This window comes from Candidatus Pelagibacter sp. IMCC9063 (assembly GCF_000195085.1).
GTDB lineage: Bacteria > Pseudomonadota > Alphaproteobacteria > Pelagibacterales > Pelagibacteraceae > IMCC9063.
Window position 1 is genome coordinate 964,033 of record NC_015380.1, and the last position, 113,290, is coordinate 1,077,322.

Annotated in this window: 130 protein-coding genes, 5 tRNA genes and 2 pseudogenes (2 of these 137 running past the window's edge); 60 read left to right on the plus strand and 77 right to left on the minus strand. The window is 31.3% G+C overall.

Annotation, left to right across the window (positions count from 1 at the left end; all coding sequences use genetic code 11):
• The 3 genes in view from SAR11G3_RS05085 to SAR11G3_RS05095 are tightly spaced (at most 2 nt apart) and all read left to right on the plus strand, a layout consistent with a single transcriptional unit that may run on beyond the window.
• Positions 1–137: the final stretch of a valine--tRNA ligase gene (locus SAR11G3_RS05085; protein ID WP_013695729.1), read on the plus strand. Its footprint begins 2,518 nt before the window's first position; only the last 137 of its 2,655 coding nucleotides appear in the window; the start codon falls outside the window, past its left edge; it ends in the stop codon at positions 135–137.
• 2 nt (positions 138–139) lie between these two features.
• Positions 140–1,861 (plus strand): dihydroxy-acid dehydratase, encoded by a 1,722-nt coding sequence (gene ilvD / locus SAR11G3_RS05090; protein ID WP_013695730.1) that lies wholly within the window; start codon positions 140–142, stop codon positions 1,859–1,861.
• Between the two features lie 2 nt (positions 1,862–1,863).
• Complete coding sequence (locus tag SAR11G3_RS05095; protein WP_013695731.1) at positions 1,864–3,060, plus strand: sugar phosphate nucleotidyltransferase; 1,197 nt, start codon at positions 1,864–1,866, stop codon at positions 3,058–3,060.
• Here SAR11G3_RS05095 and xth read toward each other — a convergent pair.
• Both xth and SAR11G3_RS05105 read right to left on the minus strand, forming a co-directional pair.
• Positions 3,053–3,826 carry an exodeoxyribonuclease III gene (gene xth, locus SAR11G3_RS05100; RefSeq protein WP_041862382.1) on the minus strand — a complete coding sequence of 258 codons (774 nt, stop codon included), beginning with the start codon at positions 3,824–3,826 and terminating at the stop codon, positions 3,053–3,055. The genes SAR11G3_RS05095 and xth overlap by 8 nt on opposite strands.
• The gene (locus SAR11G3_RS05105; RefSeq protein ID WP_013695733.1) at positions 3,826–4,143 is read right to left on the minus strand and encodes a HesB/IscA family protein; all 318 of its coding nucleotides are present in this window, start codon (positions 4,141–4,143) and stop codon (positions 3,826–3,828) included. The genes xth and SAR11G3_RS05105 overlap by 1 nt, the downstream gene beginning before the upstream one ends.
• 38 nt (positions 4,144–4,181) lie before the next feature.
• On the opposite strand from SAR11G3_RS05105, the gene SAR11G3_RS05110 reads away from it, so the two are divergent.
• The 14 genes from SAR11G3_RS05110 to SAR11G3_RS05185 all read left to right on the plus strand — a co-directional run bounded on the left by SAR11G3_RS05110 (position 4,182) and on the right by SAR11G3_RS05185 (position 17,641).
• Positions 4,182–5,315, plus strand: a complete 1,134-nt coding sequence (locus tag SAR11G3_RS05110) for a deoxyguanosinetriphosphate triphosphohydrolase (RefSeq protein ID WP_013695734.1) — start codon at positions 4,182–4,184, stop codon at positions 5,313–5,315.
• Entirely contained in the window at positions 5,312–7,012 is a 1,701-nt protein-coding gene (gene argS, locus SAR11G3_RS05115) for an arginine--tRNA ligase (RefSeq protein ID WP_013695735.1), read from the plus strand. Before SAR11G3_RS05110 ends, argS begins: the two co-directional genes overlap by 4 nt.
• 257 nt (positions 7,013–7,269) lie before the next feature.
• Positions 7,270–8,223, plus strand: coding sequence for a glycoside hydrolase family 3 N-terminal domain-containing protein (locus SAR11G3_RS05125; RefSeq protein ID WP_013695737.1), 954 nt, complete (start codon positions 7,270–7,272; stop codon positions 8,221–8,223).
• A 17-nt stretch (positions 8,224–8,240) separates the two neighbouring features.
• Positions 8,241–8,990: a segregation and condensation protein A gene (locus SAR11G3_RS05130; protein ID WP_013695738.1), complete on the plus strand. Its 750-nt coding sequence runs from the start codon at positions 8,241–8,243 to the stop codon at positions 8,988–8,990.
• A gap of 4 nt (positions 8,991–8,994) precedes the next feature.
• Complete coding sequence (gene scpB / locus SAR11G3_RS05135; protein WP_013695739.1) at positions 8,995–9,714, plus strand: SMC-Scp complex subunit ScpB; 720 nt, start codon at positions 8,995–8,997, stop codon at positions 9,712–9,714.
• Between the two features lie 38 nt (positions 9,715–9,752).
• Positions 9,753–9,941: a twin-arginine translocase TatA/TatE family subunit gene (gene tatA, locus SAR11G3_RS05140; RefSeq protein WP_013695740.1), complete on the plus strand. Its 189-nt coding sequence runs from the start codon at positions 9,753–9,755 to the stop codon at positions 9,939–9,941.
• A gap of 5 nt (positions 9,942–9,946) precedes the next feature.
• Positions 9,947–10,186, plus strand: coding sequence for a Sec-independent protein translocase protein TatB (tatB, locus tag SAR11G3_RS05145; protein WP_013695741.1), 240 nt, complete (start codon positions 9,947–9,949; stop codon positions 10,184–10,186).
• 10 nt (positions 10,187–10,196) lie between these two features.
• A complete protein-coding gene (gene tatC, locus SAR11G3_RS05150) occupies positions 10,197–10,940 on the plus strand; it encodes a twin-arginine translocase subunit TatC (protein ID WP_013695742.1) in 744 nt (247 codons plus the stop codon).
• 94 nt (positions 10,941–11,034) lie between these two features.
• Positions 11,035–12,213 carry a serine--tRNA ligase gene (serS, locus tag SAR11G3_RS05155; protein WP_013695743.1) on the plus strand — a complete coding sequence of 393 codons (1,179 nt, stop codon included), beginning with the start codon at positions 11,035–11,037 and terminating at the stop codon, positions 12,211–12,213.
• 26 nt (positions 12,214–12,239) lie between these two features.
• Entirely contained in the window at positions 12,240–14,186 is a 1,947-nt protein-coding gene (locus SAR11G3_RS05160; RefSeq protein WP_013695744.1) for an acetoacetate--CoA ligase, read from the plus strand.
• 127 nt (positions 14,187–14,313) lie between these two features.
• The gene (locus SAR11G3_RS05165; RefSeq protein ID WP_013695745.1) at positions 14,314–15,252 is read left to right on the plus strand and encodes an inverse autotransporter beta domain-containing protein; all 939 of its coding nucleotides are present in this window, start codon (positions 14,314–14,316) and stop codon (positions 15,250–15,252) included.
• Between the two features lie 2 nt (positions 15,253–15,254).
• Entirely contained in the window at positions 15,255–16,397 is a 1,143-nt protein-coding gene (locus SAR11G3_RS05170) for a hypothetical protein (RefSeq protein WP_013695746.1), read from the plus strand.
• Positions 16,398–16,806: 409 nt separating this feature from the next.
• Positions 16,807–16,898, plus strand: a tRNA-Ser gene (locus SAR11G3_RS05175).
• A gap of 197 nt (positions 16,899–17,095) precedes the next feature.
• Entirely contained in the window at positions 17,096–17,641 is a 546-nt protein-coding gene (locus tag SAR11G3_RS05185) for a hypothetical protein (RefSeq protein ID WP_013695748.1), read from the plus strand.
• Positions 17,642–17,692: 51 nt separating this feature from the next.
• On the opposite strand, the gene SAR11G3_RS05190 is transcribed toward SAR11G3_RS05185, so the two are convergent.
• Positions 17,693–17,780: transfer RNA gene (locus SAR11G3_RS05190), tRNA-Ser, on the minus strand.
• Between the two features lie 226 nt (positions 17,781–18,006).
• Here SAR11G3_RS05190 and SAR11G3_RS05195 point away from each other — a divergent pair.
• From SAR11G3_RS05195 to rpmG, 7 genes are read left to right on the plus strand one after another with little or no spacing between them, the layout of a single operon-like run.
• Positions 18,007–18,987: a lytic murein transglycosylase gene (locus SAR11G3_RS05195; RefSeq protein WP_013695749.1), complete on the plus strand. Its 981-nt coding sequence runs from the start codon at positions 18,007–18,009 to the stop codon at positions 18,985–18,987.
• Positions 18,980–19,672, plus strand: coding sequence for a hypothetical protein (locus tag SAR11G3_RS05200; protein ID WP_013695750.1), 693 nt, complete (start codon positions 18,980–18,982; stop codon positions 19,670–19,672). The genes SAR11G3_RS05195 and SAR11G3_RS05200 overlap by 8 nt, the downstream gene beginning before the upstream one ends.
• Positions 19,669–20,808, plus strand: coding sequence for a D-alanyl-D-alanine carboxypeptidase family protein (locus SAR11G3_RS05205; protein WP_013695751.1), 1,140 nt, complete (start codon positions 19,669–19,671; stop codon positions 20,806–20,808). Before SAR11G3_RS05200 ends, SAR11G3_RS05205 begins: the two co-directional genes overlap by 4 nt.
• The gene (gene tmk, locus SAR11G3_RS05210; RefSeq protein WP_013695752.1) at positions 20,799–21,434 is read left to right on the plus strand and encodes a dTMP kinase; all 636 of its coding nucleotides are present in this window, start codon (positions 20,799–20,801) and stop codon (positions 21,432–21,434) included. The genes SAR11G3_RS05205 and tmk overlap by 10 nt, the downstream gene beginning before the upstream one ends.
• Positions 21,431–21,733 carry an integration host factor subunit alpha gene (locus SAR11G3_RS05215; RefSeq protein ID WP_013695753.1) on the plus strand — a complete coding sequence of 101 codons (303 nt, stop codon included), beginning with the start codon at positions 21,431–21,433 and terminating at the stop codon, positions 21,731–21,733. Before tmk ends, SAR11G3_RS05215 begins: the two co-directional genes overlap by 4 nt.
• Positions 21,726–22,085, plus strand: a complete 360-nt coding sequence (locus SAR11G3_RS05220) for a MerR family transcriptional regulator (RefSeq protein ID WP_013695754.1) — start codon at positions 21,726–21,728, stop codon at positions 22,083–22,085. Before SAR11G3_RS05215 ends, SAR11G3_RS05220 begins: the two co-directional genes overlap by 8 nt.
• Positions 22,086–22,277: a 50S ribosomal protein L33 gene (gene rpmG / locus SAR11G3_RS05225; RefSeq protein ID WP_013695755.1), complete on the plus strand. Its 192-nt coding sequence runs from the start codon at positions 22,086–22,088 to the stop codon at positions 22,275–22,277.
• On the opposite strand, the gene SAR11G3_RS05230 is transcribed toward rpmG, so the two are convergent.
• Entirely contained in the window at positions 22,278–22,577 is a 300-nt protein-coding gene (locus SAR11G3_RS05230) for a chorismate mutase (protein ID WP_013695756.1), read from the minus strand.
• 24 nt (positions 22,578–22,601) lie between these two features.
• Here SAR11G3_RS05230 and SAR11G3_RS05235 point away from each other — a divergent pair, with 24 nt between their 5' ends.
• From SAR11G3_RS05235 to SAR11G3_RS05270, 8 genes are all read left to right on the plus strand, one after another.
• The gene (locus SAR11G3_RS05235; RefSeq protein WP_013695757.1) at positions 22,602–23,600 is read left to right on the plus strand and encodes a COX15/CtaA family protein; all 999 of its coding nucleotides are present in this window, start codon (positions 22,602–22,604) and stop codon (positions 23,598–23,600) included.
• A gap of 51 nt (positions 23,601–23,651) precedes the next feature.
• A complete protein-coding gene (gene rplM / locus SAR11G3_RS05240) occupies positions 23,652–24,110 on the plus strand; it encodes a 50S ribosomal protein L13 (RefSeq protein ID WP_013695758.1) in 459 nt (152 codons plus the stop codon).
• A gap of 2 nt (positions 24,111–24,112) precedes the next feature.
• Positions 24,113–24,523, plus strand: a complete 411-nt coding sequence (gene rpsI / locus SAR11G3_RS05245) for a 30S ribosomal protein S9 (RefSeq protein WP_013695759.1) — start codon at positions 24,113–24,115, stop codon at positions 24,521–24,523.
• 66 nt (positions 24,524–24,589) lie between these two features.
• Positions 24,590–25,615 (plus strand): N-acetyl-gamma-glutamyl-phosphate reductase, encoded by a 1,026-nt coding sequence (gene argC, locus SAR11G3_RS05250; RefSeq protein ID WP_013695760.1) that lies wholly within the window; start codon positions 24,590–24,592, stop codon positions 25,613–25,615.
• A gap of 3 nt (positions 25,616–25,618) precedes the next feature.
• Positions 25,619–26,914, plus strand: coding sequence for a homoserine dehydrogenase (locus SAR11G3_RS05255; protein ID WP_013695761.1), 1,296 nt, complete (start codon positions 25,619–25,621; stop codon positions 26,912–26,914).
• The gene (gene glpX / locus SAR11G3_RS05260; RefSeq protein WP_013695762.1) at positions 26,914–27,855 is read left to right on the plus strand and encodes a class II fructose-bisphosphatase; all 942 of its coding nucleotides are present in this window, start codon (positions 26,914–26,916) and stop codon (positions 27,853–27,855) included. The genes SAR11G3_RS05255 and glpX overlap by 1 nt, the downstream gene beginning before the upstream one ends.
• Positions 27,852–29,606 carry a single-stranded-DNA-specific exonuclease RecJ gene (gene recJ, locus SAR11G3_RS05265; RefSeq protein WP_013695763.1) on the plus strand — a complete coding sequence of 585 codons (1,755 nt, stop codon included), beginning with the start codon at positions 27,852–27,854 and terminating at the stop codon, positions 29,604–29,606. Before glpX ends, recJ begins: the two co-directional genes overlap by 4 nt.
• A 55-nt stretch (positions 29,607–29,661) precedes the next feature.
• A tRNA-Glu gene (locus SAR11G3_RS05270) sits at positions 29,662–29,736 on the plus strand.
• A gap of 11 nt (positions 29,737–29,747) precedes the next feature.
• On the opposite strand, the gene SAR11G3_RS05275 is transcribed toward SAR11G3_RS05270, so the two are convergent.
• Both SAR11G3_RS05275 and nhaA read right to left on the minus strand, forming a co-directional pair.
• Positions 29,748–30,302, minus strand: a complete 555-nt coding sequence (locus tag SAR11G3_RS05275; protein WP_013695764.1) for a glutathione peroxidase — start codon at positions 30,300–30,302, stop codon at positions 29,748–29,750.
• Complete coding sequence (nhaA, locus tag SAR11G3_RS05280) at positions 30,289–31,473, minus strand: Na+/H+ antiporter NhaA (RefSeq protein WP_013695765.1); 1,185 nt, start codon at positions 31,471–31,473, stop codon at positions 30,289–30,291. Before nhaA ends, SAR11G3_RS05275 begins: the two co-directional genes overlap by 14 nt.
• 90 nt (positions 31,474–31,563) lie before the next feature.
• On the opposite strand from nhaA, the gene SAR11G3_RS05285 reads away from it, so the two are divergent.
• From SAR11G3_RS05285 to SAR11G3_RS05295, 3 genes are all read left to right on the plus strand, one after another.
• Positions 31,564–31,640: transfer RNA gene (locus SAR11G3_RS05285), tRNA-Pro, on the plus strand.
• 7 nt (positions 31,641–31,647) lie between these two features.
• Positions 31,648–31,929 (plus strand): NADH dehydrogenase ubiquinone Fe-S protein 4, encoded by a 282-nt coding sequence (locus tag SAR11G3_RS07195; protein WP_041862530.1) that lies wholly within the window; start codon positions 31,648–31,650, stop codon positions 31,927–31,929.
• A 5-nt stretch (positions 31,930–31,934) separates the two neighbouring features.
• Complete coding sequence (locus SAR11G3_RS05295) at positions 31,935–32,909, plus strand: putative transporter (protein ID WP_013695766.1); 975 nt, start codon at positions 31,935–31,937, stop codon at positions 32,907–32,909.
• Positions 32,910–32,912: 3 nt separating this feature from the next.
• Here SAR11G3_RS05295 and SAR11G3_RS05300 read toward each other — a convergent pair whose 3' ends face one another.
• Positions 32,913–34,976: an ATP-dependent DNA helicase RecG gene (locus SAR11G3_RS05300; RefSeq protein ID WP_013695767.1), complete on the minus strand. Its 2,064-nt coding sequence runs from the start codon at positions 34,974–34,976 to the stop codon at positions 32,913–32,915.
• A gap of 34 nt (positions 34,977–35,010) precedes the next feature.
• Here SAR11G3_RS05300 and SAR11G3_RS05305 point away from each other — a divergent pair, with 34 nt between their 5' ends.
• The 4 genes from SAR11G3_RS05305 to secF are packed head-to-tail and all read left to right on the plus strand — an operon-like array spanning position 35,011 to position 38,071.
• Entirely contained in the window at positions 35,011–35,286 is a 276-nt protein-coding gene (locus tag SAR11G3_RS05305; RefSeq protein ID WP_237697285.1) for an FAD assembly factor SdhE, read from the plus strand.
• A gap of 37 nt (positions 35,287–35,323) precedes the next feature.
• Positions 35,324–35,605, plus strand: a complete 282-nt coding sequence (gene yajC / locus SAR11G3_RS05310) for a preprotein translocase subunit YajC (protein WP_013695769.1) — start codon at positions 35,324–35,326, stop codon at positions 35,603–35,605.
• Positions 35,606–35,611: 6 nt separating this feature from the next.
• Positions 35,612–37,165, plus strand: a complete 1,554-nt coding sequence (gene secD, locus SAR11G3_RS05315) for a protein translocase subunit SecD (RefSeq protein WP_013695770.1) — start codon at positions 35,612–35,614, stop codon at positions 37,163–37,165.
• Positions 37,166–38,071, plus strand: a complete 906-nt coding sequence (gene secF, locus SAR11G3_RS05320; RefSeq protein WP_013695771.1) for a protein translocase subunit SecF — start codon at positions 37,166–37,168, stop codon at positions 38,069–38,071.
• Positions 38,072–38,084: 13 nt separating this feature from the next.
• Here the strand turns inward: secF and uvrA are convergent, their stop codons facing one another.
• Positions 38,085–40,949: an excinuclease ABC subunit UvrA gene (gene uvrA, locus SAR11G3_RS05325; protein ID WP_013695772.1), complete on the minus strand. Its 2,865-nt coding sequence runs from the start codon at positions 40,947–40,949 to the stop codon at positions 38,085–38,087.
• Positions 40,950–41,041: 92 nt separating this feature from the next.
• On the opposite strand from uvrA, the gene ssb reads away from it, so the two are divergent.
• The 7 genes from ssb to SAR11G3_RS07290 all read left to right on the plus strand — a co-directional run bounded on the left by ssb (position 41,042) and on the right by SAR11G3_RS07290 (position 46,677).
• Positions 41,042–41,497 carry a single-stranded DNA-binding protein gene (gene ssb / locus SAR11G3_RS05330; protein WP_013695773.1) on the plus strand — a complete coding sequence of 152 codons (456 nt, stop codon included), beginning with the start codon at positions 41,042–41,044 and terminating at the stop codon, positions 41,495–41,497.
• Between the two features lie 12 nt (positions 41,498–41,509).
• Positions 41,510–44,143 carry a DNA gyrase subunit A gene (gene gyrA, locus SAR11G3_RS05335; RefSeq protein ID WP_013695774.1) on the plus strand — a complete coding sequence of 878 codons (2,634 nt, stop codon included), beginning with the start codon at positions 41,510–41,512 and terminating at the stop codon, positions 44,141–44,143.
• 4 nt (positions 44,144–44,147) lie between these two features.
• Positions 44,148–44,639, plus strand: a complete 492-nt coding sequence (coaD, locus tag SAR11G3_RS05340) for a pantetheine-phosphate adenylyltransferase (protein WP_013695775.1) — start codon at positions 44,148–44,150, stop codon at positions 44,637–44,639.
• On the plus strand, positions 44,639–45,202 hold the full coding sequence (locus tag SAR11G3_RS05345) for a peptidylprolyl isomerase (RefSeq protein WP_013695776.1): 564 nt from the start codon (positions 44,639–44,641) through the stop codon (positions 45,200–45,202). The genes coaD and SAR11G3_RS05345 overlap by 1 nt, the downstream gene beginning before the upstream one ends.
• Before the next feature lie 8 nt (positions 45,203–45,210).
• On the plus strand, positions 45,211–46,317 hold the full coding sequence (gene tgt / locus SAR11G3_RS05350) for a tRNA guanosine(34) transglycosylase Tgt (protein ID WP_013695777.1): 1,107 nt from the start codon (positions 45,211–45,213) through the stop codon (positions 46,315–46,317).
• A gap of 131 nt (positions 46,318–46,448) precedes the next feature.
• Positions 46,449–46,524 (plus strand) — tRNA-Lys (locus SAR11G3_RS05355).
• 6 nt (positions 46,525–46,530) lie between these two features.
• Positions 46,531–46,677, plus strand: a complete 147-nt coding sequence (locus tag SAR11G3_RS07290; RefSeq protein WP_013695778.1) for a hypothetical protein — start codon at positions 46,531–46,533, stop codon at positions 46,675–46,677.
• On the opposite strand, the gene SAR11G3_RS05360 is transcribed toward SAR11G3_RS07290, so the two are convergent.
• Positions 46,664–47,491: a M48 family metallopeptidase gene (locus SAR11G3_RS05360; protein WP_013695779.1), complete on the minus strand. Its 828-nt coding sequence runs from the start codon at positions 47,489–47,491 to the stop codon at positions 46,664–46,666. The two genes, SAR11G3_RS07290 and SAR11G3_RS05360, sit on opposite strands and share 14 nt — an antisense overlap.
• Before the next feature lie 63 nt (positions 47,492–47,554).
• Between SAR11G3_RS05360 and SAR11G3_RS05365 the strand changes: the two genes are divergently transcribed.
• Together SAR11G3_RS05365 and SAR11G3_RS05370 are read left to right on the plus strand one after the other, a co-directional pair.
• On the plus strand, positions 47,555–48,184 hold the full coding sequence (locus tag SAR11G3_RS05365) for a DUF502 domain-containing protein (protein ID WP_013695780.1): 630 nt from the start codon (positions 47,555–47,557) through the stop codon (positions 48,182–48,184).
• A gap of 14 nt (positions 48,185–48,198) precedes the next feature.
• Entirely contained in the window at positions 48,199–48,897 is a 699-nt protein-coding gene (locus tag SAR11G3_RS05370; RefSeq protein WP_013695781.1) for a substrate-binding domain-containing protein, read from the plus strand.
• 30 nt (positions 48,898–48,927) lie between these two features.
• On the opposite strand, the gene SAR11G3_RS05375 is transcribed toward SAR11G3_RS05370, so the two are convergent.
• The gene (locus SAR11G3_RS05375; protein WP_013695782.1) at positions 48,928–49,230 is read right to left on the minus strand and encodes a methylated-DNA--[protein]-cysteine S-methyltransferase; all 303 of its coding nucleotides are present in this window, start codon (positions 49,228–49,230) and stop codon (positions 48,928–48,930) included.
• 130 nt (positions 49,231–49,360) lie between these two features.
• Here SAR11G3_RS05375 and SAR11G3_RS05380 point away from each other — a divergent pair, with 130 nt between their 5' ends.
• The gene (locus SAR11G3_RS05380) at positions 49,361–50,281 is read left to right on the plus strand and encodes a site-specific integrase (protein ID WP_013695783.1); all 921 of its coding nucleotides are present in this window, start codon (positions 49,361–49,363) and stop codon (positions 50,279–50,281) included.
• Positions 50,282–50,343: 62 nt separating this feature from the next.
• On the opposite strand, the gene SAR11G3_RS05385 is transcribed toward SAR11G3_RS05380, so the two are convergent.
• Genes SAR11G3_RS05385 through rpmF form a run of 6 tightly spaced genes read right to left on the minus strand, consistent with a single transcriptional unit; the run spans position 50,344 to position 56,800 of the window.
• Positions 50,344–52,419, minus strand: coding sequence for a glycosyltransferase family protein (locus SAR11G3_RS05385; RefSeq protein ID WP_013695784.1), 2,076 nt, complete (start codon positions 52,417–52,419; stop codon positions 50,344–50,346).
• A gap of 3 nt (positions 52,420–52,422) precedes the next feature.
• Positions 52,423–53,190, minus strand: a complete 768-nt coding sequence (locus SAR11G3_RS05390) for a TatD family hydrolase (RefSeq protein ID WP_013695785.1) — start codon at positions 53,188–53,190, stop codon at positions 52,423–52,425.
• Positions 53,190–54,692, minus strand: coding sequence for a methionine--tRNA ligase (gene metG / locus SAR11G3_RS05395; RefSeq protein ID WP_041862386.1), 1,503 nt, complete (start codon positions 54,690–54,692; stop codon positions 53,190–53,192). The genes SAR11G3_RS05390 and metG overlap by 1 nt, the downstream gene beginning before the upstream one ends.
• Positions 54,692–55,600, minus strand: coding sequence for a DNA polymerase III subunit delta' (locus tag SAR11G3_RS05400; protein ID WP_013695787.1), 909 nt, complete (start codon positions 55,598–55,600; stop codon positions 54,692–54,694). Before SAR11G3_RS05400 ends, metG begins: the two co-directional genes overlap by 1 nt.
• Positions 55,593–56,609 (minus strand): phosphate acyltransferase PlsX, encoded by a 1,017-nt coding sequence (plsX, locus tag SAR11G3_RS05405; RefSeq protein WP_013695788.1) that lies wholly within the window; start codon positions 56,607–56,609, stop codon positions 55,593–55,595. Before plsX ends, SAR11G3_RS05400 begins: the two co-directional genes overlap by 8 nt.
• Before the next feature lie 11 nt (positions 56,610–56,620).
• Positions 56,621–56,800: a 50S ribosomal protein L32 gene (rpmF, locus tag SAR11G3_RS05410; RefSeq protein ID WP_013695789.1), complete on the minus strand. Its 180-nt coding sequence runs from the start codon at positions 56,798–56,800 to the stop codon at positions 56,621–56,623.
• Positions 56,801–56,914: 114 nt separating this feature from the next.
• On the opposite strand from rpmF, the gene SAR11G3_RS05415 reads away from it, so the two are divergent.
• Positions 56,915–57,385: a hypothetical protein gene (locus SAR11G3_RS05415; protein ID WP_041862388.1), complete on the plus strand. Its 471-nt coding sequence runs from the start codon at positions 56,915–56,917 to the stop codon at positions 57,383–57,385.
• Positions 57,386–57,392: 7 nt separating this feature from the next.
• Here the strand turns inward: SAR11G3_RS05415 and SAR11G3_RS05420 are convergent, their stop codons facing one another.
• The 9 genes from SAR11G3_RS05420 to rpiB all read right to left on the minus strand — a co-directional run bounded on the left by SAR11G3_RS05420 (position 57,393) and on the right by rpiB (position 65,324).
• Positions 57,393–59,495, minus strand: coding sequence for a sodium-translocating pyrophosphatase (locus SAR11G3_RS05420; RefSeq protein WP_013695791.1), 2,103 nt, complete (start codon positions 59,493–59,495; stop codon positions 57,393–57,395).
• A 105-nt stretch (positions 59,496–59,600) separates the two neighbouring features.
• Positions 59,601–59,978, minus strand: a complete 378-nt coding sequence (locus tag SAR11G3_RS05425) for a transcription antitermination protein NusB (protein ID WP_013695792.1) — start codon at positions 59,976–59,978, stop codon at positions 59,601–59,603.
• Complete coding sequence (ribH, locus tag SAR11G3_RS05430; protein WP_013695793.1) at positions 59,979–60,386, minus strand: 6,7-dimethyl-8-ribityllumazine synthase; 408 nt, start codon at positions 60,384–60,386, stop codon at positions 59,979–59,981. It abuts the gene before it with no gap.
• The gene (gene ribB, locus SAR11G3_RS05435; RefSeq protein ID WP_013695794.1) at positions 60,383–61,483 is read right to left on the minus strand and encodes a 3,4-dihydroxy-2-butanone-4-phosphate synthase; all 1,101 of its coding nucleotides are present in this window, start codon (positions 61,481–61,483) and stop codon (positions 60,383–60,385) included. The genes ribH and ribB overlap by 4 nt, the downstream gene beginning before the upstream one ends.
• Complete coding sequence (locus tag SAR11G3_RS05440) at positions 61,480–62,070, minus strand: riboflavin synthase (protein WP_013695795.1); 591 nt, start codon at positions 62,068–62,070, stop codon at positions 61,480–61,482. Before SAR11G3_RS05440 ends, ribB begins: the two co-directional genes overlap by 4 nt.
• Positions 62,071–63,138, minus strand: coding sequence for a bifunctional diaminohydroxyphosphoribosylaminopyrimidine deaminase/5-amino-6-(5-phosphoribosylamino)uracil reductase RibD (gene ribD, locus SAR11G3_RS05445; RefSeq protein WP_013695796.1), 1,068 nt, complete (start codon positions 63,136–63,138; stop codon positions 62,071–62,073). It abuts the gene before it with no gap.
• Positions 63,119–63,580 (minus strand): transcriptional regulator NrdR, encoded by a 462-nt coding sequence (gene nrdR / locus SAR11G3_RS05450; RefSeq protein WP_013695797.1) that lies wholly within the window; start codon positions 63,578–63,580, stop codon positions 63,119–63,121. Before nrdR ends, ribD begins: the two co-directional genes overlap by 20 nt.
• Positions 63,581–63,585: 5 nt before the next feature.
• A complete protein-coding gene (gene glyA / locus SAR11G3_RS05455; RefSeq protein WP_013695798.1) occupies positions 63,586–64,872 on the minus strand; it encodes a serine hydroxymethyltransferase in 1,287 nt (428 codons plus the stop codon).
• Between the two features lie 2 nt (positions 64,873–64,874).
• Positions 64,875–65,324 carry a ribose 5-phosphate isomerase B gene (gene rpiB / locus SAR11G3_RS05460; RefSeq protein ID WP_013695799.1) on the minus strand — a complete coding sequence of 150 codons (450 nt, stop codon included), beginning with the start codon at positions 65,322–65,324 and terminating at the stop codon, positions 64,875–64,877.
• Positions 65,325–65,421: 97 nt separating this feature from the next.
• On the opposite strand from rpiB, the pseudogene hemB reads away from it, so the two are divergent.
• A pseudogene (gene hemB, locus SAR11G3_RS07930) lies at positions 65,422–66,404 on the plus strand (porphobilinogen synthase).
• On the opposite strand, the gene SAR11G3_RS05470 reads toward hemB, so the two are convergent.
• The 13 genes and pseudogenes from SAR11G3_RS05470 to dapA all read right to left on the minus strand — a co-directional run bounded on the left by SAR11G3_RS05470 (position 66,401) and on the right by dapA (position 77,259).
• Complete coding sequence (locus SAR11G3_RS05470) at positions 66,401–66,844, minus strand: flavin reductase family protein (RefSeq protein WP_013695803.1); 444 nt, start codon at positions 66,842–66,844, stop codon at positions 66,401–66,403. The pseudogene hemB and the gene SAR11G3_RS05470 overlap by 4 nt on opposite strands.
• Positions 66,841–69,099 (minus strand): DNA topoisomerase IV subunit A, encoded by a 2,259-nt coding sequence (gene parC / locus SAR11G3_RS05475; RefSeq protein WP_013695804.1) that lies wholly within the window; start codon positions 69,097–69,099, stop codon positions 66,841–66,843. The genes SAR11G3_RS05470 and parC overlap by 4 nt, the downstream gene beginning before the upstream one ends.
• Positions 69,086–69,772, minus strand: a complete 687-nt coding sequence (recO, locus tag SAR11G3_RS05480; protein WP_013695805.1) for a DNA repair protein RecO — start codon at positions 69,770–69,772, stop codon at positions 69,086–69,088. Before recO ends, parC begins: the two co-directional genes overlap by 14 nt.
• Positions 69,772–70,599, minus strand: coding sequence for a GTPase Era (era, locus tag SAR11G3_RS05485; RefSeq protein ID WP_013695806.1), 828 nt, complete (start codon positions 70,597–70,599; stop codon positions 69,772–69,774). Before era ends, recO begins: the two co-directional genes overlap by 1 nt.
• Positions 70,596–71,270 (minus strand): ribonuclease III, encoded by a 675-nt coding sequence (rnc, locus tag SAR11G3_RS05490; RefSeq protein WP_013695807.1) that lies wholly within the window; start codon positions 71,268–71,270, stop codon positions 70,596–70,598. Before rnc ends, era begins: the two co-directional genes overlap by 4 nt.
• Entirely contained in the window at positions 71,270–71,998 is a 729-nt protein-coding gene (gene lepB, locus SAR11G3_RS05495; RefSeq protein ID WP_013695808.1) for a signal peptidase I, read from the minus strand. The genes rnc and lepB overlap by 1 nt, the downstream gene beginning before the upstream one ends.
• Positions 71,995–72,363 (minus strand): holo-ACP synthase, encoded by a 369-nt coding sequence (gene acpS, locus SAR11G3_RS05500; protein WP_013695809.1) that lies wholly within the window; start codon positions 72,361–72,363, stop codon positions 71,995–71,997. Before acpS ends, lepB begins: the two co-directional genes overlap by 4 nt.
• Positions 72,364–73,097 (minus strand): annotated as a pseudogene (locus SAR11G3_RS07935) (pyridoxine 5'-phosphate synthase). It lies immediately after the preceding gene.
• On the minus strand, positions 73,098–73,682 hold the full coding sequence (pyrE, locus tag SAR11G3_RS05510) for an orotate phosphoribosyltransferase (protein WP_013695812.1): 585 nt from the start codon (positions 73,680–73,682) through the stop codon (positions 73,098–73,100).
• Positions 73,672–75,387, minus strand: a complete 1,716-nt coding sequence (locus SAR11G3_RS05515) for a bifunctional (p)ppGpp synthetase/guanosine-3',5'-bis(diphosphate) 3'-pyrophosphohydrolase (RefSeq protein WP_013695813.1) — start codon at positions 75,385–75,387, stop codon at positions 73,672–73,674. The genes pyrE and SAR11G3_RS05515 overlap by 11 nt, the downstream gene beginning before the upstream one ends.
• Positions 75,388–75,409: 22 nt before the next feature.
• The gene (gene folK, locus SAR11G3_RS05520; protein WP_013695814.1) at positions 75,410–75,913 is read right to left on the minus strand and encodes a 2-amino-4-hydroxy-6-hydroxymethyldihydropteridine diphosphokinase; all 504 of its coding nucleotides are present in this window, start codon (positions 75,911–75,913) and stop codon (positions 75,410–75,412) included.
• Entirely contained in the window at positions 75,913–76,386 is a 474-nt protein-coding gene (smpB, locus tag SAR11G3_RS05525) for an SsrA-binding protein SmpB (RefSeq protein ID WP_013695815.1), read from the minus strand. Before smpB ends, folK begins: the two co-directional genes overlap by 1 nt.
• Entirely contained in the window at positions 76,387–77,259 is an 873-nt protein-coding gene (gene dapA / locus SAR11G3_RS05530) for a 4-hydroxy-tetrahydrodipicolinate synthase (RefSeq protein WP_013695816.1), read from the minus strand.
• Positions 77,260–77,321: 62 nt separating this feature from the next.
• Between dapA and SAR11G3_RS05535 the strand changes: the two genes are divergently transcribed.
• Positions 77,322–79,586: a lytic transglycosylase domain-containing protein gene (locus SAR11G3_RS05535; protein WP_013695817.1), complete on the plus strand. Its 2,265-nt coding sequence runs from the start codon at positions 77,322–77,324 to the stop codon at positions 79,584–79,586.
• Positions 79,587–79,590: 4 nt separating this feature from the next.
• Here the strand turns inward: SAR11G3_RS05535 and SAR11G3_RS05540 are convergent, their stop codons facing one another.
• From SAR11G3_RS05540 to gatC, 7 genes are read right to left on the minus strand one after another with little or no spacing between them, the layout of a single operon-like run.
• Positions 79,591–79,890 carry a TIGR03643 family protein gene (locus SAR11G3_RS05540; protein WP_013695818.1) on the minus strand — a complete coding sequence of 100 codons (300 nt, stop codon included), beginning with the start codon at positions 79,888–79,890 and terminating at the stop codon, positions 79,591–79,593.
• A complete protein-coding gene (locus SAR11G3_RS05545; RefSeq protein ID WP_013695819.1) occupies positions 79,883–80,365 on the minus strand; it encodes a peroxiredoxin in 483 nt (160 codons plus the stop codon). The genes SAR11G3_RS05540 and SAR11G3_RS05545 overlap by 8 nt, the downstream gene beginning before the upstream one ends.
• Positions 80,365–81,249, minus strand: a complete 885-nt coding sequence (trhO, locus tag SAR11G3_RS05550; RefSeq protein WP_013695820.1) for an oxygen-dependent tRNA uridine(34) hydroxylase TrhO — start codon at positions 81,247–81,249, stop codon at positions 80,365–80,367. The genes SAR11G3_RS05545 and trhO overlap by 1 nt, the downstream gene beginning before the upstream one ends.
• Entirely contained in the window at positions 81,219–81,890 is a 672-nt protein-coding gene (locus SAR11G3_RS05555) for an O-methyltransferase (protein WP_013695821.1), read from the minus strand. Before SAR11G3_RS05555 ends, trhO begins: the two co-directional genes overlap by 31 nt.
• A 3-nt stretch (positions 81,891–81,893) precedes the next feature.
• Complete coding sequence (gatB, locus tag SAR11G3_RS05560; RefSeq protein WP_013695822.1) at positions 81,894–83,357, minus strand: Asp-tRNA(Asn)/Glu-tRNA(Gln) amidotransferase subunit GatB; 1,464 nt, start codon at positions 83,355–83,357, stop codon at positions 81,894–81,896.
• A 3-nt stretch (positions 83,358–83,360) separates the two neighbouring features.
• On the minus strand, positions 83,361–84,824 hold the full coding sequence (gene gatA, locus SAR11G3_RS05565) for an Asp-tRNA(Asn)/Glu-tRNA(Gln) amidotransferase subunit GatA (RefSeq protein WP_013695823.1): 1,464 nt from the start codon (positions 84,822–84,824) through the stop codon (positions 83,361–83,363).
• Positions 84,825–84,826: 2 nt separating this feature from the next.
• Positions 84,827–85,114 carry an Asp-tRNA(Asn)/Glu-tRNA(Gln) amidotransferase subunit GatC gene (gatC, locus tag SAR11G3_RS05570; protein ID WP_013695824.1) on the minus strand — a complete coding sequence of 96 codons (288 nt, stop codon included), beginning with the start codon at positions 85,112–85,114 and terminating at the stop codon, positions 84,827–84,829.
• Positions 85,115–85,151: 37 nt separating this feature from the next.
• On the opposite strand from gatC, the gene ruvX reads away from it, so the two are divergent.
• From ruvX to SAR11G3_RS05600, 6 genes are all read left to right on the plus strand, one after another.
• On the plus strand, positions 85,152–85,622 hold the full coding sequence (gene ruvX, locus SAR11G3_RS05575; RefSeq protein ID WP_013695825.1) for a Holliday junction resolvase RuvX: 471 nt from the start codon (positions 85,152–85,154) through the stop codon (positions 85,620–85,622).
• A 40-nt stretch (positions 85,623–85,662) separates the two neighbouring features.
• Positions 85,663–86,613, plus strand: coding sequence for an aspartate carbamoyltransferase catalytic subunit (locus SAR11G3_RS05580; protein WP_013695826.1), 951 nt, complete (start codon positions 85,663–85,665; stop codon positions 86,611–86,613).
• A complete protein-coding gene (gene pyrC, locus SAR11G3_RS05585) occupies positions 86,610–87,896 on the plus strand; it encodes a dihydroorotase (protein ID WP_013695827.1) in 1,287 nt (428 codons plus the stop codon). Before SAR11G3_RS05580 ends, pyrC begins: the two co-directional genes overlap by 4 nt.
• Positions 87,896–88,462, plus strand: coding sequence for a glycerol-3-phosphate 1-O-acyltransferase PlsY (gene plsY / locus SAR11G3_RS05590; RefSeq protein WP_013695828.1), 567 nt, complete (start codon positions 87,896–87,898; stop codon positions 88,460–88,462). The genes pyrC and plsY overlap by 1 nt, the downstream gene beginning before the upstream one ends.
• A 126-nt stretch (positions 88,463–88,588) precedes the next feature.
• Positions 88,589–91,180, plus strand: a complete 2,592-nt coding sequence (gene topA / locus SAR11G3_RS05595; protein WP_013695829.1) for a type I DNA topoisomerase — start codon at positions 88,589–88,591, stop codon at positions 91,178–91,180.
• Positions 91,181–91,187: 7 nt separating this feature from the next.
• Positions 91,188–91,652 (plus strand): RidA family protein, encoded by a 465-nt coding sequence (locus SAR11G3_RS05600; RefSeq protein ID WP_013695830.1) that lies wholly within the window; start codon positions 91,188–91,190, stop codon positions 91,650–91,652.
• On the opposite strand, the gene clpA is transcribed toward SAR11G3_RS05600, so the two are convergent.
• From clpA to SAR11G3_RS05620, 4 genes are read right to left on the minus strand one after another with little or no spacing between them, the layout of a single operon-like run.
• Positions 91,649–93,919: an ATP-dependent Clp protease ATP-binding subunit ClpA gene (clpA, locus tag SAR11G3_RS05605; protein ID WP_013695831.1), complete on the minus strand. Its 2,271-nt coding sequence runs from the start codon at positions 93,917–93,919 to the stop codon at positions 91,649–91,651. The genes SAR11G3_RS05600 and clpA overlap by 4 nt on opposite strands.
• A complete protein-coding gene (locus tag SAR11G3_RS05610; RefSeq protein WP_013695832.1) occupies positions 93,920–94,225 on the minus strand; it encodes an ATP-dependent Clp protease adaptor ClpS in 306 nt (101 codons plus the stop codon).
• Positions 94,218–95,528: a UDP-glucose dehydrogenase family protein gene (locus tag SAR11G3_RS05615; protein WP_013695833.1), complete on the minus strand. Its 1,311-nt coding sequence runs from the start codon at positions 95,526–95,528 to the stop codon at positions 94,218–94,220. The genes SAR11G3_RS05610 and SAR11G3_RS05615 overlap by 8 nt, the downstream gene beginning before the upstream one ends.
• A 2-nt stretch (positions 95,529–95,530) precedes the next feature.
• Complete coding sequence (locus SAR11G3_RS05620) at positions 95,531–96,337, minus strand: sugar phosphate nucleotidyltransferase (RefSeq protein ID WP_041862391.1); 807 nt, start codon at positions 96,335–96,337, stop codon at positions 95,531–95,533.
• A 27-nt stretch (positions 96,338–96,364) separates the two neighbouring features.
• On the opposite strand from SAR11G3_RS05620, the gene SAR11G3_RS05625 reads away from it, so the two are divergent.
• Positions 96,365–97,159, plus strand: coding sequence for a 4-phosphopantoate--beta-alanine ligase (locus SAR11G3_RS05625; protein ID WP_013695835.1), 795 nt, complete (start codon positions 96,365–96,367; stop codon positions 97,157–97,159).
• Here the strand turns inward: SAR11G3_RS05625 and mgtE are convergent.
• A complete protein-coding gene (mgtE, locus tag SAR11G3_RS05630) occupies positions 97,156–98,538 on the minus strand; it encodes a magnesium transporter (protein ID WP_013695836.1) in 1,383 nt (460 codons plus the stop codon). The genes SAR11G3_RS05625 and mgtE overlap by 4 nt on opposite strands.
• Positions 98,539–98,562: 24 nt before the next feature.
• On the opposite strand from mgtE, the gene lipB reads away from it, so the two are divergent.
• Positions 98,563–99,186 (plus strand): lipoyl(octanoyl) transferase LipB, encoded by a 624-nt coding sequence (lipB, locus tag SAR11G3_RS05635; protein WP_013695837.1) that lies wholly within the window; start codon positions 98,563–98,565, stop codon positions 99,184–99,186.
• Here the strand turns inward: lipB and SAR11G3_RS05640 are convergent.
• From SAR11G3_RS05640 to rplC, 27 genes are all read right to left on the minus strand, one after another.
• The gene (locus SAR11G3_RS05640; RefSeq protein ID WP_013695838.1) at positions 99,176–100,069 is read right to left on the minus strand and encodes an RluA family pseudouridine synthase; all 894 of its coding nucleotides are present in this window, start codon (positions 100,067–100,069) and stop codon (positions 99,176–99,178) included. The genes lipB and SAR11G3_RS05640 overlap by 11 nt on opposite strands.
• Entirely contained in the window at positions 100,069–100,440 is a 372-nt protein-coding gene (gene crcB / locus SAR11G3_RS05645; protein ID WP_013695839.1) for a fluoride efflux transporter CrcB, read from the minus strand. Before crcB ends, SAR11G3_RS05640 begins: the two co-directional genes overlap by 1 nt.
• Complete coding sequence (gene rplQ / locus SAR11G3_RS05650; RefSeq protein WP_013695840.1) at positions 100,440–100,913, minus strand: 50S ribosomal protein L17; 474 nt, start codon at positions 100,911–100,913, stop codon at positions 100,440–100,442. Before rplQ ends, crcB begins: the two co-directional genes overlap by 1 nt.
• A gap of 3 nt (positions 100,914–100,916) precedes the next feature.
• On the minus strand, positions 100,917–101,933 hold the full coding sequence (locus SAR11G3_RS05655) for a DNA-directed RNA polymerase subunit alpha (protein WP_013695841.1): 1,017 nt from the start codon (positions 101,931–101,933) through the stop codon (positions 100,917–100,919).
• A 25-nt stretch (positions 101,934–101,958) separates the two neighbouring features.
• Positions 101,959–102,429 (minus strand): 30S ribosomal protein S11, encoded by a 471-nt coding sequence (rpsK, locus tag SAR11G3_RS05660; protein ID WP_013695842.1) that lies wholly within the window; start codon positions 102,427–102,429, stop codon positions 101,959–101,961.
• A 3-nt stretch (positions 102,430–102,432) separates the two neighbouring features.
• Positions 102,433–102,816 carry a 30S ribosomal protein S13 gene (gene rpsM / locus SAR11G3_RS05665; protein WP_013695843.1) on the minus strand — a complete coding sequence of 128 codons (384 nt, stop codon included), beginning with the start codon at positions 102,814–102,816 and terminating at the stop codon, positions 102,433–102,435.
• 62 nt (positions 102,817–102,878) lie between these two features.
• A complete protein-coding gene (locus tag SAR11G3_RS05670; RefSeq protein ID WP_013695844.1) occupies positions 102,879–103,532 on the minus strand; it encodes an adenylate kinase in 654 nt (217 codons plus the stop codon).
• Positions 103,532–104,842: a preprotein translocase subunit SecY gene (gene secY / locus SAR11G3_RS05675; protein ID WP_041862392.1), complete on the minus strand. Its 1,311-nt coding sequence runs from the start codon at positions 104,840–104,842 to the stop codon at positions 103,532–103,534. The genes SAR11G3_RS05670 and secY overlap by 1 nt, the downstream gene beginning before the upstream one ends.
• A gap of 3 nt (positions 104,843–104,845) precedes the next feature.
• Positions 104,846–105,307: a 50S ribosomal protein L15 gene (gene rplO, locus SAR11G3_RS05680; protein ID WP_445082403.1), complete on the minus strand. Its 462-nt coding sequence runs from the start codon at positions 105,305–105,307 to the stop codon at positions 104,846–104,848.
• Entirely contained in the window at positions 105,307–105,804 is a 498-nt protein-coding gene (gene rpsE, locus SAR11G3_RS05685) for a 30S ribosomal protein S5 (protein WP_013695847.1), read from the minus strand. The genes rplO and rpsE overlap by 1 nt, the downstream gene beginning before the upstream one ends.
• Positions 105,805–105,806: 2 nt before the next feature.
• A complete protein-coding gene (gene rplR, locus SAR11G3_RS05690) occupies positions 105,807–106,148 on the minus strand; it encodes a 50S ribosomal protein L18 (RefSeq protein ID WP_013695848.1) in 342 nt (113 codons plus the stop codon).
• On the minus strand, positions 106,149–106,685 hold the full coding sequence (gene rplF, locus SAR11G3_RS05695; RefSeq protein WP_013695849.1) for a 50S ribosomal protein L6: 537 nt from the start codon (positions 106,683–106,685) through the stop codon (positions 106,149–106,151). It lies immediately after the preceding gene.
• A gap of 5 nt (positions 106,686–106,690) precedes the next feature.
• Positions 106,691–107,092 carry a 30S ribosomal protein S8 gene (rpsH, locus tag SAR11G3_RS05700; RefSeq protein WP_013695850.1) on the minus strand — a complete coding sequence of 134 codons (402 nt, stop codon included), beginning with the start codon at positions 107,090–107,092 and terminating at the stop codon, positions 106,691–106,693.
• Between the two features lie 23 nt (positions 107,093–107,115).
• Positions 107,116–107,421: a 30S ribosomal protein S14 gene (rpsN, locus tag SAR11G3_RS05705; RefSeq protein ID WP_013695851.1), complete on the minus strand. Its 306-nt coding sequence runs from the start codon at positions 107,419–107,421 to the stop codon at positions 107,116–107,118.
• The gene (gene rplE, locus SAR11G3_RS05710; RefSeq protein ID WP_013695852.1) at positions 107,421–107,975 is read right to left on the minus strand and encodes a 50S ribosomal protein L5; all 555 of its coding nucleotides are present in this window, start codon (positions 107,973–107,975) and stop codon (positions 107,421–107,423) included. Before rplE ends, rpsN begins: the two co-directional genes overlap by 1 nt.
• A gap of 5 nt (positions 107,976–107,980) precedes the next feature.
• A complete protein-coding gene (gene rplX, locus SAR11G3_RS05715) occupies positions 107,981–108,400 on the minus strand; it encodes a 50S ribosomal protein L24 (protein WP_013695853.1) in 420 nt (139 codons plus the stop codon).
• Positions 108,400–108,768 (minus strand): 50S ribosomal protein L14, encoded by a 369-nt coding sequence (gene rplN, locus SAR11G3_RS05720; RefSeq protein WP_013695854.1) that lies wholly within the window; start codon positions 108,766–108,768, stop codon positions 108,400–108,402. Before rplN ends, rplX begins: the two co-directional genes overlap by 1 nt.
• Complete coding sequence (rpsQ, locus tag SAR11G3_RS05725; protein WP_013695855.1) at positions 108,765–109,001, minus strand: 30S ribosomal protein S17; 237 nt, start codon at positions 108,999–109,001, stop codon at positions 108,765–108,767. Before rpsQ ends, rplN begins: the two co-directional genes overlap by 4 nt.
• Positions 109,001–109,192, minus strand: coding sequence for a 50S ribosomal protein L29 (rpmC, locus tag SAR11G3_RS05730; protein WP_013695856.1), 192 nt, complete (start codon positions 109,190–109,192; stop codon positions 109,001–109,003). Before rpmC ends, rpsQ begins: the two co-directional genes overlap by 1 nt.
• A gap of 1 nt (position 109,193) precedes the next feature.
• Entirely contained in the window at positions 109,194–109,610 is a 417-nt protein-coding gene (rplP, locus tag SAR11G3_RS05735) for a 50S ribosomal protein L16 (RefSeq protein ID WP_013695857.1), read from the minus strand.
• Positions 109,610–110,290: a 30S ribosomal protein S3 gene (rpsC, locus tag SAR11G3_RS05740; RefSeq protein ID WP_013695858.1), complete on the minus strand. Its 681-nt coding sequence runs from the start codon at positions 110,288–110,290 to the stop codon at positions 109,610–109,612. Before rpsC ends, rplP begins: the two co-directional genes overlap by 1 nt.
• Before the next feature lie 3 nt (positions 110,291–110,293).
• Positions 110,294–110,680, minus strand: a complete 387-nt coding sequence (gene rplV, locus SAR11G3_RS05745) for a 50S ribosomal protein L22 (RefSeq protein WP_013695859.1) — start codon at positions 110,678–110,680, stop codon at positions 110,294–110,296.
• A 2-nt stretch (positions 110,681–110,682) separates the two neighbouring features.
• Positions 110,683–110,979, minus strand: coding sequence for a 30S ribosomal protein S19 (gene rpsS, locus SAR11G3_RS05750; protein WP_013695860.1), 297 nt, complete (start codon positions 110,977–110,979; stop codon positions 110,683–110,685).
• A 3-nt stretch (positions 110,980–110,982) separates the two neighbouring features.
• Positions 110,983–111,810 (minus strand): 50S ribosomal protein L2, encoded by an 828-nt coding sequence (gene rplB / locus SAR11G3_RS05755; RefSeq protein WP_013695861.1) that lies wholly within the window; start codon positions 111,808–111,810, stop codon positions 110,983–110,985.
• 2 nt (positions 111,811–111,812) lie between these two features.
• The gene (gene rplW / locus SAR11G3_RS05760) at positions 111,813–112,109 is read right to left on the minus strand and encodes a 50S ribosomal protein L23 (protein WP_013695862.1); all 297 of its coding nucleotides are present in this window, start codon (positions 112,107–112,109) and stop codon (positions 111,813–111,815) included.
• Entirely contained in the window at positions 112,106–112,735 is a 630-nt protein-coding gene (rplD, locus tag SAR11G3_RS05765; RefSeq protein ID WP_013695863.1) for a 50S ribosomal protein L4, read from the minus strand. Before rplD ends, rplW begins: the two co-directional genes overlap by 4 nt.
• Before the next feature lie 2 nt (positions 112,736–112,737).
• Positions 112,738–113,290: the 3' portion of a 50S ribosomal protein L3 gene (gene rplC, locus SAR11G3_RS05770; protein ID WP_013695864.1), read on the minus strand. It continues 266 nt past the right edge of the window; the window shows 553 of its 819 coding nt (coding positions 267–819); its start codon lies beyond the right edge, outside the window; its stop codon occupies positions 112,738–112,740.

Sequence of the window (113,290 nt, forward strand, 5' to 3'; positions counted from 1 at the left end):
CTACTGAACAAAAATTAAAAAATAAAGGGTTTGTTGACAACGCACCAAAGAATATTGTTGATAATGAAAGAGAAATGTTATCAAATTACAAAATTGATTTAGAAAAAATTAACAACATCCTAAGGAGCTTTATATAATTATGTCATCATCATTCGACAAATCAAAATTACCTAGTCGCCATACTACTGTTGGACCCGAAAGAGCTCCTCATAGATCTTTTTATTACGCAATGGACTTAACAAGAGAGGATGTTGCCAGACCTTTCGTTGGAGTAGTTTCTACGTGGAATGAAGCGGCACCATGCAACATTTCTTTAATGAGACAAACTCAAAGTGTTAAAAAGGGTGTTTATGATCACATGGGTTTACCAAGAGAATTTTGTACAATTACAGTGACTGACGGTCTAGCAATGGGGCACGAAGGAATGAAATCGTCTTTAATTTCTAGAGAAGTAATTGCAGATTCAACTGAATTGACAGTCCGTGGACATTGTTACGATGCATTAGTAGGTGTTGCTGGTTGTGATAAGTCCCTACCTGGATTGATGATGGCCATGTGTAGACTAAATGTTCCGAGTGTTTTTATTTATGGTGGATCAATTCTCCCAGGAAAATTTAAAGGTAAAGACGTTACAGTTGTTGACGTGTACGAGGCTGTAGGTATGCACGAAAATGGAAAAATGTCAGATGAAGATTTATTAGAACTTGAGTTAGCTGCTTGTCCAAGCGCGGGCGCTTGTGGTGGTCAATTTACAGCTAACACTATGGCTTGCGTATCGGAAGCTATAGGACTTGCATTACCATACTCCTCTGGAACACCTGCACCATACGAAGAAAGAGATAAGTTTGCTTATGAAAGTGGGAAAGTTGTTATGAATCTTTTAAAGAAAAAACTAAGACCAAGAGACATTGTAACTTTAGACTCTTTAAAAAATGCTGCTGTAATTGTTGCTGCTACAGGCGGTTCTACCAATGCTGCGTTGCACTTACCAGCTATAGCCAATGAATGTGGTATCAAATTCGATTTAATGGATGTTGCAGAAATTTTCAAAAAAACACCTTATCTAGCAGATTTAAAACCTGGCGGAAAATATGTTGCTAAAGACATGTTCGAAGCAGGGGGCGTGCCTATGCTTCTCAAAACATTATTGGATGGCGGATTTATCAACGGCAATTGCATGACAGTTACGGGTAAAACTATGGCTGAAAATTTAAAGGATGTTAAGTTTGATAAAAAACAAGATGTAATGAGACCTCATGACAACCCAATTACTCCTACCGGTGGTGTTGTGGGTTTAAAAGGTAATTTGGCACCAGAAGGGGCTATTGTAAAAGTTGCAGGTATGAAGAAATTACGTTTTGAAGGAGTAGCCAAATGTTTTGATAGTGAAGAGGAAGCATTCAAGGCTGTGAAAAGCAAGAATTACAAAGAAGGTGATGTTATCATTATTAGATACGAAGGTCCAAAAGGAGGACCAGGTATGAGAGAGATGCTTTCAACTACTGCTGCTATTTATGGACAGGGAATGGGTGAAAAAGTTGCACTTATTACTGATGGAAGATTTTCTGGAGCTACGAGAGGATTCTGTGTTGGTCATGCAGGACCAGAAGCTTTTGTTGGTGGCCCACTAGCTCTACTAGAAGATGGAGATAAAATAATTATAGATGCTGAAAAAGGAACTATAGACGTTGATTTAGATGACCAAACTTTCAAAACTAGAAAAGGCAAATGGAAGCCTAAAGAATCTAATTTCAACAGCGGAACTCTTTGGAAGTTTAGCCAAACAGTTGGATCTGCCAAGAATGGAGCGGTAACACATCCAGGTGGTTCAAAAGAAAAAAGCTGTTACGCTGACATATAGTTGTGAAAGTTAAACCTATCATTCTATGCGGTGGTGCTGGTACAAGATTATTTCCCAGCTCCTACAAAATTCACCCAAAACAATTTATAGATTTTGGCGGCTGGAATTTATTCCAAAAAACACTAGAGAGAATTAAGAGTCCTATTTACGACCATCCTGTTATTAGCTCCAATGAGAAATATGAAAAAATAATTAAATCATTTTTAAAAAAATATAAGATTAAAAAATATGATTTAGTTTTAGAGCCGTATAAAAAAAATACAGCCCCCGCTGTGCTTTCTTCAGCATTATTGGCTAACATTCCCAACAATCAAGCTTTAATATTTTTACCGGCGGATCAATTAATTGACAACGTTAAGGCATTTAACAAAGCAGTAAAGCAAAACCAAAAAAAACTTGCAGATGACAATATTTGTATTTTTGGAATTAAACCCACCGAACCGTCTTGTCAATTTGGATACTTCTTAATCAATAAACATAATAATATAGTTACTTCTTTTGTGGAGAAGCCAAGTGAAGTAATTGCAAAAAAAATTATTAAAAAAAATGCCTATTGGAATTCTGGTATTTTTTACTTAAGAAAAGATTCTTTAATTTATCATTATAAAAAAAATCAACCTAGTTTATTAAAAAATTGCCTCAGAGCTGTTGAAAAATCTCAATCTAAAAAATCTGTTTACAAACTTCACAAGCCTTCTTATGCAAAGGCTAAGGAAATTTCTTTCGATTATGCTATTTTGGAAAAATCTAAAAAAATATTAGGAGTTGGATTGAGTGTTGTATGGTCTGATTTGGGTAGCTGGAGAGCTATTACACATTTGTTTAAAAGAATAAAAAATAAATACTATAGTAAAAAAAATACTTTTATTAAACCTTGGGGAAAGTATTTTAATCTACATCGTGGAAAGTGTTTTTTAATTAAAGAATTGGTAGTTAATAAGAATTCTTCTATCAGTCTTCAAAAACATAGACATAGAGCCGAACACTGGACAATTACGCAAGGCAAACCAAAAGTCACAATAGATGCCAGAAAGCTTTACCCAAAGACCAATGAGACAGTTTTCATACCCTTGGGCGCTGTTCATCGAGTTGAAAATAAATTTAACCAGCCTGTTAAAATTATAGAGGCTCAGGTTGGTAAAATATTAAAGGAATCAGATATAATTAGATACGTTGATCAGTACAATCGTATCAAGTAAGAACGCATCTAATAGGAACATGATCAGAAGGTCTTTCATTGTCTCTAGTGAATTTATCAATTTCAATAGTTTTCAAATCTTGAATCATTGAGTCAGAAACAAGGTAGTGATCTATTCTTAATCCTTTGTTTCTTTGCCAAGATCCTTGTTGATAGTCCCAAAATGTATATTCCTTGGGTTCTTTATTAAACAATCTAAAACCATCCTTAAAACCGAGATTTAATAATGATCTAAATTTTTTTCTAATTTCCAATTTAAACAAAGCATCGTTTGTCCAATCCTCAGGGTTTCCCACGTCTTCTTCGCTTGGTATGACATTAAAATCACCAGTAATGATAATGTTTTTGTTTTTTTTAAACTTTCCGACTATGTATTTTTCAAAAACATCCATCCATTTTTTTTTATAGTCATATTTTTCGGTATTAATTGGATTTCCATTTGGAAGATAAATAGAGACGAGTAAAAATTTTTTATCATTATGAGAAACTTCAGCAGCTATACATCTAGATTGTCCTAGAGGATCTTTAAATTCGGAAGTTGTTACTTTTAGTTCCTCTTTTGAAATTATGGCAACACCATTGTAAGATTTTTGTCCAAATGAGTATGAGTGATAACCTATTTTTTTAAAGTCTTCATGAGGAAAGTTTTTATCTTCAGTCTTTATCTCTTGAAGAACCAGGACATCTATTTCTTTTTTCTTAAGATAATCTTTTACCTGGTTAACTCTTATTCTCACAGAGTTTATATTCCAACTAGCTATGTTCATTATACAGAAAAAGAAGTACCACAACCACAGGAGCTTTTAGCTTTAGGATTTTTAATCTTAAACGATTTTTCTATAAGAGTGTCATTATACTCAAGTACAGATCCGTTCAAATACTCAAGACTAGTTTTGTCCACTACTAAATTATCTAATCTCAAATCATCTTCAAGAACCTTGGTATCAATAGTAAAATTGTATTTAAAGCCAGAACATCCTCCACCCTCAACGCTTATTCTAAAGAAAGAGCCATCTTTTTCATTCTTTAAAAGATTGCCTATTTCTTGCTTGGCTTTATCGTCGATTTTTATATTAATTTGCATGAGTCTATTAAATATTTATTATATACGACATATCTTTAATGAACAGATCAACAGAAAATTATAATAGCATATTAAAACCATATGCCTCCAATAAGGCTAATTTTTTAGGAAGATTATACCCAGAAACAACTTCAGCATACAGATCTGAATACCAGAGAGATAGAGATAGGGTAATACACTGCTCATCTTTTAGAAGGCTAAAACACAAAACTCAAGTATTTGTCTATCATGAGGGTGACCACTTTAGAACAAGGCTAACACATTCACTGGAGGTTTCTCAAATTTCAAGATCCATAGCAAGATATATGGGACTCAATGAAGACTTGTGTGAAGCATTGAGTTTAGCCCATGATTTAGGACACACACCCTTCGGCCATGCTGGAGAAGATGTTCTTTCCGAATGCATGTCTAGCTACGGTGGATTTGATCATAATATTCAATCCTTAAGAATTCTTTTATTATTAGAAAATATTTATGAAAAATTTCCAGGTTTGAATCTTAGCACAAACACAGTGGATGGTTTACTAAAACACAATGGACCAATTATTGATGAAAACAAGGTGTTATCCTTGCTGCCAGATATTAAAAATTACAAAATAAATTTTCAAACATTTGGTTCCTTAGAAGCGCAAATAAGCTCACTATCTGATGATATCGCTTATAACAATCATGATATAGACGACGGCCTAAGGGCTAATTTTTTTACAATAGACGATCTAAAGGAAATCCCTATTTTAAAAGATATAATTTTAGAAACGTATGATAAAAATTCTACCAAAAATAATTACAAACTCGTTAGAAGATTAATAGATTATATGGTTACAGATTTAATTAATAATTCTATTGAGCAAATTAATTTAAATAATATTTCTTCAATTGAAAAAGTTCACAAGGCCAGCAAGGAAATTATTATTTTTTCTGAAAAAACTAACAATTTAATTAAAAATATTAAATCTTTTTTATTTAACAATATGTATAAACACGCGCATATTCAAAAGTGGTCTGAAGAATCAAAAATAATTCTCAATACAATTTTTATTTATTATATGAAAAATTATAATAAAATTGAAAAAAACTTTAATAATAGCAATTCAAAAGAGAGAAATATTAGCGATTACATTTCTGGAATGACTGATAAATATGCTATTGATTTATATAGCTCAATCAAATGAATATTTTTCAATTCTATAAAGATCAATTTTGTGACCTATTAAAAGACAATAAGTATAGTTGTAACTATGAAAAAATTTCTGTAGAGCCACCGAAACAAACTAGTTTTGGTGATTTGGCTTTTAACGCTCCTCTTATATTGGCTGCTGAATTTAAAAAAAATCCTTTAGAGATTGGCTCTGAAATTGCAGAGCTTATTAAAAAAAAATTTAAAGAATTTGAGAATATAGATGTAGCAAAACCAGGCTTTATTAACCTAAAGCTAAAAAATAACTTTTGGATTAGTTACCTTTCTGATTTCAATACTCACAATAAAAAAATTTCGAGTTCTAAAAAAAAAATAAACATAGAGTATGTCTCAGCCAACCCAACCGGTCCCTTGCACGTTGGCCACTGTAGAGGAGCTGTTTATGGAGATGTCTTAGCAAATCTATTATCTTTTGTGGGAGAGGATGTGACAAAAGAATATTATATCAATGATTATGGAAATCAGATTCATATGTTTTCAAAATCTGTATTTGCTAGAATTCAGGAGATAAAAGAAAATATTAAATTTCCATTAGATCAGGGTCTCTACCCGGGAGATTATCTCATAGAAATCGCAAATAATATTATTAAGAAAAAGTTAATTACAGACATCTCTAATTATGAGAAAATTAAAGACCAGCTAGGCAGTGCTGCCATGTCCGAAGCGATGCTTATGATAAAAAGTGACCTTTTGGCACTTGGAATTCAGCATGACTTATTTATTTCAGAAAAAGACTTGGTTAGTAAGGATTTGATTTCCAAGACCATTGAAATTTTAAATCAAAAGCAATGTATTTATGAAGGTGTTCTGGCAAAACCAAAAGGTAATGAAATTGAAGACTGGGAACCTAGATCTCAACTTCTTTTCAAGTCAACAAAGTTTGGCGATGACGTTGATAGAGCTTTAAAAAAATCAGACGGGACATGGACTTATTTTGCCAATGATGTTGCGTATCATGCATATAAGTTAGAAAGAAAATTTGACAAATATATCAATGTTCTAGGGGCTGACCATGCTGGATATCTAAAAAGATTAAAAGCTTGTGTGGATGCTCTTTCTGACTTTAAGGCAGACTTTGAATGCAAAACCTGCCAGCTAGTTAAGCTTTTTAAATCTGGAGAACCCTACAAAATGTCCAAGAGAGCAGGAGATTTTATTACAGCAAAAGAATTGGTAAAAGCAGTTGGTGTAGATGCGGTTCGTTTCATGATGATTTATAGAAGTAATGACAGTCAATTAGATTTTGATTTCGATTTGGTTACTGAAAAAACAAAAGAAAATCCTGTCTTTTATGTTCAGTATGCATCCGCAAGAATTCATTCGGTTTTAAGAAAAACAAAATTTGATAATAGTGTATTCGAAAAATCTCACTTAGGTTTGTTAACTTCAAATGTAGAAATTGAATTAATTAAAAAACTTTCTTTATGGCCGAAAACGATCGAGTTAGCAGCCAGAAACTTAGAGCCTCACAGAATTCCTTATTATCTTTATGACCTTTCATCTTCATTGCATTCTTATTGGAATTTAGGAAAAGAAGACTCAAGTTTTAAAATAATTGAAAATCCAGATATAAACTTAGTGCATGCAAGAGTCTTTTTGTTAAATAAGATTTTATCAGTAATCAAGTCAGGCTTATCTATTTTAGGGGTAAATGCTCCAGAAACTATGTGATATATTGATTCATGATTAAAGTGCTTTCTTTATTTTTTTTTATTCTTTTTTTGTTTTATAATTACACATTTTACAACTCTGATACTTACATAGAAAAATCTAACAACAGTCATGAAAAGCACAAATTAAAACTTGAACAATACACTGTGAAATTAAAGAAAATTGAGACAAGCAAAAATTTTAAAACCTTTATTGACAATTCAGAATATTTTAAGAAAAAACAGAAACAGCCAAAGTTTTGGGAGCTTATTAAGTAAATGACAAAGTTAGTTAGGCCTGTAATTCTCGGTATAGAAGGATCGCGAATTTCCAAAAAAGAATATTTTTTATTTAAAAAATACCCACCTTTGGGATATATAATTTTTTCTAGAAACATAGAAAATTTTTCACAGTTAAAAAATTTAATTACGGAGCTGAGATCTATTAATCACTATAATAATACATTAATAATGATTGATCATGAAGGAGGAAGAGTAAACAGATTCTCTAAATTTTTTAGCCAATCTAAATATTCTGCAAAAAATTTTGGTCTTACATACGAAAATAATAAAAAAGAATTTTTTAAAAATCTAAACAAATTTATCAATTTTAATTCAAATCTATTTAATTATTTGGGAATTAATCTAGTAGCAGCACCAACTTTAGATTTGTTTTATAAAAACAAATCGGATGTAATTGGCGACAGATCCTATTCAAGCAAAGTTGAAGTTGTTCAGGCTATTGGAAAATTAGTTATTGATATGTATAAGAAAAAAAAAATCTTAACTATAGCGAAGCACGTTCCGGGCCATGGATTATCAACCGAAGATTCTCATTTTTACTTACCTGTAATAAAAAATAAATTAAGCTTCTTAAAAAAAAATGATCTAGCCTGTTTTCGTAACGTTAAGTCAAATTTTTTAATGACAGCTCATATAGTCTATGAGGGTATTGACAAGAATAACCCAGCAACCCTCTCCAAAAAGCTTATTAACGATTTAATACGCAAACAATTAAATTTTAAAGGCCTTTTAATGTCCGATGATATTTGCATGAAGGCACTAAAGGGGTCTCCACAGACTTTGGCAAACAAATCTTTTGCAGCAGGTTGTGATATCGTTCTTCATTGTAACGGTGATTATAATCAAATGCTTAGTTTGTTAGAAAGCGTGAGACCAGCAAGTAGCTCTTTGTTAGCAAAAATTATTAAATTGTTTGATTATACAAGATAATCTAGTAGGTTTTTTATATGCAAGAGAATCAAGCAGAAACACTAACAGATAAATTTAAATTAAACGTTGATAACTATGAAGGCCCTTTAGATCTTCTTTTGGATCTTGCTAAAGCACAAAAGGTTGACTTGATGCAAATATCCATAGTTCAATTAGCCGATCAATACATTTCTTATGTAAATGAAATTAAAGACAACCTTGAACGTGCTGCTGATTTTTTAGTAATGGCGGCTTGGTTAGCTTACTTAAAGTCTCGTTTATTATTACCAGACAATTCTGATGATGATTTTTCTGCTATACAAATGGCAGAAAAACTAAAATTACAACTTAGAAAATTAGAAAGTATTAGACTTTTATCCGATCGACTAATGTCAAAACCAAAATTAGGATTTGATGTATTTATGCGGTCTATGCGCGAGGGTATTAAACCTATCAGTAAATCGGAATATAACGTCTCTCTTTATGAGTTAATTAAATCCTATGCTGATTTTAAAAAAAAACAAAATTTTTCATCTATCAGTATTGGAAAATTGCCAGTTTACACAATGGAAGAAGCCATTAAGGCAATTACTCAAATGTTTGATAAGATTAAGGACTGGTGTGAGATAAAAACTATCATTCCCAATAATTTTTTAAAAACAAAAAAATTAAAAAAAACAGGACTTTCTGGAACTTTTGCTGCAAGCCTTGAGTTGGTACGAGAAGGCAAACTTTCAATTAAACAAGATAAAATATTTGAAAATATTTTTATAAAAACTAGAAATTAAAAATATGGCTAGCACTGACACTAAAGAAAAGAAAATTATAGAAGCATTTTTATTTGCTGCTGATGAGCCTTTGGATCTTGAGACGCTTCAGTCCAAAGTTAAAAAAAAAATAAACGTATTGAAGATTTTAGAAGAATTGCAATTAGAGTACAAAGATAGAGGGATAAACTTAATCAAACTTGTTAACAAATGGTCTTTTAGAACCTCAATTGATCTGGCCGATCAATTAAGAGAAGAAGTAACTAGGGAAAAAAAGCTTTCAAAAGCTGCAATCGAAACACTTGCTATCATTGCCTATCATCAGCCTGTTACACGATCTGAAATTGAAGAAATTCGAGGAGTTTCTTTCTCTACAGGAACTATGGAGGTTTTATTTGAATTGGGATGGGTTAAACCTGCTGGTAGAAAAGATATACCGGGCAAGCCCTTAGCTTACGGAACTACAGAATCTTTTCTCAGTCATTTTAATTTAGATTCACTAGAGGACTTACCTAATGCAGATGAGTTAATGGCTGCAGGGTTAATAGATAGTAGGGTAGATAGTTCGATTTTTGGAACCTCTAAATTTGTAGCTGAAGAAGATTCTGAAAAAGAAGATATTTATTCAAATATTGACGACATGATTAGCGATACCCTAGCTGCTGATGAGGATATCAAAGTAGAGAATTCAAAAGAAGAAGAACAAAGTGTTACTGCAAAAAAGGTAAAAAGCACTAAAAAATAGTTATTGTCATTGCTTAAATTTATGGGTATTGTTTCTTCATGTCTCCAGGTATTTGGCAAATAGTTATCGTAGTAGCGCTTGTAATCCTTCTTTTTGGTAGAGGAAAAATTTCTCAACTAATGGGTGATGTTGCCAAGGGTATAAAGAGCTTTAAGCATGGGATGTCTTCTACTGATGAAATTGAAGAAAAAGAAACTCCCAAAGATAACAATAAATCCGAAAGTTAATCTAAATGCCACAAATAGGGTGGTCTGAGCTTTTAGTTATAGCTGTAATTGCCATATTAGTTATTGGACCTAAAGAACTTCCAATCATTATGAAGAAAGTGGGTGGATGGATTAGGACTGTAAAAAATTACACAAATCAATTTCAAAATAGCCTAGAAGAAATGACAGACTTGGATGCGGATATTCACACTGAAACCAAGTCAAAAAAAAAATTAGCTACTAAAGAAAAAGATTTAGAAACTTAAATTTATAACGATGAACGCCAAACCCTCAAGCATAACTGGTCACCTAAAAGAATTAAGGACTAGGCTATTAAAGTCCGTTATTTTTTTATTCATTGCTTTTGTCGTATGTTATATTTTTGCAGATAAGATTTATTCATTTTTATTGGATCCTTATGTTCAAGCTGTTAAAGGAGATCCCGTTGAACGAAGAATGATTTTTACAGCGCTTCATGAAACATTTTTAACATATTTAAAATTGGCTTTTTTTTCTTCTTTTTGTATTTCTTTTCCTTTAATTGTAATTCAGATTTGGAAGTTTATTGCTCCGGGTCTTTATAAGGATGAAAAATTAGCTTTATTACCTTTTTTAGTGGCTACACCAATTTTATTTATTTTGGGTGGAATGCTAGTATATTATTTGATCATGCCACTTGCTATAAAATTTTTTTTATCTTTTGAGACAACGGGAATGGCTTCGGGTATGCCAATTCAATTGGAAGCCAAGGTGAATGAATACTTATCTCTCGTTACTAAATTAATTTTTGCCTTTGGTTTAAGTTTTCAGTTACCAGTTCTTCTAACTTTATTAGGGAAGGTAGGATTTCTCACCTCAAATTCCTTAAGAACCAGAAGAAAGTATGTAGTTGTTATGATTTTTGCTGCTGCTGCGCTTTTAACTCCACCAGATCCCATAACTCAGATTGGCTTGGCACTGCCTTTATTGTTGCTGTATGAGCTTTCTATATTTACAGTAAGTTTTGTAGAAAAAAAATAATGCTAATCTTAAAAGATATAAGAAAAAATTTAGATTTTTTTAAAAAAAAATCAAATCTAGGTACATAAATAATTCAGATTCATTACTAGATTCTTTGATCAGCAATGATGAAAGCCTTAGAAAAAACCTAGAGTTGCAGCAAAATCTCCAAAATAAAAGAAATTCAATTTCTAAAGCTTTAGGCGCTCATAAAGATAAAGGTAGTGATGATTTTAAAAAGTTATCTACAGAGGTAACCGAAGTAAAAAATGAAATTAACAAAATAGAAACTTCAATCTCTGATCTTAAAAAAAAAATAGACGAAACGCTTTACACACTTCCAAATATACCGCTTGAAGACGTTCCTATTGCTGAAGACGAAAAAGGTAATGTTGAACTTAAAAAAGTTGGCCAAATCAAAGAATTTGATTTTAAACCTCTAAGTCATGATGAAATTGGAGAAAGTTTAGATTTGATAGATTTTGAAACAGCCACAGAACTTTCTGGATCTCGGTTTTCAATTTTAAAAAAAGATTTAGCTAAATTAGAACGTGCCTTAGTAAATTTTATGCTTGATATTCATACAGAGGAAAATGGATATGATGAATACAACGTCCCAATTCTTGTTAATACCAAAGCGATGTATGGAACGGGCCAACTGCCAAAATTTAGAGATGATCAGTTTCAAACTAATAATGATCTATGGCTAATACCCACTGGCGAAGTTCCATTGACCAATATGGTAGCTAATAAAATTACAAAATATGAAAAACTTCCTTTAAGGTATGTGGCTGCCACTCCCTGTTTTAGATTAGAGGCTGGTTCAGCTGGAAAAGACACTAAAGGAATGATGCGACAGCATCAATTTTCTAAAGTGGAGTTAGTTTCTATCGTCCAACCCGAGTTTAGAGAAAAAGAATTGGAAAAACTTCTTAAGTCTGCTGAAAGAGTTCTCGAATTGTTAAAATTGCCGTATAGGGTAATGTTGCTATCAACTGGCGATATGGGTTTTAGTGCTGAAAAAACCTATGACATTGAAGTTTGGATTCCTTCACAAGAAAAATATAGAGAAATTTCTAGTTGCTCATCATGTTCAACTTTCCAGTCCAATAGAATGAAAGCTAGATACAAAACTGTAGATAATAAAAATGAATTGCTAGCAACATTAAACGGATCTGGCCTTGCAATAGGCAGGACTATCATTGCAATTCTAGAAAACTACCAAAACAAAGACGGATCCATAGAAATTCCATTGGTGTTGCAAAAGTACATGTCCAAAAAGAGCATTAGTTGATAATCTTCAATATAATATTTTAATCTATGTCCAAAAACTTTTTATGGAAAGCTAGTAATGAAAGAATAAAAAATTCCAATCTTTACGAATTCTGTAGATATTTAGAGAAAAAACTAAACCTACCTTTGTATGAAAATTATAATGATTTGTGGGAATGGTCTGTAAAATCACCCTCTGTTTTTTGGAATGCTTTTTGGGATTTTGCGAATATTAAAGGAACTAAAGGAAAAAAAGTTTTCTTAAAAAAAGATTCCTTTTTAGATTCTCACTACTTTGAAGATTCAAAATTAAATTTTGCTCACAATCTTTTGTTTAAAAAAACCAATGAAATAGCAATTCATTTTAGAGGAGAGAATGGCTATGAAAAATCAATTTCTTGGAAAAAACTTTATGAAGATGTTTGCAAATTATCAAATTTTTTTAAAAAAAATGGTTTAAAAAAAAATGACAGAGTTGCAGCTTACCTCCCAAATAACATTGAGGCTATAGTGGGATTGCTAGCTTCTTCTAAAAACGGGCATATATGGTCGTCTTGCTCTCCTGACTTTGGTGTCCAAGGAGTTGTGGATCGTTTTTTGCAAATAGAACCCAAGGTTTTGATTACTTGTGATTACTATTACTATAACGGAAAAAAAATTAGCCTTATAGAAAGAATAAAATCTCTACAAAAAATGATTCCTTCGATTGAAAAGGTTATTATTTGTTCTTATGAAGAAGACAGTGTCCCTTCAGAATCTTTTATTTCTTTTGAAAAAATATTAAATGCAAATCTACCAGACGAAACTTTTGAAGAATTTGAATTTAATCAACCTTTGTACATTCTCTATTCCAGTGGAACAACTGGCGTACCCAAGTGCATTGTTCATGGTGCAGGAGGTTCCTTAATAGAACACAAAAAGGAATTATTTTTACATTGTGATATTAAAGAAAATGACAATATATTTTATTTTACTACTACTGGATGGATGATGTGGAATTGGCTTGTCAGTGGTTTATGCTGCGGTGCAAGTATCAAATTATATGATGGGTCACCTTTATATCCCACTAAAGATATTCTATTTAAATATTGCGAAGATCATAAATTTTCTTTGTTTGGTGTGAGCGCTAAATATATAGATTTTTTAAAAAAAAATAAATTTTCAGCAGGTTCTTATAATCTTAATAATTTAAAAACTATAACTTCTACAGGCTCACCTTTAATGAAAGAGAGCTATGAGTACGTTTACAAGAATATTAAAAAAGATGTTATGTTGTCGTCTATGAGTGGAGGAACAGATGTGATCGGATGTCTAGTTATGGGTAATATTTTTGACAAAGTTTATGCTGGAGAAATCCAGGGCGCCAGCCTTGCAATTGATGTTGATATTTACAATGACTCAGGCGCTGCAGTAGTTAATGATGATAAGGGAGAGCTTGTCGTAAAAAGTCCTTTCCCGTCTATGCCTATTCAGTTTTGGAACGATCCCTTAAAAGAAAAAATTAAATCTGCTTATTTTTCTAAATTTCCAAATACTTGGCATCATGGTGATTATATACAAAAGACTACCAATGGTGGTTTTGTTATTCATGGAAGATCAGATGCTACCTTAAATCCTGGTGGTGTAAGAATAGGTACAGCGGAGATATATAGGCAGGTCGAATCTTTTGATGAAATTGAAGAATCTGTTGTAGTTGGACAGTCTTTTGATGACGATATTAGAATAGTTCTTTTTGTAAAAATGAATTTGAATTTTGATCTGACAGATGAGCTAACTCAAAAAATAAAGTCTTCCATAAAAAAAAACTGCTCTCCAAGACACGTGCCTTCAATTATATTGCAATGTCCAGACGTACCCAAAACAAAAAGTGGCAAAGTGGTAGAGATTGCAGTTAGAATGTTATTAAACGGAGAGGAAGTTAATAATTTGGAGTCCATAGCCAATCCTGAGTGTTTAAAGTACTTCAGAAATACTGGTTTGGTAAAGCTTAATTAAGCTCCACTATTAGCGATTTTGGTCAACGAGATAAAATCTTGAAGGTGTTTTTCGCCGTGAAAAGCATTATTATGCATTTTATGCATATTAAAGATATCAAATCTAGCTGAAAAGCGTATGCATATCTATGAAGGTAGAGTTAAAAAATAGTCTTGTCACCGTTCTTTTTGGATTATTGTTAACAGTTTCGCTGAGTTCAGCGTCTTTAGCTGATACCACCTCTATCAAAAATAATGTTAAAAATTCACTGGATAGCAAAGTTAATTCAAAAATTAATGCTGCTACTGCCGCAGTTTCAAATAAAATCTCTTTTTTTGCAAAAGAAAACCTTGAGAGTATTAAATATTTAGATTTTGAAATTAAAAATCAAGAACGTTTAAAACCTACGTTCCGAATCATGAGTGTTAATGAGATTTTAAAAATTAATTCCGGAACGATCTTTAATCAAACAAGTTTCAATAACCATGATGGAGATCAGACAATTAATATAGGCTTGGGTACTAGAAAATTATTCAATAATAATAAAATAATACTAGGCTCTAATATTTTTTATGACCATCAATTTAATGACAAGCATCAACGATCGGGAGCAGGGGTGGAAGCCATCTCTAGTGTTTTTGATCTGCGAGGAAATTATTACAATGCTTTAAGCGGTAGAAGAACTACCAGCGAAGGTGGAATTGAACGAGCTATGGATGGTTGGGATACGCAAATGGATTACCACCTTCCCATCAAGCAAGATGTCAGTATTTTCTTAAATGCTTTTGAATTTGAAAACCCAGAAAAAAATAGTGATTTTAAAGTAACCGGAAACAAAATGGGATTGAATGCGAGATTGGGACATTTCTTAATTGAAGCTGGATATATGGATGACAATCTGGAAAACGATAGTTATTTTGGAAGCATTAAGTTTGTTATCGATTTGGGACAAGAAAAAATTCAAAATTCTAAAAATTTCTTAGAATATGAATATGTCGGTCACAAATTATACGAACCCGTAAAACGTGAAAACAAAATACGAGTAGTGAAGATTGCTGCTTCTGGATTATTTGCATCAGGATATTAATTATGAAACATAAAATAACTACGTTCCTTTTCTTAATTACATTGGGATTTTCTTTTAATTTATTTTTTACAGAATCTTCTCAAGCTGAGGTATGTGCTAAAACAAATGGTGGGATTATCATGAAAGATCCTGCTGTTACAACCCAGACATACACAGACGGAAGTGATACGGTAGACGCCCCCTTTAATTATGCAGACGGAATTGTAGATTCTGAATTCAACACAAATAATACTAATGCATGCAATGAAATGCCAGAATATTATGGGGTTTTGATTAATAGAATTGCTATTTGCAAGGAAGACCCTTATGTGGATGGAGCTAATCCAGCTCTTACATCATGCGTAGATATTGTTAACAAGCCTGCTAACACAACATATACAGAAGTTAGCCCAGATAAAGAGAATGACCTTGTTTCAGAAGGTCTTATTGATAGTGATTTGATAATCGCACAAGGTTCATATCCTTATGCATTTGTGCTTGTTAATAATAAATTAAAGGTAAAGCATGTTCAAAAATATGTGGAACCGGATGGAACTAATGCTACGATGCGTGGCTTTGGAAATGGTGCTACTGGTATTACAGGAACATATTGTTACACATTAGAAAAAACTACGACTTACAGTAATTCTATCTGGGATGGAGCTTACAAAACTGCAATGGGCTCTGGTACTATTGTTCAAGCTGGTGATGGAACTAATGCTACTATGGCATGTAATGATACCAAAGCTACAGCAGATACTAGCGCGGAATGGGCTACTGAGATTATCGATCACCTTGGTGGCGATATAAGTGATAAAACAGCTTTGGTAAGTAGTGCTGACTATTCGATTGGTACAGGTGTTGATGCCGGCGTAGATTTGGCAAATTACATGCTTAAAGCAGGTGGCTTAGTGTTAGCAGATAATGTTGATAACGCTGTTAGAATTGGAGCTATTTACAGATATGCCAACCCAGTTGTTATTAGCGAAAATACAGTAGGAATAAAATTTGATTTTGGAACAACCTATGGTTCATCCATAGATGCCATGGTAGATGGCAGCGATAAAGTGTGGATGAAAAAGACAGGAGTAGATCCTTTTATTATGAAAATTCTTACCAGAGAAAGAGGAGCTGGAGGAGCTGCAAGAATTGGATCTTGGCGATAGTATCGTTTTAAAGAATACTTCTAAATTGTTTTAAGTACTCTTATTTACTGCAATAGCTAACGCAGATCTTAAAACTACCTTGTAAATGAACGCAACAGTGTGAGTTTGAGAGCGATTGTGATCGGACGAGGTGAAGTCCATTAGGACGGAGCAACGGTCAGGAAAACAACTCATACGAGTCTTAAATAAGAACATCAGCTGTTCTTTTTGCGAATTTAAAATCGTTGATATTGCTAGAAAATTATAAGATAAGATCAGCCATTATAAATCAAGAGAAAGCACATAAAATATAACTTATTTCTATTTATCTTTGGCTAAAGTTGTCTGAAAGTTGTCTGGAAAATAAATATTTTGTGAGTCTTTTTTGCAACAAACGAATTAGTGTTGTATATCAATGCTAACTCAATGCGGTTAGGTGGGTGAGAGGCTGAAACCAGTCGTTTGCTAAATGACCTTACGAGTAACATCGTAACGAGGGTTCGAATCCCTCCCTGACCGCCACTTTTTATGAAGTTAAAAAAGTTACCAATAGCAAAAATTTTAAGTACTTCTTTTAATTTTATTTTTTTAGATTTTTCAAAAAAAATTAAAAAAGGTTTCTTTGCAGTTTTTTTAATTACTTTTTTTTTAATCTATCGACAAGTTCTTTGGCTACTAATTTTACCATTCTTTTATTTATACTTTTTTCCACATTGCTTATGAGCTCTGTTGGCATAAGTATTCATAAAGAAATTTTAGAAAAGAAAGAGCAGGACTATTTTTTAGATTTTTTGTCTGTAAAAAATTTTAAATATTTCTTTGCCATAACTGCAATTACATTAATTTCAATATCACCCTTGATATTTCATTACTTGTTTAAAAGCTTTGGTAAAAATGTTTTATTTAACTTAAGCATATCTTTCCTTTTCATGCTTTGGATATTTTCATCAGCTTTTGCTTTAAGATTTATTTTTATTCTCCCAAAAATTGCTCTTAATAAAAAAATAAAGCCTTATATAAAGCAAATGAACCATGAGGGATTTCAGTTTTTAGGTTTATTTGTAGTCGTAACAATTATTTTTTTTATACCCTCGTCTATAATTCTTTCTCTTCAGATTTCTCTATCTAGTAGCAATGCTCAATTTTTTACATTTATAAAACCATTGTTTGATTTTATTTCTTTTTACATTTCTTATTTAAACTACTTAATTATTTTTGCTGCAATTTCCTATTCGTATAAAATGCAAAACACTACCGATCATTAAAAATTTATTTAGTTCGAGGATTTTGCAAAAATTATAAAAAAAGTAATAAACTGGCAGAGGGAGTGAGATTCGAACTCACGGTACCTTGCGGTACGGCGGTTTTCAAGACCGCTGGATTAAACCACTCTCCCATCCCTCCGTTGAAATGTTTTTATAATCTTAATGTTAAATTTCAACAAAAAAGCATTATTTGCTGAAACTTTAAATTATGAGGTTCTGTAATTGTTTGTTCTTTGTCATGATGTGTCAGATTCATTGTTATTGACTACCATTGACTAAAAATAGAAAGAAAACATAAAAATCTAGCCTTTTTCTCTTGTTAATCTAAATATTATTTAATGATATTTTGTGTTATCAAAAATACTATGAGCAATTGTATAAAAATAATTTTATTTATATTTTTAATATTCCAAAATACTCAAGTTTCTGCTCAAAATCATAATTTTGATATTTGGGTAGTGGATTTTAAAAAGAAAGCTATTGAAAAAGAAGGGATCAGTTCTGCCACTGTAAACAAGGCCTTCTCAAGAGTTAAATTTTTAAAAAAGCTTTTGATTTATGACAAACGTCAACCAGAGTTCATTGAAAAAACAGAAACTTACATAGGAAAAAGGGTTAATAAAAAAAGAGTTCTGAAGGCCAAGAGTCTTTTGCTAGAAAATAAAAATTTACTTTCCAGAATAGAGAAAGACTTCGGTGTTCCAAAAGAATATTTGGTGGCCTTGTGGGGAATTGAAACTAGCTTTGGAAGGCATCGCGGTAAGGTTGATATTATATCGGCCCTAGCAACTTTGTCATTTGATAAGAGAAGATCTGCATATTTTTCAAAAGAACTAATTACTATTTTGCGATTAATAGATAAAAAGAAAGTTAAATTAGAAAACCTGTATGGTTCATGGGCTGGAGCTCACGGTAATTTCCAATTTATGCCATCCTCTATCAATAATTATGCCATTGATTATGACAAAGACGGGCAAATAGATTTAGTGAACTCCCTTGAGGATTCATTTGCATCAGCTGCAAATTATCTTAAAACAATAGGGTGGAATAAAAAAATTTCTTGGGGCTACAAAGCAATAAGTGCCGATAAAATTGACAATTCTTTGGTCACTATTGATGCAAGAAAATTAAAAAAAACCCTATCTAGAAATGATTTAATTAATAATAAAATTTCTATAAAAAATAATAAAAAAGCCAAAGGTAATTTTAAATTAATAAGACCGGACGGCAAAGATGGGCCTATTTTTTTAGTAACCACAAATTATGAAAAATTATTAAACTGGAATAGATCATTACGATTTGCAATAACAGTGGGTTTATTTGCTGACCTTTTGAAAAATGCCTAAAAATAAATCACTTATAATTTTTAGTTTTTTGTTTCTTTTTTCATGTACCAACATAGGTAAAGTTTCTTTAACCGAGAAAATTGGTTTTTCTGGCAACTTAGGATCTTTAAGCTCTTATAAAAAAAACACCCAAGCAGTTGTAGCTCAGGATTTTAAAGGTAATTCACTAAAAATTACTAATCTCGCCAATCGAAAATCTATAAATTTGCAATATATTGAAAAAAAACCAATTCCAGAATCTCGAATAATTTATATTTCAGATGCTGTTGTCAGTTCACTAGCAATAGAAAAAGATTTACCCTACGTAAAAATAGAATCCATTAAAAAAAATCCTACTTTTGTTGCGAATAAAGCAAAAATTTTTAAAGAAGAAAGAAAAATCAAAAAGGCAAACAAAGTTAGTGATGTCAAAATTATTTCTTTGAGTGGGGGAAAAAATATAAAAAAATATAAGCATAAAAATCTTATTTATTTAGAATTCGGCTCTTTTTATTACTTAAAATATGCGAAAGATCTTAGAAATAGTTTAAAAGATTTTCTTTCTAATCAAAATATTGCTATTAAGGGCTCACCTGGAAATTATCTTTTAATAATAGGGCCAATTGGCAATATGAACAAATACGACTTAATTTACAGTAAGCTGAAAGCTAATAATTTTGAAGGCTACCAAATAAAAGTTAAATGAAAAAAATTACAATCTTATTAATAAGTTTTTTTTTAATACAAGCTTATAACGCCAATGCATTAATTACTTCTGCCAAGCAGGCAATTTTGATGGATGTAAATTCTGGCCAAGTTCTTTTTAAGAAAAATGAAAATGAAAAAATTTCTCCTGCGTCTATCACTAAGGTCATGACCTCCATCATAGCTTTTGATCTAATTAAAAGCGGTGAGTTGAAATTAAACGAAAAATTCTTAGTTTCCAACAAAGCTTGGAGAATGGCTAAGCAAGGCTATTCTTCTATGTTTATAGTTCCAAATGACAGAATAACTGTTTTAAATTTATTAAAAGGTATAATTATAGCTTCAGGAAATGATGCGTGCATCGCATTGGCTGAAGGAATTGCAGGCTCTGAGGCTGCGTTTGCTTCCATGATGAATGACAAGGCGAAATCAATTGGCATGACTAACACAAACTTTTCAAATTCTTCTGGAATTTATTCTGAGGACAATTACTCAACAGTTAGCGACATTAGTTTAATGTCCGTTTATTTAATTAAAGAATTTCCAGAATTGTACAAAATGTATGCAGAGAGAACCTTCACTTGGGATCGTACTGGTGGAAATCCAATCACCCAATCTAATAGAAATACCCTATTATATAAAAATTCAAAAGTAGACGGAATTAAAACCGGTCACCTTAATGACTCTGGCTACTCATTGGCTGCTACCATGCTTGTAAATAATCGTAGGATTTTAAGCGTTGTAAGTGGAACAAATTCACAAAAAGAAAGAGCAAAAGAATCTTTAAAATTATTAAATCATGCAATAATTACTACTGAGTTACTTTTGGTTAAAAAAGAAAATCCTCTATTTTCTATCAATACATGGAATGGAAAAAAATCATCAATAAAATTAGAATTGGAAAAAGACCTATACATCACTTACTCTAAAAGAAGGTCTAGAGATATTAAGATGTATTTAGAGGTATCCGAACCAATTAAAGATCATTTTAAGGCAAGTGATCAATTGGGTGTATTAAGAATTAAAGACAAAAACGGGCTAGATATAAAACAGCCACTATTTGCAACCGAAGATTTTAAAAAAATTAATTTTATAAAAAGATTTTTTAATTCCATAGGTTTCTTAGTATGGGGTTAAATCGTGGTATTTTTATCACTTTTGAAGGTATTGAGGGATCTGGAAAATCAACTCAAATAAAACTTCTTTATAAATTTTTAAAAGCAAATGTATCAAAAAAAATTTATCTTACGAGAGAACCCGGTGGTACTAAAATTTCAGAAAAAATTAGAAAACTAGTAATAAAGGATCTAAACGAAGAAAATAATCCCTTAACTGAACTTTTTTTATTATTTGCTGCCAGGGCAGAGCATTACGATTTAATAAAGGAAAAACTTAGATCTGGCTATATAGTGCTTTGTGATAGGTATCTAGATTCCACTATTGCTTACCAACATTTTAATGGGTCTATTGATTTGAAATTAATACACTACCTTCAAAAATTAATAGACAAAAACATAAGACCAAACCTAACAATTCTTTTAGATGCAAATCCAAGTGTAAGTAAAAAAAGAATGCATTTAAGAGCAAAAAAATTAGATAGATTTGATAGAGAATCTTTAAAAAAAATGAACATTATAAAAAAAGGCTTTTTAGCAATTGCAAAAGTGGAAAAGAAAAGAATTTTTGTCATTAATGGCAACGCAGATTTGGATTTGATTCATGATAAAATTAAATCAAAAGTTTTAAAATCTTTAATTAAATGAGCAAAGTTGAAAATATAACAAGACAAAAACTTTATGATTTGGTTTTTCAAGAGCTAGGTTTGTCGAAAATTAGCTGTTCAGCTTTTGTAGACACTTTGTTTGATTCTCTCATAGCTAATTTGAAAAAAGATAAAAAAGTTAAAATAGCTTTATTTGGTACCTTTTCTAAGAAAAACAAAAAAAGCAGAGTTGGAAGAAACCCAAAAACAAAAGAAGAAAAAACTATCTCTTCTAGAAATGTCGTTACCTTTAAGGCTTCTAAGCTTTTAATAAAAAAAATTAATAGATTTAATGCTTAAGAAAAAGTCTGGTGCATTTAAAAATATTAGCGAATTAGCCACGGAGATTGGCTTGATGGACAAAAATACTGGCAAGCCGAAAACTCATGTTATCAGATTTTGGGAAAAAAAATTTAAAATCTTAAAACCTAGCCTCCTACTAAACAAACGAAGATATTACTCAGAAGTCGATATAAAGCTTTTTCGGAGAGTTAAAACACTCTTAAAAGACAAGGGCATGACCATAAAGGGTGCTATTATAGCTATGGAAAAAGAGTATTCTGTTGACTATAAAAAAATCAATAATATAAGTTCAGAAAATAATTTATTAAAAATTAATAAAATAATTAAAGAATTAAAAGAAATACTGTAAATGGCAAAAAAATCACACGTTAAGGTAAGATTAGTTCCTGAAGATAAGCCAAATAGTCGTTTTAACTACTATGTAAAAAAGCCTACGGCCGGTGACAAGGCTAAAGACAAATTAAAAATGAAGAAATATAACCCTGCCACTAGAAAGCACGAGTGGTTTGTTGAAAAAAAACTTCCACCTCACAGTAAGTAATTAGATTTTTTCTCTTTCTAATTTTATAAAAGACCTAATCATAGCCTTCCATAAATTTTCAATAACATAGGGCTCAATATTTAAAGCTTTCCCTTTTCTTACAAGCTTTTTAAGCATGCTAGCTATTCTTTTTTGGTCAACAATTTCACTTCTCTTTTTGTATTTTGTGATTTTCATGACTTCTTTTCTTCTAAGACTTAAATATTTTAAGATTTGATCGTCTATTTTATCAATACTATTTCTAATTTTTTTAATATTAAGAAGTTTATTTTTTTGTGACAATTTAGCTTTTTTAATCATATGTATAAAATTATATAAAAGAACATGGCAAATTTACAACTAAATAAATACTTTAAAATTTGGCATTTGGCATTATTAACGACTCTTATCCTGCTTGTCAGCATTGGTGGTTTTACGAGATTAACGCATTCAGGTTTATCAATTACAAATTGGGAGGTTTTTACAGGAATACTTCCGCCGCTTAATAAAGAATCTTGGATACAATACTTTGGTCTGTACAAGTCTATACCCCAGTACCAAGAACTAAATCTTGGCATGAGCTTGAATGAATTTAAATATATTTTTTGGTGGGAGTATATTCACAGGCTATTAGCTAGATTTGTTAGCCTTTTATACATCCTGCCATTATTTTATTTTATTTATAATAAATTTATTTATCGCCACAATTATCCTTATTATTTTTTGATATTTTTTCTTTTTATATTTCAGGGCTTTTTAGGCTGGTACATGGTAAAGAGTGGACTATCAATAAATGTGGATGTTAGTCACTTTAGATTAGCAGCGCATTTAGTGGGGGCTATTATTATTATAACACTAGTCTATTGGAGTTATTTAAACCACGTAAGGCAAAACTTAAAAATTAATTATATACCAAAAAAAAATATAATCTTTTTATTAGTTTTCTTAATTTTTATCCAAATTATTTATGGAGCTTTTACTTCAGGCCTTGATGCAGGGCGAATATACCAAACATGGCCACTTATGAATTCTCATTTTCTTCCAGAAGAAGTTTCTTTTATATCATTTTTTTCTACAGAAGCTTTTTATGACCGGGCTCATATCCAACTAATTCACAGACTAAATGCTTATTTAATTTTTTTGATTTTTGTAGTTATCTATATCTCTAATTACAAAAATTTAACCACCTATTTAAATCTTCCTTTCTTTCTTTTAATTTTTCAAATTATATTAGGTATAGGAACTCTAATCACTGGCCTTAATATCTACATGGCTGCTTTACATCAATTAACATCAATATTTCTACTTATGTCATTTATATTCGTGATATATAGGCTTAAATAGCATTTCTAATGTTGACATTTAAACTACCAAACAGTAATTACACCATCTTTCATGACTGACTTTATTAAAAAAAGCGAAATTCAAAATAACTGGTATCATATAGATGCTACTAACGCCGTTGTGGGAAGATTGGCAGCTGAAATTTCAAAAATTTTAAGAGGCAAAAATAAAGCTACTTTTACTCCTCATATGGATGATGGAGATTTTGTTATTGTAACTAACATTTCTAAAATAAAGTTTACTGGTAATAAATTTGATGACAAAAAGTATTATAGACACACTGGTCATCCAGGGGGTATTAAGGAAACTACACCTAAATTGCTGATGCAAAAAAAACCAGAGGAAATTCTAAAACTTGCTGTAAAAAGAATGTTGCCAGGAGGACCTTTGGCAAAAAAACAATTAACTAAGTTAAAAATTTACAAAGACGAAGGACATCCTCATTCAGCTCAAAAAATAAAAGAGATTAATTTTTCATCTTTAAATAAAAAGAATACTAGAACAAACTAATTATGAGCTTAGACATAAAAATTACCAAAGAAGCTAATTACGCTACAGGAAAACGAAAAGATGCTGTAGCAAGAGTTTGGCTTCTAGCTGGATCAGGAAAAATTTCTGTTAATGGCAGATTATACACCGAATATTTTAAAAGACCTGTTCATCAGCTTTTAGTTGAAAAGCCTTTGAAGATTACAGAAAAAACCAATCTTGTTGATATTGTTTGTACTGTTAAGGGTGGTGGAATGTCAGGCCAAGCAGGTGCTGTTACTCATGGGATATCCAAAGCCTTAGTAGTCTCTGACGAGACAATTAGAAAAATTGTAAAGAAAGACAAGTTACTAACGAGAGATTCTAGATCAGTTGAAAGAAAGAAATATGGTCAGAAAAAAGCTAGAGCTCGTTTCCAATTCTCTAAAAGATAATCATATTTCAAGCTTTTTAGTTTTGCTTTTGTTTTATGGCAAATATAAGTAATATTTTTATATTCTATGAAAAAAATTAAAGTTGCTATCGCCGGTGCCACAGGTTTTGTTGGTTTGGAGCTATTAAAAATTTTAACCAAACATCCAAATGTGGATATTTTATATTTATATTCTCAATCAAAATTAAAAAAATCAATTAATTTTTATTCCAAAAACTTTAAATTTAAAAAAAAACTACCCAATGTTTCAATAATGAAAAATCACGAGCTCAAAAATATCGATGTTATATTTACAGCGCTACCACATGGAGAAGCTCATTTGATTTCTAAAAAAATTAGAAGCAATTCTGTTTTGATTGATCTGTCTGCAGATTTTAGAATTGATAATAAATCTATTTTTGAGAAGTGGTATAAACTTCCGCATCAAGCTACGAAAGAACAAAAAAAATCCATATATGGACTAAGTGAGATTAATAGAAACTTGATTAAAAAAAGTAATTTTATTGCTTGTCCTGGATGCTACCCAACATCTATATTGTTACCCTTGTTACCTTTGGTTAAAAATAAGTTAATTAATACTAATAGCATTAAGGCTGACAGTAAGTCAGGCTATTCAGGAGCAGGGAAAAAAACTACTGACAAAAAACTCTATCCAAATATAAATGAAAATATTTCTATTTACGGAGTAGGACAGCACAGACATATGCCAGAAATCGATCAAGAATTATCAAAGTCTTCTAAGAAAAAAATTAAAATTTCCTTTACACCGCATTTAATACCTACCTTTAGAGGAATTTTATCAACCATTTATCTAGATCTTCCTAAGGGTATTAAAATTAAAAAAGTGAAAGATTGCTTGTTAAATTTTTATAAAAAAGAAAAATTTGTAAATATTGTAAATTCAAAAGAGATGATTAATACTAATAGAGTGTTAAATACTAATAATTGCAATATATCAGTTTATCAAACTAGATTTGATAACCAAATTATTATTGCTAGTTCTTTAGATAATTTGATTAAAGGTGCCGCAGGCCAGGCTGTGCAAAATTTTAATATTAGATTTGGTTTCAAAGAAACATTATCTTTAGTTTAAAACATGAAAACATTTAATATAGCAATCGCAGGATTAGGAAACATTGGCTTAGAAGTTTACAAAAATCTTACTAAAAATAAAAAGAATATTTTAGAAAAAACTGGATTTAAAATAAATATTTCTCATATTTCTGTCAAAAACCCTAGGAAGAAGAGGGGCATTTCTTTGCCAAAAAAACTATTTGTCACAAGCCCTTTGGATCTCGTTAAATTGGAGAATGTTGATATCATTGTAGAGTTGATTGGTGGAAGCGACGGAATGGCAAAAAAATTAGTCTTTGCTGCACTTAAAAATGGAAAGCACGTGGTCACTGCTAATAAGGCACTAATAGCTAAACACGGAGATGAACTTTCAATACTAGCTGAAAAAAATTCTGTAAACCTTTTGTTTGAAGCTTCAGTAGCTGGAGGCATACCTATTATTAAGTCTATAAAACAAGGACTCATAGCTAACAAAATTAACCATGTTTATGGAATTCTTAACGGAACAACCAACTTTATTTTAACTGAGATGGAAAAAAAACAATCTAGTTTTAAAGAAATTTTAAAAGTAGCTCAGTCAAAAGGATATGCAGAAAGCAACCCGCATTCAGATATAAGCGGTGCGGATGTTGCTTCTAAAATTTCTATTTTAAGTTCTATTTGCTTTGGAAGTAAAATTGTTAATAGCAATTTCCTAGTAGAAGGTATTAGTCATATTGATCTTTTAGATATTCTGTACGCAAAAAAATTAGGTTTTAAAATTAAATTATTAGCGATCGCAGAGATGGTCAATAATAAAATTAAACAACGAGTTCATCCCTCGTTAATTCCATCAACACTAGACATATCAAATATTGATGGCGTGACTAATGCAGTGGTTGTGGACGGAGTGCCTATTGGAAGGACAATATATGAAGGAGCTGGAGCTGGTAAAGGACCTACCTCATCTGCAATTATTTCTGACATCACATCTGTAATGGTCGGAAATGATGATTTTTCTTTTGGACTTTCGCCCAGCGCAAAGAAGACATTTAAATTATTCAATTTTAACGATCATAAAAGTAAATATTATTTTAGATTTTTAGCTCATGACAAGCCAGGCGTGCTTTCGGTAATAACTTCTTTACTAGCTAAAAATAAGATTTCAATACAGAATTTAATTCAAGATCCTGATCAGGGTAATCTATCAAGCATCATGATTATTACTCACCTATCTAAAGAAAAAGATATACAAGTTATTTTAAAAAAACTTCGTAACAAAAAAAATATTTTTAAAAAGATTGTAATGATTAGAGTCAGGGATGAAAATAAATTGTAATGTTAGATCATAAATTGTTAGAGCAATTCACCAAAGTCGCAGCTCAAGCTGCTTACTCTTCTTCATTGTTAAAAGGGAAGGGTGATAAGATAGCTGCAGATCAGGCAGCAGTAGATTCTATGAGAAGCTATTTAAACAAAATAGACATGAATGGAAAAATAGTTATAGGTGAGGGTGAGATGGATGAGGCACCTATGCTTTTTATAGGTGAAAAATTAGGCACAGGTAACGGAGAACCATTGGACATTGCCGTTGATCCTTTAGATGGAACTACCCTTACAGCCAAAAATCTTCCCGATGCGATTTCGGTGATAGCAGTTGCTGAAAAAGGAAATTTACTGCAAGCACCTGATACATACATGGAGAAAATAGCTATTGGACCTGATTACCCAGAAAATATTATTGATCTAGACAACTCTATAGAAACTAACCTTAACAACATGGCTGAATTTAAATCTATCAAACCTTCAGATTTGACCGTTTGCTTATTAGAAAGAGACAGGCATAAAAAAATTGTAGAATCTATTACGAAAATGTCAGCTAAAATTAAATTTATTTCAGACGGAGATGTTTTGGGAGCAATATATACTTGTATAAAAGATTTTAATGTAGATCTATATGTCGGAATAGGTGGGGCACCCGAAGGAGTTTTGGCTGCTGCAGCTATTAAATGTTTTGGCGGTCAATTTCAAGGAAGGCTTTCAATAACTGACAATGAAGAAAAATTACGAGCTACAAAGTTAGGAATAACAGATCTTAAGAAAAAATATTATTTGAATGATATTGTACGTGGAGATGTTATCTTTTGTGCTGGCGGCGTAACTGATGGCGAACTTTTAAAAGGAATTAGGATTGAAAAAAATAATTTTTTAGCAGATTTGCTTGTTCTTCATTCGGATAAAAAAATTATTAAAGTTTATACTGAAAAATTTGAAATATGATCAAGAATTCCGTTTCTGACCGGAATTGGATTTTAAGTAAATTTGACGAAAACAAAGTAAAAAAAGCCACTCAAGAACTGGGTGTTAGTGAAGTCCTTTGTAGACTTTTAGCGATTAGAAATGTGGAGGCAGATCAGTCTCTCGATTTTTTAAATCCCAAAATTAAAAATTCCATGCCTAACCCTTTTTTATTAAAATCTATGGATGAGGCTGTTAAGTTGATAATTAAGCACATTAAAGAAGAAAGTCACATCTGCATTTATGGTGATTACGATGTTGATGGAGCATCATCAACTTCAATTTTAGCAAGATTTTTAAGAAATTTTACTAATAATTTTTTTATTTTCATACCGGATAGAATACAGGATGGTTATGGACCCAATTTAAAAATTTTTGAAGATATTGCGTCCAAAGGAGTTAAGTTAATTATTACTGTTGATTGTGGGACTACGTCTTTTGAGCCTATTGAGTATGCTAAATCAAAAAATATTGACGTAGTTGTAATAGACCATCACCAATCAACAGAAACTTTGCCCATAGCAAATGCCATTGTAAATCCTAATAGATTTGATGAAACGTCAAACTTAACCTACTTGTGCGCTGCTGGTGTAGCATTTTTGGTCTTGTCTGGGATTGTCACTAGACTTAGAGAGGAAGATTTCTTTAAAAAGAAAAATATTCAGGAGCCTAACCTTCTTAACTATTTAGACTTAGTCGCACTGGGAACTGTTTGTGATGTAGTTCCTCTCCAAGGATTAAATAGAGCGTTTGTTTTTCAAGGATTAAAAGTTTTGCAAAAAAGAAACAATTTAGGAATTAAGACTTTATCTGATGTTGCAAATATCAATTCCAAAATATCAACTTATCATCTTGGATATATAATTGGTCCTAAAATCAATGCTGGTGGAAGAATAGGTAAGGCAGATCATGGAGCCAACCTTTTATTAACAGAGGATCCTGAAATTGCATTTAAAATCTCTAAAGAATTGAACCAACTCAATGAAAAAAGAAAGAATATTGAGGGTATTATCTTAGAAGAAGCTATAAATATAGCAAAGCACAAAGACAATAATCCCGTATTAGTAGTTAGTTCAAATACCTGGCACGAAGGTATTATCGGAATCATTGCGAGCAGATTAAAAGATCATTTTAACAAACCTACATTTGTTATTAACTTTGAAGGTGATTATGGAAAAGGATCAGCGCGATCTTTGCCAGGCTTCGACATTGGTAGTGCTGTGGTTAAAGCAAAACAGTCCGAAATTATAACCAAAGGAGGAGGGCACAAAATGGCTGCCGGTTTTTCTATTAATCAAGATAAAGCTGATGAATTTGAGATTTTTTTAATTGACCTTTTTAACAAAAGTGGCTGCCAATCATCTAAAGAAAAAGACCTTTATATAGATAGCGTATTAGCCTCAAGCGCTGTAAATGAAAAATTTTTTAATGAAATAGACAAGTTAGCACCTTTCGGATCTGCCAATCGTGAACCCAGGTTTGTTATTGAAAATGTATCTATTACCAAATCATTAATATTAAAAGAATCACACATAAAAGCTTTTTGCAAAACATCCAACAATTCCAAAATTAATCTTATTTCCTTCAATAGCGTCAATACACCCATAGGATCTTATCTATTGAATGCAAAAAACAAAAAATACGATATTGCTGGAAGATTATCTTTAAATGAGTGGAATGGAAAAAGAGAAGTTCAATTTCTTCTTGATGATTTAGCTATATCTACCGACTGATGCATTTTTTTGATTGATTAATTGTTAGATTATCAATAAAAACCTTTTGAATGATGGTCCCTTCGTCTATCGGTTAGGACAGCTGGTTTTCATCCTGCAAAGAGGGGTTCGATTCCCCTAGGGACCGCCAAATAGTTTGATTTATAAAACTTTATTTAATTTCTTAATTATTTTTGAACTTTTGGGCTTTGTAAGTGAACTGTACACTTCTTCTACGTGACCATCTTTGTTAATCAATACTTTGTAAAAATTCCATTTAGGTACTCCAGATTTTCCATAATTATCTTTTACCCACTTGTAAAATGGATGTTGGTTTTTACCAATAACAGAAGTTTTTCCCATAATTGGAAATGTAATTCCAAAATTACTTTCACAAAAATTTTTTATTTCTTTATTACTTCCAGGCTCTTGATTTCCAAAATCATTTGATGGTATTCCTATCAAAACTAATCCTTTATCTTTATATTCTTCATGGAGTTTTTGAAGATCTTCATATTGTTTTGTAAAACCACATTGGCTAGCTACATTGACAACCATCAAAACCTTTCCTTTGTGCTGACTTAGAAGATATTTTTTTTCTTGAATGTCGTTAAAAGAAAAATTGTAAACGGTTTGATCAGATTTTGAAGAAACTTTTGAACTAAAAAAAGATAACATAATTATTGATACAATAAGTGTTTTTTTAATACTTGGCATTTTTTTTAGTTGTTGCTAATAACATTCCATAGCCCAAAAGAGTAGAAAACAAAGATCCTAATAGAACTCCTATTTTAACCTCATCCATAAAAGGTGAATTTGGAAAGGCAAGATTTCCTACAAATAAACTCATTGTAAATCCTATACCTGTCAATACTCCGACAGCATATAAGTTTATCCACGAACAATGCTTAGGCTTATCAGCCCAACCCAATTTAATTGCTGCAATAGAAAAAGCAAATACACCAAGCTGTTTACCGACAAATAATCCAAGTAATACACCCAATGTAACTTTATCTAAAACTTGGGCAAAACTAACTCCCTCGAGGTTAACACCGGCATTTGCAAATGCAAAAATTGGCATGATAATAAAAGAAACATAAGGTGCCACCGAATGTTCAATCTTTTTTAACAAAGAGGTTCTGTGAGTGCCATCTTTTTTATGAGGTATGGTGATTGCTAGCAATACTCCTGAGATTGTCGCGTGAATACCCGACTCGTGAGTAAAGTACCACATAAATAGTCCTACGATAATATATGGCAAAGATGTTTTGACACCATTTTTATTAAAAACTAATAGAAGAGCAAAAGATGCAAACATTAAAAAAAGATACGAAAGATTCATCTCAGTAGAATAAAAAATTGCTATAATAACAATGGCACCAAGGTCATCAATAATTGCAAGGGCAACTAAAAATACTTTTAAAGATAGCGGAACACGCTTTCCTAACAAGGATAGAACACCAATAGAAAAGGCAATGTCTGTAGCTGAAGGTATAGCCCAACCCCTTAATGTTTCTGGAGTATCGATATTTATTAAAACGTAAATGAGTGCTGGAACTAACATTCCACCAACAGCTGCAACAATAGGCAATAAGGCTTGCTTGGGTCTTGAAAGCTCTCCTTCTAAAAACTCCCTCTTAATTTCCAGTCCAACAACTAAAAAAAATACAGCCATTAACGCGTCATTAATCCAATGAAAAACTGATAGTTTCATATAAAAACCACCAAGCTGAAGGGTAATGTACTTTTCTAAGATATTGAAATATTCAACAGAAAGAGTTGAATTGCTGATTATTAGAGCAAGTATTGTCATTACAAGCAGTACAATACCAGCTGAAGTTTCATGTTTAATAAACCATTTGATAAAAGAAGATGTTTGAGTGATCATATGTGAATCTTGTAGCATTATTTTTTTAAAAAATAAATTCTATTTCTTTTCAATTATGCAAAATCTATGTATATAACTTATTTCAGTAGTCGGGGTGTAGCGCAGCCTGGTAGCGCATCTGCTTTGGGAGCAGAGGGTCCGCGGTTCGAATCCGTGCACCCCGACCAAAATATTATGAATAAAGCCAAAATTTACTCTCCAGCTAAAACCTCCATGCAATCGGCTAGGGGCAAATCAAAAAATTGGATTTTAGAATTTGATCGAGAGAATTTAGAAAAGGATTTTATTATGGATTGGGATTCGTCCTCAGACACAAAAAAACAAATTAAAATTATTTTTGAAAGCAAAGAAGATGCAATTACTTACGCTAATAAAAGAAATATTTTATACTCTGTCATAGAACCCAATAAAAGAAAAATTATTATAAAATCTTATGCTAATAATTTTCTTAAATAATTTATATGTTTAAATTTTTTACAAAAAAAAAATGGCAATTATGGTCTTGGTTGGGTTCCTTTGTAATTTTATTATCATTGTGGATTCAAGTAAAGATTGATGTAAAAATAAATGAATGGTTTGGGGTGTTTTATGACATGATTCAAAAAGCACTTGCTAAACCCAACTCTATTACAATTGAAGAATACTGGACAAATTTAGCATCATTTATTACACTTGCTGGTATATATGTAGCTCTATACGTCGTAATTAGTTTTTTTACAGCACACTTCTTGTTTAGATGGAGAGCTTCGATGGTGGAATGGTATCATTCTGTTTATGATAGAGCTCGCAAAATAGAAGGAGCGTCACAAAGAGTTCAAGAAGATACAATCAAGTTTACCCGTATTATGGAATCTCTAGGTACAAGCTTTATTGAATCAGTCATGGTATTAATACAATTTACTCCAATTTTATTAGGACTATCAGTCGGTATACCAATCTTCTTTTTTGGTGATTGGCAATATGGGTTGATAACTGGGGCATTACTTTGGACATTGGGTGGTACAGCATTCTTGATAGGATTAGGTTGGATATTACGTTTAGTTGGAGTTGAATATGATTTACAAAAGAAAGAAGCTGCTTACAGAAAGATATTAGTAGTAGCTGAAGATGATGGTAACGTTAGACCTAAAACAATAAATGAATTATTTGATGACGTTCGTTCAATTCACTTTTTAAGCTACATAAGGTATTTATATTTTAATATTGGTCGCATGGCTTACCTGCAAGCAAATGTGTTATCAGCTTATGTTTTCTTAGCTCCAGCTATTGTAGCAGGTGTTGTAACATTAGGTGTTATGCAGCAAATTATAAGAGCTTTTGGAAGAGTTGAAGGTTCCATGCAATACCTATTAAAAACTTGGCCTACCATTATAGAGTTTGCTAGTGTTTATAAACGTTTAAGAGAATTTGAGAGAGTAATAGGACATGGCAAATAAGGTTCAGCCTGTATCAATAATATTCAATACTCTATCTTTTTTGAAAATTTTCAACAACTGACTAAAATGTTGCTCAAGCTTAACATTTTTATTTTCTAAATTTTCAATCTCTTCTTTTGCTAATTGAAAAAGATCAGAATGATAAGCCGGATCAGCAATTATAAAATCTTTTTCTCCACTTTGTTTGTATCCAATAATATCACCAAAGCCTCGTAATTTTAAATCTTCTTCCGAAATATAAAAACCATCTAATGAAGATTTTAATATTTGAATTCTTTTTTTCCCATTTATGCCAATATTTTTTGAATACAATAAAAGACAATGAGCATCTACCTTGCCTCTACCAACACGGCCTCTAAGTTGATGTAATTGAGAAAGTCCAAAACGTTCACAGTTTTCTATTATCATTGTATTGGCATTTTGGTTATCAATACCAACTTCTATAACTGTTGTAGATACGATAACTTTAATCTTACCGCTAATAAAATCTTCCATGATTTTATTTTTCTCTTCACTTTTCATAGCACCATGCACTAAACCAACCTCAACTTTTAATTTCTTTTTCAAATATTCATATCTTTTTACTGCAGGGGTTAGTTTTAGTTTTTCACTCTCTTCAATTAAGGGAGTTACCCAATAAACTTGGTCTTTTTCATCTAATCTTTTTTTTAAAAAAAACATAACATCATCCATTTGCTCTGCGGGTTTAGCCAAAGTATTTATTGTTGTATTGTTAAATGGCTTTTCATTTATGGTTGAAATATCCATATCACCATAATTAGTTAAAATTAAAGTTCTAGGAATCGGCGTTGCTGTCATCAACAAAACATCTGTATTAACACTACCTTTTAAGGATAGATTTATTCTTTGTTGAACGCCAAACTTATGCTGCTCGTCTATAACAATTAAGCCCAAGTTGTTAAAAGTTGTTTTCTCTTGAAATAATGAATGCGTTCCTACAACAATATCAACCTTATTTTGAGATAATTGAAATCGTGTATCTACCTGTTCCGAACCTTTGATTTTACTTGTAAGAAGTTGAACATTCAAATTTTCATTTTCTAAAACTTTTTTAAATAATAAAAAATGCTGTTTGGCTAAAAGTTCTGTAGGGCATAAAAAAGCAACTTGGTAGCCAGATTTAACTGTTAGGTAGGCAGCAATCATAGCAACAGCTGTTTTCCCACTGCCAACATCTCCCTGTAAAACCCTAAGCATTTTTCTCTCTGAAGAAATATCTGTTAATATTTCTTTTAGGGCCTCTTGTTGCGATTTCGTCAAAGTGAAAGGAAGCATTTCTTTAATCTTTAAAAGATTATCCTCATCAATAACTTTTGAAACTTTTATTAATTTTTTTATTCTTTTTTTAATTTCAGAAAAAATTAAAAAGTTACTAAAAATTTCATCAAAAGCTAATCTTTTATAAAATTTAGATTCTTTATTTACATCACTTACATTTATGGGATTGTGAAGATTGTAAATTGCATCGTACCACGTTGGCCAAGCCATTTTTTTAAGAAAATCTTGACTATGCCATTCTCCAATATCCTTGAGTTTTCCAATTTCTTCTTTGTAAATTTTTTGAATAGTTTTGGGAGAAATTCCAGCTACAGAAGAATATTTGGCCATGATTTTTGTTATATCTTTTTCCTTATCAATGGACTGAATATAATCGGGATTGGTCATTTGATATTTGTTTTTATAAAACCCAACTTTACCACTAATCACAACCTCCTCATTTAATGGTAAAATTTGCCTAATATAACTTTCTCTGGAATTGAAAAATATTATATCTATAGAGCCATACTCGTCTTTACATGTAACTCTATTTGGTAAATTTCTAAAACGAGGAATGCTATATTTTATTGGCCTGACAAAAATTGTAGATATCACCCCAACTTCTAATTGATCTAATTTCGGACAAAATCTTCTATCTATCGCTCCTGTCGGTAAATTTAAAAATAAATCAATTTTATTTTCAATGCCTTTGTCGGATAGTTTTTTTGATATAACTGGGCCAACACCTTTGATTTTATTTACAGATGAAAATAAATCTTCAAATTTCATTTGATATTTCTATTGTTAATTATAAAAGAGTTCTATGATCTCTAACATAGACATACTTAGAAAAAAACTTCTGTTCAGGTCGTCGCACAGAGGGACAAAAGAGATGGACATATTGTTGGGTACTTTTTTTAAGGATAACTATGATTTATTGGAAGAAAAAGAGCTTCTAGAATTTAAGGTCCTGTTAATGATTACCGATAAAGCCTTATCAGACTGGTTAATCATGGGTAAAAATGATCCAGAAATTGAGAATATTGAAATTTCAAAAAAGTTAAAAGAGCACGTTATCATGCGAAAATTAAAGAATTAATCTTGTTAATTTTTATTTATTAGTTTAATAACCATTTATGGATTCAAAAGCTATTGGTCAGTTTGTACCGTTAATACTTATTTTTGTTATTTTTTACTTCTTGCTAATTAGACCTCAGCAAAGAAAAGTGAAAGAGCACAAAGCTATGGTAGATTCTGTTGCCCGTGGAGATATGGTTGTTGCAAGCGGCGGTCTTATGGGAAAAATTGTTAGAGTGCTGGAAGATGACAAGGTTGAGTTGGAAATATCTGACAATGTTATTGTTAAAGTTATCAGATCATCTATTTCTGCAGTAGTGAGCAAAACAGAACCTAAATAATTTTCCGTGCTATACTTTTCACGTCTTAAAGTATTTTCTATTATTTCTGTTATTTTTATTGGTATTTATTTTTTTTTACCCAACCTTTCATTTTTTAATAATAGTAAATTTTTTTCTGAAAAAAGAGTTAATCTCGGACTAGACTTGCAAGGAGGCTCTTATTTACTTTTAGAAATTGACTCCAATCCTCTCATAGAACAAAGATTGCAGACCAAAAGCCTTGAGGTTAGAAGAGAGTTAAGAAAAAATAACATTCAATACAAAAATTTTTCATTTTCTAAAAATTCTTTAGTTTTTACTTTCGATGAAAAACAAAAAGAAACTCTTGATAAAATACTTAACGAACGTTCAGTCAATTCAAATATAAAAACTGGAGGAAAGGAGTTTGAGATTATTTATGAAAACAATATTATAAAATTAATTTTTACTAAAGAAAATATAAATTTAATTAAAAAAAATGCTTTGGACCAATCAATTGAAATTGTAAGAAATAGAATTGATGAATTGGGAACTAAAGAACCAAACATTGTCACCAGGGGATTGGATAGAATTTTAGTTGAGCTTCCTGGATTGAAAGATCCTTCTGCCATAAAAAAACTCTTAGGAAAAACGGCCAAACTAACACTTAGATTTGTCGCCAATAGCAGCGATGAAAATTCTCTTGGTGTGGAAACCTTGTCGTCCAAAAGCTCGGGCAGTCAATATAGTGTTGAAAAAAGAATTATTATTTCAGGGGAAAATTTAATAGACGCGCAACCAGGCTTTGATCAATTAAACAACTCATCAGTTGTTAACTTCAAATTAGACAATATCGGCTCTAGAAAATTTGCTTTAGCTAGCAAAGAAAATGTTGGTCGATATTTAGCAATAGTCTTAGATAAAGACGTAGTAAGCTCACCAGTAATAAGAGAGGCTATTGTGACTGGAAGTGGTCAAATTTCAGGAAATTTTACAACTCAAGAGGCAAATGAACTTGCAATTTTACTAAGGGCAGGGGCTTTGCCAGCACCACTTAATATTATTGAAGAAAGATCTGTAGGTCCAGATCTTGGTAAAGAGTCTATTGAAAAGGGAATATTGTCCTTAATAATAGGTTTCTTACTTGTGATGATTTACATGATTTATAACTACAGAATCTTTGGCGTTTTTTCCAATGTATCATTATTAACCAACCTAGTTTTAATCAGTGGGGTTCTAAGTATCTTTGGTGCAACCCTCACATTGCCAGGTATTGCAGGAATTATTTTAACTGTTGGTATGGCAGTTGATTCAAATGTTTTAATTTACGAAAGAGTAAAAGAAGAATTGAAAAAAGAAAAAAATTACTTAATTGCTTTTGATACTGCTTATAAAAAAGTCTTAACGACTATATTAGATTCCAACGTCACGACTTTGATTGCCGCTTTTGTTCTTTACTATATGGGTTCTGGACCAGTTAAGGGTTTTGCAATTACTTTGGGCATAGGGATACTTTCTACTTTTTTTACAACCTATGTATTGGGTAGGCTCCTGGTTGCAAAATACATTAAAAATAACAAGGAAACTATTATTGTAATCTAAATGAATATTTATAATAAAAAATACAATTTTCTAAAATTCAAAAAACCATTTCTGATCTTGTCGACAATTCTTTTTGCTATTTCTCTTGGAGCATTTTTTACTAAAGGTTTAAATCTTGGTGTTGATTTTAAGGGTGGAACTGTTATCGAAATGAAATTAGCTCAACCATACAATTCTGAAGATATAAGAAAATCATTATTAAAAATTAACTTGGGCGATGTGGTTGTTAAAGAATTTGGATCAAGCAGAGAATTTCTAGCAACCATTGAAAAAAAAGGAAAGGATAATGATTTTGTTGGCTCTATTAAAAAACATTTAGAAAGTGATTTGGCTAGAGAGTTTGACTTTCGTAGAGTTGAAGTTGTTGGTTCTAAAATTAGTAAAGAGCTGACTAAAAGTGGTCTATACTCTGTTGTTTTGGCTTTATTTTTAATGCTAATTTATATTTGGATAAGATTTGAATGGCAGTTTAGCTTGGGTTCAATTTTAGCTTTAATTCATGATGTTGTTATAACCATTGGTGCTTTTAGCCTAGTTGGCTTTGAATTTAACTTATCTATTGTGGCTGCTATATTAACAATAGTTGGTTACTCCATGAACGATACAGTTGTAATTTACGACAGAATTAGGGAATTTTTAAAAATTGACGATCGTCAAGATATTCAAGAATTAATCAATGATGCGGTAAATTCTACTTTGCCCAGAACTTTAAAAACCTCAGTTACAACACTTCTTGCACTTGTGTCTATTTATGTATTTGGTGGTGAAATTCTTAAAGGTTTTTCTTTTGCTTTAATATGGGGTGTGTTGATAGGGACTTACTCTTCAATTTTTGTAGCAGCTCCAATTTTAGTTTTCTTTAAAGTAAAAAGAAATTGGGACGAAGAAGTAGACACTACTCCGTAAGTAATTTTAAAACTTAATTTTTTTTGCTAAGTATTTTTTTTAGAAATTTTCCAGTGTAGCTTTCTTTTATATTCAAAAGCTGTTCAGGTGTTCCCTCAAATACAATATTACCACCTTTGTCGCCACCATCTGGACCCATGTCTATAATCCAGTCTGCTGTCTTGATCACTTCCATATTATGTTCAATTACAACAACTGTATTTCCTTTTTGGACAAAAGCCTGAAGGACCTCTAATAGTTTTTTTACATCATGCACATGCAACCCAGTAGTAGGTTCGTCCAATATGTAAATAGTTCTTCCCGTTGATCTTTTTGACAACTCTTTTGCCAATTTAATTCTCTGTGCCTCACCTCCAGATAAGGTTGTGGCTTGCTGACCAATGCTCATGTAGCCAAGTCCTACTTTTTGTAAGGTCAAAAGCTTATCTCTAATCGTAGGAATATTTTCAAAAAATTTAACACTCTCATCTACTGACATACTCAACACATCAGCAATGCTTTTTTCTTTATGCTTAATTTCAAGTGTTTCTCGGTTGTACCTTTTTCCCTTACAGACATCACACTCCACATAAACATCTGGCAAAAAGTGCATTTCATATGTTATGACTCCATCTCCTTCACAGGCTTCACATCGTCCACCTTTTACATTGAAAGAAAACCTTCCAGGTTTGTATCCTCGAGATTTAGATTCGGGTAAATTTGTGAACCATTCTCTTATAGGGGTGAATGCACCAGAATAAGTGGCTGGGTTGGATCTTGGTGTTCTGCCAATTGGTGATTGATCGATATCAATAATTTTATCTAAATATTCAAAGCCTTTTATGCCTTTAAATGCCTGAGGCATATTCCTAGTGATTACCTTGTTGATCATTAAATTCAAGGCTCGGTACAAAGTGTGTAATATAAAAGTCGATTTCCCACTTCCGGAAACACCAGTAACACAAGTTAACGCTCCAAGAGGAATTTTAGCAGATACATTTTTTAAATTATTTCCAGTAGCTCCAGATAAATGAAGATACCTTCCATTAAGAGCTGTCCGTCTGTTTTTGGGTATAGAGATAAATTTTCTTCCTGAAAGATAATCTCCAGTTAAGCTACTTTTGTCATTTGAAATGTGTTTAAAATTTCCTTCAGAAATTACTTTTCCACCATGTATTCCCGCACCAGGACCAATATCTATAATGTGATCAGAATGAAGCATAGCTTCCTCATCGTGCTCGACTACAATTACTGTATTTCCAAGATCTCTTAGTCTTTTAAGGGCCTCTATGAGCTTTATATTGTCTTTTTGATGCAATCCTATGGAAGGTTCATCCAAAACATACAGAACCCCTGTAAGACCCGAACCTATTTGTGAGGCCAATCTTATTCTTTGAGATTCACCACCAGATAAAGTTCCAGAACCTCTAGACAAATTCAAATAGTCAAGACCAACATTGATTAGAAAGGTTAATCGTTCATTAATCTCTTTTAATATGTGTGTGGCAATTTTATTTTCTTTTTCTGTTAAATCTTTACCTAAAGAGCCAAACCATAAATGAGCTTCTTTAATAGAAAACTTTGCAACTTCACTTATATTTTTATTTAATATTTTTATACAAAGGGCCTCTTCTTTTAACCTATATCCTTTGCATCGCTCACATTCTTTTTCACTTTGGTATTGTTCAATTTCCTCTCTTTTCCAGTCACTGTCTGTTTCTAAATATCTTCTTTCTAAATTACTAATAACTCCTTCAAAAGATTTTTTATTAGCGCGTTTTTCATACCCATCATCATAATTAAATTTTATCTCTTCATTACCAGACCCATACAAAATCACTTCTTGGTGTGCTTTAGATAGCTTCTTCCAATCAGTATCTAATGAAAAGTCATAGTGTTTAGCCAAAGAAGCTAAAGTTTGAGCATAATATAAATTTGTAGATTTGGCCCACGGCTTAATAGCTCCATCTATTAATGACATTCTTTCGTCAGGAATAACTAATTTAGGGTCTACATAAAGATCGACTCCAAGGCCTTCACATTCGGAACATGCTCCGTATGGACTGTTAAATGAAAACAGTCTTGGTTCAATTTCTTCAATAGTAAAGCCGCTTTCTGGACAGGCAAATTTAGAGGAGAAAACAATTTTTTCTAATTTTTGATGTTGCTTAGGTAAGTTTTCATCAAAATGTTCAACATAAACAAGGCCGTCTGACAAATTTAAAGCAGCCTCTAAACTTTCGGCAATTCTTTTTTGTTCTTCTTTTTTGTTTACAAATTTATCAATTTGAACTTCAATATTATGTGTAATTTTTTTATTTAAGTTGGGAGTCTCATCGATTTCATAAAGCGCCTCATCAATTTTAATTTTTGTGTACCCCCTTTTTTTTAATGAAAGTATTTCCTTTTTGTATTCACCCTTTCTTCCCCTTACAATTGGTGAGTAAATAGATACCCGCGATGGTTTTGCCAGATCTAAAATTTTGTCTACCATCTCTGAGACTGTTTGTGATTTAATAGCCTTCCCTGTGAAAGGAGAGTAGGGGGTTCCAACTCGAGCATACAAGACTCTCATATAATCATAAATTTCAGTCACTGTTGCAACAATAGACCTGGGGTTTTTAGAAGTGGTTTTCTGTTCTATAGATATGGCTGGCGATAGTCCTTCTATCAAGTCAACATTTGGCTTCTTCATTCTATCCAAAAATTGCCTTGCGTAAGCAGATAGACTTTCCACATATCTTCTTTGTCCCTCCGCGTAAATAGTATCGAATGCCAAAGAGGACTTTCCAGAGCCAGAAAGTCCAGTTATAACGACCAACTGATCTCTAGGTATCTCAACAGAAAGATTTTTTAAATTGTGCTCTTTAGCACCTTTAACAACAATTTTTTTAAGCATTTTGCTTGTGGATATAAGTAATTTTGTTCATTTACAATGCGCTATATAGTATAAAGATAATAATTCATTACTAACTTAAATAGGATTTATATATGGCGGGAAGTTTAAATAAAGTTTTATTAATTGGCAGACTAGGTGCCGATCCTGAAATCAAACAAACACAAGGTGGAAAAGGTTTTGCAAGCTTAAGTGTAGCTACAAGTGAAAACTGGAAAGACAAAAACTCTGGAGAAAAAAAAGAAAAAACTGAATGGCATAGAGTTGTTATTTTTAATGAAGGCTTAGTCAATGTGGTTAAACAATACTTGAAAAAAGGTGCTCAAATCTATGTTGAGGGACAATTGACTACTAACAAATACACAGACAACAATGGCCAAGAAAAATATAGCACACAAATAGTTCTTCAAGGATACAACTCAACATTAAAAATGCTTGGTGGAGCCACAGGATCTCCTCAGGGCGGAGTTGATCAATCTTCAGCTTCTAGCTCACTACCTTCTGACGATATGAGCTCTCCGGCCGATTTAGACGACGAAGTTCCTTTTTAAATCTATTTTTTAATGGTCGATAAAAAAATCGAAATCAGAAATGTAACCGATGAGATGAAAGCATCTTATCTGTCGTATGCTATGAGCGTTATCGTCTCTAGAGCATTACCAGATGCAAGAGATGGCCTTAAACCAGTGCATAGAAGAATTATATTCGCTATGTATAAAGGTGGTTACGATTGGTCTAAACAATTTAGAAAATCAGCAAGAGTAGTCGGTGATGTTATTGGTAAGTATCACCCTCACGGTGACCAAGCTGTTTACGATGCGCTAGTTAGACTGGCACAAGATTTTTCTATGAGCTTAACTTTATTAGATGGACAAGGGAATTTTGGTTCTTTGGACGGTGATCGAGCAGCTGCAATGCGTTATACCGAAACAAGATTAGCAAAAGTAGCCGAGTTTTTAATTTCTGATATAGACAAAAATACAGTCGACTTTCAAAATAATTATGATGATACAGAATTAGAACCTGTTGTTTTACCTGCGCAGTATCCAAATCTTTTAGTTAATGGAGCTAGTGGTATTGCAGTTGGTATGGCGACTAACATACCCCCTCACAACCTTGGAGAGGTTATTGAAGGAACTTTAAAGTACATAGACAATAATGAGATCACTATAAAAGAATTGATGAAAGTAATTCCTGGTCCTGATTTTCCTACAGGAGGGATTATTATAGGTCAAAATGATATTATCCCAGGATATGAAAAAGGAAGAGGTTCTATAAAAATTAGAGGTGAGATTGAAGTTGAAGAGGGCTCTAAAGATAAAAAAATTATTGTCATCAAGTCAGTTCCTTACCAGGTTAACAAAACTGTTCTGATTGAAAAAATCGCTGAACTTATTAGAGATAAAAAAATTGAGGGAATATCAGACTTGAGAGATGAATCTAATAAAGACGGAGTAAGAATTGCAATAACAGTAAAAAAAAATGTGTCAGAAGCTATTATTATAAATCAACTATATAAATTTTCTCCATTGCAGACTTCATTTGGATTTAACACTTTAGCTATTAATGAAAAAAAACCCGAGCTTCTAAACTTAAAGCAATTTATCAAAATTTTTGTAGATTTTAGAGAAAAGGTTTTAACTAAAAGAACTTTATTTGAACTAAAAAAAGCTAAGGATAGAACCCATATTCTAATTGGGTTGTTTATTTCAATTGAGAATATTGACGAAGTTATTTCTATTATTAGAAAATCAAAAGACCCCTCGGAAGCAAAAGCTACATTGTTAAAAAAAGTATGGAGCTTTCAAAAATCAAAGATTGATAAAGATGTTTTAGAGGTTAACGAACTATCCACTAAGAAAGAATATCAGTTAAGCGACCATCAGGTTAAGGCCATTTTAGAATTAAGATTGCAAAAATTAACAAATATAGGACACGAAGAAATTAATTCAGAACTGCAAGACCTGTATAAACTAATAGTAAAATATAAGAAAATTCTTAATGATAAGAAAGAATTACAAAATTTAATTAAAACCGAATTAGCGGAGATTAAGAAAAAGTTTGCAGTTCCTAGAAGAACTAAGTTAGTAGGGGCTGTAGAGAATGTCGATGTGGAAGATGTTATTCAAGAAGAAAAAGTAATCGTTACCGTTACCAATAAAGGATATATTAAAAGAACTCCCCTAACTTCCATACGAGCGCAAAAAAGAGGCGGCAAAGGAAAAACGGGAATAGTTACTAGGGAAGAAGATTTTGTTTCTCAGTTATTCCCTGTAAGTACTTTAACCCCAGTTCTGTTTTTTTCATCCAAAGGAATTGTGTACAGATTAAAAGCATGGAAAATTCCTGAAGGCTCTAATACATCCAAGGGTAAAGCCCTAGCAAATATATTCCCTATAAAAGCAGATGCACAAATTAGTTCTATACTTCCATTGCCATACGACCAATCTACATGGAAAGATAATTTTTTAATCTTTGTTACGGCCAATGGTAAAATAAGAAAAAATAGCATTCTTGATTTTGAAAATATCCAAGCAAATGGAAAGATTGCCATGAAGCTTGAAAAAGACGATAAAATAGTAAGTGTCAAGATTGTAAAAAAGAATGACGACGTAATGTTAAATACCTATTCTGGAAAAAGCTTAAGAATTAATGCAAGTAAGATTAGAATTTTCAAAGGAAGATCCTCAAAAGGAATTAAAGGTATTAATCTTAAAAATAATGACAAGGTTATCTCCCTTACTGTTTTAAATCATGTGACTACGACTTCTGAGGAAACAAAGGCTTATATAAAAAGAACTAGAAAAGACGATTTGGAAAATACTGACGATACAAATTTTGAAATTAGCACTAAGAAATACGAAGAGCTAAAACTAAGAGAAGAATTTATTTTAACTATTACAGAAAATGGATATGGAAAAAGATCTTCTTCTTATGAATTTAGAGAAAGTGGCCGAGGAGGTCAGGGTATAATAAATATTATTAGCTCTGAAAGAAATGGCAATATAGCCGCTTCTTATTCTGTCAAAAATGATGATGACATCATGTTGATTACTAACAAAGGCCAAATGATCAGGTGTGCAGTTAGTGATATAAGAATTACAGGAAGAAACACACAAGGAGTAAGAATATTTAAGGTAGAAAAAAATGAAAAAGTGGTTTCTTCTGTTTGTTTAACAGATTCTGTGGCAGATTAGATTAATGAAAAAAATTGGTATATACCCAGGAACTTTTGACCCAATTACATTAGGACATTTGGATATAATAAAGCGAGCCAGTCAAATTGTCGATACTCTTTATGTCTCTATAGCACTAAGCAAAAACAAAAAAACATTATTTTCAGCTGAAGAAAGAGTTCAGATTGTTAAAAAGTCTTTAGGAAATTCTTTTAAAAACGTAAAAATAATTAGCTTTAATACTCTAACCGTATCATTGTGCAAAAAAATCAAAGCTTCATTAATTTTTAGAGGTTTGAGAGTAGTGACTGATTTTGAGTATGAATTTCAGTTAGCTGGCATGAACAATAGACTTAATAAAAAAATACAAACTATTTTCTTAATGGCTGAAATTGAAAATCAATTAATTTCCTCTAATATGGTTAAAGAAATTGCTGAATTAGGAGGTGATGTTAGAAAATTTGCACCAAAACCAGCAATAGTATATTTAAACAAAAAATTTAAAAATAAGAAGTGATGAAATTTATTTTAACAAAAATAGTTGTATTATTGATCTTGTTTTTATCAACCATTAAAGGAGAAGCAGTGGAAAATCCAAAAATAATTTTAACGACAAAATACGGTGATGTAAAAATTGAGCTTTTTAAAGATATTGCTCCAAATCATGTAGAAAGAGTTTTAGAACTTAGCAAAGCAGGTAAGTATGACGGTGTTGCTTTTCATAGAGTGATAGATGGTTTTATGGCTCAAACTGGTGATATCCAGCATGGAAATACCAAAAAAGGTTTTAATGCTGCTATGGCTGGAACAGGTGGTTCTGATCTTCCAGACTTAACTCAAGAATTTAACAATACTGCCCATGAACGAGGTACTCTTTCTATGGCCAGATCTCAAGATCCCAATAGTGCTAATAGTCAGTTCTTTATTTGTTTTCAAAATGCTTCTCATCTTGACCGACAATATACTGCCTTTGGAAAAGTTTTAGAGGGTATGGAATTTATCGATAAGTTAAAAAAAGGTGAAGATGGTTCTGGTGCTGTTACTGATCCCGATATTATTGTAAAAATTGCTGTTCTTTAAGTCCTCTCATGCCATGTTCATTTAAATTATTAAATGAAAATTCTGGCGCAAGATTAGGAAAAATTATTACTAGCAGGGGTGAAATTGATACTCCTGCTTTCATGCCCGTTGGTACTGCAGCTACTGTTAAAGCTTTATTAATTGATCAAGTCAAAGGTACTGGGGCCCAAATAATTTTAGGGAACACTTATCATTTAATGTTAAGACCTGGAATTGAAAGAATTAGCAGGGTGGGTGGTCTCCACCAATTTATGAATTGTGACTTACCTATTTTAACAGATTCTGGTGGCTTTCAGGTAATGTCTCTATCTAAAATTAGCAAAGTAGTTGAAGACGGAGTTTATTTTAATTCTCATGTAGATGGTAAAAAAATATTTCTATCTCCAGAAGTAAGCATACAAATTCAAAAAGGATTAAACTCAGATATAGTAATGATTTTTGATGAATGTCCTGAATACACAAGTGACAAAAACAGAGTAAAAAAATCTGTAGATCTTTCAATAGAGTGGGCAAAAAGATCTAAAAAAGAATTTGGTATTAATCCTGAAAAAATGCTTTTTGGTATTGTTCAGGGAGGTGTTTTTAATGACCTGAGAAAAGACTCTTTAAAAAGATTAGAAGAAATAGGATTTGATGGTTATGCACTAGGAGGACTTGCGGTTGGAGAAAAGCAACAAGAAATGTTTGATGTTTTGGATAACATTAAAGAAGATCTTCCACGGGACAAGCCACATTATTTAATGGGCGTAGGAACGCCTGCAGACATATTGGGAGCTGTAAAAAGGGGTATTGACATGTTTGATTGTGTTTTGCCAACAAGATCAGGAAGAACAGGTTTAGCCTACACTTGGGAAGGTAAAAAAAATTTAAAAAATGCCAAATATGCAAATGACGATTCTCCACTAGATCCATTAGTTAACTGTCCTGCATCACAAAAATATTCTCGTAGCTATTTAAATCATTTGGTTAATTCTAAAGAAATTTTGGCATCCACTCTCTTGAGTTGGCACAATATTGCCTTTTATCAAGACCTGACTAGAAAAATTAGAGAATCTGTCGCTAATAACGATTTTCAAAATTTTTATAACAAGCATTTTGATATTCTAAACTCTTAATTCTTAAGTCTTCCCGTCTTTTAAAAAATGTTGATAACGGGGTATTTCTATTGATTATTAGATAGATATTTAATAAACAGTAAATTCTTAACTTGTAAAATTGTATTATTTATCATGTTAATTAAATGTGTGGGCCCTTAGCTCAGTCGGTAGAGCAATTCCCTTTTAAGGAATGGGTCGCAAGTTCGAATCTTGCAGGGCTCACCAATTACTATGACAAAAGAAACTAAATACTTCATTGTTAAATGCAATAGATGCAAAACAGAAGTTAAAGTATCTCCTGAAGTTTATAGAAAAAAAGAAAAAGTTGAATGTGATAATTGCTTAGAAGCAATGTTTAAAAAATTTAAACTGTCTTAAGTTTTGGAAATTTTTTTCTAATTGAAGGTATCCAGCTTCTTATTTGAGCAATTCTATTAGTGGAAGAGGGGTGTGTGCTTAAAAATTGAGGAGGCTCTTTTCCTTTATTTTGTTCCCTCATTCTTTTCCACAATTCAGCGCCTTCATACAAATTGTAACCTGTCAAAGAACAGAATGCCAAACCTAGATAATCAGCCTCAGTTTCTTGTGATCTCGTAAAAGGATTAAACACCCCGACTTGTAAAACATCTACTCCAGTAGTTTTTCCAATAGTGTTTCTTGTTCTTGAAATGGCACCTCCTAAAAATATATCAGCAACAGTAGTTCCAAGATTTATAGCTAAGGAAGCACTCATTCTTTCAACAGAATGTTTGGCAACAGCGTGTGCAATTTCATGACCCATTACGTTAGCAAGGCCATCTTCATTTTTGGTAACTTTAAGAATACCGCTATAAACAGCAATTTTTCCACCAGGCATGCACCAGGCATTAAGCATTTTATCGTCATCTACTAGAGTATATTCCCATTTAAAGTTTTCTGTGGGGTCTTTAATATTCTTCATTTTAAAATAAGAAGAGATAGCAACTTCCATTTTTGATCCTATCGATTTAATCAATTTTAGAGTTTCGGTATCTTTACTGATCTTTGCTTTTTTCTTAAACTTCTCATATGCTTGCGCTGCCTTGCTGTTGATTACTGATTCGGGATAAAAAGTAATTTGTTTTCTATTAGTAATCGGTGCAGACGAACAGGATGCCAAGCTGAAACTACAGCATCCACAGCCAATATATTTTACAAACTCTCTTCTCTTCATAATAAAAATGTTATAGTAATTTATTATTAATTTTTAGACTATTTAATAGTATTTTAAATATAAATGTTAAAAAACAAAACTCCCAAAAGAACTTTAATATCTCGTATTAGAACCTATTTTTTGACTGGTGTGGTGGTTTTAATACCGATTGGTATTACCATTTATTTAACAGTATTAATAATGAGTGTTTCCCCATCGTTGATACCAGCTAGTATCAATCCAAATAAGTACCTTCCTTTTAACATACCGGGCTTAGAGTTTTTGGTCGCCTTTATAATAATTACTTTTGTGGGAATGGTTTCCTTAACTTTTATAGGAAAAACTTTGTTAAATTTTGGACAGAGAATATTAAATAAAATTCCAATTCTAAGGACAATTTATAACGGTTTGGGACAATTAACAAAAAATTTCACATCAAGTAATAATAAATCAAAAAAAATTGTACTCCTTGAATATCCAAGAAAAGGTCTCTGGTCAGTTGGTTTTGCTACCGGTGATAACAAAGGTGAAATATCAAATAAAGTGGGTAGGGGTAAACGATTGATTAATGTTTTTGTTCCAACGACTCCAAATCCTACCAGTGGTTTCTTGCTGATGGTTCCAAAGAAAGATTTGATATTTTTAGACATGAACTTTGAAGACGCCTCTAAGTTTATTATGTCAGCTGGATCTATAAATCCTAGGAGCAAATAAAAAAATGACATTTTGTGCTTAAAATTATTACTTCTGGAGCTTTTGCTTCGGTGTTAGAAAAAATTCTTCCTTTATTCGCACAAAAAAATAATATTATCTACGAGCTCTCCTATGGATCTTCCTTTGGTGAAGCCAAAGACTCCATACCCTCAAGAATTAAAAACAATGAGCATTTTGATATCTATTTTTTAGCTGAAGGCGCAATCAACAGGCACCATGACGAGGGTATTCTAGACATCAAAACGAAACACAATATTGTAAGTTCAGAAATTGGTGTCGCCGTAAAAAATGGTTCTAAATTACAAGATATATCGTCCTTAAAGTCCTTTAAAGAAACTCTTATATCAGCAAAATCAATTGGTTACGCTGCTTCGGCAAGTGGTATTTATCTTGCAAATACTGTTTTTCCAAAAATTTTTAACGATCCCAATGTTATATTAAAAAAATCAAAAAAAATATTGAGTGAAAGGGTGGGTTCAGTCATTTTTAGAGGTGATATAGAGATAGGCTTTCAGCAATACAGTGAGTTACTACCGATTAAAGGGATAAAAATAATAGGAATGCTACCAAAGGAAATTAGAAAGTCTTTTATCTTTGGATCTGCAATGTTTAACAATTCACCGTATGAACCTATTTACAGAAATTTAATAAAATTCATTAAGCATGATCATATTCAGAAATTCATTACAAAATCTGGTCTTAAGATATTGTAAATATTTAGTTACTAATTACAATTTATTTAATTAAATAATGTATTTAAGCAATTGATTTAAAACAATTTTTTCTTTTTTTAATAATATCTTTTTAGTTGTTGTACCTCCTTTACCAGAATAGCCACCAAGACTACCGTCTGACCTAACAACTCTATGGCACGGTATTATTGGAGGAAAAGGATTTTTACCGATAGCATTTGCAACCGCTCTAACTGCAAGGGGTTTATTTATAGCTATCGCAACTTGTGAATATGTCCTCAACTTTCCTTTTGGTATTTTTTTTAGACAATTCCAAACTTTGATTTCAAATTTCGTACCTTTGGAATTTTTCATTATAATTTTATATAACTATCTAGATATAGCCCTTTAAAATTAAATTTTATAAGTGGAATTTATAGTATTGACAAGTTAATTTGCTTGATATATTACTTCCGATAATTAATGGTTATCGGAAATATTTAATATGAGCAATATAATTAATAAATTAAATGAATTAGAAAAAGAAACCAACCTTAATCTAGGATCGTCTAAATCTCTAAATACATTAAGAGCATACAGATCTGATTTTTCAGATTTTAAAAACTTTTGCTCAGATCTAAATTTACCCTATCTACCAACGCATATTAAAGCAGTTTCTTTGTATATGACACATCTGTCAAAATCTAATAAATATAGCACATTAAAAAGAAGATTAGCCTCAATTAACGTAATACACAGTTTAAAAGGTTTTCATATTGATACCAAAAACCCCTTAATAAAGGATAACTTAGAAGGTATAAAACGAAAAATAGGTATATATCAAAATGGTAAAAAACCATTATTAATCAATAATTTACATAAGATAATTGATGTTATAGATTATTATAAAATACAAAAATATGTACGTTCTACGAGAGATAAAGCGATAATATTAATAGGATTTTCCGGAGGTTTCAGGAGATCCGAAATTGTGAATTTAAAAAAAAACGATCTTGAATTTGTAGAGGAAGGTTTAAAAATAAGCTTACGAAGGTCTAAAGGTGACCAGTATGGAGAAGGAATGATCAAGGCAATACCTTATTTTAATAACAAAAAATACTGTGCAATTATAGCTCTTCAAGATTGGTTGAGCGCTAGAACAAACAATAATGACCTTATATTCCCCTACTCTGACAAAACCGTATCTTTAATTTTAAAGAAATACTTAAATATCATTGGATTGGATAGCCGGCTCTACTCAGGACACAGCTTAAGATCAGGATTTGCAACATCAACTGCATCTCACGGAGCTGATGAACGAAGTATTATGGCAATGACAGGTCACAAATCTACTGAAATGGTGAGAAGGTATATAAAAGATTCGAATCTTTTCAAAAATAATGCATTAAATAAGTTAAACGATTAACACGAACTAGCAAACACAAATCGAATCTTAGAGACTAATACATTAAGAGTGTATTGTTTTTTTTATATCCAATAAAATTTTTTTCGCTTAATTAAATTACACTTTGAAAGAATGTAAGAGCAGACTTCTTTAGAATTAAAGTATTTGTGATATTTCTGATGTGCACTTTTAGCATACTTTTTTGCCAAATGATCATTCTTTTTAAAAAAAATAATTTTGTTTATGAGGTCATTTTTATTTTTATAAAAGATTATTTCTTTATTGGTAAAAAATTTATTATAATTAGTTTTTTGATCCATAAAAGTTAAAAGCCCATTACCTATTAATGAGGCTATACGATCACTTGAATATAATTTTTGATATTGTCCTCTACTCATATTTAAACCCATTCTTGAATTGCTCAAATAGTGAAAAAAATCTGATCCCCACTTTGGAGAATTAAAATTACTTGAAATAAAATATTTTTTTATTTGGTGCAACGAGGAATGTAAAGAATTAATAAAGTTATCACGCTCATCGGTTTTACCTGATTTCAAAACGCCTCTATGTTGTCCATGGCTTAAAGAAAAAAAAAGATCATATGGAAGGTTGTTATTTGAAAAGTTTTTATTATTCTCTATTGAGGAATCAACAGGATTTGGAATAAAATAAAATTTATTCTTGAATTTAGAAAGAATTTTACTTGGTAAAGATGTAATAAAAATCTTGTCTATATAATTAATATTATTGAGCAAAATTTTTGAATTATTTTCAAAGAACTCTGGAGAAATAGAGTCAATATACCATCTACAAATTCTTAACTTTGGCAGTAAGATTTTAATTTTTTTTAAAGTTGCTCTATTAATTTTATTAGTATGTCCTAAAATCATTAGGTCAGGTGCAAAATTTGCGACATTCTTAATTATTTTTTCATTAAGGGAGTAAATACTGTTTCCAATATTTGATTTTAAAAAAAATTTATCATCAATAGTATGAACAAAATGACCAAGCTTGGTAAATCCAATATTAAATTTATTAGCTGTAGAATAGTATAAATTACCGTTGGATGATTGGTTGAAGCTAGCAATGTGTAATATTTTTAGGTTTTTTGCATTTACAGCTACTTTTTTTTCAAAAAGAGAATCCCGTATATTATCAATTTTTTTAGAGGTTTTTTCTAAGGAATAATTAAATTTTTTGAAAATATTTTTTTGCATTGAAATCAATTTCTTGGGATTCTTTGCAAGAAAAGTTATTTTTTTTAACAATTCATCGGAGTTGTTGTTTTTTAATATTGAAAAACCTTCTGTTAAGGTTTCAACCAGGCCACCCCTATTAGAAACTATTGGAAAGGATCCTCTAGAGGCAGATTCTATTGGAAGACGACCTAGGGGCTCATCCCAACTTGAGCAGGCAATAGTGATTTTAGATTCTGAGATAAGTTGTAAGGCTTCTTTGTTAGAAATTTCACCAAGCTCAACTATATCTTTACTTTTTTGTATATTTCTTCTCGGTTCAGATCCAACAGCTATTCCTTTCCATGTTTTATGATTTTTAAGAAACCTTGAAACTGCATCAGTATAAATGTCATACCCTTTTGTACGATTTAACTTACCAACAAATAAAATTATATTTTTTTTAGCTGGAAATTTTTTTACTGTTGATACACCTGGATAAAAAATATTTATTTTTTTTGTGTCAGTTATTTTCAAATCTCTAAAAAATTGATCTTTCATCCACACACTTAAAAAAACTAGACTATCAACGTTTTCATACAAAAACTTCCGATCAGAAAGTTTTGCAGATCCTTTAAGGTCAAGTGGATTATTATGAAAGAAAAGTACAAACTTTTTATCTGGAAATTTTTTTTTAAGATAAAAAAAATACTTTGGTCGATTGTGCAGTTCAATAATATCAGTTTTAGGAAAAATTTTTTTTTGGAATGAACTTACATAGGAAGAGTTGCTAAAAAAATTTTTGTTAGAGTCTAAAGGCTTAAAATTTTTTGTGTCTAAGGGCTTGTTAACTTTAGAGCCATATACATGGGTAGTTTTTTTATATTTTGATTTTGGTAAATGAGTATTCACCAGAATGGAAACTGCCCCACCTCCTACTTTGGTATATTTTTCTTTTAAAGGCAGTAAAATTGCAATATTCATTTTTTATAAATTAAAAACTTTTAAAAAATTAGCCGACGTATTCTTTCCTATTTCTGAAATTTCTATCTTTTTCAATTCAGACAATCTCTTTGCCACTAAAATAACATTTTGGGGATAATTCTTTTTACCCCTTAGAGGGTGTGGCGATAAATAAGGCGAGTCAGTTTCTATCAGAACTCTATCTATAGGAGTGTATTTTGCAACTTCTTGAATTTCGATAGTATTTTTGAAAGTTATAATTCCGCTAAATGATATGTAGCAACCAATATCTAATAAAGATTTTGCAAATTTCATTGATCCGGTAAAGCAATGTATCAAAACCCTTAGATTAGAATTTTTTGTATGCTCTTTAAGAATACTCAAAGTTTCGTCTTCCGCATTTCTAGTATGAACAATGACAGTAGAATTGTCTTCGACTGCAAACTTAATATGAGTTAGAAATAAATCAATTTGACACTTTTTTTCTTCAGTAGAATAATAAAAATCAAGACCTGTCTCTCCATAACCAATATTTTTGTCTGATGATTGGTAAAGTTTTTGCACCTGATCTTTTTTGTCACTTTCAATGTGTGCCTCGACTGGATGAATACCTACACTAGAGTAAATATTTTTATACTCTTTGGATATTTCAATGCATTTGGCAGAAGATTGGATATTAGTACCAATAGTTAGCAATTTAGTCACAGATAATTTTTCACAATCTTCTACAACTTTAGAAATATTGCTAACCAAAGGCTCATAACTAAGGTGACAATGTGAATCAATAAACATTATATATATTTTTTAAACATTAATCCTGGCATTTTCAATTCTACATTAATGGGTAAATTTTTATTTATTAATTCAAGGGATATATTTTTGGTGTCTACATTTAAACAAGATAAATAATATTCAGATTTTGAAGGCATTACTGGATGCAAAAGAATAAATATATTCTTCAATGCATTAAGGGCAATATATAAAATAGTCCCTACCCTAGGATCAGAATTTTTCGCTTTAGTCCATGGCTCTTCATCATTTACAAATTTATTAATTTTAGATGAATAAGAAATTACTTCTCTTATATAGTTATGAATCTCAAAACTATCCATAGATTTTCTCAATCCCTCCACCGGACAATCCATAAACTTTTGGTCATCTTTTAATAAAGGCTTTGGGTCTGGTACTTTGCATGAAAAATATTTATTAATAAGTACAAAAATTCTTTGGCTAAGATTTCCAATATTGTTAGCAAGATCACTATTTATGCAATTTTTTAGATTATCAATATTAATATTTCCATCTAAACCATACATAACTTCTTTCATTAGATAGTACCTAATTTCATCTAAACCAAATTCATTCACTACTTCAATGGGGTCTAAGATATTACCTTTAGATTTTGACATTTTCTCATCACCAGACAAAATCCAACCGTGTCCAAATATTGTTTTAGGTAAAGGTATTTCAGCTGCAAGCAAGAATGCAGGCCAGTATACGGCATGAAATCTTAAAATATCTTTTCCTATGATATGAACATCCGCAGGCCAAGATGAGTTCTCGTCAAAATAGTTTGTAGCTGTAAGATAATTTGTAAGAGCGTCTAACCATACATAAATAATATGATCTTTCGAATTGGGGACGGAGATCCCCCATTTAAAAGAATTTCTGGAAATAGACAGATCGTTTAAGCCACCTTTTACAAAGCTCATTACCTCATTTCTTCTTGATGATGGTTGAATAAATTCAGGATTATCTTCATAATGTTTAATCAAAAGATTTTGAAATTGTGATAATTTAAAAAAATAAGATTCCTCCTCAACCCACTCAACTGCACTGCCAGATGCTACGGACAATTTGATATTATCCTTTTCAATAATTTCACTTTCTGTATAAAAAGCTTCATCAGATACTGAATACCAGCCGCTATATTTTGACAAATAGATAAATTTTTTTTCTTCTAAAATCTTCCATAGTTTTTGAACAGTTTTGTGATGCCGGTCTTCAGTAGTTCTAATAAAGTCAGTGTTACTTAAATTCAAAGTTTTTGTAAGATCTAAAAAAACTTTTGAAATTTCATTGCAAAAGACATTGGGTGATAATTTTCTTTTATCTGCAGATTTTTGTATTTTTTGACCGTGCTCATCAGTTCCAGTTACAAATTTCACATCATACCCTTCGAGCCTTTTGTATCTAGCTATAAAATCAGCAGAAATGCTTGAATACGCATGGCCCATATGAGGCTTAGCTGATGGATAGTAAATTGGAGTCGTAATATAATACTTTTTTTTCATCAACTTAATTTTTTAACAATTTCATAAGTTGTATCTATGTTAGAATTAAAATCTATCAATTCTTCAGACCGTTTTTCAAATAGTGTATATAATTTTTTATATTTTGAATAATTATTATTGAATTTTTCTAAAAATAATTTTTTTACTATTTGATTACCGAAGTTAAGTGCATTTAAATCTTTATTTTTTTTGTAATCTTCATAGCAAAACTTTACTATTTCTACTGAACTCATATCAGTAAGATTATTTTCTTCAATGTAAATAATTTTATTAACTATCATGCCTGGCGTATCATAAGCATCAAAATGCCTAACCGTAATAGATGAGGTTAAGGTAAAATCCCTTAATAGTTTTGTTAAAAGCTCATCAGATATTTTTTTATTCATTTTAATATTAACCTTATGACATCTTGACAATATTGTTTCATATATTTTGGCATGAGAATCTCTAATCAAAAAGAAATATGTATTTTTGGGTGGATCTTCTAGCAACTTAAGTAATGAATTTGTAGCACTAGAATTTAAATCTTCAATATTTGAAATTAAAATAAATCTTGGGGAGGAAAGTGAGGCTTTATAAGAACAAAAATTAATTAGTTCTCTAATTTGGTCTATTTGTATAGATGAGTTTTTTTCTTTTTTTTCAACAATTTTAAAATTTGCATATTCATTATTGCGTAATCTTTTTAAAATTTCTTGATCATTAATAATAAAATCCTTTAAATATGTTTTTTTTTCAAAACTATTTAACAGATGAAATGCAAAAAAATGTAATAAAAAAGTTTTTTTACCTAAACCACCCTGGCCTGAAAAAATTATTGACTGAGGTAGATTCTTGAAAGTTAATAAATTATTTAAAGATTGGAAGTAATTTTCATAAAAATAAAGCTTATTGTTAACTTTATTCATTTTCAAAATTGCTTTTAATTCTTTTTACAAGACCGCCTCTTAAAATTTTAACCGATAATTTAATAGAATAAAAAAAAGCTAGACTATCTGCTGAACCATGACTTTTGATTACAGGAGCATTTAACCCTAAAAAAATACCACCATTGTATTTTCTTGGATCTAGAGATTGTTTTACCTTTTTAAATAAAGGAAAGCTAAAAAGATAGCAGACTTTACCAAAAAAAGAGTTTGAAAATATTTTTTTAATTTCTGTGGTAATAAAATTAACTGTACCTTCGGCTGTTTTTAAAGCAATATTTCCTGAAAAACCATCTGTAATAATAACGTCAACATCACCATCTTTAATGTGATTGCCTTCTATATAGCCACTAAAATTAAAATTGTTTTTGTTCTTGGATAATGCATTGAAGGCATTTTTTAATTCTTCATGACCTTTTATTTCTTCTGAACCTACGTTCAATAAAGCGACTGTAGGATCTTTTTTATCAAAGATAGAGCGATAAAGTTCAGCCCCAATTTTAGAAAACTCAACATAATTTTTTTCATTAAATTCTATATTAGCTCCAAGATCCATAACAACACTTACACCTTTAAAATTTGGCCACAAACCTGCTATGGCTGGCTTGTCAATGCCATCCATCATTTTAATTAAAAGTTTTGAGATAACAAGCAAGGCTCCAGTGTTTCCAGAGGATATAATCAAGTGAGATTCTTTATTTTTAACGCTTTCTATTGCTTTCCACATACTACTGTCTTTACCAACCTTAATTGCATCTCGTACGGAATTTTTATCCTCTATCTGACTTTCGCAATTAATTATTTTATAATTTTGGGGTAATATATTTTTATATTGGCTTATTTCCTTAACGATCGAAGTTTCTTTTCCAAAAATATTAAAAAATACTTCCTTGTCCTCTTTTAAAAAGAGACTTAAACCCTCTATAACCTTGCCAGGAGAATTTTCTCCACCCATTGCATCAATAGCAATAGTGTAGTTAAAACTACTCATATAATTATTTATTAAATTTTAGGCTTAAAAATTTGCTTGCCGTTATACATTCCAGTTTTAGCATCAACATGATGCGACAACCTGTATTCACCGCTTTTTTTGTCTTCAACAATATTTTTAAAAACAGCAGATCTGTGAGATCTTCTCATGCCCTTCTTGGATTTTGATGTCTTCTGCTTAGGTACAGCCATAATAATTTTTTAAAAAAGTTAATATTGCTTATTTTAATACCAATATGATCATATTAATCAATATAATAATAGGATGCATAAATCTTTTTTTTATGATTAAAACCTCATCATAATATGACAAAAACCTTAAATTTTTTGAAAAAAATAACACTTATAACATTTTGTATTTCTACTGTTTTATCATGTAGCTACAAGCCTGTTATAAAAAATAATGGAATACTTAATTTAGAGAAACGTACGAGCTTAATGCTTGTTGGAGCTACTAATAAAAATGACGTAGTGCAATCAATTGGTCAGACCATACTAAAGGAACAGCCAAATGAAAACATATGGGCTTATATTGAAACAGTAGAGCAAAAGAAGTTTGGTAAAAAAAAGATTATAAGAAACACCTTGTTAATTTTAGAATTTGACAGCAGGGGGGTATTAAAAAGCAAAAAAATATTAAATAAGAATGATTTTAATAAAATTAAATTTGATGAGGCCAGCACAGTATCCTCAGGATTGAACAACTCCTTCTCAAAAAGAATATTTTCTAGTATAAGAAAGAGAGCTCAAAATAAACTTGATACAATTACCAAATAAAAAATAATTATCCTGCAATTATTGCTAACAAAAGTAATGCAACAATATTAGTTATTTTAATCATTGGATTAACTGCAGGTCCAGCTGTATCTTTATATGGATCACCAACGGTATCACCAGTCACAGCAGCTTTGTGCGCTTCTGAACCTTTTCCACCATGATTACCATCTTCAATATATTTCTTTGCATTGTCCCATGCGCCACCTCCTGCAGTCATAGAAACAGCTACAAACAACCCTGTAATAATTACTCCAAGTAACATTGCACCAACTGAAGCTAAAGCCGCAACTTGACCACCGATAAATAAGATTACAAAATATAAAACAATCGGTGAAAGAACCGGCAATAAAGAAGGGATTATCATTTCTCTAATGGCAGCAACGGTTAACAGGTCAACTAATTTTGCATAGTCTGGTTTTTGTGTTCGCTTCATAATGCCTGGAAATTTTTTAAATTGTCTTCTAACTTCCACCACAACTGCTCCTCCTGCTCTACCAACCGCTTGCATACCCATTGATCCAAATAAATAAGGGAGCATTCCACCAATTAACAAACCAACAACAACATAAGGGTTAGATAAATCAAAAGTAACAACTATTCCTTCAAGTTTTGATCCTGCAACCCCTGAGAAATGTTTAATGTCTTCAACGTACGCAGCAAATAAAACTAAAGCTCCTAGGCCAGCAGAACCAATTGCATATCCTTTTGTAACAGCTTTAGTTGTATTACCCACAGCATCTAATGCATCAGTAGTTTTTCTAACGTTTTTTGGTAACTTAGCCATCTCTGCAATTCCACCAGCATTATCAGTAACTGGTCCGTAAGCATCAAGAGCAACAACCATTCCAGCCAAAGCTAGCATTGTTGTAACCGATATGGCAATTCCATAAAGTCCTGCAATTGAGTTGGTAGCAAGAATTCCAGCAACAATAATTAAAGCCGGTATAGCTGTTGCTTCCATTGAAACAGCAAGGCCTTGAATAACATTTGTTCCGTGCCCTGTAGTAGAAGATTTGGCGATACTTCTAACTGGCTTGTATTCAGTTCCAGTGTAATACTCAGTAATCCAAATTAATAAGCCAGTAATAACTAAACCAATTATTCCACAATAATACAAGCTCATACCGTTAAAAGTTTTACCATTAACAGTATATTCGTTTGTAAAGCCAATCACATAATCTGTAACTGGATATAAAATTGCTAACGAAGAAACCGCTGAGACTACAAACCCTTTGTACAAAGCATTCATGACATTTTTGCTCTTACCAAGCTTCACAAAGAAAGTTCCTAAGATAGAAGTCAAAATACATGCTCCACCTATACTCAATGGATAAATCATCATGTTCATGTCTCCATTAAAAAATATAGAAGCTAAAACCATAGTAGCTACAATAGTAACAGCATAAGTTTCAAATAAATCAGCAGCCATACCAGCGCAATCACCTACGTTATCGCCTACATTGTCAGCTATAACAGCAGGGTTTCTAGGATCGTCTTCAGGAATACCAGCTTCAACTTTTCCAACTAAGTCAGCACCAACATCGGCTCCTTTGGTAAATATTCCCCCACCCAATCTTGCAAAAATAGAAATCAAAGAAGCTCCGAAACCTAAAGCAACAAGAGCATTAACAATTTCTCTTTCTTCAACTTTAAACTCAAGTAAAATATAATAATAAACTGCAATAGATAAAAGAGCTAGTCCTGCAACCAACATTCCAGTCACAGCTCCAGATTTAAAAGCAACATGCAAACCTTGTGCTAAACCTTTTCTAGATGCTTCTGCAGTACGAACATTAGCTTGAACAGAAATTAACATACCAACATAACCTGCTATTCCAGATAAAGTTGCTCCAATTAAATAACCTAATCCAACCCAAGGAGTAAAAAGCAAAATAATTAAAATCAAAACTGCAAAACCAACAATTGCAATTGTTTTATATTGCCTGTCTAAATATGCCTTAGCACCAATTTGAATTGCCGATGCAATTTCCTGCATCTTAGCATTTCCTGGGCTAGCACTTAAAATTTGTTTACTAGAAATAAATCCGTAAAGAACTGAGATTACTCCGCAAACGATCACTAAGTTTAAAATTAGACTTGGACTTAACATATTTAAATTCCTTTATTTTGTTAGTTTTGAAAAAACGATACATGCCAAAATTCGCTAGTAAAATCAACACAAAGTTAAGGAAAAGGATTGCTTTTGAGGCGAAATCTACACGTGTTCTGACTTAAAAACAGAATCTAAAACAGCGTTTACTAGGCCTTTTTGACTTGAATCGTAATACATCTCAGTAACAGCAAGATATTCATCAACAACAACCTTAAAAGGTATTTTGGGCATATAAAGCACTTCGAATATAGCAGCTTTTAATATTATTTTAAGAATCATATCCAGATTTTTAAAGCTTATATTTGAAGATAAGTTTTTGGACAAGATTTGATCCAGGTCAGCTTCTTTTTCAAAAAAACCATTAAACACTTTTTTAACAGTTCTAATATAGGAGCTTTTTGGAAATTTAATTTCGTGACTAGAATCGCTAATTTTTTCATAAATTTTTTGAATAACAATTAGCCTTGAACTTCCTTTCATCTAAATATGCTTTAATAAAGAGATTGCTGCATTAGCGGCTTCTTGACCTTTATTTTTATTTTTAGAACTTCTTTCGATGGCCTGCGTTCGAGTCAAGGAAGTAATAATTCCATTAGTAATAGGAACTTTATGTTCAATGGAAAGATCTAGCAAAGATTTTGTAATAGCCGATGCAATAAAGTCAAAATGAGGAGTTTTGCCTTTTATAATACAGCCCAAAGCAATGAAAAATTTATATTTTTTTTTTATATTGCAAGAAATTAAAGTTGGTATTTCTAACGCACCAGATACAATCTTAATATCCGCTTCTAATTTGTTTCTGCTTAGTGTCTTCAAGCAATACTTTAACAGATTATCTGAAATATTTTCGTAATAATTAGAAACAACTACTAAGCCTTTTTTTTTCATTTAATTATTTCCTGCTTAACAATTTTAATATCAAAACCATCTAGGGCAACTAATTTTTTCTTGGCACTTGAGACTAAAATCATTTTTTTAACTTTTAATTTTTTTAAAATTTGAGCACCTAAACCATAATACCTTAACGCATTGCCGTTAATAGGTTTTTTTAATAGATCCTTTGAAGAAATAACCTTGGGTGTGTCTAAGGTTTCACTTTGTTTCATTACTAATAATATGCAGCTAGATGTTGAGCGACTAAAGTAGTCCAATGTTTTTTTAACTTTTGCATTAATACTTTTGTTTAAAAGAATATCGATAGAATTGGAAGTAACAACTCTAACCTTTGGAATATTTTTATCACTGATAGGCCCTTTTATAATAGCAAAATGCTCTAGATTATCTATTTTGTTAACAAATGTTTTTAAGGTATATTTTTTATCTTTTATATTAAAGAGCTTGTTTTCCTTTAAACTTACAAGAGTTTCTTTTTTTAATCGGTAGGAAATCAAGTCTTCTATTTTTGCAATTTTGAGCTTATGTTTCTTGGCATAACTAAATAACTGATCTCTTTTAGCCATAGAGCCATCTTCATTCATTATTTCACATATTACGGCTGAAGGGTGTGTCTTGGCCAATTTAGCTATATCAATAGAGGCCTCTGTATGCCCTGCCCTAACTAATGACCCGCCATTTCTTGCAACCAGTGGGAAGACATGTCCTGGTGTGGCTATATCTTTTTTTGAAGAGTTTTTTTTTATTGCTGTTAAAATAGTTTTACACCTATCGAATGTTGAAATTCCAGTAGTAACACCTTTCCTTGCTTCAATACTAATAGTAAAAGCAGTTTTTAAACGAGACTGGTTTGAGCTTGGCATTAGCTCTAAACTTAATTCATCTGATTTTTTTTTATCGAGCGCTAAACAAATTAACCCTCTTCCGTGCTTTGCCATAAAATTTACTTTTTCAGGGGTTGCTTTTTTAGCTACGAAAACTAAGTCACCTTCATTTTCTCTATTTTCATCATCAACTAAAATAAAAATTTTCCCTTTTTTAGCTTCCGAAATAATAGTTTCAATTTTTGCAAATTTAAAGTTTTTTTTCATTTTTTCTTATTAATTTTTGACAAATATTTAATCACAATATCAAATTCCACATTAACAACATCCCCCGTCTTTAGCGATATTATATTCGTTAATTTTAGAGTGTGAGGTATAACAACTAAGGTAAATTGATTCTTAAGTGATTTGACTATTGTTAATGAAATACCATCGATAGTAATAGACCCCTTGTCTACTAATAAGTGTGAAAATTTAGACTCAACTTTTATTAAAAATGTCCAAGTCTTTGCTAGTTTTTTTAAAGAAATAATTTTACCTACTGTATCAATATGACCTTGAACAAAGTGACCAGCAATTTCATCTCCAAATTTTAATGATTTCTCAAGATTTACAGTAGAATTCTTTTTTAAATATTTAAAATTAGTAATTTGAAAAGTTGAATAGGAAATAAAAAAAAATAAATTTTTATTTAAGAATTTGGTTAATGTTAGACAAGCTCCATTTATTGATATTGAGGTGCCTATATTTTTTTTAGAAAAAACTAGATTAGAGCTAATTTTAAACTCATACCCTTTATCTTTTTTGACTATGGATAAAACTTTACCTTTATTTTTTATAATACCAGTAAACATTTAAATCTTAAAAAGCTTATTATTATTTAAATTTATTTTTACATTATATCTGTTAAAATTGTTACCACACAATGACCGCACCATATTGACAGTTTGAGGGTCCTTTGTCTTGCTATTATGTTCAGATTGAATGAAGAAAAATTTATTAACATACTTATTTTTTGCGAAAATATTAACAGTTTCACTTCCACCTTCTATGAGAAGCCTTCTGCATTTGTGTTTATAAATTCGTTTTAATATTTCTTCAGGAGAAAAGTTTCCAGTATTATCTTCAATTTTTTCAAGAAAAAAATATTTTTTATATTTAGATATTTTTTTAGAATCTTTACTAGAGTGAAAAACAACAGTGCTTCTTGGGTACAGCAAAAGGTGCTTTTTATTAAAATTTAAATTTCTATTTATAAAAAAAATTTTAGGGGAATGCTGACTAAGGCCCTCTATTCTACAATTTAGTTTAGGGTAATCTTTTAAAAGAGTTTTTTGACCTATTAAAATTGAGTCGTTCATGTATCTGAGTAAATGTGCAAATTTTAAAGACTTGGAATTTGTAAAATATTTTTTCCCCGATACAACTGTTGAAAAATTTTTTGTTATAGCAAGTTTTGCAGTAACATAAGGCAGTTTGTTTTTTACAGAGTAATTGTAGTTGCTGTAAAAATTTTTATTTATATTACTTTCTTTGATTTTAATTTTATTTTCTTTTAAAAATTTTAAACCAGAGCCATTAACAGCTGGGTTTTTGTCGATTTGATTGCAGTGCAACTGTTTAACATTAAAATTTACAATTTTTTTTGTGCATGGGGGTGTCTTTCCATAATGATTGCAGGGCTCTAGAGTAACAAATATTTTTTTTGTAATTTTTTTATTTAATTTAATTAAGGCGTTATTTTCAGCGTGTGGTCTTCCATTCTTAGAGGTGACACCAGAAGATAAGATATTATTATTAAAATCTGTAACTACACATCCAACTGAGGGATTCTCTTTTGTTATAAATTTATTTATTCTTGCTAAGCTCAAAGCAAGCTCAGAAAAATATTTTTGATAAAAATTATTTTTTTTTTGGGACATCCAATTTGTCCACAAATTCTTCAAAATCCTTCACTTCCTTAAAATTTGTATAAACGGATGCAAATCTTATGTAAGCAACTGGATCTATTTCTTTTAATCCATCCATCACAAACTTTCCTATAGTTGTTGAGAGAACTTCATTTTGACCCAAGTCTTCTAAATTTCTATAAATTTTGGAAACAAATTTTTCTATAGTATCAACATCAACAGGTCTTTTTCTCAAAGAAATCATCACTGAACGAGTTAATTTATCTCTATCAAAAGGAGACTTTCTCCCATTTTTTTTTATAATTGTAATTTCTCTAAATTGAACTCTTTCGAATGTTGTAAATCTTTGATTGCAACAAGCGCTCACTCTTCTTCTTCTAATGGCCGTTCCATCTTCTGTAGCTCTAGAATCAATTACAGAGGTATCTTTATCTTTACAAAATGGGCAAATCATAATTTTTAATAAATTGGAAAGTTATTACAAAGATCTTTTACTTTTTGTGCAACATCTTTTTCAACAACGCTGTTGTCATCTTTGTTATTTTTAAGTCCTTGCAAAACTTCATTAATGTATTCTCCGATTAACTTAAATTCAGCTAAACCAAGCCCTCTAGTTGTACAAGCGGGTGTTCCCAATCTAATACCGGAGGTGATCCAAGGTTTTTGTTCATCAAAAGGTATTCCATTTTTATTACAAGTTAAGTGAGCCCTACCTAATGATATTTCAGCCTCTTTTCCTGTAAGACCAAATGGTCTCAAATCAACCAAAACTAAATGTGTGTCTGTACCGCCAGAAAAAATAGTTAGGCCCAAGTCACTAAGTGTTTTTGATAATATCCTGGCGTTCTCAACAACATCTTTAGCGTATAATTTAAAATCGTCAGATAAAGCTTCTTTAAAACAAACAGCCTTAGCTGCGATAACGTGCATTAAAGGCCCACCTTGTAAACCTGGAAATACCGCTGAATTAAATTTTTTTGCAAGCTCTTCACTGTTAGTCAAAATGATACCGCCCCTTGGTCCTCGTAATACTTTGTGCGTGGTAGAAGTTACGACATCTGCAAAATCACATGGGTTGGGATATACTTGGCCAGCAACGAGCCCAGAAAAGTGAGCCATGTCTACCAATAACTTAGCACCAACTTCATCAGCGGCTTCTCTAAATTTTTTAAAATTAATTATTCTTGAATACGCGCTACCACCTGCAATAATTAATTTTGGTTTATGTTTTTTAGCTAAAGACAAAACAGAATTATAATCAATCAAGCCTGTTTCTTTGGTAACTCCATAAGAAATTGCGTTAAACCATTTTCCAGATTGTGCTGGAGGAGCTCCATGAGTTAAGTGGCCACCTTGATCAATACCCATCCCTAAAATAGTATCGCCTGGATTAAGTAAGGCTAAAAAAACAGCACCATTCGCTTGAGCTCCAGAATGTGGCTGAACATTTGCAAATTTTACATTAAATAATTTTGTTACTCTTTCAATAGCTAAGTCCTCAGCAATATCAACGAATTCACAACCGCCATAATATCTCTTTCCTGGATAACCTTCTGCGTATTTATTGGTTAATACTGACCCTTGAACATCTAGTATAGCTTTAGATACAATATTTTCTGATGCAATTAACTCCAAGTGAGATCTTTGCCTATCAAGCTCTTTAACAATAGAGGAATGCAAATCTGGGTCAGATTCTTTTACACTTGATTTAAAAAATTTATTTATCCTAGAATTATTTTTTGACATAATTAACTAAGTAACTTGACTCTTCGTAAATGTCTACCAGCCTCAAATTTGGTAGTTAAAAAAGACAAAATACATTGGATTGCCACCTTTTTAGACACAAACCTTGCTGCAAGACAAATAATATTGGCGTTGTTGTGCTTTCTTGAGAGTTTAGATAAGGTAGAAGAGTTAACCAAGGCAGATCTAACGTTCTTAAATCGGTTAGAAGCAATGGACATTCCAATTCCAGAGCCACAAATTAAAATACCCATATTTTTAGAATTAATTTTTTTAGATAGTTTTTTTGCATAAGTTGGGTAGTCAACCGAAACATTTTTATTATCAACGCCAAGATCTAAAATATTAAGACCAAAATTTTCTAATTTTTTTGTAATTAATTCTTTTAACTCAAATCCTGCGTGATCAGAGGCTATAATTATGTTTTTTGTTAAAAAAGAATGTTTTTTTTTCATTAAAGACTAGATATATACTAGAAAGATCAATTTACTACAATATTTGGTATATATTAATCTTACTATTGAAACTAAAACATCTAATAAAAATTCACATATGTATCCATTAACAAGACTCAGAAGAACAAGAATGCACAAGTGGTCAAGAAATGTAGTTAAGGAAAATGTGATATCAAGTAGTGATTTAATACTCCCCATTTTTATCAAAGAAGGGATAAACAAAAAAGAAGAAATTTCTTCGATGCCAGACGTGTATAAATACAGCATAGATAATTTAGAAAAAATTGTTACCCAAGCAATTAAAAATAAAATTCCTGCGATTGCGCTATTTCCAGAAATTGAAAATGATAAAAAAGATGAAATTGGCTCTGAGGCTCTGAATGAAAATAACTTAGTGTGCCAAGCTGTTAGGGAAATTAAAAAAAATTTAAAAATGAAGTTGGTATAATTTGTGACGTTGCGCTTGACCCGTATACATCGCATGGGCATGATGGTGTTATAAAAAATGAAGTAATTGATAATGATGAAACTGTAAAAATACTTATTGAACAATCATTAATTCAAGCAAGCTCCGGATGTGATATCCTTGCTCCTTCAGATATGATGGATGGAAGAATTGGAGAAATACGAAAATCATTAGAAAAAAATAATTTTCCAAACACTATTCTTTTGTCATACGCTGCCAAATTTGCTTCAAATTTTTATGGACCTTTTAGAAATGCGATCTCAAGTAGTGCTAAATTGAAAACTGATAAAAAAAATTATCAAATGGATTTTCACAATTCTGATGAATCTTTGCGAGAAGTGTTGCTTGATATATCTGAAGGTGCAGACATGGTAATGATCAAGCCTGGGTTGGCTTATCTAGATATAATTTCAAAAGTTAAAGAAAAGTACAAAATACCTGTGATTGCTTACAATGTGTCTGGCGAATATTCTATGATAAAACATGCAATTCAAAATAAAATTATGGGTGATGATGCTATATATGAAACTATGGTGTCATTCAAAAGAGCTGGGGCCAGTGCAATTGTTACTTATTTTGCAAACGAGATAGTTGAAAAATTTATAGATATTTAATCTTTATATTTGCTGTCAAAGAAAATCAAAGGTTTTTTTTTAGAAAAAATCTTAAATTTCAAAACTTTATGGACAATAATATAGTGATCACCTGCATCATATTTTTTGAATATAGCGCAGTCGAGATATCCTAAGGATTTTTTTACAATTTTATCACAAAATACTTTACCAAAAATATTGTCTGATCCTGCCAGTTTATTGGAGATTGCTTTCTGACTATTTGCTAAAAAAATTATTTTATAATTATTTTTTAAAGAAAGAAATGATTTTAATGATGATGACTTTTTATCAATACACCACATAACCAGAGGTGGGTTCAAAGAAACGGAACTGAAAGAGTTAACTGTAATACCTGTGTAGGTTAATTTTTTAAAAGAAATTATAGATGTCACACCTGTTGCAAAGAGAGAGAGGCATTTTCTTAAGTTTTGCTTGTTCATGATATTAATTTAAAGTTATTTTCGTAACCTCTAAATAAGCTAGAAAAAAATAAATTATACTTAATAATTTTACCATTTTTTGTCCGTGGTATTAAAAACTTTTTTAAATTCAGTGATTTTTTTACTGGTGTTGTATAATTATCAAGCATTTCGAATTTTGCACTCACGGTAGATAAAGCAAATAAACTGACTTTTTTTCCTTTAAAAAGAATAATACCCACCCCTTTTTCTTGTGTAGGAATATCCTTCATGCTGATAACTGAAGCTCTATTCTCTTTTTTGTTTTTAGTTAGTAGGAAAATATACTTTTGGTCTTTGTGTATTTGGACAGAAGAATGCAAAAAATCATTTTTCTTAATGTTAAATACTTTTTTACCACTTTTTTTATTAGATATTAAATTGTCAGAATTGATAAAGAAGCCGTAGCCATTGCTTGAACATAGTAAAATTTTTTCATTATTTTTGTACAAGAAAGAATCAACAATTTCTTCATTTTCTTTAAGAGAAAAGTAAGAAGAAAAAGGTTTTCCTTTTTGAGAACCAAAAACCAAATTCTCACCATCTAACGTGTATGATTTTCCAAAAGAAGACAGGAATATAAATTTATCTGATTTTCTTCCATTAACATACAAGTGCTCATTTTCAGAAAAATCTGCATTAACTTTGCAAACTGAGTAACCAATTTTTGCTTTTAAAAATCCAGTTTTTAACAAAATTGCTGTTATAGGATCGGTTGACTTTAATTCCTCATCTAATTCTGAAGATTCTATTCTATTAAACTTTTCAATAACAGTTTTTCTCAAGCCATATGCTGAATTATTTCCAAACTGAAGTATTAGATCCTCCATTTCTTTATTAATCTCTTTTTTTTGAAGAGATTTAGATGACAATAATTTCATTAGGAGTTTTTTTTTATTAAGAAGCTTGCTGTTTTCTTCTTTAATTTCTTTTTCTTCAATTTTTCTTAAGCTTCTTAATTTCATATCCAAAATTGCATTAACTTGGTTTTCTGTAAATCTATATTTCTTTACAAGTTCAGCTTTTGGATTGTTGGAATTTCGAATAATTTTAATAATGTTATTAAGATTCTTAAATGCTATTAAAAAACCTTTAAGAATTTCTAGTCTTATATTGATTTTATTTAATGCAAACTTTGATTTTTTTTCCAAAATTATATATCTGTGTTTTAAAAAACTATAAAGTATTTCTTTAATTGACATGACCTTCGGTTCTAATTTGTGATTCAGGACGTTCATATTAAGAAAAAATTTTATCTCAAGATCAGTTTGCTGATAAAGACTATTCATTAAAACAACGGGATCTATATTTCTATTTTTTGGTCGTATTACAACTCTGATATTCTCATCAGATTCATCTATTACATTATCTATTAATTTGTTTTTTTTATTGATTATTAGATCTGCAATTTTTTCAATAAGTTTGGATTTGTTTACTTGGTATGGAATTTGACTAATCGATACTTGATATTGACCTTTGCTGAGGTCTTCCACTTTATATTTTGCTCTTAACTCAAAAAAACCTCGTCCTGTTGTATAGGTTTTGATCATTTCTTTTTGATCTAAATTTAATATACCTCCTGTCGGAAAATCTGGTCCCTTTAGTATTTTTAGCAAATCACGAATAGAACAGTCTCTATGGTTATTAAGGTGAATAATTGATGAACATATTTCTTCAAGATTGTGAGGGGGTATGTTTGTGGCCATTCCTACGGCAATTCCAGATGATCCATTCGCCAATAAGTTAGGGAACGCTGCAGGCAAAACTGTCGGCTCGCTTAATTCACCATCGTAAGTTTTTCTAAAATTAACAGTTTCAGATCCTATATCTTTCAGCAAAAATTCAGATACTTCGGTTAATTTGGTCTCTGTGTATCTCATTGCAGCAGCATTATCGCCATCGATATTACCAAAATTACCCTGTCCGTTTATAAGAGGATATTTAGTAGAAAAGTCTTGAGCCAATCTTACAAGAGCATCATAAACCGACTGGTCTCCATGAGGATGAAATTTTCCAATGACGTCCCCCACTACTCTAGCAGATTTCTTAAAACTAGATTTAGAAGTTAGATCCAATAAGTGCATTGCATAAATTAGTCTTCTGTGAACAGGTTTAAGGCCATCACGAACATCAGGAAGAGCTCTTTGGGTAATTGTAGACAGGGCATATGCAAGATATTTTTTTGCAAACTGATTTTTTAACTGCTCTTCTGTTATATTGTTTTTATTTTTTTTCATTTAATTTCTTTTCAATTCTTTCTCTCACTTCAGGGAAACGTATTCTGTTTGGCTCAAATACAAAACGTTTAAGAATAAATTTATTAATTACCAAGCCCTCATACAGATCTGTATCTTCATAAACGCTATTACTGTCAATTAAAAAGTTAGGATATAAAAACTTTTGCTTATCAATTTCTAAAATCCATTGTGACAAGTTATTTTTGTAGAAATTAAAATTTTTATTATCAGGATTTAGTTCAAAACCAATTGCTGTTAGCAACTCCTTTTCCCACAAAATATATAATTTTAATGCGTTAGCCTTTGAAATGTTATTAATAAAGAAATCTGTATAATCAAATAATTCTGAATAATCATACCGTTCAGCAAGAGTTTTGCAGCAAAGCTCCGAAAGAGATTGTATGAAACTCAACTTTATTGGCTCGTCAAAAAATTTAGCTGTAACAGCATTTTTTAACTCTAAGTCATAATATCCAAGAGCATCTTCTGATTTTGACTTCCAGTTTAAAGAAAACTTATTTCCAATTTGTAGATAGTTTTTTTTCTTTTTAGATGTGGCTCCATATATAACTCCCTTGTGAAGTCCATGCTCACAGGTGACAAAAGTTGCGATTGAGGAGTTTTCTGAGTAATTAGATATTTTTAATAGGTAACCGATGTCTTTCCAGTTCATTATCTTTTTTTAAGTACTACTTTTAAAAATAAATTACATTTAGCCTTTAACACCTTTTCCATCTCAATCCTGGCATAAACGCCAATAGATTTTATGGCACTACCATTTTTGCCTAGAATTATTTTTTTATGACTGATTGTAGAAACTGTAATCTTTTGATGAATAGTATAATTTTGAGATTTTACTAATTTCTCTGTCTCAATGCTAACCTGGTAGGGAATTTCCTGGTTAAGGTACTTCAAAATACCTTCTCTGGTAATTTCTGCCAAGAAGTTTTCTTTTGAAATATTGGTTGAATTGTTTTTTTTATAAATCCATTCTTGAGTTGGCAAAGATTTAGACACATGGTTCAAAAGCTTTTTAATATTTTTATTTTTTAAAGCAGACAAATAAAAGACTTCATCAAAATTTTTAATAAAACTAATTGTAGATAACTTTTCTAAGACATACTCATTGTTTACAAGATCGATCTTATTAATAATTAAAAATTTTTTCTTTTTATAATTCTTAACTATTTTTTCAATTTGCTCCAAATACTCAAATCTAGAAGTAATGTCCAAAATGATCAGTAAAAGATCTGACCGTTCTATGCTAGAAAGAACATCTTTTATAAAATTTGCATCATTTTTTTTTTGGTAATATCCAGGAGTGTCTATGAATACAATTTGAGTGTCTCCGTAATTTTTTACAGCGTCCAAGGACTTTAATGTAGTTTGGACTTTATGAGAGACAATTGAAACTTTTTTTTCAAAAATAGAGTTCAATAAAGTAGATTTCCCGGAATTCGTCGGTCCTGAAATTGCAACGAAACCAGATTTTTTAATCATAAATTTAAAGTTTTTAACAATTTAGAAGCAGCTAGCTGTTCAGCCTTTTTTTTAGAGGTTCCCTCTCCTGTACACAGTTTACTATTAGTTATTTTAACTGAAATTTTAAAGGAAGGCTTGTGCGAGGGTCCTTTGTTGGATAGGTTTTTATAAATGGGTAACACCTTGAAAAATTTTAAAGAATATTCTTGTAGTTGAGTTTTTGAATCGACTTCAACAATAGTAGATCTTTTTAAATTTTCCCTCCACAGTGATAAAACGAACTTATTAGCCTCGGAAAATCCCTTATCTAAATAAACAGCGCCTATTAGACTTTCACACAAGTCTCCGTATATTTTTTTGTGACCAATTTTATTTTTTTGTTGAGAGGAACTAAGCAAGATATATTTTCCCAAATTTAATTTTTCTATTATTTGTGAACAAGTGTCTTTATTGACCAATGATGCTAATTTTTTATCTAAAGATCCTTCTACATCTTCTGGATATAAAATTGATAATTTTGTGGCTATTACCAAGCCTAATACACGGTCGCCTATAAATTCTAATCGTTCATTGTTAGAAGCAGATATTTTGGTAATGCTTTTGTGAGTTAAGGCCTTTTCTAAAAAATTTGTGTTTTTAAATTTTATGTTTAAAATTTTTTCTACTTTCGTTAAATAGTTTTTATCCATTAATTTAATCTTTTGAACAGTCGTTCAAATCTGATTGATTTATGCCAAAACCATGGTGTGAATAAATTTCCTATTTCACTGTCATTAGAAAAAAATAAAAATTGTGCTTTTCCAACTAAATTATCTTTATGGACATAGCCCACACTGGATAGAAATCGACTATCTTTTGAACAATCACGATTGTCACCCATGAAAAAATAGTGATCACTAGGTATTTTGTACAAATCAGTATTGGTCATTGAATTCTTGGTGCTATAAAAAATGCTATAACTAACATCGGTTGAAACAGACTCTTTAAACTCACTAACAGTGAATTTCTGATCTCCACAATATACGGAAGCTGTTTTTATAAATTTTTTATTAATTTTTTTTTGGTTAATAAATAAATTTCCATCTATTAATTGTACAGTATCACCTGGCAATCCTATTAATCTTTTGATATAGTCTGTTCTATTATCTGTAGGAGTCTTAAAAACTATAATGTCACCACGTTCTGGTGATGTAAAAAAAATTCTATTTGAAAGTATTTTTGGACTAAAAGGTAAAGAATGCCTGCTATATCCATAAGAAAATTTTGTAACAAACAGCCTATCACCTACTAGTAAAGTTTTTTCCATAGAGGATGAGGGAATAAAGAAGGGCTGCAATAGAAATGACCTAATGATCACAGCAAGAATTAAAGCTACAAAAATACTTTTGATATTATCAATTATTCCTTTTTTATTCATTTCTTGATTGCTATAACAAAAGCCAAAGCCCATGGATAGTCATCTGACAAGCTCAATTCGAAAGTAGTTTTTTTTAAATTCTTTTTTACAATGTTAAAATAAGGTGCCCCAGAAGGCTTATTCAAAACCTCGATATCCAAAAAAGAGACATTAGTACCAATCCCTGTTGCTAAAGACTTGGATAGCGCTTCTTTTGCTGCAAACCTAGATGCTATTTTTGATGCCTGGCCTGCTTTGTAGCTAAGAATTTTTTTGATTTCCTTGTCTGTAAAAATTTTTTTTAAAAAAGAATTTTTATTTTTTTTAACAATTCTTTCAATTCTTTTTACATTTACAATATCAGTTCCCACACCTAAAATTTTCATTTAATTTTTAATAATTTTAGTAAAATTTTTAATAACTTTTGTTAAGCCAAAAAAAACAGAATCTGAAATAATAAAATGACCAATATTAAATTCCAAAATTTCTTTAATTTTTTTAAACTTCTTTGCTGATAAGTAATTGAGTCCATGCCCACAATGAACACCTAAATTATTTTTTTTAGCAAATACAGCAGTTTTTTTTATTTTTTCAAATTCTAAATTCATCTTCTGTTTATTTTTGTTATTTAGTAAATTGCAAAAAGTTCCCGTATGTAGTTCTATATTATCTGCATTTAATTTGAGGGCCTGTTCTACATTTTTGATTTTAGGATCTATAAATAAAGATACTTTAATATTGTTTTTTTTAATTTTTTAATAGCTTTTGTTAGAAAAGAAACATTGTAAAATAGATTTAACCCTCCTTCTGTTGTAAGTTCATTTCTTTTTTCAGGAACAAAACAAACGTACTTTGGTTTTATTTTTATCGCAAAAGAAAGCATTTCTCTAGTTAGTGCCATTTCTAAATTAAGTGGTTTTTTAATATTTTTTTTTAGAGTAATAACATCATCAGATTTTATGTGTCTTTGATCTTCCCTTAAATGAACCGTGATAGAATCTGCCCCTGCATTAATTGCTACCTTAGCTGCTTGTAATACAGAGGGAAAATTTTCACCTCTTGCATTTCTTAAGGTCGCGATATGGTCAATATTAACCCCAAGTTTATACTTTGATTTCATTTATAGGATTTCTCTACTACCTGGCTTGATAGGTTTTATATTTTTTAATTTATCAGGCATATTATCTATGGCGAAGGATGGTATTTCCAATTTAATTTGAGAAATTATTTTATCTTTTATTAATAGCTCATCTCCAGATCTGTCAATAATACAAGCGTAACCAGCTATTACACCACCAAATTCTTGAATAGTTGCAGCGCACTCTAAGCTAGATTTTCCTGTAGTAATTACGTCTTCTACAATTAGCACATTTCTATATTTATCTAATTCAAATCCTCTCCTAAAAGTAAATTTTCCATCCACACGTTCAGTAAAAAAGGTTGGTACAGCCAAATGTCTAGCCACTTCGTAGCCAGCTAAAATTCCTCCTATTGCAGGAGATACCACTATATCAAAAACAATTTTTGAATTTTTAATTTTGTCAGCTAAAGATTTGCAAATTTTTTCTGCTTTTTGAGGATGCATTAATAATTTTGCACATTGAACATATTTGTCACTATGCAAACCTGAGGATAAAATAAAATGCCCTTCCATTAATGCTTCCGTTTCCTTCAAAAGATCTTTTGTTTCGTTGTCAGTTAACATTTAATCGGCTTGCCTTTCTATTTCGTATTATCTTAAAATTTAATGATCTTGCTTTTAATTCAGAAATTAAATTTGTAAAATCTTTTAAGTTATTAATTTCAATATCAAAAATAAAACTTAAGAAGTCTTCCTTTTTATCAACTAGTTCAACATTATAAATATTGCACTTATTTTGTCCTATCAAGCTACAAATTTCTCCTAGAGTACCTGCTCTGTGACTTAAAAGCACCCAAATGCTTGACTTGTGAATCTTAGTTTCTTTATTCGCTGGCATCTTATCGTGCCAATATTTTTTTATGGATGCTTTTGCCTTTCCGGTAATGGCAAAAGAAGCCCAGTGTAAAGAGGGAGATTTTTTTTTAGATGTTAATATTTCTACTTCATCTCCATTGTTCAAAGTAGTTTGAAGCGGATATTCTTTTCCGTTAATTTTAACACCAATACAGCTATCTCCAACATCTGAATGGACTGCATATGCAAAGTCTATAACGGTTGCATTGGATGGTAATCTTATAACTGCGCCCTTGGGAGTGAAACAAAAAACCTGATCTTGAAAAAGTTGCAATTTCGTGTACTCCAAATAATGTTCCGGGTTTTCTCCACTTTCTAAAAGGTCTACCAAATCCTTTAACCAGTTGTAACTTTTTAAAGAATCTCCACTTACTTTTTCATTCACTTTATAAATCCAATGAGAAGCAATACCCCTATCTGCAAAATCATGCATTTCAGAGGTTCTTATCTGTATTTCCATTCTTTGGCTTGATGGACCAATTACTGTCGTGTGCAATGAGGAGTAATTGTTAGATTTGGGTGTTGATATATAATCTTTAAATCTACCTGGAACCATTTTCCAATTTTGATGAAAAATACCAAGTGCCCTATAACAGTCCTCCACATTGTCCAATATGATTCTAAAGCCCATAATATCAGTTATTTGCTCAAGTGAAATTCTTTTAGATTGTATTTTTTTCCATATAGAGAAACATGATTTTTCCCTTCCAGTAATTTTTGCTTTAATCTGATTTTTTTCAAATAAGAGATTAATTTCATCAGAAATTTCGGAGAATAGCCTTTGAGTATTTGGGTAAACATTTTCTAAACGATCTAAAATTAAAGTTCTTGCTTCAGAGTTCAAAACTTTAAAAGACAAGTCTTCTAACTCATCTCTAACATTATGCATTCCTATACGGTTGGCTAAAGGTGCATAAATTTCCATTGTTTCCCTAGCAATTCTATTTTTTTTTTCTTCAGAAAGAACAGCGTCTATAGTTCTCATGTTGTGGAGACGATCTGCTAACTTTACCAACAAGACCCTGATGTCTTTAGAGGTGGCTAAAATTAATTTCCTAAAATTTTCAGCTAAAGTAAATTCCCTATTTTTATTTTCCAATCTAGATAATTTTGTAACACCTTCAACTAATTCGGCAATTTCATTGCCAAATTTTTTTTTAACTTCATCAAAAGTAGTACCGGTATCTTCTATAGTGTCGTGCAATAAAGCTGTAGTGATTGTGGGTCCATCCAATTTAAGTTCTGCTAAAATATTAGCAACTTCCACTGGGTGATTTATATAAGGTTCTCCAGAATCTCTTTTTTGACTAATATGAGCCTGTTCAGCAAAAAGAAAAGCATCCTTAAGTTTATTAGCATCTACAAAGGAATTGTAGCTTTTTATTTTATCAATAAGCTGATTTTGATTAAGCATTTTTACAAACTATATCAAAAAATTATATCTTAGTAATCTTATTGTCTTTAAGACATTTTATTTTTTTTATCAAAAAAGGTATAATAACTCCTGTTCTAGGGTTTTTCCAATAAGGGTTTATTTCTGCCAGAGGCTTCAATACAAAAAGTCTGCTTTCCAAGCTATTGTGAGGAATAGTTAAATTTACTTTTTTGTTTAAAATACTTATATTTTTAGAACGAAAATCAATTATATCTATATCTATAGTTCTTGGAGCATTTTTGAGAGATCTAACCCTTCCGAATTTTTTTTCTATCTTTAAAATTATATTTAGTAGCTTTGTCGCATGAATTTCTGAATTCGCTAATATTACTGAATTCACAAATTCAGGATCCTTAGGGTTTGGATACGCTTTTGATTTATAAAAAGATGACTTGCTTAGAATCCGAATTCCAAATTTTTCTAACTCTCTGTAAGCTTTATTAATAACGAAGGTGGAACACCCAAATTTTGATTTTAGATTGGAGCCGAATGCCAAATAAATCATTAGCTAGTTTTTCTAAAAATTCTTGACTTCTCTCTATCCCAGTCTCTATTCTTTTTAGTTTCCCTTTTATCGTGATTTTTTTTACCCTTAGCAAGAGCTATTTGTACTTTCGCTATTCCTTTTTTGTTAAAATAAATTTTAGTTGGAACTAAGCTATAACCATCTCTATTAATTTTTCCAATCAATTTACTTATTTCTCTTTTTTTTAATAAAAGTTTCCTATTCCTTTTGGGGTCGTGATTATTGTAACTAGATTGCAAATATTGAGGAATGTATGAATTGATTAAAAAAATCTCTCCTTCTTGATCGGTTGCATACGATTCTGAAATAGTGGCTTTGCCTGATCTTAGAGATTTTACCTCGGGTCCAACCAGCTCAATTCCAGATTCAACAATTTCTTCAAAAAAAAAATTAAAACTAGCTTTTCTGTTTTGACAAACAATGTTGTCTACAGGTTTTTTTTTTACACTCATTTAAATAATAGACAAATCTGCCAAAACTTGCTTGATTTGCTGCTTCGAACCTTCAGTGCCCTTTACCAATGGTAGTCTGACATCATCAGTCATAAGCCCTAGTAGCATTAAAGAATATTTTGCTGGAACGGGATTACTTTCAACAAACATAACTTCATGCAAAGGTAACAATTGATCAAAAAGTCTTTTGGCTCTTTCGTCTTCACCAGCAAGAGACAAGCGATGAAATTCTGAACAAATTTTTGGCGCTACATTGGATGAGACTGAAATGCACCCAGAACCTCCTCTTTTGTTGAATTCAAAACTATTTTCGTCATTACCGCTGAGCATCAAAAAATCTTTGCCCATAAGATTTCTTTGCTCTGTAGCTCTATCAAGATTTCCAGTTGCGTCCTTCACTCCAATAATGTTCTTTAATTCATATAGCCGTGCCATAGTTTCCACAGACATATCTACAACTGAGCGTCCTGGAATATTATAAATAACAATAGGAATACCTACGCTATCATTTATAGCTTTGTAGTGCTGATACAAACCTTCTTGAGTTGGTTTGTTATAATAAGGAGTAACAACCAATGCCGCATCAGCATTTGCTAATTCTGCATATTTTGTAAGCTCAATGGCTTCTTTGGTCGAATTAGAACCCGTGCCAGCAATTACGGGAACTCTTCCTTTTGAAATTTTAACAGTTAAATCTATAATTTGCTTATGCTCATTGTGCTCTAAAGTTGGCGACTCACCTGTAGTTCCTCCTGGAACTAAGCCATTTGAACCGTTTAAAATCTGAAACTCTACAAATTTTTCAAAACTTTCAATATCTAAATCACCATTTTTGAATGGTGTGACCATTGCTGTTATTGAACCTTTGAACATAGTTTGCCTATAGTATAATTATTTTAAATATAACATAAAAGAGTTAATTATTAACCTTATTAATGAAGCATCTTAATCTTACAGTACTAATTACAATCTTATTACATTTTCAGATTGAGTATTCTGAAGCGGGACTGATATCTCCAGTAGAGAAACCTTTATTTGAAACAAGTCAAAGCAATTCACAGATTAATAACAAAAAAATTAAACCAGAACCAGTTTCTAATATAAAAGAAAAAACAAAATTAAAGCCTCCTAGTAAATTTAATAATAAAAATAATATTGTTAAAAAACCTACAATAAACAAAAAAAACTTAAAGGCAGCAAAGACAAATCTAAGCAATACAAGCGCTTCTTTAGCTGGTGGGTTCATACCACCTAGTAAGCCCTTGTTGTTAGGTTTTTCGGAAACGTCCTCTACTATATTAAAGGATAAAGATTTTAATTTAGCAAAAAAAACTTTTGCCTATGTGAAGCGAAAATCTTGGAATTCAGCATTTAAAACAGCTAATAAATCTTCTGACCGATTGTTATTAAAAATAGTCACCTGGATGTATTTAAAAGAAAGCAATAACAATTCTACATTTAGGGACTATAAAAAATTTATTGATCAAAATCAAAATTGGCCAAGAATATCTCGTTTAAGGTATCTAGCTGAGCACAAAATTAACTACAAAGATTTATCTGCTATTGAAGTGATTGATTTTTTTAAAGATGAAAAGCCTTCCAGTGGTTATGGCTATATTAGACTGGGAGAAGCTTATATAATATCAGGTAACACAACTTTAGGGGCTCCCTTTATAAAAGAAGGATTGACTACTGCAAAGCTAAGCAAATCTGACCTTCGCTATTTATCGAAAAAATATAAGAATTTTCTAACCTCAGAAGATTTTATTAAAAGAGCGGACTACATGGCGTGGGAATCTGACTACTGGGAATTAAATCGTACCGTAAGATATTTACCAAAAGGATATAAAGAATTATATCACGCTAGATTTGCACTAATGACCCGATCATACGGTGTAGACAGCGCAATATCAAAAGTTCCTGCACGTTTTACAAATGATATTGGTTTGCAATTTAATAGGATGAAGTGGAGAAGAAAAAGAGGCAGATACGACTCTGCATTAGAAATTATAAATAAAAATCAGAATGATCCGGCTCTTTTAATAAAACCTGAGAGTTGGTTTGAGCAGAAATTTATTATTGCTAGAAAAAAAATTGATGAAAAGAAATACGCTGATGCTTACAAACTATTGGATAATCACGGCGTTTTAGAAGTTTCAAGTTTAGCAAAAGCTGAGTGGCATTTAGGCTGGTTAGCATTGAGTTTTTTAGACAAGCCAGAAGTAGCAATTGAGCATTTTAAAAAAATGTATAATGCTGTTGGGTATCCTATAAGCAAATCTCGAGGGGCTTATTGGATAGGAAGAGGATATGAAAAAATTAACAATTTAAACGAAGCTAACAAATGGTTTAAAATTGCCAGTGAGTTTAACGCAACTTTTTATGGTCAACTTTCGGCTAGCAAGATTGGTACGGGAAAAATAAAAATTAGCAATCAATACTCTCTAGATAAGCAGGAGTATAAAAAATTTTTAAAAACTGAGTTGGCAAGAGCTGCAATACTTTTATATGAGTTAAAACGTAGTTCAGACGCTAAAGATATAATCAAGCATTTTGGAGGGGAAGATTCAAAGCTAGAATCAAGAATTTTGGCCGGCGCCTTATCTCAGCAGATTGAACGATTCGATTATGCAATACAAATTTCTAAACAGGCCTCTTATGAAGGCATTAGTCTTTTAGAGTTAAACTACCCAACGATTGAAACTCCAAAGGTAGTAGCTGGTAAAGAAATTTTAGATTCACCTTATATCTTGGCTTTAATCAGGCAGGAAAGTGAGTTTGATGCCTCTGCTAACAGCTGGGTGGGTGCAAGAGGATTAATGCAAATAATGCCAGCTACAGGAAAAATTTTAGGAAAAAGAACTAAACTTGGATACAGTATTCAAAAATTAACTACCAACGAATATTACAACGTCAAATTAGGTTCTTACTATATTACTCAGCTATATGAAAATTTTGGTAATAATATCTACTTAGCTTTAGCTGCATATAATGCTGGGCCCCATAGAGTTAGTAGATGGCTGAAAAAATATGGCGATCCTAGAAAAAATGAAATTGATACAATTGATTTTTTAGAACATATAAGATTTGAGGAAACAAGAAATTATGTCCAAAGAGTAATTGAAAATATACATGTCTATAAATATATATTAGAAAACAAACCTATTAATAACCAAATTCAAAGCTTGTTATACAATTAAAGAATTAATATTTTTCATTTAAATTAAATTTTTTAATACTTTTTCTCGAGTACTCAAATAATTTTCTATGTTTGATTGACTTTTCATTAACACGTTTTCTCCAAAGTTTGAAAGAGGATGGTCTGAGATTTGATCTCATTATCTTAATGACCTCCGACTCTACCTTGTTAGATTTTTCTTTTATTTCTTCAAAAGTAATACGATCTGCCCACGCAGCCCAAATAATCCAATCAATAGAGGTCGTGTCTTTGGGTTCGGGGTTTGCCGATTTTGTTAAAGGTCTGTTCGTTTTTTTTTTAATCATTTAAAGATTTTAAAAAATTAATCATCGTACCTGCATCACTGACATCAAATTTACTATTTTCATCTTTAAAAATTTTTATTATTTTTTTATTATCTACATACATTGAGTATCTAAAAGATCTCATTCCCATTCCAGTCTCAGATCTGTCAGTTAACATATTCATTTCTTTAGTGAAGTCTGCATTTCCATCAGGAATAAAATTAACTTTTTTAACGTTGGAGTTTTTTTTCCATACATTCTGAACGAAAGAATCATTTACACTTAAACAAAAAATATCGTCAACTCCATATTTTTGAATTTTATCATAATTATCCTCATATGAAGGTAGGTGATAGTCGGAACAAGTTGGTGTAAATGCACCAGGTAAAGCAAATACAACTATTTTTTTATTTAAAAAAATGTCATTAGTAGTCTTCTTAATATTTTCTCCATCAATTCTATAAATAAAATTTACATTAGGAACTTGATCTTTCATTATTTTCTCTCCTTATTTTTGTTAGATTCTCTCATGGCAAAACGTTTTTTTTGATCAGGTGTTACTTTGTTATAACAATGTGGGCAATTTACCCCCTGCTTGTAGTTTGTAGATTTTTTATCCTCATCATTAATTGGTATTCTGCATGCATAGCATATTGTATAAGAGCCTTGAATTGATTTGTGTTTAACAGAAACTCTTTTATCAAAGACAAAACACTCTCCATTCCATAAGCTATTTTTTTCTTCTACAGAATTAATATAATTCAAAATTCCTCCTTTTAGCTGGTAAACTTCCTCAAACCCTTTTTCTTTTAAATATTCTGATGCCTTTTCGCAACGAATTCCTCCCGTACAAAATATTGCAAGTTTTTTATTATTTTTTTTAATTAAGCTATCAAAATAACCTTTAAATTCTCTAAAACTATTTACGTTTGGATTAATAGCGCCCTGAAAAGATCCAATGTGATGTTCAAATGGCTTTCTAATATCTATTAAAGCCACATCTTCATTTTTGATAAATTCATTCCAATCTTCTGGTCTTACATGGTTGCCTTTTCTTTTTAAAATATTTTTTTCAATTGGGACTACTTCTTTTTTTATTTTAACCCCAGGTCTGTCAAATGGAATATTGCTAGAGCTTGATAGGTTACTTGAGTCATAAGAGTCGAAAGAAAAATTTTTAAAAAGAAACTGATTAAATTCTTTTACAAAGCCCGCAACGCCTGACACTGTTCCGTTAAACCCCTCCGGTGATAAAATTAAAGTTCCCTTAAGGTCTTTATCGATTAGAAATTTTTTAATAGCTAGTTGATGTTTTTCTAAGTCGTCTAAAATGATAAACTTATAGAAACTTATAATATCGAATTTTTTTTCTTTTTGCATAAAGTCATTCCATCGCCTATGGAAATCATTGTTGTATCTACTCTATTATCATTTTTTATATATTTATTAAACTCTCTTATTGTTTCTGTCTTTTTATCATTTAGTGAAAGGTCTGCAACTTTACCTTTCCATAAAACATTATCAAAAACAATTAGACCATTTTCAGAAATTAAATCTAAACAATTATCGAAATAAGTTTTATATCCAGATTTGTCAGCATCTATAAATATAAAATCAAATAGTAATTTTTGTTTAATGAAATTTTGCAAAGCTGCTATTGCATCAGTATTAATCATTGTAATTTGATTTGTTACTTTCGCCTTATCCCAAAATTTTTTTGCATAGTTTGTTGTTTTCATGTCTTTATCAACTGTAAAAATTTTTCCTTCTTTATCTAAAGCTAAAGCCATAGCAAGAGTGCTATAACCCATAAAAGTTCCTAGCTCTAAAATTTGTTTGTAATTACCAATCTTAATTAAAAAATTTAAAAAAGAAGCTTGCTGGGCACTAATTTGCATATTTGCAATATCTCCAAACTCTTTATAAGAAAATTCTCTCATCTCTTTTTGTACAGCCGTCTCTTCTATATTTTGATATAAGTAATTTTCTAAATCTTTGCTTGAATGAATATTTTTAAACACAAATTATTTAAGCTGTTCTTTCAGAATATCGTTAATTAATTTTGGGTTTCCTTTTCCCTGTGTATTCTTCATTGCCTCTCCAACAAAAAATCCAAACAACTTATCTTTCCCAGCTTTGTATTGTTCAACTTTGTCTTGGTTGTTTTTCAGGATAGTATCAATAATTTTTTTCAATTCCTCAGGATCGGATTGTTGCCTCATTCCCTTTTCATTAACAATTTTTTCGGGATCTTCGTTGTTTTTTACCATTTCCTCAAAAACTGTTTTTGCTATCTTTCCAGAAATTGTATTGTCTTTTATAAGGTTAATTAGTTTCGATAAATTTTTTGCTGAGACTGGAGAATCTTTGATTTCTTTGCCTTCCTTATTCAAGACACCGAACAACTCTACAATCATCCAGTTTGCTGCTAATTTATAATCAGAATCTTTTGCAACCTCTTCATAATATTGCGAAATATCCTGATCTGACACTACAATACTTGCATCATAGCTTGAGAGATCAAAATCATTCATCAATCTTATTTTTTTTTCATCAGGCAGTTCTGGTAGTGAATTTTTTATTTTATCTACAAAGCTTTGCTCTAAAACTAAGGGTAACAAATCTGGATCTGGAAAATACCTATAATCATGAGCATCTTCTTTGCTTCTCATCGATCTTGTTTCAATTTTCTTGGTATCAAAAAGTCTTGTTTGTTGATTAATTGTCCCACCCTCTTCTATTATTTCTATTTGCCTTTTTGCCTCATATTCGATTGCCTGTTGCATAAACTTTATGGAGTTAACATTTTTAATCTCACATCTAGTACCTAAGTCACTGGAGCCTACTTTTCGGACTGAGACGTTCACATCTGCTCTTAGCGAACCCTCATCCATATTGCCGTCACACGTGTTTAAATATCTCATTATAGATCTTAATTTTTTAACGTATTGAGCAACTTCATCTGGGGATCGTAAATCGGGTTTACCCACTATCTCCATTAAAGCTATTCCAGATCGATTTAAATCAACAAAGGAACTTGAGGGGTCTTGATCGTGAATACTTTTTCCAGCATCTTGTTCTAAGTGAAGACGTTCTATTCCAGCGATTTTTGTTCCATAGGGCATATCCAAAACTATTTCACCTTCTCCTACAATTGGAAATTTAAATTGTGAAATCTGGTAACCCTGAGGCAAGTCTGCATAAAAATAATTTTTTCTGTCGAATTTAGAAAAGTTGTTAATTGTAGCCTTTAAACCAAGTCCAGTTTTGACTGCTTGCTCAACACAATACTTATTAATAACAGGTAGCATACCAGGCATTGCAGCATCGACAAAACTAACTTGTGAATTGGGATTGGATCCAAATTTTGTTGAAGAGCTCGAAAACAACTTTGCATTTGATGTGATCTGCGCATGAACTTCCAAGCCAATGACCACTTCCCATTTTCCAGTTTTTCCCTCTAAGAAATAATCAAATTTTTTATCCATTATTTACATCCACCAATCTATAACTTTAGACTTAAAGGAAATTTTTTCTTCCAAAGCATAAGCGCTATTTAAAATAGTTTGTTCATCAAAAGACTTTCCAATTAGCTGCAAACCTAGGGGCAATCCAAATTCGTCAAATCCTGCTGGTATTGAAATTGCAGGTAATCCAGCCAAATTAACAGGTACTGTAAACACATCGTTTAAATACATGGATATAGGATCATTAGTTTTGTCCCCAATTTTAAAAGCAGACGAGGGAGCTGTTGGTGTCAGAATAGTATCCACTTCTTTAAAAGCTAAATCAAAATCATTTTTGATTAATCTTCTAACTTGCTGGGCTTTTAAATAGTAAGCATCATAATAACCAGAAGACAAAACATAAGTACCAATCATAATTCTTCGTTTGACTTCATTTCCAAATCCTTCTGCTCTAGTATTTTCATACATTTCTATCAAATCTTTACCTGGAGCTCTAAACCCGTATTTGACACCGTCATATCTAGCTAAATTAGAAGAAGCTTCAGCAGGAGCTACAATATAGTAAGTAGGCAGCGCATACTTAGTGTTTGGTAATGAAATATTTTTGATAATAGCACCAGATTCTTTCATCCATTCAATGCCCTTGTCCCAAAGAGTTTGTATTTCTTTTGGCATATTATCTACAATATATTCTTTAGGTATTCCTACTTTTAGGCCTTTGATATTTTTATTTAAGCTACTTAAAAAATCACCTTTCTCAATGTTTGCGGAAGTTGAATCTTTTTCATCGTAACCAGAAATAACATCCAACATTAAAGCGCTGTCAGACACGTCTTTGGTCATCGGTCCGGCCTGGTCTAGTGAGGATGCAAATGCAACGATCCCCCAGCGAGAACATCTTCCATAAGTTGGTTTTAAACCTACAATTCCTGTAAAGGAGGCTGGCTGTCTAATAGAACCACCCGTGTCAGTTCCTACTGTCGAAGATGTCAAGTTAGCTGAAACAGCTGAAGAACATCCACCAGAAGATCCTCCAGGAACTAAATGTTCACCATTTTTTTGATAAGGATTTATAACATTACCATAAGCGCTAGTTTCATTAGAGGAGCCCATGGCAAACTCATCGCAATTCAATTTTCCCAAAAGGATAGCACCGCTATCCCATAGTTTCGAAGTAACTGTAGACTCATAAGGAGGAATAAAGTTTTTTAAAATTTTACTAGATGCTGTGGTTTGGACATTTTTTGTACAAAACAGATCTTTCACGGCAATTGGGGCTCCTGCTAAAACTCCACTTTTAAGATTTTTGTCATCAATATTTTTAGCAGATGCTATGGCTTGGTCTAAAGTTTCTGTAACAAAAGTATTTAATTTTTTTGATTTTTTTATTCTGCTGACATAAGCATTTGCTGTCTCTAATGCAGAAAGTTCCTTAGATTTAATTTTTTTAGTTAACTCGACTAAAGTTAACTTTGTAATCTCACTCATACTTATTCGATTACCTTCGGTACAACAAAATAGTTTTTGTTTTTATGTGGAGAATTTTTTAGAATCTCTTCTTTTTCATTCATTTTCTTTACCACATCTTCTCTTTGAAAAAGTTTTTGCTCTACAACAGAAGAAAGTGGCTCTATATCTTTTGTATCTACTTCGTTTAGCTGATCAACAAATTTTAAAATAGTATTAAGATCCTTAATCATAGATGTCTCAAATTCATCATTTGATGCTATCCTTGATAGTTTGGAAATTTTCTTAACTGCTTCTTTATTAATTGTCATTAGACTTAGTGAAAAATTAATCTAAAATAACACTTTAATGAAAACTTACAACCTTTTAGAGAATTCCGATTTTGCAAAACTTATTACAGAAGGTTCTCGCTTGCTTGGCATTGATCCGGGAAAAAGAAATGTGGGTATAGCCATTTGTGATCCTTCTCATTTAATTGCAACGCCTTACGAAACTATTCAAGCTAAGAAATTAAAAAATCTCCTCGAGGAGCTTGATAAAATTATCATAGAAAATAACATTAAGGGAATAGTCGTTGGACACCCGATTAATATGGATGGTACTGAAGGTCCTAGATCTCAATCTACCAAAGATTTTGTAAAAAATATTATCAAGCATACACACCTACCTGTTACCCTTTGGGACGAAAGACTCTCCAGTGTTGGTGCGTTCAAAAGCATGCAAGATTTGGGAATAAACAGCTCTTCAAAGAAGGATAAGTTAGATGAAAATTCTGCAGCTTTTATATTGCAGGGTTTTATAGACTATTTAAAAAAATAACTTGCTTAGTCATGAAAATCAGCCTATAGACCTGATTTTAATGGCAACAAACAAACTTCAAGCTATTAAATTTAATCACACACATCTTTTAGGTATCCAATATTTATCCATTCCCGAAGTTAATCTTATATTAGATGAATCTTTGGCTTTTGTTGATCTCAACAGACAAGAAAACAAAAAATTAAAGATTTTAAATGGAAAGACTCAAATCAACTTATTCTTTGAAAATTCCACTAGAACATTAAGCTCATTTGAATTAGCTGGAAAAAGACTTGGTGCTGATGTTATGAATATGAATGTTGCACAGTCAGCGATTAAAAAGGGAGAAACTTTAATCGACACAGCTATGACTTTGAATGCGATGCATCCTGATATTTTGGTTATTAGACATCAAGACTCAGGTGCTGCAAACCTTCTTTCTCAAAAAGTAAATTGCTCTGTAATAAATGCTGGAGACGGTCGTAGAGAACACCCCACCCAAGCTTTATTGGATGCAATGACAATTAGAATGAAAAAAGGAAAAATAGAAGGACTCCGTGTAGCTATTTGTGGAGATATTTTGCACTCTAGAGTAGCTAGATCTAATATTTATTTATTAAATATGCTTGGTGCTGAGGTTAGAGTTATTGGCCCCTCAACTTTAATGCCAAAATATATTGAGGGATTTGGTGTCAAATCTTTTACTAATATGGAGGAGGGTCTGGAGGGTTGTGACATAATTATGATGTTAAGAATGCAGACCGAAAGAATGGATGGGTCTTACATGCCCTCTACGAGAGAATATTATGAATTTTTTGCACTTGATTATAAAAAAATTAAAAATGCAAAATCAGATGCTTTGATTATGCATCCAGGCCCTATGAACAGAGGAATAGAAATTGATACTAATCTAGCAGATGACATCAATAGAAGCATCATAGTACAGCAAGTTGAGATGGGAGTTGCCGTACGAATGGCTGTTCTTAAAATTTTAATGGAAGCTAAGCAATGAAAAAAAAAGCTATAATCAATACAAGAATTTTAGATCCAAGAAATAATATAGATGAGATTGGTGGAATTTTGATTAATGATAGTGGAAAAATAGAAGCGATTGGAAAAAAGGTTACAAAAGAAAATGTTTCGAATGCTGAGATTTATGATTGCAAAAACAAAGTGTCGATACCGGGAATAATAGATATGAGGGTCTTTGTCGGTGAACCAGGTTTTGAATACAAGGAAAATTTTAGGACTCTAAGTCAAGCTGCAGTTTCTGGAGGCGTAACAGGAGTCGCTACCATGCCCAATACCTTGCCGTTAATAGATAACGTTTCAACATTAGATTTTGTTAAAAGAAGATCCAGAGACAAATCAATCATCAAAATATTTCCAATGGCTACCTTAACTAAGGGGGCTAAAGGATTGGACATGACAGAATTTGGCCTTTTAAAACTTAGAGGTGCATGGGGATTTACAGATGGTACCCAATCCATTCAAAGCAATAAAGTTATGGATCAGATATTTAACTACGGAAAAAACACTGACATACTTATAATTCAATTTGCTCAAGATAATGAATTATCAGAAAATGGAATGATTAATGATAGTTTACAGGCGACCAAGCTTGGTCTTAAAAGTATTCCAGAATCTGCAGAGCAGTTAATAATCGAGAGAGATCTAAGACTTTTAGAAAATTACAATACCAAATATCATATAGCTTTAATATCTTCAAAAAAATCATTAGAAATTATTAAAAATGCAAAAGATCGTGGGTTAAAATTTACAGTAGGTGTTTCTATAAATAATTTGTCTCTTAATGAAAATGATATTGGAGATTTTAAAACTTTTTTAAAACTTTCTCCCCCATTAAGATCTGAGGAAGATCGACTTGCACTTATAGATGGTGTTAAGCAAGGATTGATAAATGTTATTGTTTCTGATCACAAGCCAGAAGATGAAGAATCGAAAAGATTAACATTTCAACAAGCGACTACTGGAGCATCTGGAATTGAAAGTTTGTTATCATTAGGTCTTGAGTTGGTTCATAATGGAAGTTGCGATCTAAATACACTGATTAAGAATTTAACATCTAATCCAGCAAAAATTTTAGGAATTAGGAACGGCACTTTGTCTGTTGGTAGCGAAGCTGACATTGCTGTATTTGACCTTAATAAACCCTGGGTCTTTAAAAAAGAAAATATAAAATCTAAATCAAAAAATACTGCAATAGAAGATAGAAAGCTGCAAGGCAAAGTTGAAAAGACTTTCATAAATGGTGATTTAGCTTTTTCTGAATAATGGAATCTTTAATTATAGTTACAATCTATTCTTATATTCTTGGCAGTATTCCATTTGGTTTAATTTTTTCAAAAATTTTAGGTTTTGGAGACATTAGAAAAATAGGATCTGGAAATATTGGTGCGACAAACGCCCTTAGGACGGGAAGTAAAAAACTTGCATTTTTAACTTTGCTGTTTGATGTTGGAAAAGGCTCTCTTGCTGTCTTTTTAACTCTTAAATATTTTAACGAACACTCTTATACGTCGGCAATATTTGTTTATCTTGGGCACATTTTTCCTTTGTGGCTGAAATTTAAAGGAGGAAAAGGTGTCGCTACATACGTGGGCGTAATTTTGCTTATTAATCCAATTTTATTCTTGGTCTTTATTTTTAGCTGGTTACTTACTGCAAAAATTTTAAAGGTCTCTTCCGTGTCAGCATTGGTGGCTTATTTTATCGTAACGACTGCATCTTTTTTTATTTATGATCAAAATATTTTTTTATTAAATTTTTTCTTTCTAATTTTTTCTATTTACACCCATAGAGAAAATATTAAGCGTCTCATGCAAAAAATAGAAAAATAAAGATCCCTACAGTCTCTAAAATTTTTATAATTAATAGATAAAATATAGGAAAAGAGCCTTCTTTAAATAATTGAAATTAACAAATATTTGACAATAAGCATTTTTTTTGACAGTGGTTCAAATATTATGAATCTCGTAATAGTAGAAAGCCCAGCAAAAGCTAAAACAATTAATAAATATCTTGGGTCTAATTACATAGTATTAGCTAGCTTTGGTCATGTGAGAGACCTTCCATCAAAAAACGGATCCGTTGATACAGAGAATAATTTTAATATGGTCTGGGAAATAGATACTGCTTCTAAGAAACATATCAAAGAAATAGCAGATGCTGCTGAAGATTGTGAAAAAATAATTCTAGCTACTGACCCAGACAGAGAAGGAGAAGCCATAGCTTGGCATGTAAGACACATACTGGAAGATAAAAATCTTTTAAAAGGTAAAAAAGTAGAAAGAGTTGTTTTTAATGAAATTACCAAAAAAGCAGTCGTGTATGGAGTTGAAAATCCAAGAGATTTAAACATAGAGTTAGTAAATGCGTATTTAGCTAGAAGGGCCTTGGATTACTTAGTTGGCTTTAACATATCACCAATTTTATGGACTAAATTGCCGGGTTCAAAGTCAGCAGGCAGAGTTCAATCCGTAGCATTAAAAATTATTGTAGAAAGAGAGTATGAAATAGAACTTTTTAAGCCTGAGGAATTTTGGACTTTAAATGCAGTTTTTAAAAATAGCCAAAATAAAGAAATTAATTCAAAACTAAATATATACGATTCAAAAAAAGTTGAAAAATTTTCATTCAAGAACAAAAAAGCTGCGGAAAATGCAGTTGCTGAAATAAATAAAAATGAATTCAAGGTTAAAAGTATTGAAAGCAAGCCATTTAAAAGAAATCCCTACGCTCCTTTCAGGACTTCCACAATGCAACAAGATGCGTCAAGAAAATTGGGCTTTGGAGCTTCAAGAACCATGCAGGTAGCTCAAAGATTATATCAAGGCATAGATATAGAAGGCGAAACAGTAGGTCTAATTACATACATGAGAACAGATGGTACTGATATTTCCTTGGATGCAGTAGCGGATTGCAGAACATTCATAAAAAATGAAATTGGTGAAAAATACTTACCTTCAGAAGCAAGAAATTATTCTGGGAAAAAAGCCAAAAATGCTCAAGAAGCGCATGAAGCTATTAGACCAACAGATATAACAAGAACTCCCAATTCCTTAAAGTCAAAATTAGATAAGGATCAGATGAGACTTTATGAATTAATATGGAATAGAACTGTATCTTCTCAGATGGAGAGTGCAGAGTTTGAAAGAACTGCCATTGACTTTACAAACCAGTCTAGCAGTATGATATTTAGAGCCAATGGCTCTATTCAGAAATTTGATGGATTCTTAAAGCTTTATCAAGAGGTTAAGGATGAGGATGATAAAGAAAAAGAGGATTCTGATGAAGATAATATTTTACCAGAAGTGGTAAAAGATGAAATTTTAAAAATTGACAAAGTCCTTAATGAACAGCATTTTACCCAACCACCTCCAAGATACTCAGAAGCTAGTTTAGTTAAGAAGCTAGAAGAGCTAGGGATTGGAAGACCCTCTACTTACGCAAGTATTATTTCTGTTTTATCAACTAGAAACTATGTTGAAGTACTCAATAAAAAATTTACTCCCACAGACAGAGGAAAGTTAATTACTTCTTTTTTAAACCAATTATTTACTAGATACGTTGATTATAATTTTACTGCAGGCTTAGAAGAAAGTCTTGATGATATAACAACAGGTAAGGCTGACTGGATTGAGGTCTTGGCTAAATTTTGGAAAGAATTTAACCAGAATGTTCTCGAAGTCAAAGAATTAAGAACTAGGGCTATCCTAGACATGATGAATGAAAGCTTGGGAGAAATTATTTTTGACAAAGATAATGAAGGCAAAATAAAAAGGTCTTGTGAATGTGGTGGTGAATTAAGTTTAAAAACCGGAAGATTTGGTGCTTTCATTGGTTGTTCAAAATATCCTGATTGCAAATTTACACGTCCCATGTCACGTATTAAAGCAGCTGAACAAGACTACCTTGCCGAACCAAAAGAAATTGGAAAAACAGAAGACGATAAAAATATAGTTTTAAAAAAAGGTAGATTTGGACCCTACTTGCAAGTTGGAAATGATGAGAAGGAAATGAAGAATGTATCTATTCCTAAGGGCATATCTTTAGATGATATAGACCTTGATAAAGCCAGGTTCTTAGCTTCATTGCCGAAAGTATTGGGACAGTATCCTGAAAACAGTATGGATATCACTCTTAACAATGGAAGATATGGCCCATATGTTAAATGTGATAAAAAATCAGCTACTTTAGAAGCTCCTGAGGACATTTTTTCAATAGGTTTAAATAAAGCTATCACTATGATTGCAGATGCCAAACCAGGAAGAAGGTCTTCTAATGAAATTAAACTTATTGGAGAACATCCAGAAGATAAAAAACCAGTAAAAGTTATGAAAGGTTCTTACGGACCTTATATCAAATACAAAACAATTAATGCTACGATACCTGATGATAAAGACCCTGAAAGCGTAACTATGGAAGAGGCTCTTGATTTAATTGAAAAAAGATTAGAGTATGACTCAACCAAAAAAGGTAAAAAAATAAAAAAGAAAACAGCTAAGAAAAGAAAACCTAAAAAAAAAGCTGATAAAAATAAAGATGAAGAAAAATAAGATTTAAATGTCTGCAATTGAGAAAAAGTTAAAAGAATTAAATATCGAAATACCAATACCACCGTCGCCTGTTGGAAATTACTTGGCATACAAAATTAGTGGTAACAAAATATATATATCTGGACAGTTACCGATTAATAAAGATGGAAACATGATTAAGGGGAAAATTGGAAATGAACTAACAGAAGAAGATGGCAAAAAAGCTGCTCTACTATGCATATTGAATAGCATAGGACATTTAAAAAATGCAGTTGAAAATTTAGATAAGGTAAAAAGTTGTATTAAAATTAATGGCTATATCAATTCAGTAAATAACTTTGAAAATCATCCTACTCTATTAAACTCAGCTTCCGATCTACTGGTTAAAATATTTGGTGAAAAAGGTAAACATGCAAGAGCTGTTGTGGGAGTGTCTAGCCTCCCATTAAATGCTGCTGTGGAAATTGAAACTATTTTCGAAATAGAAATTTAATTTTTTAAAGAAACTTTTTCAAGTTTAGTAATTTTAAAATTAAATTTAGTGTCTTTACAGTCAATAAATACAAAACCTCCATCAATTAATTTTCCATGGATAATTTCATTGGCCAAGGGTTTTCTTATTTTTTCATCGATCGTTCTAGATATGGGTCTGGCTCCCATTGTTTGACTATAACCAATGCTACAAATTAAATCGCAAGCCTCATCAGATAATTCAATAGTAATATCTCTAGCATTCAACTGAATTTCTAGCTCAATAATAAACTTACTTACTACCTGTCTTATAATTTCTTTATTTAAATTATTAAATCTAATTACCGAATCTAAACGATTTCTAAATTCTGGAGTAAATATTTTTTTTATAGTTTCAAAATCATTATTATTATAGGTTTCTTTTACAAAACCAATTTGATTTTTTTCCAAATCTGTAGCCCCTGCATTCGTAGTTAAAATCAAAATAATATTTCTAAAATCAATTTTTTTACCATTTTGGTCAGTTAAATTTCCATAGTCCATTATTTGTAGTAAAATATTATAAATATCAGGATGTGCTTTTTCTATTTCATCAATTAACAAAACAGCATGAGGATTTTTTTCAACCAATTCCGAAAGTTGCCCACCTTGATCAAAACCTACATATCCTGGAGGCGCACCTATAAGCTTAGAAATTGTATGCCGTTCAGAATATTCTGACATGTCAAAACGAATAAGCTCAACTCCCAATGTTTTTGCCAGTTGTTTGGCTAGTTCTGTTTTTCCCACTCCTGTAGGACCGCTAAATAAATAATTACCAATAGTTTTATTAGAATCTCTTAAGCCTGACCGAGAGAGCTTAATGGAGCTGGCCAATGCTTCTATGGCATGATCTTGCCCATAAATTATTCTTTTTAAGTTTTTTTCTATATCCTTTAAGTAGTTTCTATCATTCAAGGTAATATTTTTTTCTGGAATTTTTGTTATTTTAGAAACTATTTTTTCTATATCTGACTCATCTAACACATCTTTTTTTTGATCATTTTTTTTTAATGACTCGTACGATCCTAGTTCATCTATAATATCAATTGACTTGTCTGGCAGTCTTTTGTTTCCTATGTATTTGTAAGAAAGATCAACCGAAGCTCTTATCGCATCATCAGAGTATTTAACTTTATGAAAATCTTCATACTTAGCTTTTAGTCCAAACATTATTTTATATGCATCTTCAACACTAGGTTCAGAAACATCAATTTTTTGAAATCTTCTTTGTAAGGCCCTATCCTTTTCAAAAAACTGTCTATATTCAGAAAAAGTTGTTGAACCAACGCACCTAATCTGACCAGATTGTAAAGCAGGTTTGAGCATATTGGCAGCATCCATAGAATTTCCAGAAGTAGATCCAGTTCCAACAAGCGAGTGTATTTCATCAATAAATAAAATGTATTTTGGATTTTTTTCTATTTCATTAATAATAGCCTTTAATCTTTCTTCAAAATCTCCTCTATACCTAGTTCCTGCTATTAAAAGTCCCATATCCAATGAATAAATTACATTGTCTTTAAGAATGTCAGGCACTTCGTTTCTAAAAATTTTATTGGCCAGACCTTCAACTATTGCAGTTTTGCCAACACCTGGATCCCCGACTAATAGAGGGTTGTTTTTTGTCCGCCTACACAAAATTTGAGTTATTCGGTCAACCTCGTCATTTCTTCCTACAAGAGTATCAATTTTATTTTTTTCTGCCCTCTTTATTAAATTAACACAATAGGTATCAAGTGGTGAGTTTGGACTAGATTCTCTTGTTTTGCTCTTTTCATTAGCACTATCCACATAGGTGAAATTGTCAATTTTTGTAATACCGTGAGAAATAAAATTTACAACATCATATCTGGTAACTTCCTGCTCTTGCAAAAAGTAAGTTGCATGACTTTCCCTCTCTGCGAATAGAGAAACTAAAATATTTGCACCTGTTACTTCGCTTTTACCAGAAGACTGAACATGAACAATAGATCTCTGAATTACTCTTTGAAATCCAGATGTTGGCTGAGGGTCGTTGTTTTTTTCAGAATTAACAATATTGTCTAATTCGTTATCAATGTAATACTCAAGATTTTCTTTTAATAAATCTGTGTCTACACTACAAGCCTTCATAACATTTAAAGCATCCTCTTCATCTGTCAGCGAAAGCAACAAGTGTTCCAAAGTTACATATTGGTGATTTTTTTCTGTAGCAACTTGAAAAGCTTTAGAAATAGATTTCTCTAATGATTTGGTAAAAGTTGCCATTTATTTAACCTCCATTATACACTTTAAGGGAAACAAATTTTGTTTAGCATAATTGTTAACTAGTGATGTTAAGGTTTTTGCAATATCTTTTGTATATGTGCCGCAAATAGCAGAACCATCTTCGTGAATTTTTAGCATAACATTTTTAGCTTTATTGTTTGTCATTTTAAAAAATATTATCAAAACTTGTATAACAAATTCCATAGTTGTGAAATCATCATTTAATAGAATGACATTATAATAAGGTGGTTTGGTAGTTTTTGTGGATAGTTTTCTTTTTCTTATAGCAGTTAAAGTTTTACTCATGAAAAGGACGGCCTATAGAATAATATTTTATTTTTTTATTTTTAAATTCATCAGGATGATACAAATTCCTTAAATCACAAATAGATAGTTTTTTGTTTTTACTCACTTTGTTAAAATCAATATTTTTAAATTCGTCCCAATCACTATGAATAATAACAAAATCACAGTTTGTGATTAATTCTTTTTGATTAATGCAGTATTTAATTTTTTTGTACTTAGACAGAATGCTCTTGCTGCCCGTTGGTTCGTAATAGCTAATTTTTAAATTATTCTTTAAAAGCTTAGGAATAATAAACAGGCTTGACGAATCTCTCATATCATCTGTATTAGCTTTAAAAGTTACACCTAAAAAACCGATCTTTTTAAGATTGTTTTGTTTGGCAATTTTTAAAATTTTTTGAGTGATTAAATTGTTACGATTTCCATTGGATCGTATTACGTTTTTAACTAAACTCAGGTTTACTTTAAAGTCATCAGAAGTCTTTGCTAGCGCTTTTGTATCTTTTGGAAAGCAAGAGCCACCATATGCGGGACCAGCCCTTAAGAAACGAGAGCCAATTCTTTGATCGGTTCCTATACCCTCAGCAATATCATCAACATTGATTCCTGTTTTTTCACAAAGATTAGCAATCTCGTTAATAAAAGTAATTTTAGTAGCTAAAAAAGCATTGGCTGCATACTTTATCAATTCAGCAGCTTTACGTGAGACAACAATAAACTTAGCACCTTTTTTTATAATTGGATCGTATAGCTTTTTAAGAATAGGTGAAATTTTTTTTGAATTATTAGTTCCAATTACTACTCTGTCGGGGTATCTAAAGTCTCTGAGAGCCTCCCCTTCTCTTAAAAATTCTGGATTTGAAACTACATCAAACTTATTGCTAGGGTTATGTTTACTTAAAATTTTTTCTATCCTATCTCCTGTTCCAAGAGGCACTGTAGACTTTGTGATTATAGTCTTGTGTTTATTGAGATTTTTTGAAATAGTTTTTGCAACTTTAAATACATTGGATAGATCAGCTGATTGACCATTTTTTCCTGACGGAGTACCTACAGCAATAAAGATGATGTCTGAGTTTTGAATGGCTTTATCGATATCAGTTGTAAAAATAAGTCTTTTTGCATTAAAATTTTTATTAACAATTTCATCTAGCCCCGGTTCGTAAATTGGAAGTATATTGTTTTCTAAGTCTTTTATTTTTTTTTTATTATTATCTACGCAATAAACTGTATTCCCGAAATCAGAGAACAAAACTCCGGACACTAAACCTACATAACCTGTTCCAATAAAACAAATTTTCATGGTTAATAATTGCCTATTTTATTGAATGATTCAATATAACCATCCATAGTTCCACAGTCCAAATACGATCCTTTAAAAATAGATCCATTAAATTTTTCACCACTAATCAAGAGCTTATTCATTGCATCGGTAATTTGAACTTCTCCATGCTTACCTTTTTTGCTTTTATTTAGAAACTTAAATATTTTTTTACTTAAAATATACCTGCCAATAATAGCGTATTTTGAAGGTGCTAGAGAAATTTTAGGTTTTTCAACAAATTTATTAATATCGAGTATACTCTTATTTTTTTTAGAAAATCCTAAAATTCCATACCTATCAACGTCTTTTTTCTGAACAATCTTGGTCGCAACAACTGATGACTTGTAAGCTTTGTGTATACTAACTAATTCACGGCTACAATTCTTCTTAATTATTATGTCATCGGGCAAAATTAGTAAAAAATGATCTGATATTATTTTTTTACGACACGCATTTACCGCATCACCTAATCCTTTTGCAGAATTTTGATAAACAAATTTTATCTTTTTTTGATACTTTTTAAGAATATTTATTTTTTTAATTGCTTTTTTATTATTTAAGATTCTTTTTTCTAGTTCGCGATCTTTATCAAAGTATTTTTTTATAATACTTTTTCGTTTTGAAATCACTAAAAACACTTCTTTAATGCCTGCTTCATCACATTCTTTTAAAACTCTTTCTAAAATAGATGTTTTTCCTAAAGGCCAAAGCTCTTTGGGGAAAGCTTTCGTTAAAGGTAACATCCTTGTTCCAAGACCTGCTAGTGGTATAATTGCTTGAGTGATCATAAATAAAAAATTATAAAAAAGTAATAAATGAAAATTATAAAAAAATCCAATTTAATCCACAATATATCGATTAAACACAAAGATATAGGCTTTGTACCGACGATGGGTGCGTTGCACGAAGGTCACATATCCCTCATTAAAAAAAGCAAAGAGAAATCAAAAAAAACTATTGTGAGTATTTTTGTCAATCCAAAGCAATTTAATAAGAAAAAAGATTTTGCAACATATCCAAATAATCTCAGAAATGATCTGTCCATTTGTAAAAAACTAAAAGTAGATTACGTATTTATTCCCAATGCCCACGAGATTTATCGTTGGAATGATAAAAAAATTCTTACACCTAAAATTGATAATATTATGGAGGAAAAATTTAGAAAAGGTCACTTAAATGGAGTTCTTGCAGTTATGTCCAAGTTTCTCTCTATTATAAAATGTTCTAAAATTTATATGGGGAAAAAAGACTATCAACAATTAAATCTTATAAAAAATTTAATAAAATTAAATAAGATTAAATGCTCTATTGTTGAGTGCAAAACAATTAGAATGAAAAATGGTGGTGCACTTTCCTCTAGAAATCTCTTATTAAGCAATGATGCATTGTTAGTTGTCGGCAAAGTTTACCGTTTTTTAAAGCTATATAAAAAACATGGTGGTGGGCTTTTATTTGTCAGGTCTAAACTTGAAAAAATAGGAGTTAAAAAAATTGACTATATTAAACTAATTAATCTTTTAAATTTTAAAGAGGTAAAAAAAATTAGCTCTAATACAAATATATTTATAGCTTATTATTTAAATGGTGTTCGTTTAATAGATAATCTTTAAAATTGAAGAAAATAACTTGCCAATCCTAAAAAAGACAAGAAACCAAATACATCTGTTACTGTCGTAACAAATACACTGGATGAAATAGCTGGGTCTATTTTAAATTTATTTAATGTAATAGGAACAACTATGCCAAAGAAACCAGCGGCAGTCATATTTATAGTCATAGCTACTGCAATTAATAATGAAAGATGAACGTCACGAAACCATATGTATATTGCTATGCCAGCAATCACGGCAAAAATTAAGCCGTTGAACAGTCCTACTAGAAATTCTTTGGAAATAATTTTAGAAACATTCGAAGCTATAAGTTCCTTGGTTGCGATCAAACGAACTGTAACCGTTAAAGTTTGTGTTCCAGCATTGCCACCCATAGATGCAACAATCGGCATTAATATTGCCAATGCTACAACTTTTTCTATACTGGCATTGAAAAGACTTATGACAGTAGATGCAAGTATTGCTGTTAATAAATTAATTGCAAGCCATACAAATCTTTTTTTGGTGATGCTAAATGCTGTATCTGATATTTCTTCATCACTTACACCAGCTAATCTTAAAGTATCTTCTTCTGCTTCTTCTTTTATAATAGTTACAATATCGTCTCCTGTTATCATACCTATGAGTTTGTGATTACTATCTACAACGCCAGCAGAAAAAAGGTTGTATTGCTCAAAGTTGTAAGCAACTTGTTCCTGATCCATTTCTGCAGGAATTAAAAACTTATTGCTATTCATAATAGAGTTCATCTTAACTTCCCTTGAAGTTCTTAGCACTCTTGATGAGGGGACTGAGCCGACAGGAATATTCAATTCATTAATAATAAATATTTCCAAAAATTCTTTTGGTAGCTCATTAGTTTCTCTCAAATAATCAATGGTCTGTCCTACAGACCAATCTTGTGGCACTGCTGCAAATTCTCTTTGCATAATTCTAGCTGCAGAATTTTCTGGGTAAGTACTGAGAGTTTCTTCAAATAAGTTTTTGTCTTCAAGGGGTATTTTGGTAAGGACTCTATCTTTTTTTTCAACTGTTAAGTTTTCAATAATTTGTAAAGCGTTATCAGATTCTAGACTATTTACTATTTTGACTATTTTATCAGATGATATTTTTTCTAAAATATCTTTTTGAAGCTCATCTGTAAGTTCAACTATAACATGAGGATTAATTTTAAAGTTTTCTAAAGCAATTAGTTCAAATCTTTTTTTTTCAGGGAGATTGGATATCACTTCTGCAATATCCGAAGGGTGTAATTTAGCTAAAAGACTATCAACTGCAAATAAATCTTTTTTATCGATTTTATCAATAAGGTCATCTAAGTAAGAAGTGGAGATATTGAATTCTATTTTTTTAGATTTGATTTCGTTATTGTTTTCCATAATAATAAAGTACTTTCGTTTATAATGAATATTGAAATAAAAATCAGTAAAAAACCAGTTGATTATCAAAAGGCAATTGAAGAACTTGAACAAAGAACCTTGCAGGTTCATCGTAAAGAAAAAAGTGAATTGATATGGATACTTGAACATAAAGACATCTACACCTGTGGAACAAGCGGCAAAGACAATGAGCTGTTGGATAAAAAAAAATTCCCTATTTTAAAAACTAACAGAGGGGGTAAATGGACATATCATGGATCTGGTCAGAAAATTGTTTATTTTGTTTTGGATATGAACCACAGAGGAAAGGAGATCAGAAAACTTGTTAGGACAATTGAAGAGTGGATAATTTTAATACTAAATAAACACAATATCAAAGCTCATGCCGATTCAAAAAATATTGGGATATGGATTGATAAAGACAACAAGGAATACAAAATTGCTGCTATAGGTTTGAAGGTTAAAAAATGGATTGCATACCATGGATTTGCTCTAAACTTGGATGTTAATAAAAACAATTATGACGGAATAATACCATGTGGTATTTCCGATAGAGGAATAATAAATTGGTTGGAAATAAAAAAAATACCAAAATCACTAGATGAAACTATTATTTCCTCTTTTAAAGAAATATTTTTTACAGATTAGATTTTTTTAAAAAATTCTTAAACTCTTTGGGAGGTTCGACCTTGAATGTTTTTTCCTTGCCTTTGTCGTAAAAGGTAATTTTATAACTATGTAACATTAAAAACTTATCTTTATTTACATAATGAGGAATTTCATATTTTCCATCGCCCACTATTGGATGGTTAACTTTAAAAAATTGCTGCCTAATTTGATGTTTTCTACCGGTGATGGGTGTTGCCTCAACATAAGAAAAATCTTTATTTTTAGAGAGTACAGAAAAATCTGTTTCTGCTTTAAAGGTTTTCATTTGATTCTTTACTTTAAAAACCAAATCATGATCTAGAGTTCCTTCATTGCGAGGAATGGATCCGTACAAAATAGCCAAATAACTTTTTTTTACTTCTTTATTTCTAAATTGCTCAGACAAAGTCTGTGCAAATAATCTATTGCATGCAAATACAATAATACCAGAGGTTTCTTTGTCAATTCTGTGGACTAAATAAAATTTTTTATCTTCACTAAATTTATTCAATATATCAATTAAATTTTTTGGAGACTTGGTTCCAGACTGGACTGAAATACCAGATGGTTTATTTAAAATTAAATAATCATGATTCTCAAAGATTATATTGTTTCTAATTTCTTTGTATTCTTTAATATTAGCACTATAAGAAAATTTTTCATTTTCTTTTTTTTCTTCATAGCTAAATTGAAGAAAAATTTCATCTTCCAATTGAAGCTTATAAGAACTTTTAACCTTTTTGTTATTTACTTTAATTTTTCCTGAGCGTAACAATTTTTCAACAAAGGATTGGGGAAATTTTTGGGTGTTTAATTTTAACCACTTATCTATTCTAGTGTTTGCGTAATTTTCATCTATGGTGAATTTTTCATTAAATTTCATTAAAAAATACTAACAATTTTGTATCCAGCAAAAAACAAAAGCACACCACCAAAAACTGAAAGGACCAAGTAACTAATCATTTCTATATAAAGTGATTTGCTTAATAAATTAAATAAATCCATAGAAAATGTAGAAAAAGTTGTAAACCCCCCTAACAAACCTATTGCAATATAGATTCTAATATTTTCAGTAATAATATTTTTGTCAAACAATGAAATGCAAATGCCTATAAAAAAAGAACCTAACAAGTTCACTATGACCGTACTGACAGGAAAGTTTAGGTAGAAAAATCTGGGGGTAATTAGATAGAGAGAATATCTCAATACACTTCCAGCTGCTCCAAATAAAGCAACTAGCAGATAGAGTTTCATTATTTTTTAGTTAGTTTGGTGTCTTTGCTTTCTACTACTGGATTTTTAGACTCTTGTTCATTTTTATTATCAGCTTTTTTTTGAACAGGGCCAGAATCTTGTCCCTTGGCATTAAAATCTTTATCAACCAATTCTATATAAGCGGTTGGAGCATTGTCTCCAAAACGAAAACCAGATTTTACAACTCTCGAATAACCACCATTCCTCTTTTCATATCTTTTGGACAAAATAGTTGTTAATTTAGTTACAGAGCTTTTGTCTTGTAACTTAGAAAATAAAATTTTCTTTGAGGCTAGAGTGTTTTTTTTACCAATAGTAATAACTTTATCAATAATGGGCTTTAACTCTTTAGCTTTTGGAACGGTTGTTTTGATTTGCTCATGTTTAATTAATGAGTTTATCATATTTTGAAACATAGCTTTTCTATGCTCAGAAGTTCTATTTAGCTTTCTATGTCCGTGACCGTGTCTCATAATTTATTTGTACTCATCCTCTAGTTTTTTAGAGAGTTCTGAAATATTTTCTGGAGGCCAATTTGGAATTTCAATACCTAAATATAAAGACATTCCAGAAATTACCTCTTTAATTTCATTAAGTGATTTTCTACCAAAATTGGGTGTTCTTAGCATTTCACCTTCTGTTTTTTGAACCAAGTCACCAATATAAATAATGTTATCATTTTTTAAGCAATTCATAGATCGAACTGAAAGTTCTAGCTCATCGACTCTTCTTAAAAGATTTTTGTTAAATTCAGGCTCACTTTGCGTTGGCTGAACTACAACTTCTTTTGGTTCATCAAAATTAACAAATAATGACAATTGATCTTGAAGAATTCTAGCAGCAAATGCTAAGCAATCATCTGAAGCAACAGAGCCATTCGTTTCTATTTCCATAGTAAGTTTATCATAATCAATAGACAAACCTTCTCTTGTATTAGATACATTGTAAGAAACTCTTTTTACTGGGCTATAAACTGAATCGATAGGAATTAAACCTAACGGAGAATCTTTTTCTCTATTTTTATCAGCAGATACATATCCTTTTCCAGTATTCACAACAAATTCCATGTAAACTTTTGAATTTTCATCTAAGTTACAAATAACCTGATCGGGATTTAAAATCTCAATATCAGGGTTTGGATTAATCATTTTTGCAGTAATTTCTCCTGGTCCTTTTGCATCAAGAATAAGTTTTTTTGGACCATTTGTATTTAATTTTAAAGACAAGGATTTAATATTTAAAACTATGTCTGTAACATCTTCTCTAACGCCATTAATTGATGAAAACTCATGCAACACGCCGTCAATTTGTATCGCGGTAACTGCTGTTCCTTGAATAGAAGAAAGAAGAACTCTTCTTAATGCATTACCTAAAGTTAAAGCAAAACCACGCTCTAAAGGCTCAACAACTATTTTTGCAAATTTTTTATCTTCGCTGGCTTGAATATCAATCTTAGAAGGTTTGATTAATTCTTTCCAATTTTTATCTATCAATGTTAGCTCCTGTTTCTATTTATTGTTAAACTCTTCTTTTTTTAGGTGGTCTACAACCGTTGTGAGCAATTGGACTTGTGTCTTTGATGGACAAAATTTTAAAACCCCTTGCTTGCAATGCTCTTAACGCTGTTTCCCTTCCCGAACCTGGTCCTTTTACTTCAACATCTATATTTTTAAGTCCATACTCAGCTGCTTTTAATGCAGCATCATCCGCAGCTACTTGGGCTGCGTAAGGAGTGGATTTTCTTGAACCCTTAAATCCCTTTGATCCAGCAGAAGACCATGACAATACGTTTCCATCTTTGTCTGTAATGGAAATAATAGTATTATTAAAAGTTGCATTTACAAATGCCTTTCCATTAATCACTACTTTTTTTTCTTTCTTCTTTGCTTTGAACTTACTTTTCTTTTTTGAATCGGCTTTTTTAGAATCAGCTTTCTTTGGTTCTTTCTTGCCGGAATCTGATTTTTTTTTAATTTCTTCTGTGCTCATTTATTATTTTTTCATCACTGTTAATTTTTTACCTGCAATTGCAATCGCTTTTCCTTTTCTTGTTCTTGCATTGGAGTGTGTTCTTTGTCCTCTTACTGGTAATTTTTTTCTGTGTCTTGTTCCTCTATAAGTACCCAAATCTCTCAGGCGCTTAATATTTAATGAAATATCCCTTCTAAGATCTCCCTCCACAGAATAGTTTTTGTCAATCAGTTCCCTAACTTTCAAAACTTCATCTTCGGTTAAATTATTTACTCTTTTAGATCTATCAATATTTAACTCTTTGCAAATTTTTTCAGCGTAATGATCACCTATTCCGTAGATATACTGTAGTGCAATATATACTTGTTTGTTTAATGGAAGATTTATTCCTGATATACGAGCCATACTAAGTGATTGTAATTTTTAGTTTATAAAACTGTTGGAATATACAAATCCTTCTTTCAAAGTCAACTTTTTAAGTCTTTGATAATATTGGATATTTGATCTGAAACCATAGCAATTTGACCCATAGCATCAACATCTGAAACTATGTTTTTTGCTGAGTAATAATCAAGGATTGGTAGAGTAGACTCGTCGTAAGTTTTTAATCTTTTGCTTACCGTATCCTCATTATCGTCAGATCGCTTAACTAAAGTTCTAGACTTGCAGTTGGGATCTTCACAGGTTGTTGGGGGGTCAAAAAACTCATTAAAAGTCTTTTTGCAAACTGAGCATGATAGTCTTCCAGATATTCTTTTGGTTAAAATTGAATAGTCTACTTTCAGATTAAGAACTAACGATATTGACTGGGAGTGTTTTTCTAACAAGTTGTCTAAAGTTTTGGCTTGGTCAATATTTCTAGGAAATCCATCAAAAATAATTCTATTTTCTATACTTTTGTCTTCTAATTTTTTTTCAATAAGATTATTTATAATGTCGTCTGAAACAAGCTTTCCTGAATTCATTAATACTTCTATTTCTGAAGCTAGTTTAGAACCGCTCTTTAATTCATTTCTCAGCAAATCGCCTGTAGAGAGTTGAAAAAAATTGAAATTATTAATTAAGAAAGAAGACTGGGTACCTTTGCCTGCCCCAGGTGGTCCAAAAATAATTATATTCATTACCTTGAGAATTTAGTTTTTTTAATTAACGAAGCGTATTGAGCACTCATTAACCTTGTTTGAACTTGTGTTATTGTATCCATCGCAACAACTGCAACAATAAGCAAAGACGTTCCTCCCAAATAAAAAGGAATGGGATATTTTGAAATAAGAACTTCTGGCAACAAGCAAATTATTACTAAATAACTTGATCCTATTACTGTCAATTTTGTCAAAAGATTTTGAATAAATTCTGAAGTTTTGTCACCTGGTCTAATTCCTGGAACAAATCCCCCATTCTTTTTTAAATTATCGGAGGTTTCTACTGGATTGAAAATAATAGAAGTGTAAAAAAAAGAAAAGAACACAATACCAGATGCATAAAAGATCATATAGAGAGGCTTTCCTTGTCCTAACATAGAGGTAATAGATAAAATAATTGAATTTGAACTGGTAGAAAAGTTAGACAATGTGACTGGCAGCAAAAGTAATGCTGATGCAAAGATCGCTGGTATGACACCTGCAGTATTAACTTTTAAGGGTAGGTAAGAAGATTCTCCACCGTACATTTTATTACCCATTTGTCTTTTGGGGTATTGAATTAATATTCTTCGCTGCGCTCTTTCCACATAAACAATAAAATATATAGCAGCCAACAAAAGAACTAGGATAGACAAAATAGCAACGCTAGAAATTGCACCCGTTCTACCCAATTCAAATGTCGAGGCAAGCGCTCTTGGAATTTCAGCAACAATTCCAGAAAAAATAATTAATGAAATACCATTACCAACACCCCTGGCAGTTATCTGCTCTCCTAGCCACATGATCAAAATAGTACCTGTTACCAATGTAACTGTAGTAACAAACCTAAAATACATTCCAGGATCCAGAACAATTCCTTGTGAATTTTCTAGACTAACAGAAACTCCATATCCCTGGACCAAAGCAAGCAATACTGTTCCGTACCTTGTATATTGAGTAATTTTTTTTCTTCCGTATTCACCCTGACTTTTTAAATTCTTAAAATACTCTGTAACACCAGTTAATAACTGAATAATAATGGAAGCCGAAATGTAGGGCATTATACCCAAAGTAAGAATTGCCATACGTTGGACAGCTCCACCCGCGAATACGTTAAACATACCAAGAAGACTTCTTTCGTTTCCTGAAATTAGATTTTTAAGGGAATCTGGGTCTATGCCGGGTATGGGAACGTAAGTACAAAATCTATAAATAACTAAAATGAATAAAGTGTAGAAAATCCTTTTACTTAAATCGTTTCCCTGAAAAAAACTGGATCCACTATTTGATGTATCGGAAAAGTTAGACATTATCTATTTAACTATTTCTATTGATCCGCCCGAACTTTCAATTTTGCTTTTCGCACTTTTGCTTGCAGAATGAGCTAAAATATTAATTTTATGTTTAATTTCGCCTGTGCCTAAAATTTTTACTTTAACGTATTTGTAATTTTTTTTATCTTTTGAAAACAAAAGAGATGCCAAATCTAACTTCTCAGCAATACTAATTTTATTTTTATCAATTAGTTTTGACAGGTCGTTTAAGTTTATAACTAAATTATTAGCTCTTTTTGAAATTGCATTAAAACCTCTTTTAGGCAACCTTCTAAACAAAGGCATTTGACCACCTTCGTATCCTTTTATAGAAACGCCTGAACGAGATTTTTGACCCTTAACTCCTCTTCCAGCTGTTTTTCCTTTTCCAGACCCAATGCCTCTTCCAACTCTTTTTGAGGTTTTGTGTAGTTTTACTCCAATTTCATTTAAGTTCATTATTATCTCCTTGCAACAATATCTTTAATTTTTTTTCCTCTAATTAAGGAAATGTCTTTTGGTGTTTGTTGACTACCTAGTGCAACAAAAACAGCTCGGATCAAATTATAAGGATTTGCAGATCCAATAGATTTTCCTACCACATCTTGAATACCCGACATTTCACATATAGCTCGAACTGCTCCACCGGCAATAATTCCTGTACCAGCAGGGGCGCTTCTTAAAACTACCTTACCGGCTCCGCTCTTTCCCTTTACATCATGGTGCAAAGTTCTTCCGTCTCTTAAAGGTATTTTAATTAATGATTTTTTTGCAGCTTCTGAAGCCTTTTTAATAGCATCTGGAACTTGTTTGGCTTTACCCTGTCCATAACCTACTTGACCTTTTTGATTTCCAGCCACAACTAATGCTGCAAACCCAAATCTTCTTCCACCTTTTACTACTTTTGTAATTCTGTTGATGGCTACTAATTTTTCTTTAATCTCTGATACCTTGCTCATATTTAAAACTTCAAACCTCCAGTTCTTGCTGCTTCAGCAAGTGATTTAACTCTTCCGTGATACCTATACGAACCCCTATCAAAAAATACTTCTTTGATACCTTTTTCTATGGACCGTTCAGCAATAAGCTTTCCTACAATTTTAGAAACCTCTGTTTTACTTTTTTTCTCTATATTTTTTTCTTTTGAAGATGCGCTAGCTATAGTTGAACCTTTTTTATCATCTATTAATTGAGCATAGATATTATTGAGGGACCTAAACACTGAAAGTCTTGGTTTACCGTTGTTTACTTTTTTTAACTTAGATCTGATTCTGCTTTTTCTAGTCAGGGTTTTATTTCTCATTTATTTTTTCTTCCCTTCTTTTTTCAGAATAAACTGGCCGTCAGCAGTTATTCCTTTTTGTTTATATGGCTCAACTGGTTTTAAAAATTTAATATCAGATGCAACTTTACCAATCAGCTGCTTGTCATTTCCATTTAAAGTAATTTTGGTTTGCTTATCAATTTTTACCGTAATGCCCTCTGGTACATCAAATAAAATATCGTGGCTAAAACCCAATTGAAATTTAATTTTTTTACCTTCTAAGCTAGCTCTGAATCCAACTCCATTTAAATTTAAAACAATTTCATATCCTGCAGAAATTCCTATTAAAGCATTGTTAATCAAACTTCTTTGCAATCCCCAAAAGACTTTATTTTTAGTTTCTGTTTTTTTAGAAGTTACTGATAAAATGTTATTTTCTATTTTTGTATCAAGCAATTCTGTGTTTAAAATAATTTCTTTTTTCCCCTTAGGTCCTTCCATGGAAAGAATATTTCTGTTAATGGAAACTTTGACTTGATCAGGTATTGTAATGCTTTTTTTTCCAATTTTTGACATAGATATTAAGAAATATTACAGATTATTTCTCCTCCAAGTTTTTGATCTCTAGCTTCATTGTCAGAAAGTATACCTTTTGAGGTTGAGATAATAGCGATTCCTAGTCCGTTCAATACTCTTGGTAGGCTTTCAAATCGTGTGTAAATTCTTCTGCCAGGTTTTGAAATTCTTTTAATTTCTCTGATAACTGGCGTTCCATGCACATATTTTAAATTTACTTTCAATGCCTCAAAAGAAGAATCTTTTTCTGTAACCACATCGTAGCTAGAAATAAAACCCTCACGCTGCATTACATCTAAAACAAATTTTTTAAACTTTGAGCTTGGTATTAACACAGTAGGATGCAACTTCATTTGTGCGTTTCTAATTCTAGTTAACATATCTCCTATTGGATCTGATATTGTCATATAATTTTTCCTTTCCTATTCCCTTACCAACTCGATTTAGTCATGCCTGGTATTTTGCCCATAGAAGCTAATTTTCTAAGTGCAATACGAGACATTTTAAGTTTTCTGTAATAACCGTGAGGTCTTCCAGTAATTTCACATCTATTTACAATTCTATTTTTTGCTGAATTTTGTGGAATTTTAGCAAGCTTCAAACTAGCTTCAAATCTTTCATTTAGATTAGTTTTTTTATCCATAATAATAGCTTTTAATTTTTTTCTTTTACTTTCAAAACGCTTAACCATTTTCACTCTTTTTAAATTTCTGTGTATCGCGGATATTTTTGCCATTAATTAGACCCTTTCTTATAAAATGGAAAATCAAAGCTATCTAGCAAAGCTTTTGATGCTTCCTTATTGTTTGTAGACGTCACAACTGTGATATCCAACCCTCTTAATTTTTCAATTTTGTCAAAACTAACTTCTGGAAAAATAACGTGCTCTTTAATTCCAAAACTATAATTTGCTTCTGAGTCAAAGCTATCTGGATTTAAACCACGAAAGTCTTTAATTCTTGGTAGTGCCATGTTGATTAATCTATCTAAAAAATAATACATATTGTTTTTTCTTAAAGTAACTTTAAGTCCAAGTGGAATATCTTTTCTAGTTTTGAAATTTGCCACTGCTTTTTTAGACTTGGTAACAATAGGAAGTTGTCCTGTTAAGTTTGCTAAATCTTCTTTTATAATCTTTAAAATCTTACTATCAGAAGCATCCAAGCCTAGGCCCATATTCAATACAATTTTTTCAATTTTAGGAGCTTGCATTGTGTTTTTAATAGATAGATTTTTTACTATGTTAGGTAAAATTTCTTCTAGATATATTTTCTTTAATCTTGGTATCATTGTTCTTATTTACCTTTTTTTTTAGTTGTCTTGGAAGTTTTCTTCGTATCTTTTTTCTCAGAGTTTTTTTTTGTTGGCTTGATATTTTTTTTAATGTCTTTCTTTTTAGAATCTTTTTTTACTTTTTTAACGGAAGATTTCTCTTTTGCTTTCGGCTTAACTGATGCTTTGGTTTCTTCCTTTTTACCTAGCTTTTTTTTATCAGCAGCTTCAACTAAAAGGTTGGATAAATGAATTGATTGCTCCACGCTAATTATTCCACCTTTTTTTTCCTTTGTAGGTTTGGTGTGTTTTTTTACCATATTAAGTCCTTTGACAGTTGCTCTGTATCTGTCTTTAAATATTTCTATGATCTCTCCACTTTTACCTCTGTCATCACCAGAAATCACTTTAACTGTATTTCCTTTTTTAAATTTTAATTTCATTACAGCACCTCTGGAGCTAATGAAATAATTTTCATATGTTTTTTTACTCTCAACTCTCTTGTAACTGGACCAAAAATACGAGTACCAATTGGCTCGTTATTAGCTGCAATTAACACAGCTGCATTGGTATCAAATTTAATTGCAGAACCATCTTTTCTAAAAATTTGTTTTCTCGTCCTAACAACCACGGCTTTATGAACGTCTCCTTTTTTAACTTTTCCTTTAGGAGCACAATCTTTAATACTTACAACAATCACATCTCCAATAGATGCATATCTTCTTTTTGATCCTCCAAGAACTTTAATACATTCAATTCTTTTTGCTCCTGTATTATCAGCCACTTCTAATTCTGTTTGAATTTGAATCATGCTTTATCTCCAATAACTCTCCATTTTTTTAACTTGGATATGGGTGCGGATTCAATGATTTTAACAGTATCCCCAACAGCATAGTTGCCCTCCTCATAGTGAGCGTGATATTTTTTAGATCTTTTGATTACTTTGGATAAGACAGGGTGCCTAAACTTTCTTTCCACATTTACCACTAATGTTTTTGAATTTTTAGTACTTACTATTTTACCTTGTAAAGTTCTTTTGCTCATTATGCTTTCTTCTTCTGATTAATAAAAGTTAGTATTTTAGCTATCGTTCTTCTAACAGTCGTAATTCGAGCACTATTAGTAATTTGAGAGTTCATCTTTTGAATTCTTAAATTAAACTGCTCTTTTTTAAAATTGCCTAGCTCTTTTTCAAGCTGAGTAACTGATAAATTTTTTATATCTTTTGTTTTCATATTAAATATTTATATTTCTTTTAATTACTTTTGTTTTTATCGGTAGCTTAGAAGAAGCCCTATCAAAAGCTTCTTTAGCTACAAGATCCGAAACGCCATCGATTTCAAAAATAATTCTTCCAGGCTTAACTCTGAACACATAATATTCCACATTTCCTTTACCTTTACCCATACGAACTTCAATAGGCTTTTTAGAAACTGGAATGTTTGGAAAAATTCTCAACCATACTCGTCCAGCTCTTTTCATATGTCTTGTTAGAGCAACTCTGGCAGCTTCAATTTGTCGTGATGTAATTCTTTCTGGCTCAAGAGCCAACAACCCATGAGATCCAAAATTCATGGTTGCACCACGTTCAGCAGTACCATTGATTCTACCTTTGTGAGCTTTTCTAAATTTTGTTCTAGCTGGCTGTAACATTATTTTGTTTTCTCTTCCTCTTTTTCACTTGCAATTTTTTTCTGCAAGTCTTTTTGAAACACTACACCTTTGTAGATGTAGACTTTAATTCCTATAATTCCGTAAGTAGTAAGCGCCTCACACTCCGCGTAATCAATTTCTGCTCTTAAAGTGTGCAATGGAACACTACCCTCTCGCAACCACTCTGTTCTTGCTATTTCGTTTCCAGCCAATCTACCACTGATCATCACTTTGATACCTTTGGCACCAATTCTCATGGTTGATTGCATTGCTCTTTTCATCGCTTTTCTGTAGGCGATCCTTTTTTCAATTTGCTGCGCAATGTTTTCAGCTACTAAATAAGCATCTAGCTCTGGTTTTCTAATTTCTTTTATATTGACCGAAACCTCATCTGTAACAATTTTTCCAATGTTGCTCTTAATTTTTTCAATATCAGAACCCTTTTTCCCAATCACAAAACCAGGTCTAGAGGTAAAAATTGTAACATTACATTTTTTAGAAGGACGCTCGATTAAAATTCTTGAAATTCCAGAATTTTTTATATTGGCATTAATGTATTTTCTAATTTTAAAATCTTGTATTAAATAGGTTCCGTAAGCTTCTTTCTTAGCAAACCAAATAGAATCCCAGTTTCTATTAATTTTAAGTCTAATTCCAATTGGATTAATCTTCTGTCCCATTGTCTAAGCTCCCTGTGGTACTTGCGCTGCTTCTTTTTTTTCTGAAACAACAATTGTTAAATTACTAAAATGCTTTTTGATACTAGCTGCCCTACCTTTTGCTCTTGGTCTAAATCTTTTTAATGTAATGCCCTTGCCAACATAAGCCTCTTTTATAATTAGTGTATCTATGTCTAATTGATTATTATTTTCAGCGTTAGCTACAGCAGATTTGATTGTTTTAATTATTTCTTTAGAAACACGTTTATTATTAAATTGAAGATCCCTTAAAACAAGATCTACTTTTCTACCTCTAATAGATTGCAATATTTCGTTAATTTTTCTTGTTCCAGATTTTAAATTGTTAAAAACTGCTTTAACGGTTGATAAATCTTTTTTAATTTTTGCCATAATTATTTTTTAACAGCTTTTGCTGGAGCTGCTTTTGAAGTTGATGCTGTGTGACCAGGAAACTGTCTAGTGGGTGAAAATTCACCTAACTTATGACCAATCATTTCCTCCGATATTGTTATTGGAATAAATTTTTTACCGTTATGAATTTCAAATTTTTGTCCAATAAATTCTGGAATAATAGTTGAGTTTCTAGACCAGGTTTTGATAGGTCTTTTCGAGTCTGTTTGTTTTTGTTTTTCCACTTTCTTAATTAAGCTTGGGTGTACAAAAGGGCCTTTCCAAATAGAGCGTGCCATAAATTATCTTTTTTTCTTTCTAGAAATAATAAACTGATCTGTTTTTTTATTATTTCTTGTTTTTAAACCTTTAGTACCTTGACCCCAAGGAGTGACAGGATCTCTACCACCTGAAGTCTTACCCTCACCACCACCGTGCGGGTGATCAACAGGGTTCATCACAACACCTCTAGATTGAGGTCTAATACCTAACCATCTGTTTCTACCAGCTTTACCAATTTTTACGTTTTTATTATCTACGTTAGAAAGTTGTCCTATTGTAGCTCTACATTCTGCTCTTACTTTTCTAACCTCACCCGAAGATAATTTCACTGTTGTGTAATCACCATCTGTTCCCATAATAGTAGCAGATGTTCCAGCAGATCTTGCCATAACTCCACCTTTTCCAGGTGTTAACTCTATATTATGAACACTTGTTCCCCCTGGCATATCTTTAATTTTCATGCAATTTCCTGGAAGAATTTCTAATTTTTCACCTGAATAAATTTTTTCACCGATCTTAACCCCTTCTGGAGCTAGCATATAAGCTATAGTTTTATCTTCATATTCAACTAGCATGATATTAGCACTTCTAAATGGATCATGTTCAAATCTTTTTATTTCAGCAGCCATTTCAAATTTATTTCTCTTAAAATCAATAATTCTATATTTTTTTTTGTGCCCAGCACTTCTATGTCTTGAAGTAATCCTACCTTGGTTATTTCTACCCACCGCTCTGTGCATTTTTTTAGTTAAGGTTTTTTCTGACTTGCCTTTCCATAGGTGAGAACGATCAACTAAGATAGTACCTCTTGTAGACTTTGTGTATGGTTTAAAAGTTTTAAGTGCCATAATTAAATTCCTGCAGCAATATCAATGCTTTGCCCTTCTTTTAAAGTAATAATTGCTTTTTTGTATCCTGATTTTTTCGCAATTTTTCCTCTTACTGTTTTAAATCTATCTTTTGACAGCAAGGTATTTACCTTGATGACATTAACTTTGTACAATTTTTCAATACTTTTTTTAATCAAAGTTTTGGATGCTGTTTTAGAAACCTTAAATGTAATTTTATTTAGACCACTTAAATTAGTGCTTTTCTCAGTAATTACAGGAGATAAAATTATATCATATGCAAAAGTTTGATTTTTCATTTAGTTAATCGCTCCTCAAGAGTTTTTATTGCCTCTTTAGTAAAAAGAATTTTTTCAAATTTAATTAAGTCATATACGTTTGTACCCACTACTTTAATTCTTTTTGTATTAGGTATATTTTTCATGCTTTTAATGAATTTTTCTGAAGCCCCGTCATGATGAATAATCAAAGCAGACTTACTTTCTAATTTCGATAAAAAATTATTAAAAGATTTTGTTTTAAAAGTATCTAGCTTTGGTTCATCAAAAATATTTATGTTTTTAGTTAATACTTTTGAAGAAAGAGCGCTGATTAGACCAAGATTTTTTACTTTTTTATTTAGTTTTGTAAGTCTAGTCTGCCCTCTGTGTCTCGGACCATGTGCTATACCACCACCAACAAAAATAGGTGCTGTGATATTACCATGTCTTGCTCCACCTGAACCTTTTTGTTGAACAATTTTTCTTCTTGAACCTTTAACTTCACCTCGCGACTTAGTATGACCTTTTTTCTTCCTTTGGTTATTTAATTGCCAGTTAATAACCAGTTGAATTAAATCTTTTCTAGGTTTTAAAGAAAAAACTTGATCTGACACTTCGTGAGTACCTATTTTTTTACCTTCTATGTTAATTTCTTCTAATTTCATTTTTAATCTTTCTTAACCTCTTCTGTTGAAGGAACTGCTTCAGCTGGTTTTTCTTTTGCAGCTAGTTTTTCAGCTTTTTCCAAAGCTTTAGCTTCTTTTGCAATATTCTTTTTGTCTTTTTTGTCTGTTTTAGATGTTTCAAGGTCAGCAAAATAACTTACTAGTCTTTCTTGAACACTAGATTTATTTTTTTTCTTAACTGCCTCTGTAATTTCTACGTATGCATTTTTACTACCAGGAACTGAACCTCTTAAATATAAAAGATTATTAACTAGATCAGCTTCAACTATCTCTAAACCTTGCATAGTTCTAAATTTATCACCCATGTGACCTGCCATTTTTTTTCCTTTGAAAACTTTACCTGGGTCTTGTCTTTGACCAGTAGATCCGTGTGATCTGTGAGATACAGAAACACCATGTGTTGCTCTCAATCCACCAAAATTCCAACGCTTCATAACTCCAGCAAAACCTTTACCAATGGTTTTTGATCTAATATCTACGTATTTTTTATCTTTTAAAATATCTAAAGTAACATCTGATCCGGCTTTGAATTCT

Bases quoted from the DNA above. Each gene is read 5' to 3' on its own strand.
- rpsS (WP_013695860.1), bottom strand. From the start codon at position 110,979: ATGGCACGCTCTATTTGGAAAGGCCCTTTTGTACACCCAAGCTTAATT.
- SAR11G3_RS05610 (WP_013695832.1), bottom strand. From the start codon at position 94,225: ATGAGTAAAACTTTAACTGCTATAAGAAAAAGAAAACTATCCACAAAA.
- trhO (WP_013695820.1), bottom strand. From the start codon at position 81,249: ATGCAAAAAGAAAAAAAATTCGATATTATAAGTTTCTATAAGTTTATC.
- SAR11G3_RS05600 (WP_013695830.1), top strand. From the start codon at position 91,188: ATGTCTGCAATTGAGAAAAAGTTAAAAGAATTAAATATCGAAATACCA.
- SAR11G3_RS05545 (WP_013695819.1), bottom strand. From the start codon at position 80,365: ATGAAAGATCAAGTTCCTAATGTAAATTTTATTTATAGAATTGATGGA.
- SAR11G3_RS05300 (WP_013695767.1), bottom strand. From the start codon at position 34,976: ATGAAATTTGAAGATTTATTTTCATCTGTAAATAAAATCAAAGGTGTT.
- gatC (WP_013695824.1), bottom strand. From the start codon at position 85,114: ATGACAATTAATAAAGAAGCAGTTAAGAAAATTTCCAAACTATCAAGG.
- SAR11G3_RS05400 (WP_013695787.1), bottom strand. From the start codon at position 55,600: ATGAATAAAGTTAACAATAAGCTTTATTTTTATGAAAATTACTTCCAA.
- tatA (WP_013695740.1), top strand. From the start codon at position 9,753: ATGTCTCCAGGTATTTGGCAAATAGTTATCGTAGTAGCGCTTGTAATC.
- SAR11G3_RS07195 (WP_041862530.1), top strand. From the start codon at position 31,648: ATGAATAAAGCCAAAATTTACTCTCCAGCTAAAACCTCCATGCAATCG.
- tgt (WP_013695777.1), top strand. From the start codon at position 45,211: ATGCCATGTTCATTTAAATTATTAAATGAAAATTCTGGCGCAAGATTA.
- gatB (WP_013695822.1), bottom strand. From the start codon at position 83,357: ATGGATAAAAAATTTGATTATTTCTTAGAGGGAAAAACTGGAAAATGG.
- rplP (WP_013695857.1), bottom strand. From the start codon at position 109,610: ATGTTACAGCCAGCTAGAACAAAATTTAGAAAAGCTCACAAAGGTAGA.
- topA (WP_013695829.1), top strand. From the start codon at position 88,589: ATGAATCTCGTAATAGTAGAAAGCCCAGCAAAAGCTAAAACAATTAAT.
- SAR11G3_RS05305 (WP_237697285.1), top strand. From the start codon at position 35,011: ATGATCTCTAACATAGACATACTTAGAAAAAAACTTCTGTTCAGGTCG.
- SAR11G3_RS05275 (WP_013695764.1), bottom strand. From the start codon at position 30,302: ATGCCAAGTATTAAAAAAACACTTATTGTATCAATAATTATGTTATCT.
- rplM (WP_013695758.1), top strand. From the start codon at position 23,652: ATGACTGACTTTATTAAAAAAAGCGAAATTCAAAATAACTGGTATCAT.
- dapA (WP_013695816.1), bottom strand. From the start codon at position 77,259: ATGTTCAAAGGTTCAATAACAGCAATGGTCACACCATTCAAAAATGGT.
- argC (WP_013695760.1), top strand. From the start codon at position 24,590: ATGAAAAAAATTAAAGTTGCTATCGCCGGTGCCACAGGTTTTGTTGGT.
- rnc (WP_013695807.1), bottom strand. From the start codon at position 71,270: ATGGATAAAAACTATTTAACGAAAGTAGAAAAAATTTTAAACATAAAA.
- SAR11G3_RS05620 (WP_041862391.1), bottom strand. From the start codon at position 96,337: ATGATCACTCAAGCAATTATACCACTAGCAGGTCTTGGAACAAGGATG.
- SAR11G3_RS05205 (WP_013695751.1), top strand. From the start codon at position 19,669: ATGAAAAAAATTACAATCTTATTAATAAGTTTTTTTTTAATACAAGCT.
- rpiB (WP_013695799.1), bottom strand. From the start codon at position 65,324: ATGAAAAAAAAACATTCTTTTTTAACAAAAAACATAATTATAGCCTCT.
- SAR11G3_RS05255 (WP_013695761.1), top strand. From the start codon at position 25,619: ATGAAAACATTTAATATAGCAATCGCAGGATTAGGAAACATTGGCTTA.
- SAR11G3_RS05535 (WP_013695817.1), top strand. From the start codon at position 77,322: ATGAAGCATCTTAATCTTACAGTACTAATTACAATCTTATTACATTTT.
- rplV (WP_013695859.1), bottom strand. From the start codon at position 110,680: ATGGCAAAAATTAAAAAAGATTTATCAACCGTTAAAGCAGTTTTTAAC.
- rpsN (WP_013695851.1), bottom strand. From the start codon at position 107,421: ATGGCAAAAATATCCGCGATACACAGAAATTTAAAAAGAGTGAAAATG.
- ssb (WP_013695773.1), top strand. From the start codon at position 41,042: ATGGCGGGAAGTTTAAATAAAGTTTTATTAATTGGCAGACTAGGTGCC.
- SAR11G3_RS05415 (WP_041862388.1), top strand. From the start codon at position 56,915: ATGACAAAAACCTTAAATTTTTTGAAAAAAATAACACTTATAACATTT.
- clpA (WP_013695831.1), bottom strand. From the start codon at position 93,919: ATGGCAACTTTTACCAAATCATTAGAGAAATCTATTTCTAAAGCTTTT.
- coaD (WP_013695775.1), top strand. From the start codon at position 44,148: ATGAAAAAAATTGGTATATACCCAGGAACTTTTGACCCAATTACATTA.
- SAR11G3_RS05235 (WP_013695757.1), top strand. From the start codon at position 22,602: ATGGCAAATTTACAACTAAATAAATACTTTAAAATTTGGCATTTGGCA.
- rpsI (WP_013695759.1), top strand. From the start codon at position 24,113: ATGAGCTTAGACATAAAAATTACCAAAGAAGCTAATTACGCTACAGGA.
- rpsC (WP_013695858.1), bottom strand. From the start codon at position 110,290: ATGGGACAGAAGATTAATCCAATTGGAATTAGACTTAAAATTAATAGA.
- mgtE (WP_013695836.1), bottom strand. From the start codon at position 98,538: ATGGAAAACAATAACGAAATCAAATCTAAAAAAATAGAATTCAATATC.
- parC (WP_013695804.1), bottom strand. From the start codon at position 69,099: ATGAAAAAAAATAAAAACAATATAACAGAAGAGCAGTTAAAAAATCAG.
- argS (WP_013695735.1), top strand. From the start codon at position 5,312: ATGAATATTTTTCAATTCTATAAAGATCAATTTTGTGACCTATTAAAA.
- SAR11G3_RS05380 (WP_013695783.1), top strand. From the start codon at position 49,361: ATGAGCAATATAATTAATAAATTAAATGAATTAGAAAAAGAAACCAAC.
- SAR11G3_RS05195 (WP_013695749.1), top strand. From the start codon at position 18,007: ATGAGCAATTGTATAAAAATAATTTTATTTATATTTTTAATATTCCAA.
- tmk (WP_013695752.1), top strand. From the start codon at position 20,799: ATGGGGTTAAATCGTGGTATTTTTATCACTTTTGAAGGTATTGAGGGA.
- rplW (WP_013695862.1), bottom strand. From the start codon at position 112,109: ATGAAAAATCAAACTTTTGCATATGATATAATTTTATCTCCTGTAATT.
- rpsM (WP_013695843.1), bottom strand. From the start codon at position 102,816: ATGGCTCGTATATCAGGAATAAATCTTCCATTAAACAAACAAGTATAT.
- rplX (WP_013695853.1), bottom strand. From the start codon at position 108,400: ATGAAATTAAAATTTAAAAAAGGAAATACAGTTAAAGTGATTTCTGGT.
- yajC (WP_013695769.1), top strand. From the start codon at position 35,324: ATGGATTCAAAAGCTATTGGTCAGTTTGTACCGTTAATACTTATTTTT.
- ribD (WP_013695796.1), bottom strand. From the start codon at position 63,138: ATGTCCCAAAAAAAAAATAATTTTTATCAAAAATATTTTTCTGAGCTT.
- SAR11G3_RS05220 (WP_013695754.1), top strand. From the start codon at position 21,726: ATGCTTAAGAAAAAGTCTGGTGCATTTAAAAATATTAGCGAATTAGCC.
- rplE (WP_013695852.1), bottom strand. From the start codon at position 107,975: ATGATACCAAGATTAAAGAAAATATATCTAGAAGAAATTTTACCTAAC.
- rplF (WP_013695849.1), bottom strand. From the start codon at position 106,685: ATGTCAAAAATTGGAAAAAAAAGCATTACAATACCTGATCAAGTCAAA.
- SAR11G3_RS05625 (WP_013695835.1), top strand. From the start codon at position 96,365: ATGAAAATTATAAAAAAATCCAATTTAATCCACAATATATCGATTAAA.
- SAR11G3_RS05365 (WP_013695780.1), top strand. From the start codon at position 47,555: ATGTTAAAAAACAAAACTCCCAAAAGAACTTTAATATCTCGTATTAGA.
- ruvX (WP_013695825.1), top strand. From the start codon at position 85,152: ATGAAAACTTACAACCTTTTAGAGAATTCCGATTTTGCAAAACTTATT.
- pyrE (WP_013695812.1), bottom strand. From the start codon at position 73,682: ATGTTAACTGACAACGAAACAAAAGATCTTTTGAAGGAAACGGAAGCA.
- scpB (WP_013695739.1), top strand. From the start codon at position 8,995: ATGGCTAGCACTGACACTAAAGAAAAGAAAATTATAGAAGCATTTTTA.
- SAR11G3_RS05390 (WP_013695785.1), bottom strand. From the start codon at position 53,190: ATGTTTATTGATTCACATTGTCACCTTAGTTATGAGCCTTTGGTTAGC.
- uvrA (WP_013695772.1), bottom strand. From the start codon at position 40,949: ATGCTTAAAAAAATTGTTGTTAAAGGTGCTAAAGAGCACAATTTAAAA.
- SAR11G3_RS05375 (WP_013695782.1), bottom strand. From the start codon at position 49,230: ATGAAAAATTCCAAAGGTACGAAATTTGAAATCAAAGTTTGGAATTGT.
- rplR (WP_013695848.1), bottom strand. From the start codon at position 106,148: ATGAGAAATAAAACCCTGACTAGAAAAAGCAGAATCAGATCTAAGTTA.
- ribH (WP_013695793.1), bottom strand. From the start codon at position 60,386: ATGAAAAAAAAAGGCTTAGTAGTTGTTTCTAATTATTACGAAAATATT.
- SAR11G3_RS05345 (WP_013695776.1), top strand. From the start codon at position 44,639: ATGAAATTTATTTTAACAAAAATAGTTGTATTATTGATCTTGTTTTTA.
- SAR11G3_RS05515 (WP_013695813.1), bottom strand. From the start codon at position 75,387: ATGCTTAATCAAAATCAGCTTATTGATAAAATAAAAAGCTACAATTCC.
- SAR11G3_RS05125 (WP_013695737.1), top strand. From the start codon at position 7,270: ATGACAAAGTTAGTTAGGCCTGTAATTCTCGGTATAGAAGGATCGCGA.
- SAR11G3_RS05470 (WP_013695803.1), bottom strand. From the start codon at position 66,844: ATGAACAAGCAAAACTTAAGAAAATGCCTCTCTCTCTTTGCAACAGGT.
- crcB (WP_013695839.1), bottom strand. From the start codon at position 100,440: ATGAAACTCTATCTGCTAGTTGCTTTATTTGGAGCAGCTGGAAGTGTA.
- pyrC (WP_013695827.1), top strand. From the start codon at position 86,610: ATGAAAAAAAAAGCTATAATCAATACAAGAATTTTAGATCCAAGAAAT.
- rplB (WP_013695861.1), bottom strand. From the start codon at position 111,810: ATGGCACTTAAAACTTTTAAACCATACACAAAGTCTACAAGAGGTACT.
- SAR11G3_RS05670 (WP_013695844.1), bottom strand. From the start codon at position 103,532: ATGAATATAATTATTTTTGGACCACCTGGGGCAGGCAAAGGTACCCAG.
- gatA (WP_013695823.1), bottom strand. From the start codon at position 84,824: ATGAGTGAGATTACAAAGTTAACTTTAGTCGAGTTAACTAAAAAAATT.
- rpsQ (WP_013695855.1), bottom strand. From the start codon at position 109,001: ATGAGCAAAAGAACTTTACAAGGTAAAATAGTAAGTACTAAAAATTCA.
- rpmF (WP_013695789.1), bottom strand. From the start codon at position 56,800: ATGGCTGTACCTAAGCAGAAGACATCAAAATCCAAGAAGGGCATGAGA.
- rpmC (WP_013695856.1), bottom strand. From the start codon at position 109,192: ATGAAAACAAAAGATATAAAAAATTTATCAGTTACTCAGCTTGAAAAA.
- smpB (WP_013695815.1), bottom strand. From the start codon at position 76,386: ATGAGTGTAAAAAAAAAACCTGTAGACAACATTGTTTGTCAAAACAGA.
- recO (WP_013695805.1), bottom strand. From the start codon at position 69,772: ATGAACTGGAAAGACATCGGTTACCTATTAAAAATATCTAATTACTCA.
- SAR11G3_RS05540 (WP_013695818.1), bottom strand. From the start codon at position 79,890: ATGATTAAAAAAAAAACGAACAGACCTTTAACAAAATCGGCAAACCCC.
- xth (WP_041862382.1), bottom strand. From the start codon at position 3,826: ATGAACATAGCTAGTTGGAATATAAACTCTGTGAGAATAAGAGTTAAC.
- SAR11G3_RS05200 (WP_013695750.1), top strand. From the start codon at position 18,980: ATGCCTAAAAATAAATCACTTATAATTTTTAGTTTTTTGTTTCTTTTT.
- glpX (WP_013695762.1), top strand. From the start codon at position 26,914: ATGTTAGATCATAAATTGTTAGAGCAATTCACCAAAGTCGCAGCTCAA.
- SAR11G3_RS05580 (WP_013695826.1), top strand. From the start codon at position 85,663: ATGGCAACAAACAAACTTCAAGCTATTAAATTTAATCACACACATCTT.
- recJ (WP_013695763.1), top strand. From the start codon at position 27,852: ATGATCAAGAATTCCGTTTCTGACCGGAATTGGATTTTAAGTAAATTT.
- lipB (WP_013695837.1), top strand. From the start codon at position 98,563: ATGAATATTGAAATAAAAATCAGTAAAAAACCAGTTGATTATCAAAAG.
- SAR11G3_RS05295 (WP_013695766.1), top strand. From the start codon at position 31,935: ATGTTTAAATTTTTTACAAAAAAAAAATGGCAATTATGGTCTTGGTTG.
- SAR11G3_RS05385 (WP_013695784.1), bottom strand. From the start codon at position 52,419: ATGAATATTGCAATTTTACTGCCTTTAAAAGAAAAATATACCAAAGTA.
- glyA (WP_013695798.1), bottom strand. From the start codon at position 64,872: ATGTCAAAAAATAATTCTAGGATAAATAAATTTTTTAAATCAAGTGTA.
- SAR11G3_RS05425 (WP_013695792.1), bottom strand. From the start codon at position 59,978: ATGAAAGGAAGTTCAAGGCTAATTGTTATTCAAAAAATTTATGAAAAA.
- tatC (WP_013695742.1), top strand. From the start codon at position 10,197: ATGAACGCCAAACCCTCAAGCATAACTGGTCACCTAAAAGAATTAAGG.
- SAR11G3_RS07290 (WP_013695778.1), top strand. From the start codon at position 46,531: ATGACAAAAGAAACTAAATACTTCATTGTTAAATGCAATAGATGCAAA.
- rpsH (WP_013695850.1), bottom strand. From the start codon at position 107,092: ATGACAATATCAGATCCAATAGGAGATATGTTAACTAGAATTAGAAAC.
- SAR11G3_RS05160 (WP_013695744.1), top strand. From the start codon at position 12,240: ATGTCCAAAAACTTTTTATGGAAAGCTAGTAATGAAAGAATAAAAAAT.
- rplD (WP_013695863.1), bottom strand. From the start codon at position 112,735: ATGAAATTAGAAGAAATTAACATAGAAGGTAAAAAAATAGGTACTCAC.
- secF (WP_013695771.1), top strand. From the start codon at position 37,166: ATGAATATTTATAATAAAAAATACAATTTTCTAAAATTCAAAAAACCA.
- SAR11G3_RS05420 (WP_013695791.1), bottom strand. From the start codon at position 59,495: ATGTTAAGTCCAAGTCTAATTTTAAACTTAGTGATCGTTTGCGGAGTA.
- SAR11G3_RS05640 (WP_013695838.1), bottom strand. From the start codon at position 100,069: ATGAAATTTAATGAAAAATTCACCATAGATGAAAATTACGCAAACACT.
- metG (WP_041862386.1), bottom strand. From the start codon at position 54,692: ATGAAAAAAAAGTATTATATTACGACTCCAATTTACTATCCATCAGCT.
- nhaA (WP_013695765.1), bottom strand. From the start codon at position 31,473: ATGATCACTCAAACATCTTCTTTTATCAAATGGTTTATTAAACATGAA.
- rpsE (WP_013695847.1), bottom strand. From the start codon at position 105,804: ATGAGCAAGGTATCAGAGATTAAAGAAAAATTAGTAGCCATCAACAGA.
- gyrA (WP_013695774.1), top strand. From the start codon at position 41,510: ATGGTCGATAAAAAAATCGAAATCAGAAATGTAACCGATGAGATGAAA.
- acpS (WP_013695809.1), bottom strand. From the start codon at position 72,363: ATGAAAATTTTAGGTGTGGGAACTGATATTGTAAATGTAAAAAGAATT.
- SAR11G3_RS05165 (WP_013695745.1), top strand. From the start codon at position 14,314: ATGAAGGTAGAGTTAAAAAATAGTCTTGTCACCGTTCTTTTTGGATTA.
- SAR11G3_RS05440 (WP_013695795.1), bottom strand. From the start codon at position 62,070: ATGTTTACTGGTATTATAAAAAATAAAGGTAAAGTTTTATCCATAGTC.
- SAR11G3_RS05110 (WP_013695734.1), top strand. From the start codon at position 4,182: ATGAACAGATCAACAGAAAATTATAATAGCATATTAAAACCATATGCC.
- folK (WP_013695814.1), bottom strand. From the start codon at position 75,913: ATGATTTATTTGGCATTCGGCTCCAATCTAAAATCAAAATTTGGGTGT.
- era (WP_013695806.1), bottom strand. From the start codon at position 70,599: ATGATTAAAAAATCTGGTTTCGTTGCAATTTCAGGACCGACGAATTCC.
- secY (WP_041862392.1), bottom strand. From the start codon at position 104,842: ATGTCTAACTTTTCCGATACATCAAATAGTGGATCCAGTTTTTTTCAG.
- rpsK (WP_013695842.1), bottom strand. From the start codon at position 102,429: ATGAGCACAGAAGAAATTAAAAAAAAATCAGATTCCGGCAAGAAAGAA.
- lepB (WP_013695808.1), bottom strand. From the start codon at position 71,998: ATGAATAAAAAAGGAATAATTGATAATATCAAAAGTATTTTTGTAGCT.
- SAR11G3_RS05170 (WP_013695746.1), top strand. From the start codon at position 15,255: ATGAAACATAAAATAACTACGTTCCTTTTCTTAATTACATTGGGATTT.
- ilvD (WP_013695730.1), top strand. From the start codon at position 140: ATGTCATCATCATTCGACAAATCAAAATTACCTAGTCGCCATACTACT.
- rpmG (WP_013695755.1), top strand. From the start codon at position 22,086: ATGGCAAAAAAATCACACGTTAAGGTAAGATTAGTTCCTGAAGATAAG.
- SAR11G3_RS05615 (WP_013695833.1), bottom strand. From the start codon at position 95,528: ATGAAAATTTGTTTTATTGGAACAGGTTATGTAGGTTTAGTGTCCGGA.
- nrdR (WP_013695797.1), bottom strand. From the start codon at position 63,580: ATGATTTGCCCATTTTGTAAAGATAAAGATACCTCTGTAATTGATTCT.
- SAR11G3_RS05105 (WP_013695733.1), bottom strand. From the start codon at position 4,143: ATGCAAATTAATATAAAAATCGACGATAAAGCCAAGCAAGAAATAGGC.
- rplQ (WP_013695840.1), bottom strand. From the start codon at position 100,913: ATGAGACACGGTCACGGACATAGAAAGCTAAATAGAACTTCTGAGCAT.
- SAR11G3_RS05360 (WP_013695779.1), bottom strand. From the start codon at position 47,491: ATGAAGAGAAGAGAGTTTGTAAAATATATTGGCTGTGGATGCTGTAGT.
- SAR11G3_RS05130 (WP_013695738.1), top strand. From the start codon at position 8,241: ATGCAAGAGAATCAAGCAGAAACACTAACAGATAAATTTAAATTAAAC.
- SAR11G3_RS05185 (WP_013695748.1), top strand. From the start codon at position 17,096: ATGAGCTCTGTTGGCATAAGTATTCATAAAGAAATTTTAGAAAAGAAA.
- plsY (WP_013695828.1), top strand. From the start codon at position 87,896: ATGGAATCTTTAATTATAGTTACAATCTATTCTTATATTCTTGGCAGT.
- SAR11G3_RS05230 (WP_013695756.1), bottom strand. From the start codon at position 22,577: ATGATTAAAAAAGCTAAATTGTCACAAAAAAATAAACTTCTTAATATT.
- SAR11G3_RS05215 (WP_013695753.1), top strand. From the start codon at position 21,431: ATGAGCAAAGTTGAAAATATAACAAGACAAAAACTTTATGATTTGGTT.
- plsX (WP_013695788.1), bottom strand. From the start codon at position 56,609: ATGAGTAGTTTTAACTACACTATTGCTATTGATGCAATGGGTGGAGAA.
- rplN (WP_013695854.1), bottom strand. From the start codon at position 108,768: ATGATTCAAATTCAAACAGAATTAGAAGTGGCTGATAATACAGGAGCA.
- tatB (WP_013695741.1), top strand. From the start codon at position 9,947: ATGCCACAAATAGGGTGGTCTGAGCTTTTAGTTATAGCTGTAATTGCC.
- ribB (WP_013695794.1), bottom strand. From the start codon at position 61,483: ATGAAAAAAAACTTTAAATTTGCAAAAATTGAAACTATTATTTCGGAA.